Consider the following 115343-nt stretch of genomic DNA (forward strand, 5'->3'; position numbering starts at 1 on the left):
ATGCGCGATTATGCCCCTGCGCGACGTTTCGGCAACGTGGGCATGGAGCTGTTTGACCTGCGGCAATACGATAAAACCACGGTGCTTAATGCGGTGCTGGAAAAAGGCACCACCAAATACCAGCTGACCTATGAAGATCGGGCGCTTAAATTCTTGCGTACCTTTGTTGAAGCGCGCGAGAAAGAAAATTATTTTGAAATTCCCTCAGCAGACAGCTGGGATTTTATTCAGGATGAGGCCGAAACCCGCGAAGGTGATGTTGCCATGCTGAATCAGGAAGGCGTAAATTTTGCTTTTCAGGCCATTATTGATCCCTTTGCACGCAAAATTGTTTCCCTTGAAGCGCTGCTTCGCGGCAATCAGGGTGAAACGCAACAGCACTATTTTTCCCGCCTTGATCCGAATGATATCTACCGCAACGATTTGCACTCTAAACGCACGGCCTTTGCACAGGCAAAGGCGCTCGGCCTGGATGATATGGTGCTGTCGATCAATCTGCTGCCGATGTCGCTGGTGCTTGTTCCCGACGCGGTCGATTTTCTGCTGACGGAAATTCATGCCCACCAGCTGGTGCCGGAGCAAATTGTCGTTGAGTTTACCGAGAATGAGATCATCTCTCGTCCTGACGAATTTGCCGCCGCGCTGAAACAGCTCAAAGCCGCCGGTATCAGCGTCGCGCTCGATGATTTTGGCGCGGGTTATGCCGGGTTATCACTGCTTACCCAGATCCAGCCCGATAAAATTAAAATCGACCGCAGTATTATTAGTAACGTGCACAAGAGTGGCCCGAAGCAGGCTATCGTCCACGCGATTTTAAAATGTTGTTCATCGCTGGAAATTACCGTGATTGCAGAAGGGATTGAACAGCCCGAAGAGTGGATGTGGCTGGAAGCCGCCGGCATTTCACAGTTTCAGGGATTCCTGTTTTCCTGGCCGAAATTAAATGGCGTATCTTCCGTTTCCTGGCCCGAGCTTAAATAAACCCTGGCTCCCGCAACACAATAAATTTTCATTCTCTCTTGCCGGACATAAAACGTGCTGCTAAATATTAGTAGCACGTTTCAGATTGTGTCATTGCGCTGCAATATTAGACGTGCACGCTGTTTTTTAAATTATCGATGATGTTAAGCAGTCAGATGTTCAGTGTTAAAGACCGACGCAACGCGCCCTGTTAAGGCGTGCCCCACAGGTATAGCATTTGAGGGACTGAATGAAGCAAATCATCCGCGGTGATAAAGAACCCGTCCATATCGTTGCCGCCTCGCGCGCGCTGGAAGCCCATATGTCTCGTTATGGTGAGGGAAATAAATACCATCCGGTTATCTATTCAATTGCCTATCGCAGCAAATACTACCAGGTTGAAGTCATTACCCGGCGTGAAACCATCGTGGCAACCGTCATCACGGGCGTGCGCAAGTTAACGCATCTGCCTGGCGTGGCCTGATTCGTTTTACGCTGTTCTAAAAGGGGACAGATTCAGTCCCCTTTCCCCTGTCGCATGAACAACGGATTGGCGGGATAAATGGCGCCAATCACGCTTTTTTCGCGTGCGCCTGTGACCGCAGGCAAATTTCCGGGCAGGCCGGACAGGGTGCGAAACGCCAGCCAGGCAAACGCCAGCGCTTCCATATCATCCCCGTTGATACCGATCGTATCGGTTGTCGTCACTTCGGTACCCGCAAGATGCGCCGCCAGTCGCGCCATCAGTAACGGATTGCGGCTTCCCCCACCACAGGCCAGTAAACGATCGCATCCGTCATTGAGTTGCACCTGTTGCGCGATGCTGACGGCGGTAAATTCATTAAGCGTAGCCTGAACGTCCTGCGCGGCGATGCCGGGAAAATGACGCAGATGTTGTTCAAGCCAGCCCAGGTTAAACAGCTCCCGTCCGGTGCTTTTAGGCGGCGGCAACGCGAGCCAGGGCTCGCGCAGCAACGTATCAAGCAGGGCATGACTGACTTTGCCACCCAGCGCCCACTGGGCATCTTTATCGTAAGCTTTGCCCTGATTGCGCCATATCCAGGCATCAAGCAGCATATTGCCAGGCCCGGTATCAAACCCGCGAACAGGCTGCCCCGGAATAAGTAAAGAGAGATTCGCAATCCCGCCGATGTTCAGCACCATGCGACGTTCGGTGGCATCCATCATCAAGGCCTGATGGAAGGCCGGCACCAGCGGTGCGCCCTGCCCGCCCAGCGCCATATCACGCCGCCTGAAATCCCCCACGACCGTAATGCCGGTCGCGGCAACTATCTGATTGTGATCGCCAATTTGCAGCGTATTCGGCGCTGCGCTCTGCGGCTCATGCCATACGGTTTGCCCGTGACAGCCGATCGCCGTGATATCGCCAACTTCAAGGGATTCACGGCGCATCAGGGTCAATACCGCCTCAGCAAACAGCTGCCCCAGCCGCGTATCAAGCTGCCCTAACTGCGACAGCGTCAGGGCCTGTCCCTGGCAAATGGCCAGAATAGCCTGACGCAAATCCGGTGGCATGGGATGACAGTAGCTGGCCTGCTGAGCCACCATATTTTCGTCAATGGCCGCCAGAACCACATCCACACCATCAAGACTGGTGCCCGACATCACGCCGATGTAGCGTCCTGATTTCATAGCCGTTCCTTTTCATTAAGGTGAAAATGGTGTTACGCGCGTTAAGCCTGACAAAAAATTGCGGTTAAATCCATGATTAATTTGTTTTTAATCAATAAATTGCCTGTGAGTTAACGCCTTAGAAATTTTTTTCTCATCGATTGAATCATTGTTAAAATTTAACGGTCTATGCTGGCGTCAGCCATGTTTTATACCGGCAAAGGTCAATTCTCCAGTTTTCTGTCTTATACTGTTTACAGGATTTCGCGAGAGATAGGCGCATTCTTGAATAAAGGAGTTTTCAAATGATTAAGCGTGTAATTGTGGTCGCTTTGACTGGAGTGATGCTTGCAGGTTGTAGCAATACCGATACGTTGTCGGGCGATACCTACAGCGCCAGTGAAGCCAAACAGGTCCAGAGCGTTTCATACGGTACCTTAGTGTCCGTACGTCCGGTTAAAATTCAGGGCGGCGATGACAGCAATATCATTGGCGCTATCGGTGGTGCCGTACTGGGTGGATTCCTGGGCAACACGATTGGCGGCGGTGCGGGACGCAGCCTGGCAACAGCCGGCGGTGCCGTACTGGGTGGCGTTGCGGGCCAGGGCGTACAAGGTGCGATGAACAAAACAGACGGTGTTGAACTGGAAATCCGCAAGGATGACGGCAACACCATTATGGTGGTGCAGAAACAGGCCGCCAGCCGTTACTCTGTAGGACAGCGCGTAGCGATGGCGACCGATGGCAGCCAGGTCACCGTTTCTCCACGCTAATACAGTCACCCACCGACGCCGGTGACGGGCACTGTGCGTCGGTATTACTTTTCTTTGTTCTGTAGTTCGAGAATATTCTTCTCAAGGCGCGCAATCAGCGACACCATCTGATTGATCTCATCGCGGCTGATACCGGTGAGAATATCGTCACGGGTAATGTCAATCACGTGTTCGACCTGCTGAATAACCGGCTCGGCCTGTTGTGTCAGCTTAATGCGTTTGGCACGGCGGTCATGTGCGCAGGTGGTTCGGGTAATCAGCCCTTTTTCTTCAAGCTGATCTAAGGTTCTGACCAGCGAAGGTTGTTCGATACCGATGGCTTTGGCTAACTGAATTTGTGACTGCTCAGGCGGTAACTGATGGATATTGTGCAGCGTAACCCAATGCGTTTGGGTTAAATCGAGTGGCTTCAGGCGTTGATCGATCAGAGCCCGCCAGATGCGCACCAGTCTGGACAGGTCCGTTCCGAGTGGGGTATCCATGTTATCTCCTTATAATTAGTCGGCTAGCTATCAGGCTGCATTGTATAGTATTTTGCAAGCCGGAAGTTAAATTACTAATCACTAAGTAGACAGTTTCGGCTGAAAATATTTCACTAACCTGTTCCAGAGTGCATCCCCATAATGGATATCATCAGCAACGGATTTCTCAGTGTTCACCCGCTTACGGAACTGATTTTCGGTGCGTCACTTTACTTTCCTCCCCTGTTTAAAGCGGTGCTGGCCGGTTTTTTTCTCTGGCTGCTGATTCACCCACTGCTGCGCGGCTGGCTCGCCTCTGGCGACGTCTGGCATCCCACACTGTTTGATCTTTCCTTATTTGTGCTGTGCGTGACGGCCTCACTCTGGCTGATGGATCACGGATGAAAACGATGAAATTTTCCGGATTAAAGTACTTTTCAACGCTGATTGTTTTTACCCTTGCGCTGCTCAGTGCCTGGTGGGCCTGGAATTACTACATGCAGTCGCCCTGGACACGAGATGGAAAAGTGCGTGCCGAGTTAGTGGATATCACGCCGCAGATTTCAGGACGCATTGTGGCATTGAAGGTGACAGATAATCAGTTTGTTCACAAAGGCGAAACGTTATTGACGCTGGACCCCGTCCCCTGGCAAATCGATCTGAATAAAGCCGATGCGCAGCTTAGCCAGGCAAAAGCCGATCTCGCTAAAGCGCAAAACGAGTTCAGCAGGCGAAGCCGGCTGCCGCGCAATACCATTTCAGGTGAAGATCTGGATGTTGCCCGTCTGAACGCCGATGCCGCACTGGCCAGCGTGAAGGCGGCACAGGCACAGCGTGATCAGGCGCAATGGAACCTGCAGCAAACCACCCTCACCGCCCCCACGGACGGTTGGGTGAGTAATTTAACCCTGCGCCCTAGCAACTACGCCAGCGCCGGTACGCCGCTTTTTGCCCTGGTCGACAGCCACTCTTACTACGTCGTCGGCTACTTTGAAGAAACCAAGCTGCGCCACATTCATCCTGGCGCCGCTGCCAACGTGGTGCTTTACAGCAGCGGCGCGCAGTTGACCGGTCAGGTAGAAAGCATCGGGCGGGCTATCTACGATCAAAGCCTGGAGGCGGATAACGGTTTACTGCCGGATATTAAACCGAACGTGCCCTGGGTTCGTCTGGCGCAACGTGTCCCTGTCCGTATCCGCCTCACATCGCTTCCCGATCGCGCGCTGTTGATCGCCGGTACAACCTGCACGATTACGATAGCACCATGAATCTCAACGGGCTGGCCTGGGGAAACCTTCCCTGGGTAAAGGCGGATCGCAGTCAATGGCGCTATGCGTTACGCAATGCAGGCGCGATGTGCCTTGCGCTGAGCATTGCCTATGGTTTGAACCTGGACGAGCCTTACTGGGCCATGACCTCAGCAGCAGTGGTAAGTTTTCCTACCCTTGGCGGCGTGATCAGTAAAAGCCTGGGCCGCATCGTGGGCAGCCTGTTGGGGGCGGCCGCTGCGCTGTTGATTGCCGGCCATACGTTAAACGAGCCCTGGCTGTTCACCTTGTATATTGCCGGCTGGCTGGCGCTGTGCACCTGGGTGGCAAACCACTATCAAAACAATGTGGCCTATGGTTTTTCGCTGGCGGGTTATACCGCAGCCATTATTGCCTTCAGCTGTGTCAACCTGACGGACATCACCAGCCTGTGGGAGATTGCTCAGGCGCGGGTATGTGAAGTGATTTCCGGGCTGCTGTGCGCGGGCTTTATGATGATGCTCTTACCCAGCACCTCTGACGGCGATGCACTCATCCACGCGCTAAAACAGATGCACGCCCGCCTGCTGGAACATGCCACGCGCCTGCTGCAGGACACCCGTAATGACGAGATACGCAGCGCCCATGAAACGGTGATTGGTCAGATCCTGACCATGAACTTATTACGCATCCAGGCCTTCTGGAGCCATTATCGCTTTCGCCGCCAGAATAACGTGCTGAATTACATCCTGCATCAGCAGCTGAGACTGACCAGCGTGCTGTCCAGTCTTCGTCGTATGCTGCTGAACTGGCCCGATGCACCTGAGGCGCTGTTTGAGGTGCTGAAGGCTATCATGCAGGAACTGGCCAAACCCGACTGCAATAAGTATCGGCTCGCGGCGTTGTTGCGCACGATTACGCCTGCCAGCGAAGGGGATTATCGACAGCGGGCGTTCTGTCAGCGGCTGCGCTACTTCTGCTGGATGTACCTCAACGTATTGCGCTGGATACGACTGCTGGAGCACGCCGAGGCGGATACCCGCTTTCAACCACCGGCCGTATCTGCGCTGGCCAGTGAGAGCGATAGCGCAGAGGCAGGCTGGAGTGCACTGCGCACTTTTACTGTCGTGGTCGCGGGTTGCGCATTCTGGATTACGACGCAGTGGTCTTCGGGCGCATCGGCGCTCACCTTCACGGCGATCGCCTGCGTGCTTTACGCCTCGGCTCCCTCACCCACAGGCAGCATTACGTTATTACTGAAAACGCTGTTGTGGCTGTTTGCATTTAGCTTTGTGTTTAAATTCGGGCTGATGGTGCAGTTTAATCAACTATGGCAACTGCTGGCGGTGTTATTTCCCTTGTTGCTGACCCTGCAACTGTTCCGGGTGCAGCAGAAACAGCGGGCCGCCATGTGGGGACAGTTTATTGTTTTTCTGGGATCGTTTCTGGCCGTGACCAATCCACCAGACTGGGACTACCAAACGTTCTTTGACGGCAATATCGCCAAAATTTGCGGCGTACTGCTCGCCTGGCTGGCGTTTCAGCTGCTGCGCCCCAGTTCGGATAGCCGCCGCAGCCGGCGCCATATTCAGTCTCTGCGCATGGCTTTTCTCGATCAGCTTCGCCCCCGGCCCCATTTGAGTCAACACCGCTTCGAGTCGCTGATCTATCATAAGATCGGCCAGCTCAGCAGCAGTCGGGATGAAAAAGCGCGCGTCTGGCTACTGCGCTGGGGCGTGGTTTTGCTCAACTGCTCACACCTCGTCTGGCAGCTGCGCGACTGGCCCACCGAATCCGCCGTTCTGAATCAGTACCGCGTGCGCGCGATGCAGGATCTGCAACATGTGATGAGCCTTCGCGGTGTTCAGCACCGGCAACTTGATGCGGCACTGGATGCGCTACAGACGATGACAGATGAAACGATCAGGGAAAATACCCGGGAAGCCGGAACGCTTGCCGGATTGTTGTGGCGCTTACGTTGTTCGCTGGAACAGCTGAAACAGGCCATTCCCGACTGACTACTGACAGTACTGCTGATGCTGGCGGTTAAAATCATCCTGCAGTTGCTGTACCGTTTTTTGTCCTTCGAATCGCGTCTTATCCGCCTCAGAAACCGGCTCAATAACCAGCGCTTTTTCATCCGGGGAGAAAATAAAGCGCCGGGAAATGAAGGTGCCAGTGAAGCTTTTCCCCGTGATGCCGCCGCAAATCATCACCGTATTGTGGTGATAGATCGTGGTATCTGTGAAATTGGTTTCCGTGGCGCTACGCAGAACATTTTGGCAATGCGATGCTTCAAGTTTTTGCACCACGTCCCGACTCAGCCGCTCACGGCCCTTCGCGATATGTTCACACCGAATCCGTGCAGGATTGGTATCAATGGTACGCTGAAGCTCTCGCCCGGTTTCGGTTACCAACTGCGTATCATTGGGTTTATCACAGCCTGCCAGCAGCAGGCACAGTAACCATGCGCCCTTCCATTTCATTTACCCTGCTCCTCAGGTTGTCAGGCTTTATGACGGGAATCAGTATCATAGGGGGGAATGAAGGCATGATGCTACAACAAATCTTCAACGTACGAAAAGCCATGCTGGCGGCAACCGATGCCGCCAGACTGTCTGATCAGATTACGCCGCAGGCAAAGCGGGCCCCGCCGCCGCCTAGCGGTTTCGGGTGATCCGCGTGATTATCGCCGCCCACGTGAACCATCAGTGCCTTGCCTTTTATCTCACTCAGGTTTTTGATCCGGGGTGCCAGCACGGGATAGCTGGCCTTGCCCTGGTCATCCACGTAGAGCGCTGGCAGGTCCCCTAAGTGACCTTCACCGTAGGGTCCGAGATGTTTACCGGTATTATCCGGGTCCAGATGACCACCCGCCGCGCCCGCGGCCACCGTTTTCCCCTCTGATTCACCTGGTTCACAGCTGCCTTTCGCATGGACATGGAAGCCGTGGATGCCCGGTTTTAGCCCCGCCAGCATGGGCGTAAACTGCAAACCATATTGCGTTTCTTCGATCTTCACCGTGCCAACAGATTTGCCGATACCCTGCGGCGACACCTCATGAATCGTCACCTCTTCACTGGCGGCCTGGGCTGCGCCGCAGGTTAACAGCGTCAACAACGCGATAGTTTTCACTTTCATTGTGGCTCCTTAGTGCTCTGGGTTCAGCTTAAGCCTGGCCTCAGTGCGCAAAGATTGCCGCAAATTGACGAATGTTTACGCTCAGGGTACGTCGTAGCCCAGCGCTGCTTTACGAATACAGAACCACTGTTGGCGACTGAGCGACAGATCCACGGCCCCCGCCGCCTCGGTGACGCGCTGGATTTTGCCGGAGCCGATGATAGGTAACGGCTTGCTCGGCAGGCGCATCACCCATGCGTAGACGACCTGTTCCAGACTGGATGCGCCTGTCTCCTCTCGGACCCGCGCCAGCTCGTCGCGCAACGGCTGGAAATGGGGATCGCTGAACAGACGTCCGCCCCCGAGACAGGACCATGCCATAGGGCGCAGGCGCTGCTGCTGGCAGTGATCCAGCGAACCATCCAGCAGCACGTTTTGCTGAACGGGAGAGATTTCAAGTTGATTAGTGACCAGGCTAAAAGGCAGACGCGACTGCAACAGGGCAAACTGCGCAGGTGTAAAATTGGACACGCCGAAATGAAGCACTTTACCGGCCTGATGCAGTTGAAGAAACGCATCGGCAACGTCATCGGCGTCCATAAGGGGATCGGGCCGATGAATCAACAGGAGGTCGAGATAATCGGTGTGAAAAGCCTGCAGCGAACGCTCTGCGCTGGCAAGAATGTGTGCGGTATCGGTGATGTAATGGCCAATCTGATGTTCGGGTTTGGCGCGCGTCGCAATGCCGCATTTCGTGACAATCTGAAGCCGCTGGCGCAGCGAGGGTGCCTGTTTTAATGCTTCACCAAACGCCGCCTCGCAACGGTAATCACCATAAATATCGGCATGATCGACCGTGGAAAGCCCCAGTGAAAGATGGTGTTCAATAAAGGCGACCCGTTGCTGTGGCGTCATGTCCCACTCCATCAGGCGCCAGTAGCCCATAATCAGCGGTGAAAAGTGAGGGCCCTGTGGCGCAATAGCTTGCGGTTGTAACATCGTGTTCTCCCTGTGACACAAAAGCGGCTGGTTGTCTGTCAGGGAGTATAACGGAAATCGTGCGGGGGTCAGAACAAGGTCGGTTGCTGGGGTTCCTGAGGCTCATCCTTATGCTGCTGACGCAGCATACGCAGGCGGCGCTGATGGCAAAGGCGCAGCACGTCACGTTTCTGGCTGTCGGTATAGCGCATCCAGTTAAAACGCTCGTCGCGGCTGCGCAGGCAACCGAGACAATAGCCACGTGAATCTGTCTGACAAATACTCCGGCATGGACTGGGAACCGGAAAAAACTCAAGCTGCTCTGCCACAACTGCCCCCGCTAAAACGTGCATCCCTCTATTGAAGACAGACTGGTGCGATTGTGCAAGAAATAATCACAACACGAACAATTTATTCACTTTCAATACGTGATGATTTAACACTCTGTGCCTGTCCCGCGATTAAAATTTGCATTAGACCGATTGGTCTACCAGGATAAACCCCATGAACAAGATGCCACAACGTCATGAAACACGTGAACACCTGCTGATAACGGGCGAGAAGCTTTGCCTGCAGCGCGGATTTACCGCCATGGGGCTGAGTCAGCTGCTGACACAGGCGGCCATTCCGAAAGGGTCGTTTTATTACTATTTCCCGTCAAAAGAAGCGTTTGGCGTTGCCCTGCTTGAGCGCTACTTTGTCCGCTACCTGCATGAGGTAGAGCAACAGTTGTCTCAGCCAGCGGGCACGGTGAGAGAACGATTGTTAGACCATTTCAGACATGCGCTTGCGGTGTTTGAACAACAGGGGCACATCGTCGGTTGTCTGAGTGTGAAACTGTCGGCTGAAGTTTGTGACCTGTCTGAACCCATGCGCGGTGCCCTGCAGCACGGTGCCAGTCATGTTATCGCGGCTTATAGCCGCGCCTTAACGACGGCACAGCAGGAAGAAGGACTGATATTGCCGCATCCGCCTGAACAGCTGGCAGAGCTACTCTATGTCTTGTGGCTCGGTGCCAGTTTGCAAAGCAAGCTTTCCCGTAAGGCACAGCCCCTGCGGCTGGCGTTTATTACCATCGAACAGTGGCTGAAAGCGCCACTGGTTTAAAAAAACCACAATTTGTAGACGACCGGTCTACTTAAAAGGAGTTATTATGGCGAGTACTCAGCTGTTTCGTCCGCTAAAAGTTGGCGCAATTACCGTGCCTAATCGTGTCTTTATGGCCCCGCTGACACGCTTGCGTAGCATTGAGCCAGGCGATATCCCGACGCCGTTGATGGCCGAATACTATCGTCAGCGCGCCGGGGCGGGCCTGATTATTACCGAAGCTACCCAGATTTCTTTCCAGGCCAAAGGTTATGCGGGTGCGCCGGGTTTACACACCCAGCCGCAAATCGCCGCGTGGAAAAATATCAACGAAGGTATTCACCAGGCAGGCGGACACAGTGCCGTACAGCTGTGGCACACCGGCCGTATTTCACACAACAGCGTCCAGCCGGAAGGTAAAGCGCCGGTTGCGCCTTCGGCGATTCCCGCAGGCACACGTACCTCCCTGCGTGCCGAAGACGGCAGCGTGTATCGCGAAGATACCTCAGTGCCGCGCGAACTGAGCATCAGTGAAATTCAGCAAATCGTTGCCGATTTTGGTCAGGCCGCTGCCAATGCGCGGGAAGCAGACTTCGACATGCTGGAACTGCACTCCGCTCACGGCTATCTGATGCACCAGTTCCTGTCACCGTCCTCGAATCAGCGTACCGATGAGTACGGCGGCAGCGTTGAGAAACGCGGACGTTTTGCGCTTGAAGTGGTCGATGCCGCGATTGCCAACTGGTCAGCGGATCGTGTTGGTATCCGTGTCTCTCCTGTCGGCAGCTTCCAGAACCTGGATAATGGCCCGAACGAAGAAGAAGATGCACTGTGGTACATCGCTGAACTGGCGAAACGCAAGATTGCCTATCTGCATATGTCAGAACCTGACTGGGCAGGCGGTACACCTTACAGCGACGCCTTCCGTCAGAAAGTCCGTGATACCTTCCCGGGCGTAATTATTGGCGCTGGCGCTTACACCGTTGAGAAAGCGGATGATCTTATCAGCCGCGGCTTGATCGATGCCGTTGCCTTTGGTCGGGATTACATCGCTAACCCGGATCTGGCCCAGCGTTTACAACAAGATGCACCACTGAATCCACAGCGTCCCGAATCCTTCTACGGTGGCGGCGCTGAAGGCTATACTGACTATCCTGCACTGTAAAACGCAGGCAGCCGTGAGTCTTTCACGGCTGCGGTTATTCTTTGGCGATTATCGTCGCTATACTGAGTGTTTGTGTCATCCGGGGATGACGTTTTTCAAAAGAGGAAGCTATGCGTTTACTTCATACCATGCTGCGCGTTGGCGATTTGCAACGCTCCATTGATTTTTACACTCGCGTGCTGGGCATGCGCCTGCTGCGCCAAAGCGAAAACGCTGAATATAAATATACCCTGGCGTTTGTGGGCTACACCGAAGAGAGCGAAGGTGCCGTTATTGAGCTGACCTACAATTGGGGCGTTGACAGCTACGATCTCGGTAACGCTTATGGTCACATCGCGTTGGGCGTTGATGATGTTGCCGCAACCTGCGAGCGCATCCGTAACGACGGCGGTAACGTGACGCGTGAAGCCGGCCCGGTCAAAGGTGGCACCACGATCATTGCCTTTGTTGAAGATCCAGACGGTTATAAAATCGAACTGATCGAAAATAAACATGCCGGACACGGCCTCGGCAGCTAAGCCGTCAACATCAGCCCGCGCAACGCGGGCTGATTCTTGCTTCCCTTACCTGTACCTGCTGCAGACGGGGCGCTTTTTTGGCATACTACGCGCTGCCCTTTTTCTGCAATGAGATCCTGATGTCTGAATCGTCTTCCCCCAACGCACTCAATCAACGCTTTCGTGGTTTCTATCCCGTGGTTATCGATGTGGAAACGGCGGGCTTCAATGCGCAAACCGATGCGCTGCTGGAAGTCGCGGCCATTACGCTGAAAATGGATGACGAGGGTTGGCTTCATCACGACCAGACACTGCATTTTCATGTTGAACCTTTTGTCGGCGCTCTGCTGCATCCGGAAGCCCTTGCCTTTACCGGCATCGATCCCAGCAATCCGTTACGGGGCGCGGTGAGCGAATACGAAGCCTTGCATGCCATTTTTAAACTGGTGCGCAAAGGCATTAAAGATACCGGGTGCAATCGCGCGATCATGGTGGCGCATAATGCCACCTTCGATCTTAATTTTATGAATGCCGCCGCCGAACGCGCCAGCCTGAAACGGAATCCGTTTCATCCTTTTGCCACTTTCGACACGGCCGCTCTGAGCGGGTTAGTGCTGGGTCAGACGGTACTGGCCAAAGCCTGCAAAGCGGCCGGGATGGAATTTGACAGCAGTCAGGCGCACTCTGCGCTGTATGACACGCAGCAAACGGCCACGCTGTTCTGCGAACTGGTCAATCGCTGGAAACGTCTGGGAGGCTGGCCGCTGGCTCTAGCGGAAGAAGCAACAGAAGATCAGGGCGCGGCGGAGTAAACGCCCGTTAAACGAAGAAAAGGCCGACGATGTCGGCCTTTTTTATTATTCCGCTTCTTTAAACTTCTCAGCGGTTTCTTTGACCAGCGGTTGTAATTCGCCACGCTGGAACATCTCAACAATAATGTCGCAGCCGCCAACCAGTTCGCCATCGACCCACAGCTGAGGGAAGGTTGGCCAGTTAGCATACTTTGGCAGCTCTGCGCGAATATCCGGGTTCTGCAGAATATCCACGTAAGCGAAGCGCTCACCACAGGCAGACAGCGCCTGAACCGCCTGGGCAGAGAAACCGCAGCTTGGCAGTTTCGGCGAACCTTTCATGTACAGCAGGATCGGGTTTTCTGCGATCTGGCGCTGAATTTTTTCTACAGTACTCATTATTGCCTTCCTTAATTCGTCACTTCGTGTTTCTTTATTGTAGCGACTTCCCTTCAGGACTGAAAATGAGATTTTCTTCCCGTTAGGGCAAACCGCCATGTTTGTTAAGTCCGCTTGCGCGCTATCCACCCGCTCATCGGGACCCAAAAGGTGAATGCATTAATAATTTGCAATAATTTTGCTGAGTTAACCTGCTGAAATTGCTTATTTATGCCTGCTTTTTACCCAAGTTATTAATTAATAAAAAAAGGACTTACTGTTTTAAAAAAAACTGGACTAGAATGTCTTCGGCGCTGATCGTTGATCAGATTTTTCTTAACCTTGTCAGATATCTGTTGAACCTGACAGCTTAACCAGTAAACGGACTATGCGTTCAATTATTACGCTTCTTATTCTGGCTTTTGCGCAACTGTTCTTTAACGTCGCCTCTGCATCACCGCAGGCGCCGGTTAAGGCCAGCTTGCATAAGGTAGAGAAAAAAAGTGCGCGCGAAGATGAGCGGCGCAAGCGACGCACGGTTAAAGCGTCGGCGAAAAAAAGCCGTTCCTCCGCAGAGCAGAAATCCAGCAAAACGCTTAAAACCAGTAAAAATCCCTCTCACGCGGTTGCCTCTCACAAAACCCTGACCAAAGCGACTGATTCACACAAGAAGCTCACCAAAAAAGTGGCCGCCAACGCCACCAGCAAGAAACGCTATGGTCATCAACGCGCGGTGAAGGTGGCGAAAGCGGACAGCAAGGATACCGGCACCATCAAAATGAGCAACGCACACCGTCAGCGCTATCAAAAAGCACGTGAAACGGCGATGGCAAAACTGATGGGACAGCTGGGCAAGCGCTACCAGTGGGGCGGAAAATCGCCGCATACCGGTTTCGACTGCAGCGGCCTGGTGTGGTACGCCTACAAAGATGTGGTGAAATTTAAAATTCCGCGTACTGCAAATGAAATGTATCACCTGCGGGATGCCGCGCCGGTGAATCGGGAAGCGCTGGAGAAAGGCGATCTGGTGTTTTTCCGCATCAACGGACGTGGCACGGCCGACCACGTGGGTGTTTACCTGGGTAACGGTAAATTTATTCAGTCACCGCGTACCGGAAAGGACATTCAAATCAGTGCGTTAAGCGAAGATTACTGGCAGCGCCACTATATTGGTGCGCGTCGCGTCATGACGCCAAAAACCGTTCGCTAAACGTCACTCCTCCGTCATACCGACGGAACGCAGCCGGGACAGGGAAACCTTCCCGGCTTTTTTATTAGTTCAGAATGGCGGTAAAGCTGAACGCAATAATCATCAACAGTGCAGCCGCCGTGGTCATCAATGACAGTTTCAGATCGGTACTCATCACAACTCCTTAGGCACAATTTTAGTAGGGGTTAAGCATTTTCCCACACGCGTGGGTAAAAATCTCGTTTTATCCGCGCAGCCTTGTTAGAATCCCCTCTTTGTTGCGCAACAGCGCGCAACATCGGTTGCGTCAGCACCCTTTTCAACCGTTATTTCCTGCCCCGATGCCCCATAACCGGTCAGAAAAACGATTTTTTTGCAGAAATAACCGTCCGCTGACGCAAACGTTTAACAACATGCTTATCAACAGGTTAGATAAGCCCGGGAGTTCGATTTTCATGGCAACAATTAAAGATGTGGCGAAACGTGCAGGCGTCTCTACCACAACCGTTTCTCACGTCATCAATAAGACGCGCTTTGTCGCAGAAGATACCCGCGAAGCGGTCTGGGAAGCGATTCGGGAATTACATTATTCACCCAGCGCCGTAGCACGCAGCCTGAAGGTGAATCACACCAAAACGCTGGGCCTTTTGGCCACCTCCAGCGAGGCGCCCTATTTCGCTGAAATTATTGAAGCCGTGGAGAATCACTGCTTTGATAAAGGCTACACCCTGATTTTAGGCAACGCGCATAACGACCTGCAAAAACAGCGTGCCTACCTCTCGATGATGGCGCAGAAGCGCGTCGATGGGCTGCTGGTCATGTGTTCTGAGTACCCGGATGATTTGCTGCAAATGCTGGAAGCCAACCGCAATATTCCCATGGTGGTCATGGACTGGGGCGAATCCCGTGCCGATTTTACTGACACGGTGCTGGATAATGCGTTTCAGGGCGGTTATCTGGCCGGCCGCTACCTCATCGAACGCGGGCATCGCGATATTGGCGCCATTCCAGGGCAAATGGAACGTAACACCGGTGGTGGCCGTCATGCCGGTTTCCTCAAGGCGCTGGAAGAAGCCGGTATTCAGCCGCGTTCAGAGTGGATTGTGCAGGGCGATTTCGAGCCTGAATCCGGGTATCAGGCTATGCAGCAAATTCTGTCGCAGAAGCAGCGCCCAAGCGCGGTGTTCTGCGGTGGCGATATTATGGCCATGGGCGCTATCTGTGCCGCCGATGAAATGGGCCTGCGCGTCCCGCAGGATATTTCGGTGATTGGCTACGATAATGTGCGCAACGCACGCTATTTCACGCCTGCACTGACTACCGTGCACCAGCCAAAAGCGCAACTGGGGGAGAAGGCTCTGGAGATGCTGCTGGACCGCATTACCAGCAAGCGTGAAGAGTCGCAAACCATCGAAGTGCATCCGACACTGATTGAGCGACGCTCTGTAGGCTACGGTCCCTATCGCGACTACCGTCGCTAATCCTCGCTCAACCACTCCTGATTGAGCGTTTGCGCATCACCCAGGTAATTGAGCAACCAGCCCAATGCCGGTGATGCGCGATCTTCCGCCCAACTGACGCAGCAGGGACTTTCTGGAAAAGGCTGGGGCAAGTTAAGTTCAGTCACTTCGCCGCTGTCCAGTAGCGGGCGGGCTAAGTGCCCCGGCACCATTGCGACGCACAGCCCGGCCCGGACGCAGTCCAGCCCGGTCTGCCATTCAGGCACCACCAGTCGGCGTTGATTATCCAGAGCCCAGGTCATACGGCGCGGTAACGCGCGCGAGGTGTCTTCCAGCACCAGCGAAGGCCAGTTGCGCAACGCCTCATCATCCAGCCGGGCGACCTGGGTTAACGGATGTTCCCGCGCGACGATGCAGCGCCAGTTCAGGGTTCCCATATCGCGGAAAGCAAACCGCCCGCCCACCGGAATCGCCTGAGTCGCGCCTATTGCGACCTCGACTCTTCCGTCAGCCAGCGCATCCCATACGCCGTTAAACACTTCATAACTGATGTGAAGCTCCATATCCGGAAAGTGGCGATAGAAATCCCTGACGAACTGACGGGTTCGGTGCGGTTTCACAATGCAGTCCACCGCAATCGCGATTTGCCCTCGCCAGCCGTTGGCCAGTTGCTGGCACTGACGGCGCGTGGCATCCATTTTTTTGATGACGCTGCGGCCTTCTCGCACAAAATGTTCGCCCGCAGGTGTCAAAACAACCTCCCGGTGCTGCCGTTCAAACAGCGGTACCGCCAGCCAGGTTTCAAGCTGGCGAACGGTATAGCTTATGGCAGAAGGCACACGGTGTAACTCCTGGGCCGCGGCACTGAAACTGCCGCCACGCGCGACCGCATCAACCACTTCAAGCGCATATTCAGACCACATATCCTGCCTTTAAATTTTTTAACAGCAACAGGCAAATTTTACCGTTTCACAGTATGAAGTACAGCTTTTACACTGCCCCGCGTTTATCCTGCAAAAAAATGAGAATCAGATGTCAGCTTCTAAAGGATTCATTCCCTATCTTGCCGTGCTCAGTATGCTGGGCTTTCTGGCCACCGATATGTACCTGCCCGCCTTCGGGGCCATGCAGCAAAGTTTTAACACCTCCGCCGGGATGATCAGCGCCAGTATGAGCCTGTTCCTGGCGGGTTTTGCCTGTGGTCAGCTGGTATGGGGACCGCTGTCAGATCGTATTGGCCGCAAACCGGTATTGCTGGCAGGACTGAGCCTGTTTGCGCTGGGTTGTGCGGGGATGCTGTGGGTGGACGACGTGGTACTGATGCTGGTGCTGCGCTTCATTCAGGCCATCGGCGTGTGCGCGGCTGCCGTGAGCTGGCAGGCCCTGGTGGTCGATCGCTATCCTCAGTCGCGCGCGAATAAAGTCTTTGCCACTATTATGCCGCTGGTCGCGCTGTCTCCTGCGCTTGCCCCGCTGCTGGGTGCCTGGCTGATTAGCCATTTTCACTGGCGCTCAATTTTTGTCGTTCTGACCGCGATTGCCGCGGCCCTGATCCTGATTACGCTGCGCCTGCCATCGGTACAAACAGCGCGCCGCCCGGCCCCGTCACAGCCCGGTTTTATGACGCTGCTGCGTTCACGCGTCTACAGCGGTAACGTCCTGATGTATTCTGCCTGCTCGGCCAGCTTTTTTGCCTGGCTGACCGGATCACCGTTTATTCTGGCAGCGATTGGCCTGTCGCCTGCTGATATCGGCTTAAGCTATATTCCGCAGACCATTGCTTTCTTAGTCGGCGGTTTTGGCTGCCGTGCGCTCCTTAACCGTTTCAAAGGGGCGCAGTTGCTGCCATGGCTGCTCATCGTCTATAGCCTTAGCGTACTGGCCCTGTTTGCCGTCGCCCTGTCAGGCTCGGTTTCACTCACCGCTTTGCTGGTGCCGTTTTGCGGCATGGCGCTGGCGAACGGGGCGATTTATCCCATCGTCGTATCCAGTGCACTTCTGCCCTTCCCCCATGCGACCGGCAGAGCCGCCGCCCTTCAGAACACGCTGCAGCTGGGCCTGTGCTTTGTCGCCAGCCTGGCCGTATCGGCGGGCCTGACCCAGGCGCTGTTCACCACAACGCTCATCATGGCGGTGACGATTGTACTGGCGCTGGCAGGCTATCAGATGCAGCGCCGCACCGGCGCACAAACTGATATTGCCTCAACGGCACATCCCTGCCAGGATAATCACTGAGGCAACGACTTTTGTCGTCTGAGTGATCAACACGTGACGGGCCCGCCAGCGCCTCCTGTGCCGGGCCCTGATTCGCCGTACCATCATAATAACAATGTTTGACGCAGCCTCATCGCTGTGAAGGTGTCTTTGTGGGCAAATGCACTCTGCTGGCCCCTGCATTGCACCCTTTCTCTGTACGCTTAAGGTTGTCTGGCGCAAGGCGTCATCTGTGACTTTTCTCATAATCCTGAGAAACGGCTCCTGCTCTTTCTCAGGTTCTGACAGTTCTGGTGATGGAGTGGCTATGAGTTCAACATGTGTAGCAGAAGTGAATATCGAACGAAACCATTGGTACCGTATCGTTCATGAGTTATTGCAAAAAGCAGACATCGAAATCAACGGTTCCCGCCCATGGGACATTCAGGTTAAACATCCCGATTTTTTTAAACGCGTCCTGCAAAAGGGCTCCCTGGGGCTGGGCGAAAGTTATATGGACGGCTGGTGGGAGTGCGAAAGGCTGGATATGTTTTTTCATCGGGCGTTGAAACATAAGCTTGATGAGCAGCTTCCTCATCACGTGCAGGATATCGTGCGCATTGCGCTGGCCCGCCTGGTTAACCTGCAGTCGAAAAAACGGGCCTGGCAAGTCGGCAAAGCGCACTATGATCTGGGTAATGACCTTTTTACCCTGATGCTCGATCCTTACATGCAATACTCCTGTGGCTACTGGAAAGACGCCACGACGCTTGAGGCGGCACAGGAAGCCAAACTGGACATGATCTGTCGCAAGCTGCAACTGAAACCCGGTATGACCTTGCTGGATATTGGCTGTGGCTGGGGCGGTCTGGCGGCTTATGCAGCAAGAAACTATGGCGTCAGCGTACAAGGCGTGACGATCTCTGCAGAACAACAAAAGCTGGCGCAGCAACGCTGCGAAGGGCTGGATGTCACTATCCTGCTTCAGGATTATCGCGATCTGAATCAGCAGTTTGACCGCATCGTCTCGGTGGGGATGTTCGAACACGTGGGGCCGAAAAACTACCCAACCTACTTTGCCACGGTCAATCGCAACCTCAAGCCAGACGGAATTTTTCTGCTGCATACCATTGGCGCGCTCAAAACGGATATGCACGTCGATCCGTGGATCGGCAAGTATATTTTCCCGAATGGCTGCCTGCCTTCTTTACGCCATATTGCCGACGTCAGCGAACCGCATTTCATTATGGAAGACTGGCACAACTTCGGCGCTGACTACGACACCACGCTGATGGCCTGGCATGAGCGTTTCCAGCGAGCCTGGCCTGACCTGGCCGGACGTTACGAAGAACGTTTCCGACGCATGTTCTCCTACTACCTGAACGCCTGCGCCGGTGCGTTTCGCGCCCGTGAGATTCAGCTCTGGCAGGTTGTCTTCAGCCGTGGCGTTGAGGGTGGATTGCGGGTGGCGCGATGATTGCGCCCGTTTATGCGCCGTGGCAAGGTCGATATTGTCCGGACCGAACGCGGACGGCAGCCGGTAAGCCAGGTTGCCGCGTTATCTGTCAGCTCCCACCTTCGCAGACGGGAAAATGGCGATCTTAAACCGCAGTCCAGGGCAGCAGCACATTCACGCCGGGCGTTTTCGCCCGGGCAGTTGACACTGCACAGCCGTCAGTCGTCCCGGAAGACGGCGGGCGACACGGCAACCTGCTGGCCTGTGGGCAACGCTTTGGTCACGGCTGGCGTTATTTACCGCTATTTACCGCTGTTAATCCCGATCCGTTTCGGGCTGATCGGCCTGCTCTGCGAGTGCCTTGAGCGCGGCATCTTCACGCTGGGCGAGGACGCGCTCCACCGTGTCCACAATAGCCTGAGTATGGGGATCGATTTCGATGTTAACTCTGTCGCCGAAGGTTTTGGCGCCGAGAGTGGTTCGCTCCAGCGTCTCGGGGATAAGATAAACGCAGAATTTTGTTTTGGTCACGTCGCCTACGGTCAGGCTGATACCGTCGATGCCCACAAATCCTTTGTGCAGGATATATTTCATCTGCAAAGGATCCTGAATTTTAAACCAGACTTCGCGGTTGTTTTCAGAGCGGACAATTTTGCAGATTTCAGCCGTGGTCATGATGTGGCCGGACATCAGGTGACCGCCAATTTCATCGCTGAATTTTGCCGCCCGCTCGATATTCACCACATCGCCCTGCTTGAGATCACCAAGATTGGTCACGCGCAGAGTTTCTTTGATCAGGTCAAAACTCACCAGATCGCCGTTGATTTCGGTGACGGTCAGGCAGCAACCGTTATGGGCAACCGATGCGCCCAGCGCTAAACCCGGCAACAGGTCAGCAGGAAGCCTGGCCACATGGGTGCGAAACAGACCTTTATCTTCAATGGACACGATTTCTGCGGTGCCCTGCACAATACCGGTAAACATAGTCTTTGCCTCTACGAAATTTGTGCCAGTTTAACACAGCCATGCTTAAGTGTTAGGTTTCAACAGCCTGAGAGACAGGCGGCACAAGTCCAAAACGCATTGCGTGACAAAGATTGGAGAAATCGGTCGCGCCAGTTACACTAAGCCCTGCTTCGTCTGAAGCAGTCCTCATTTCTTTATTAATCAGATAAGTCAGGTGTTTACGTGCAGAAGTATTTAACAGAAGCGCGTCAATTGCTGGCCCTCGCGATCCCCGTTATCCTGGCTCAGGTGGCGCAAACCGCGATGGGATTTGTAGATACCATTATGGCCGGCGCCGTCAGCGCCACGGATATGGCCGCCGTTGCTGTTGGCACGTCCATTTGGCTTCCCGCCATCCTGTTTGGTCATGGTGTTTTACTGGCATTGACGCCCACCATTGCGCAACTTAATGGTTCAGGTCGCCGTGAGCGAATCGCTGAACAACTTCGTCAGGGCTTTTGGCTGGCGTTTTTCCTTTCTCTGCTCATCATGCTGGTGCTGTGGAATGCCGGGTATGTTATCCGCTCGATGCATGATATCGATCCGCTGCTGGCAGAAAAGGCCGAGGGCTATCTGCATGCCCTGCTGTTTGGCGCGCCAGGCTACCTGTTTTTTCAGGTTATGCGTAACCAGTGCGAGGGGCTATCCAAAACCAAGCCCGCGATGGTGCTGGGTTTTCTTGGGCTGATGCTGAATATCCCGCTGAACTACATTTTTATCTACGGCCATTTCGGCATGCCGGCGCTGGGCGGCGTAGGCTGTGGCGTGGCGACGGCCTCGGTGTACTGGGCCATGTTCTTCTGCATGCGTTTTTGGGTACGACGGATGCGCAGTATGCGAGACATTCGCGTAGAGAGCCGCTGGTCAGCGCCTTCACGCGTTATCCTGCAACGTCTCACAGGGTTGGGTTTGCCGGTCGCGCTGGCGCTGTTTTTTGAAGTGACCCTGTTTGCCGTGGTGGCCCTGTTAGTCTCGCCGTTGGGGATTGTTAACGTCGCCGGACACCAGATTGCCCTGAACTTCAGTTCGCTGATGTTTGTCCTGCCGCTGTCGATGGGCGTTGCCGCCACCATTCGCGTTGGCTATCGGCTGGGTCAGGGCTCGACAGAGCAGGCGCGGGTCGCCGCGTGGACCGCGCAGGGCGTTGGCGTAAGCATGGCGGTGATTACGGCCATTTTTACCGTGACCTTTCGCCATCAAATTGCCCAGCTTTATAACGACAATCCCGCGGTGGTCACGCTGGCTGCGCAACTGATGATGCTGGCTGCGATTTACCAGATTTCGGATTCTATTCAGGTGATCGGCAGCGGAATTTTGCGCGGTTATAAAGATACGCGATCGATTTTCTTCATTACCTTTATCGCTTACTGGTTGCTGGGTTTACCTTCTGGTTACATCCTGGCACTGACCGACTGGGTGGTGCCGCGCATGGGGCCTGCCGGCTTCTGGTGCGGTTTTATCGTTGGCCTGACGTCGGCCGCCGTCATGATGCTGTGGCGCGTGCGACGTTTGCAGCAGCTTCCTGCGGAATTAATTCTTACGCGCGCGTCTCGCTAACTCGCTGAACGGGCCCGAAAAGGCCCGTTACGTTCAAAAAAACGGCGCATCGCGCAGATGATGTTCATTCATTGGCAAATTTGCGTTTTTCCCCTTGCCAGCCTCTTACGCTGCCGTTAATATTCGTCCCCGCTGTCGCCCTGACAGCGTGTTGCGCTCTTAGCTCAGTTGGTTAGAGCACCACCTTGACATGGTGGGGGTCGATGGTTCGAGTCCATTAGAGCGCACCAAGTGCGTCCGTAGCTCAGTTGGTTAGAGCACCACCTTGACATGGTGGGGGTCGGTGGTTCGAGTCCACTCGGACGCACCAAATTTGATATGCGCTCTTAGCTCAGTTGGTTAGAGCACCACCTTGACATGGTGGGGGTCGATGGTTCGAGTCCATTAGAGCGCACCACTCTTTTTACGTCCTTTCTTCTTTTGCGCAACAACCCTTTTCTTGATTTACATTACCTTTACGTACTGTTTTTCGATTGGTTTTCGCATACTTAGTGATTATACTGGCCGCGTTGTCCTACTTGAAAGGTTTCAGCGACTACGTGCTTATGACGATAATAAAGATTGTTTGCGCAACAACGTCCCGGTGGTTAACCAAGCTAACCACGCAACTTCCCTGCACGCCTGGCCTTCGTCACCTATTCTTATCCTGTACTGCCCTTTTCGATTTCAACCAGAGTTCTCATTTCGGTGCACTGTCATCGAAATCCTGTTTTTCATCCATCACAACTTACAGATAACCCGTCATGAAAAAGACTAAGATCGTTTGTACAATCGGCCCAAAAACCGAATCCGAAGAGATGCTGACTCAGCTGCTTGAAGCAGGCATGAACGTCATGCGTCTTAACTTCTCTCACGGTGACTATGCAGAACACGGTCAGCGTATTACCAACATGCGTGCCGTGACGAAAAAAACCGGCATTCCTGCGGCTATCCTGCTGGATACCAAAGGGCCGGAAATCCGCACCATGAAGCTGGAAGGTGGCAACGATGTGTCACTGAAAGCCGGTCAAACCTTTACCTTTACCACCGACCAGAGCGTGATTGGTAACAACGAGCGTGTTGCCGTGACCTACTCAGGCTTCGCGAACGATCTCAAAATTGGTAACACTGTACTGGTCGACGATGGTCTGATCGGCATGCAGGTCACCGAAGTCACTGAGAACAGCGTTGTGTGTGAAGTGCTGAACAACGGCGATCTGGGCGAAAACAAAGGCGTGAACCTGCCTGGCGTTTCCATCCAGCTGCCTGCACTCGCAGAGAAAGACAAGCGCGATCTGATTTTTGGTTGTGAGCAAGGCGTGGATTTTGTTGCAGCCTCGTTTATTCGTAAACGCTCAGACGTGCTGGAAATTCGTGAACACCTGAAGCAGCACGGTGGCGAAAACATTCAAATCATCTCCAAGATTGAAAACCAGGAAGGCCTGAATAACTTCGACGAAATCCTCGAAGCCTCGGACGGCATCATGGTTGCGCGTGGCGATCTGGGCGTTGAAATCCCGGTTGAAGAAGTGATCTTCGCGCAGAAGATGATGATTAAAAAATGTAATAAAGCCCGCAAAGTTGTCATCACCGCGACGCAGATGCTGGATTCCATGATCAAGAACCCGCGTCCAACCCGCGCTGAAGCTGGCGACGTGGCTAACGCCATTCTGGATGGAACGGATGCGGTGATGCTGTCTGGCGAGAGCGCGAAAGGCCGCTATCCGCTGGAGTCGGTCACCATCATGGCGACCATCTGTGAGCGTACCGACCGCGTGATGAAGCCACGCATCGACGGACAAAATGATAGCCGTAAGCTGCGCATTACCGAAGCCGTTTGCCGCGGTGCCGTTGAGACAGCCGAGAAACTGGAAGCACCACTGATTGTAGTCGCCACAGAAGGCGGTAAATCAGCCAAGGCCGTGCGTAAGTATTTCCCTAATGCAACCATCCTGGCACTGACCACCAACGCCACCACGGCGCGCCAGTTGATTCTGAGCAAAGGGATCGAGACCCGTATGGTCAGCGAAATCGCCTCTACCGATGATTTCTATCACCTGGGTAAAGAAGCGGCGCTGGAAAGCGGTTTTGCTCAGAAAGGTGATGTTGTTGTGCTGGTTTCAGGTGCGCTGGTACCCAGCGGAACGACCAATACGGCATCGGTACACGTTCTGTAATATCGCGTTTAACGCCTCTTTTTTAAAAAGCGCCTTCAAAGGCGCTTTTTTATTGTCTTCATAATACAGATTCAGGAAAAAGCCAGCGCGTAATGACAATAAAAATGCGCTGCAAATTAAGGTTAATCCGATTAAATCTCTCTGTTTTAGCTAAATTTTTTTATGTTGTTCTTCAATTCGCTGCTTCTTTGAGCGAACGATCATGTTTAAGCATGTTCTTATCAAAAAATTATTCTCAAGTTAAAAAGCTTTGTGTAATACTTGTAACGCTACATGGAGATTAACTCAATCTAGAGGGTATAAATAATGAATCGTACTAAACTGGTACTGGGCGCGGTAATCCTGGGTTCAACTCTGCTGGCTGGTTGCTCAAGCAACGCTAAAATCGACCAGCTGTCTTCAGACGTTCAGACTCTGAACGCTAAAGTTGACCAGCTGAGCAACGACGTGAACGCAGTGCGTTCTGACGTTCAGGCTGCTAAAGATGACGCAGCTCGCGCTAACCAGCGTCTGGACAACCAGGCTCACTCTTACCGTAAGTAAGAGTTCTGGTTTTAAAAATGGTGCCCTTGTGGCACCATTTTTTTTGTCTGCAGTTCGGGATAACGACGTCCGCCCTACTCGCCCACAGCGCGCTGGGATGACGCAGAGGCCGCAGCCTCATCCTGTATCGGCTCACCCGCACTGACCAGCACAGGCATGCCTGAGCGACGCGTCAGCGTGGCTTTGATCAACGCTCTGTCACTCTTCTCGCTCTTCATAAAGGATCTGAAGTCCGCACTGAGCGCTAATGGAGCCGTTTGCGGATCCTCCTTCTCATTACGTGACAGCGGCTGATGCACCTCAACGTAGCGCTTACCATCCGGTTCAACGCTGAATTTTACCGGTTGGTTAATAATCTGTACCCGCGTCCCTACCGGCACGCTATTGAACAGCGCTTCGATATCCTCGGTACGTAAACGAATACAGCCTGAACTGACGCGCATACCGATACCAAAATTGGCATTGGTGCCGTGGATAAGATACTGGCCTGTTCCACGCGCCATACGCAGCGCATGCAGCCCCATGGGGTTATCCGGGCCTGCTGGCACGACGGCGGGCAGCGTGATGCCCTCTTTGGCATAGCGCTTGCGGATATTCGCCGTGGGCGTCCACGTAGGATTGGGTATTTTCTGGCTGATGCTGGTCACCATGATGGGCGTGACGATCCCCATCTGACCAATGCCAATGGGATACACGATAACCTTGTCTTCGCCCTTTGGATAATAGTACAACCGCAGTTCGGCCAGGTTCACCACAATGCCTTCACGCGGCGTGTCCGGAAGAATCATCTGCAGAGGAATGGTCAACTGGGTGCCCGGTTTCGGTAACCAGGGATCGGTACCGGGATTCGCTTCCAACATGCCCAGCAGCCCGACCTGATAACGCGCAGCAATCTCTTCAAGAGGACGTTTGTTATCCGGTACCTGGGTCACCACATTCTCACCAATCAGGCGGCTGTCGGAGGGCGGTAAAGGGTATTCCGTGGCAAAAACGGGTGCAGAGAGCCCAAAGCAGGTCAGCAGCAATGCACCAGCTAAACGCAAAGCAGGTTTCATGCGGTTTTTCTCGTCAGATAGTAAAAAGACGCCGGATGGCGTCTTTGAAGTGTATCTTAGCTGAGGTTCTGAGCGGTATGGCGAATTGACTTAATCATCGCTTCCAGCCCCTGCGAACGCGTTGGCGTGAGGTGCTGAACCAGGGCCAGTTCGCTGAACCAGTGGCGCACATCCAGCGCCACAATGTCAGCGGGCTGCAGGTTTTGATAGAGACTAAATACGATAGCTATCAATCCCTTAACAATGGCTGCATCACTGTCACCTTCAAAGCCGATGGTGCCATCTGCCTGCGGTGTCATCTTGATCCACACCTGGCTCTGGCAGCCCGTAATGGCATATTCGGGCTGATGCAGTGTTTCAGATGATTCCGGAAGTTTGGCACCCAATTCAATGATGTAGAGGTACTTCTCTTCCCAGTTGGCGCAACGGTTGAAGTTGCGCACCAGTTTCTCTTTTTCTGGCAACGTCGCCATTAATCACTCCGTTTACTCTGCTCAACCGCCCAGCAGACGATGAATACGCGTCAGGCCGGCCGCCAGGCGATCGACCTCTTCTTCACTGTTGTAGAAGGTGAAGGAAGCACGGCACATCGCCGGCACCTGATAGTGGCGCAGTAACGGCATTGCGCAATGATGTCCGGTGCGAATCGCAATACCGTACTGATCAAGGAAGCTGCCGACGTCAAACGCGTGGTGTTTGCCAAGGTTAAAAGCAATCACGCCTGCGCGCTGCTGCGGACCGTAAATCTGAATATCAGGTACGGATGAGAGTTTATCAAGGGCATAGTTCATCAATGCGGTTTCACGCTGATGAATCGTATCCAGACCCAGCGCCTGCACATAGTCCAGCGCCGCACCCAGCCCAATAATGCCGCCGGTGTTTGGCGTACCGGCCTCAAAGCGCCATGGCGCCGTATTCCAGGTGGTGCCGGTTGGCAGCAGGACTTCACCAATCATCGAGCCACCACCTTCCCACGGCGGCATGGCATCCAGAAGTGCCTTGCGGCCATAAAGTACGCCAATGCCGTTCGGGCCATAGAGCTTGTGGGCGGAGAAGACATAGAAGTCGCAGTCGATGTCCTGCACGTCAACGGTGTTATGCATCACAGCCTGAGCCCCGTCAATCAGCGTGACGACGCCAGCCGCTCTGGCCTGCGCGACGATCGCTTTCACCGGGTTAACCGTGCCCAGCACGTTTGAAACGTGCGTCACCGCCAGTAAGCGGGTCCGACTGTCGATCAAACCAGCCAGTTGATCCAGTGCCAGCTCACCGTTGTCGGTCAGCGGCAGCACCCGGATCTCGGCACCGCAGCGCTCTGCCACCATCTGCCAGGGCACGATATTCGCATGGTGCTCCATCTGCGTGATAATCAGATTATCACCAGGCTGAAGCTGACTGCCGCCCCAGCTGTTGGCGACCAGATTGATCCCTTCCGTCGTACCCTTTACAAAAACAATCTCTTCCGACGACGATGCATTGAGAAAACGTGCCACCTGTTGGCGAACGTTTTCCATATCGCTGGTCGCCTGCTGGCTGAGCGTGTGAATACCGCGGTGCACGGCCGCGTAGCCGTGCTGGTAGAAATGACTTTCGGCATTGATGACCGACAGAGGACGCTGTGCGCTGGCGGCGCTGTCAAGGTAGGCCAGCGGATGACCGTTGACCTCACGCTTCAGGATGGGAAAATCCGCCCTGATACGCTCGAGATCGAAGTTCATCATGAGTCGCCTCCCGGGAAGCGCTGCGCGATGCGCTGCAGCACAGCCTGGCGCAGAATTGGATTATCCAGCGTTTCGGTTAACTCGGCAGCAAAGGCATGGATGATCATGGTCTGCGCCGCGTCCTGTTCAATGCCGCGAGAACGCAGGTAGAACATCTGCTCGTCATCAATACGGCCTACGGTCGCCCCGTGGCTGCACTTCACGTCATCCGCGTAAATTTCCAGCTGCGGCTTGGTATCCACTTCCGCCAGACGGCCTAACAACAGGTTGTTATTGGTCATCTGTCCGTCAGTTTTGAGTGCGTGCTGCGCGACTTTGATGTGACCGTTAAACACCGCACGGCCTTTGTCACGCACAATGGTTTTATGCATCTGGCGACTCAGGCAGTGGCCTTTGTTGTGTTCAAGATAGGTGCGGGTATCCGCCACTTCCTGATTCACCGGCAGCACCAGGCTGTTCAGGGACAGCTGAGTATTTTCACCATTGAGCTGCGTACTGGTATTGTGACGGCTCAGGCCAGCACCCAGTAAGAAGCTGGTGCTGGTCACCTGCGCATCGCGGTTGATCACTATGTCGTTATGGGCAAAGTGATAGCTTTTGCTGCTCTCAAAAGCCAGCTTGGTGTGACGAAGCCTGGCATTGTCCGCAACGGCAAAGGTGAAACGGGCGCCGGTAAAATGCGCGCTGTCGTTTAGCGTGACAAAGTGCTCAATCACTTCCGCTTCTGCGCTTTCTTCCAGTTGCAGATGATGACGATGATGAACCGTGTTCATGCCGTCGTCTTTGCCGCTGGTGATATGCAGCAGATAAAGCGGACGTGCCGCCGCCTTGCCACGCGCCAGCCGAATATGCGTCACTTCTTCAGCCAGGCTTTCGGTCAGGTGCAGAAAAATCTCCGGCTGCACGGCGGCAGGCAGGTCGCGGCGCTCGGCCGCAACGCTGTGCTGAATCTCGAACAGTTCGGTATCGCTGCTACTCAGCGCAGGCTGGAATCTTCCGTCGACAAAAACCAGACGTACGGCATCCAGCGGGAGCGACAGTGCATCAACCTGCGTAGCGCTGAGCTCGTGCGCCTCAGGCAACACGAAGTGATGCGCCAGCAGGCCATCCAGCGGCGTGTATTTCCAGTTTTCATGTTTGCGGGTGGGCAAGCCCAAACGCATTAACTGCTGCCAGTGCTGCTGAGCCTGCATTGAACGCATTTCACCGCGTGATTCAAACAGGTGGTGCCACTGTTGCAGCGCGGTATCACTCTTCGTCGGTAAGCCAGCCATAGCCCTGCTCCTCCAACTGTTTCACCAGCGAGAAATCGCCTGATTTTACGATTTTACCCTGATACAGCACGTGTACGAAGTCTGGCTTGATGTAGTCCAGAATACGCTGATAGTGGGTTACGATGATAAATGCACGCTTTTCGTCACGCAGGCTGTTTACGCCATTGGCGACGATTTTCAGGGCATCGATATCCAGACCGGAGTCGGTTTCATCCAGAATGCAGAGATCCGGCTCCAGCGCCGCCATCTGCAGAATATCGTTACGCTTCTTCTCACCACCGGAGAAGCCTACGTTAACGGAACGCGTCAGCAGATCTTCTGGCATCTTCAGCAGATCGATTTTTTCTTCAATGAAGTCCTGGAAATCAAAGCGATCCAGCTCGTCCTGCTGACGGTATTTGCGCACCGCATTCACGGAGGTCTGCAGGAAAAACTGGTTGCTGACGCCGGGGATTTCAACCGGGTACTGGAAAGCCATAAAGATGCCTTCGCCTGCACGTTCCTCAGGTTCCAGCTCCAGCAGATCCTTGCCCTTAAAGGTTACGGAACCGCCGGTGACTTCATAGTCTTCACGTCCGGCCAGGGTCGCAGACAGCGTACTCTTACCCGAACCGTTCGGTCCCATAATGGCATGAACTTCACCGGGCTTAATCTCAAGGTTCAGACCACGTAAAATCGCTTTGTCTTCAACGCTAACCTGTAAATCTTTAATACTTAACATGCTTATTCCTTCACATTGCTTCCGGCAACGCGTGTGACGGCGTCAATCAGCCCACACTGTGCTCAAGGCTGATGGCTAACAGTTTTTGCGCTTCCACTGCAAATTCCAGCGGCAGCTCAGAGAATACGTCTTTACAGAAACCGTTCACGATCATCGAAATCGCATCTTCTTCACTGATGCCGCGTTGCAGACAGTAGAACATCTGATCTTCGCCGATACGTGAGGTGGTGGCTTCGTGCTCCAGCTGAGCGGTATTGTTACGGGTTTCAACATACGGGAACGTATGCGCGCCACAATCCGGACCAATCAGCATGGAATCGCACTGCGTAAAGTTACGTGCGTTGGTGGCCGTGGGCATGATTTTTACCAGGCCACGGTAGGTATTCTGGCTTTTCCCGGCGGAAATACCTTTAGAGATAATCGTCGACTTCGTATTTTTGCCGATGTGGATCATCTTGGTACCGGTGTCCGCCTGCTGGCGTCCGCTGGTCAGTGCCACCGAGTAGAACTCGCCCACGGAGTGATCGCCACGCAGGATACAGCTTGGATATTTCCAGGTAATGGCCGAGCCGGTTTCCGACTGCGTCCACGACATTTTGCTGTAATCCCCTTCGCACAGGGCGCGCTTGGTGACGAAGTTGAGGATACCGCCCTCGCCTTCACCGCCCGGGAACCAGTTCTGAACGGTGGAATATTTCACTTCCGCGTTCTTATGAATGATGACCTCTACCACCGCAGCGTGCAGCTGGTAGGTGTCACGCACGGGCGCGGAACAGCCTTCGATGTAGCTCACGTAGCTGTCTTCATCTGCAATCAGAATCGTACGTTCGAACTGACCGGTTTTCGCAGCGTTAATGCGGAAATAGGTAGACAGCTCCATCGGGCAACGCACCCCTTTCGGGATGTAGACGAAAGTACCGTCGGAGGCTACCGCAGAGTTCAACGCGGCAAAAAAGTTATCATTGGGAGGCACCACGGTACCCAGGTACTTTTTCACCAGCTCTGGATGATCGTGGATCGCTTCGCCAAAGGAGCAAAAGATAATCCCCTGCTCGGCCAGCTTGCTGCGATAGGTCGTGGATACGGATACGGAGTCGAAGATGGCGTCAACGGCCACTTCTTTACCTTCACGTACCGGAACGCCCAACTGATTAAACGCGTTCTCAACTTCCTGCGTCAGATAATCACTGGCAGGGGCGCTGCCCGATGCCTGGGTCGCGCCCGGTTCAGACGCACAGGTGTCATCGCAGTTTCCGCACGATGGCGCGGAGTAGTAACTGTAGTCCTGATAATCCAGCTTTTCGTAATGCGCTTTCAGCCAGTGCGGCTCTTCCATTTCCAGCCAGGCACGAAAGGCTTTAAGACGAAACTCCAGCATCCACTCTGGCTCGTTACGCTTAGCCGAAATTGCCCGTACCACATCTTCATTGATGCCGTTGGCAAATTCTTCGGTTTGCAATTGGGTAAAGAAGCCCTCTTTGTAATTGAGCTTACCTTCCCACATTTGTACATCGTCAGATGTTTCGCTGTGTCGTGACATATTTCACTTACTCGACGCCAAAGCTTTCACCGCACCCGCAGGCGTGCTGAGCTTTAGGGTTATTGAATTTAAAAATCTGATTCAGGCCTTCGCGAACATAATCCACTTCGGTGCCATCGATAAACGGCATTGCCTGAAGCGGCACAAACAAGGTTGCGCCGTAGTAGCTAAACTGCAGATCATCCTCTTCTGGCTGCTTCACCAGATCCATTACATAACCAAAACCGGCACAGCCGGATTGTTTAATTGCTAAACGCAGGCCCTTGACTTCTGGGTTTTCTGCGGCCAGATTTAGAATTTGTTTCGCTGCGGTTTCAGTCAGCGTTAACCCTTTCCACACATACTCGTCGGGTGAGAAAGAGTCTGCATTCACGGATGACATGTTGATACCTCTTGAGTCCGGACCTTTTCAGGCTATCCCCCTATGGTAGTGATCTGACAAATCACTTCAACCTCTTGTTTTGCAGGGATAATCATAAGATGCTATTTTTACAGCTCATTTCTTAAGCATAGTCGCTGCAGCCAGGCTTGCATCGGCGAGCGCCCACTGAATTCGGGTTCTGTAACCTGTTAATAAATCGTAAATTTTTAAATGGCACCTTTACGATAATGCCTGTATTGATAGGTTACGCCTTTCTGGCATGTAAACAGATTGTTATTTCCGATTATACCGACAGGTGAGATAAATCGAAAAAAATTTCTTGCCGGGGAATTGCATTCCCGCTCCAGTTGAATATGATAATTATTATCATTCAACATTGAGGCGCGTTATGTCGTTATCGGTTTCAGCCTGGCTTCAACATAAACTCGATGAATACCGTTTTTCCGTTCGCGATCTCACCGTTGATTTTTACCTGGCACAGGCCAAACTCAACCGGGCTGAATGTACGATTCAGCAACTGCGTCAGTTTAACGATACCTGTTTAGACATGGCAGAGATCTGCCAGTTGAACGGCGATGACCTGAGTTATCTGCATGCCATGGGCAAACTTCACCACCGGCTGGTCGAGGAGATGCAAAACCCGGATCGTGACCGGCTGTTTCGCATCCAGGCTTACCAGTTGGCGCGACTCTCCCTGACTCAGCTGTGTCATCAACTCGCGATAACCGGTGAATGGGAACAAGCCACCGTATTGCAGAGTGAATTCGTCAGGCACGCAGGCTGGATATTCTAATCCAACCTGCGTCCGGCGTCGCCTCACCTTTTCAGATTAACTCAAGCAGTGCCTGAAGAGGATGACGCATGCCGTTGCCCTCCACGCGTTTGACCTGACTGCGGCAGGAAAAACCGGTTGCCAGGCAGCGCTGGCGCGGCAGTTTCTGCAATTGCGGATGCCATGACAGCGCATAAATTCCCAGGGAGTTCTCCAGGTTCTGGCTCTCATGACCGTAGGTGCCGGCCATGCCGCAACAGCCCACATTGATGTTTTCGAGCTTTGCGCCGAAGCGTGAGAAGATCGCCTGCCACTGACCGGGCGTGCCCGGCAGAGCGGTCACTTCGGTACAGTGAGCGAACAGATACCATGCTTCTCCGCTGGTGACCTGCACCTCACGTTCCTGCAGCGCCTGATGGAGCCACTCATGTACCAGAAGCACGTTGAAATCGCCACGGGCCTCGCCCAACATCTGGTGATACTCATCGCGGTAACAGAGCACCGTTGCCGGATCGATCCCCACCATCGGCATGCCCAGCTTTGCCACGCGATTCAGGAAATCGGCTGTTTTACTGGCCGTACGCGCAAAGCGTTGCAAAAAGCCTTTCACATGCTGCGCTTTGCCGTTGGGTGAGAACGGCAGCAGAACGGGCTGGTATCCCAGTTTCTCAATCAGCCGGATAAAATCATGTACCAGTTTGGCTTCATAGAAACTGGTAAAGGGATCCTGCACCACCAGCACTTTTTGGGCTCGCTGTGTTTCACTGAGCGCTTCGAGCTGCTCCAGCGTCATATTCATCGCCGGATGACCACTCAACTGCTGCTTGAGCGTAGGCGAGGACAATAAAGGCAGGTCGACCATGCCAATGTGTGTCTTACTGAATGAGGTCGCCCAGGGCTGTTTCAGGAAAAAGTTAAACACCCCCGGTGCTTTCGCCATCAGGGGCGCATAGCTTTCTACGCCCGCCACCAGATGGTCGCTGAACGGGCGCAAATAGCGTGTATGGTAAAGCTGTAAAAAACGCGAGCGGAAGGCCGGAACGTCAATTTTTATGGGGCACTGGGTCGAGCAGGCTTTACAGGCCAGGCAGCCGGACATCGCCTCTTTCACCTCATGCGAAAAATCATATTCCCCTTTATTGGCATACCAGGTATTGCGCATTCTGCTTATCAGCGCGCGAAGCGACAGGGAACTTTCCGGCAGCTTTTTCTCCAGCATCACCGGATCGGCGCCCTGCTCTGCCAGCAACCGAAGCCATTCCCGCGTTAAGGTCGCGCGCCCCTTCGGCGAGTGAATGCGGTTACGGGTGATTTTCATTGACGGGCACATCGGACTGCGGGCATCGAAGTTAAAGCACAATCCGTTACCGTTGCACTCAAGCGCACCGCGCCAGGTTTCTCGTACCTGAAGGGGGATCTGACGATCGTAGCTGCCCCGTTTCGTCGCATCTACCTGCATCATTGCCGCCTCGCTGTCGAAAGGCGTACAAATCTTACCGGGATTGAGACGATTGTGGGGATCGAAGGCCGCTTTAATGCGGCGCAGCTCGTTAAACAGCGTTTCGCCAAAAAAGGCCGGACTGTACTGCGCGCGGAATCCCTTGCCATGTTCTCCCCACAGCAGGCCACCATAGCGTGCAGTTAAGGCAACCACCTCATCGGAAATTTGCTTCATCATCATTTCCTGATGGGGATCGCACATATCCAGGGCCGGACGGACATGCAGCACGCCGGCGTCCACGTGACCGAACATGCCATAACTCAGACCATGGCTGTCCAGAAGCGCGCGAAACTCAACAATATAGTCGGCAAGGTGTTCAGGTGGAACGGCGGTATCTTCAACAAAGGGGATCGGTTTGGCACGGCCTTTGGCATTACCGAGTAAGCCCACCGCCTTTTTACGCATGTTATAGATGCGTTCAATACCGTCCAGATCGTCACAGAGCTGATAGCCGATCACCCCGCCCTGCTGCTGCGTCATCAACGTATCCAGACGGGCGCAAAGCTGTGTGATCTGCCGATCGATTTGCCCGGCATCATCCCCGGCAAACTCAACGATATTCAGCCCTAACATTTCTTTATCCGGGATAGCCGTAATCAGCTCGCGCACGGAGTGCCAGACAATATCTTCCCGCGCCAGATTGAGCACTTTCGAGTCAACCGTTTCCACCGACAGCGCCTGCGCCTCGACCATCAGGGGGGCATTGCGAAGTGCAGAATCGAAGGCGTCATATTTAATATTAACCACGCGCCGGACTTTGGGCAGCGGCGTGATATCCAGACGGGCTTCGCTGATAAACGCCAGCGTTCCCTCTGCACCACACAGCAGCCGCGTCAGGTCAAAGGTCTGCATGTCATCGCTAAACACGTGGCGCAGGTCGTAACCGGTCAGGAAGCGGTTGAGCTTAGGAAACTTTTCCAGAATCAGTTCGCGATGCTCACGGCAGCGGGTGAGCACCTGCTGATAAATTCGGCCTTCAGGCGTGGGCGTTTGCGCCAGATTTTCAGCCAGCGCGGTAGGCACCGGTCGGGTATCCAGAATATCGCCGCCGAGCAGCACGGCCCTGAGCCCTAAAACATGGTCAGAGGTTTTACCGTAGACCAGAGAGCCCTGACCGGATGCATCCGTGTTAATCATGCCGCCCAGGGTGGCGCGGTTACTGGTGGAGAGTTCCGGTGAAAAGAAGAATCCAAAAGGTTTCAGGTACGCATTAAGTTGATCTTTGACTACCCCAGCCTCGACGCGCACCCAGCGTTGTTCGGTGTTGATTTCCAGGATGCGGTTCATGTGGCGCGACATATCCACAATGATGCCTTGATTGAGCGACTGACCGTTGGTCCCGGTGCCGCCACCGCGCGGGGTGAAGACCAGACTGGAGAACGCCGCTTCACCCGCCAGTCGGGCTATCAGTGCCACGTCTGCCGTCGAGCGCGGGAAAAGCACCGCATCGGGCAGGAGCTGATAGATGCTGTTATCGGTTGAAAGCGAAAGTCTGTCGGCGTAGCTGGTGGCGGTATCGCCGGTGAAACCCTGCGCTTTGAGGGTTTCAAGAAATGTCAGCACCCGCTGGATAAGACCCGGTGCCTGAGAAATCTGTGGGATCATGGAGTATGTGACCAAAGATGTTGTGTAGGTTTGCGTCTGTATCTTGCTTTAATCCTCAGTTTTATCACATTTCCCACCGCGCTGTCGTTTTTTCAGGAAGGGCTGAAACCTTTTCTTTACAAGCCTGTTTAAACGCCCTGAAATAGCCCATGATTACGGGGCAGCGTCATCCCCTGAGTTGACGAATTCCAATGAGGTAACGCACAAGATGAAAAGCCTGGAACGGCAGATTGATCTTCCCCAGATGTTATTTACCCTGATTTTTATTTTACTCCTGATCGCCGCGTGCTTGTGGGTTGTCCAGCCATTCATATTGGGCTTCGCCTGGGCAAGCATGGTGGTTATTGCCACCTGGCCCCTGATGCTGAAGATACAGCGCCTGCTGTGGGGGCGGCGTTCGCTGGCGGTCATTGTGATGACTATCCTGCTGCTCCTGCTGTTTATCATCCCGGTTGCCCTGCTGGTTAACAGCCTGATAGATAACAGCGCACCGGTCATCGCCTGGGCGACTCAGGGACATATGTTACCCACTCTGAGCTGGCTCAACGATATTCCCATGGTGGGTGAGAAACTGTATGCCAGTTATCAGAAACTGGTGGCGGGCGGCGGCGCAGCGATCATGGCGAAGTTACAACCTTATGTTGGCCGCACCACCGGTTTTTTTGTGGCGCAGGCCGGGCACTTTGGCCGTTTTATGATCCACCTGGCCGTGATGCTGTTGTTCAGCGTACTGCTCTACTGGCGAGGTGAGCAGGCGGCACAGGGCATTCGGCATTTTGCCTGGCGCATGGCTGGCCGACGCGGTGATGCTGCCGTATTGCTGGCCGGACAGGCAGTACGCGCGGTGGCGCTGGGCGTTGTCGTCACTGCGTTGGTGCAGGGCGTACTGGGCGGTATCGGGTTAGCCGTTTCCGGTATCCCCTACGCCACATTGCTGACCGTGTTGATGATCCTCTGCTGCCTGGTGCAGATCGGCCCGCTGCTGGTGCTGGTGCCCGCGATTGTTTATCTCTACTGGAGTGGGGACACCACCTGGGGCACGGTACTGCTGATTTGGAGCTGTGTTGTGGGCACGCTGGACAATATTTTGCGGCCGGTGCTGATTCGTATGGGCGCCGATCTGCCGCTGATTCTGATTCTGTCCGGCGTTATCGGGGGATTAATCGCGTTTGGTATGATCGGCCTGTTTATCGGGCCGGTTGTGCTGGCTGTCTCTTACCGACTGGTCTCTGTCTGGATGCATGAAGTGCCTGCGCCGCAGGCCGATCCGCTAAGCGTGGTAAGTGAATCACCGGAGCAAAAGCCCTGATCCCTCCTTTTATATGATTAGTACTCGTTAAGTGGGCTGGCTGATTAAGATATCGCCAGCCTTTTTTTCATTAGCGTACTTTAAGATAAAACGCATGTTTTACGCCTTTAGCCCCTCTCCCGCCTTAAAATGATTACTTTCTAAACATAATAACGGTCCGAAACGCTCTCCCTAGCCGTCAAAATATTATTTCCTTTAAACTAATAAGAGGATTCTTAAAGACGCCAGCGAGCCGTGTGAATACCATGTTTCCTATGTTGGAAATCAAGTTACTGATTTCTAAACGCCCTAATTTCCCCTGAGTAGCGTAAAGAATTGCTGTGTGTAGTCTTTGCCCATCCCCTGTGATGGGCTTTTTTTTGCCTGTCAAAAAGCAAAAAAAAAGCCAGCTTGCGCTGGCCTTCTGGCATCGGAGGTTATCCATCACCTCAGGCGGGTTTGTTTAGCGCCGCCAGGCTTAACCAGGTTTCCACCACGGTGTCCGGATTCAGAGACAGACTGTCGATGCCCTGCTCCATCAACCAGGCCGCGAAATCCTGATGATCTGACGGCCCCTGACCGCATATTCCTACGTATTTGCCCTGTTTTTTCGCCGCCTGAATCGCCATGGACAGCAGCGCTTTGACCGCCTCATTACGCTCATCAAACAAGGCCGATACCACGCCGGAGTCGCGATCCAGCCCCAGCGCCAGCTGAGTCATATCATTAGAGCCGATGGAGAAACCGTCAAAGTGTTGTAAAAACTGCTCGGCCAGCAGGGCATTCGAGGGGATTTCACACATCATAATGACCTTGAGCCCGTTCTCGCCGCGCTTCAGTCCCTGGCGACCCAATTCCTCTACCACCGCCTGAGCCTGATCGACCGTACGCACAAAGGGCACCATGATTTCCACGTTGGTCAGCCCCATCTCATTGCGTACGCGCTTCACCGCTTCGCACTCCAGCGCGAAACAGTCGCGGAAACTCTCGGAGACATAGCGGCCTGCGCCACGGAACCCCAGCATCGGGTTTTCCTCTTCGGGTTCGTAACGTTCCCCACCCACCAGATTGGCATATTCGTTCGTTTTAAAATCCGACAGGCGGACAATAACGCGCTTCGGCGCGAACGCCGCGCCCAGCGTCGCGATCCCTTCGGTCAGACGGGCGATGTAAAACTCAACCGGATCGTCGAAACCTTTCATCATCTGACGAATCTGCTTCTGCAGTTCAGGGGTTTGCTGATCGAACTCCAGCAACGCTTTCGGATGCACGCCGATCATGCGGTTGATAATAAATTCCAGCCGCGCCAGACCAACCCCTTCGTTTGGCAAACAGGCGAAATCAAACGCGCGATCCGGGTTGCCCACGTTCATCATGATTTTAAGCGGCAGGTCCGGCATGGTATCAACCTGCGAACTGGTGACGTCGAAGTCGAGCAGTTCATCGTAGACATAGCCGGTATCGCCCTCAGCACAGGATACGGTAACGGTATGTCCCTCTTTCAGCCGCTCGGTGGCATCACCACAGCCAACCACCGCCGGGATGCCCAGCTCACGCGCGATAATCGCGGCATGGCAGGTACGGCCGCCGCGGTTCGTCACAATGGCGGAGGCTTTTTTCATGATCGGTTCCCAGTCGGGATCGGTCATATCGGTCACCAGCACGTCACCTTTTTCGATGCGGTTCATTTCGCTGATATCGTGAATGACCTTGACGGTACCGGCGCCGATGCGGTGACCAATCGCACGGCCTTCAATCACCACCTTGCCCTGTCCCTGCAGGCTGTAACGCTCCATGACCTGACCGTTGGAACGCACGGTTTCAGGGCGCGCCTGGACAATAAATAACTTCCCGGTGTGGCCGTCTTTGGCCCACTCAATATCCATCGGGCGCTTGTAGTGTTGCTCAATCAGTACCGCCTGATGGGCCAACGCCTCCACTTCGGCATCGCTCAGACAGAAACGATCGCGCTCGGCTTCCGCCACATCTTCGATGCGCACCTGCTCGCCATGTTCACGCGAGTCGGCGTAAACCATCCGCACCTTTTTCGAGCCCATGTTGCGGCGAACGATAGCGGGACGTTTCGCAGCCAGCGTCGGCTTGTGCACATAAAACTCGTCCGGATTCACCGCGCCCTGTACCACCATTTCGCCCAGGCCCAACGCGGCGGTAATGAACACCACCTGATCAAAGCCCGATTCGGTATCAATGGTGAACATGACCCCTGAGGACGCCAGATCGGATCGCACCATGCGCTGAATCCCCGCCGACAGCGCCACGCCGCGATGGTCGTAACCCTGATGGACGCGATAGGAGATAGCGCGATCGTTAAACAGTGAGGCATAAACGTGTTTCACTGCCACCATGACTGACTCGATGCCCTGCACGTTCAGGAAAGTTTCCTGCTGGCCAGCAAAGGACGCGTCAGGCATATCTTCGGCGGTGGCGGATGAGCGCACGGCGAAGGATGCCTCAGCATCGTCGGCAGAGAGCTGCTCATAGGCCGAAAGAATCGCGGCTTCCAGTTCAGGCTGGAACGGGGTTTCGACTACCCACTGCCGTATCTGCTTACCCGCCTTCGCCAGTTGATCCACATCATCAATATTGGTGTCATCCAGCAAAGCATAAATACGCTGGTTCAGACCGCTCTGCTCAAGAAACTGATTAAAGGCCCAGGAGGTGGTCGCAAAACCGTTGGGAACGGACACGCCCAGAGATGACAAATTGGTAATCATCTCACCCAGAGAAGCATTTTTGCCTCCCACCCGATCAACATCATGCATGCCAAGCTGGTTGTACCAAAGTACTAACGGCTGTTCGCCTTTATTGGACATTGAACTGATCCTTTATTAATGAATGGGCACATGGAAAATCCTGCTATTAACAAATCCAGCCTGGCATAACGTCTGATTAAACACGATCTGTTGAATCGTTAAAGCAGATTCTCAGACACAGTTTCAGAATTGCGCCTGGTTTTTTTCAGCGTTGCGCAAGGCCCGTATTTTTTGCTAATACGCTGATAATTCGCTCATTATTTTTTTTACTGCCTGTTATGCGGCGTTTTTGTTGCGCAACAAACACAGGCGTTGTCTGTCACCTGAGGCGGTTTTAATGGCGCAAAAAAGGGGGGAATACGTGACGTCATGATGCAAAAGCGAGAGGGAAACGATGCCCCAGACTACACTTGCCCCTGAAGGCATGCTTATATTATCTCACTTGTTTTTACGACTTCCCTGCCCGAGGCACGACTTATGACCACCGACAGAAGCGTTTTCTACATCTCCGACGGGACAGCAATTACAGCCGAAGTATTAGGCCATGCCGTGTTATCTCAGTTTCCGGTTAACACCACGAGCGTGACCCTGCCGTTTGTTGAAAACGTACAGCGTGCGCAGGCCGTTAAGGCGCAAATCAATGCGCTTTATCAGCAAAGCGGCGTGCGCCCACTGGTGTTTTTTTCCATTGTTACGCCTGAAGTCCGTGACATCATTGTGCAGAGCGAAGGCTTCTGCCAGGACATTGTGCAGGCACTGGTCGCGCCGCTTCAGCAGGAGTTGGGGTTGTCACCGGCACCGGTTGCGCACCGCACCCACGGGCTTGATGCCAGCAATCTCGGCAAATACGATGCCCGTATTGCGGCAATCGATTACACGCTGGCGCATGATGACGGCATTTCGTTGCGCGGCCTGGAGGATGCGCAGGTGATCCTGTTAGGCGTTTCGCGCTGCGGTAAAACACCCACCAGCCTGTATCTTGCCATGCAGTTCGGTATCCGTGCTGCTAACTATCCGTTTATCGCCGACGACATGGATAATCTGAAATTGCCTCCCGCCCTGCGTCAGCATCAGCACAAGCTGTTTGGCCTGACGATCGATCCGGAACGCCTGGCGGCCATTCGTCAGGAGCGCGCAGAAAATACCCGCTATGCCTCTATGCGCCAGTGTCGGCTGGAAGTGGGTGAAGTTGAAGCGCTGTTTCGCACTCACCAGATTCGCTACCTCAACAGTACCAACTACTCTGTGGAAGAGATTGCGACGAAAATCCTCGATATTATGGGCCTGACGCGCCGCATGTATTAGTCAATTGCCGACGGCGGCGCTGTAACGTCCCGCTGCCGTCATTTTGACTTTCATTATCATGTTGTCGCTTGAATTCGCAGGTTAATGGTTTATTGTGACCATCATCACTTCCCGGTATTTCACCGCTGCGAAGAAAAAGCTTAGAGAACACCATGAACAAAACTGATGAACTGCGCACCGCGCGCATTGGCAGCCTGATTTCCCCTGCCAGTCTGGCAGCTGAACACCCGCTTTCGACAACCATGGCCGATAACATCACCGCCGCACGCAAGCGCATTGCACGCATTCTGACCGGGGAAGATCCCCGTCTGCTGGTGGTGATTGGCCCCTGTTCGCTGCATGACCCGGTCGCCGCGCTGGATTACGCTCAGCGTTTGGTCGCCCTGCGTGAGCGTTATCAGGATCGGCTGGAAATCGTGATGCGCACCTATTTCGAAAAACCACGCACGGTTGTGGGCTGGAAAGGCCTGATTTCCGATCCCGATCTGGACGGCAGCTTTGACGTTAATCGCGGCATCAGCATCGCCCGCAAGCTACTGATTGATATCAATGCGTTGGGTTTACCGACCGCCACCGAATTCCTGGATATGGTGATCGGCCAGTTTATTGCCGATCTGATTAGCTGGGGGGCAATTGGCGCCCGGACCACCGAAAGCCAGATCCATCGTGAAATGGCCTCGGCGCTCTCCTGCCCGGTCGGTTTTAAAAACGGAACAGATGGAAACGTCCGCATTGCCGTGGATGCCATTCGTGCATCCCGTGCCAGCCATATGTTTCTGTCGCCCGACAAACAAGGTCAGATGACGATTTACCAGACCAGCGGTAATCCGCACGGCCATGTGATTCTGCGTGGCGGCAAACAGCCTAATTATCATGCAGGCGACGTTGCCGAAGCCGCTGCCTGTTTAGCTGAGTTTGGTCTGACGCAGCAGTTGGTGATTGATTTCAGCCACGGCAACTGCCTCAAGCAGCATCGCCGTCAGCGCGATGTTGCACTGGACGTCTCCGGGCAGATTAAAAGCGGCTCTCGCGCCGTTGCCGGGGTAATGATTGAAAGTTTTATTGAGGAAGGCAATCAAAAAGTGGTGAGCGGTGAACCCCTGACTTACGGTCAGTCGATCACCGATCCCTGCCTCAGCTGGCAGGACAGCGAAGAGGTCCTTGCGCTGTTAGCTGAGGCGGTTTCTCACCGTCTGTAAATCAGCTTGAGCAGCTGACCTCCAGTGTCTTGCCCCAGTCCGGTGGCCGTTGACGATATTCAGCGGCCGCCGCGTCACTAAAAGGCTGCTGAAGCGCCTGATGTAAACGCGCCAACGCGCCGCTCTCTCCCTTCTCCGCCTCGTCTATCACCTGTTGAGCAAGGTAGTTACGCAGCACCACGGCTGGATTGGCGGCTTTCATCACCTGCTGCCGTTCGGCATCGCCAACCTGCTCCTGCAGCAGGCGTTGACGGTAGCGCTGATACCAGCGATCAAAAGCAGAACGATCGATAAATTCATCTCGCAGTGGCGAACGGCTCTCCGCCTGCTGCGTATCACTTAACAGACGGAACGTGAGCGTATAGTCGCTGCGTTCCTGACTCATTAAGCTGAGTAATTCGGTAAGAATCTCATTATCCCCGGCATCGGCCGTCAGCAGGCCCAGCTTCGCCCGCATCCGCTCTCCCCAGACGCGCATAAGCGCATTCTCATAGCCGCTTAAGGCCTGTTTGAGCTGTTCGGTACTCATTAACCCCGATAACGCATGGGCCAGTCGGTTGAGGTTCCATAAGCCAATCATGGGCTGATTCTCGAAGCTGTAGCGGCCCTGATAATCGCTGTGATTGCAGATATAATCCGGCTGATAGTCATCCAGAAAACCATAGGGACCGTAATCGAGGGTCAGGCCGAGGATCGACATGTTGTCGGTATTCATTACGCCATGAGCGAAGCCCACGCTTTGCCACTGGGCGATCAGTCGCGCAGTGCGCAGCACGATATCGGCAAACCACAGCTGATAACGATCGGCCTCATCCACCAGCTGCGGCCAGTGGTGGCGAATGGCATAGTCTGCCAGCTGTTTGACCTGTTCCGGCTGCTGGCTGTAAAAAAAGTGTTCGAAATGCCCAAAGCGCAGGTGACTCGGTGCAATACGCATCAGCATCGCGCCACGTTCGGCGGTCTCGCGGTACACGGGCTCGTCGCTAACGGCAAGGGTGAGTGCGCGCGTGGTGGGAATGCCTAAATGATGCAGCGCTTCAGAGGCGAGAAATTCACGCACCGTGGAGCGTACAACGGCACGACCGTCGCCCATCCGCGAATAAGGCGTTAGCCCGGCGCCTTTCAGGTGCCAGTCGAGCCTGCGACCGTCTTCCAGCCGCTGCTCGCCCAGCAGAATACCGCGGCCATCCCCCAACTGACCGGCCCAGACGCCGAACTGATGCCCACTGTAGACCTGGGCCAGCGGTGCCATGCCGGGTAATAACGCGGCACCATACCACACGCCATGGCCCTGCCCGGAAAACAATGCGCTGTCCAGTGCCATTGCCTTCGCCAGCGGCGCGTTGTGATACAGCAGTCGGCCGCCCGCAAGTGGCGTAGGGTTTAACGCGGTATAGCTGCCAGGAAGCTCACGAAACCAGCTGTTATCAAAGATCATCAATTCTCCCAACGACACCGGGTATCGTGTGATAAAACCCACAGTGTAGCGTTGATGACCAGGATTGGACAGGCGGCAGGCGTGCGAGTATCAGGGAGTGTGCAGGAATTGCTCAGAGTAGATTAACGTCTCAAAGGCGTCTGATTTAACCACTGGAAACAGCGCGCCCTGGAGGTGGACGTTACTGAGCTGGCTAACTTTATCCAGTAAAATTTCATCATCCACACCACAAATAATCATCCGATCGCAATGGCTGCGGAAATTATCGATGATGCTCTGCATAAATGGTAAAAAAGAAGCACGTTTAGACAGTGAGTGAATAAAGTGTTTATCCAGTCTGATACAGCTAAACAGATTATCGTAAACGGCTGTCGTGGAGGATTTCCCTGCGCCAAAATGGGACAGAGACAATTTAAACTCACGATTTAACGCGGCGATTAATGGGTTATTTTTTCCCAAATTCAGCGAGAGAAACGTTTCGCTGATATCCAGCATTATAAAAGGAAGCTGTTTTATTTTGCGCGTCAGAAACTCACTCTCGAGAATGGTGTTCGCCATGCCCTCATCGACAGGCATAAAAGCCAGCAGGTGATGGGTTTCAAAAAACGTCTGGTGTTTTTCCAGCAGCGAGATCTGGCGCTGCAGCAGGCGCAGGCGCTGTGTCTCATCAAGCTGAGGCAACAGAACATCCTGCGGCAACGTGATCGGCGCACTCTCGTGCACGAACTGCGTAGCCAGCTCAATGGCGGTTAAGTGCCCTTCCTGAGAACAGGCGGCATAAAACCAAATTTCCGACTGGTAGTCGGCAGACAGGTGAATTTTCATTTTACAGCCAGAATATGTGGCGATAGTGCATCGTATATGATTAAAAACATACTGGCAATAGTAGCAAAGGACTGATGAGATGGATATTTTTATCGCTTCATTACCGTTAGGCTAAAAAAATAAACTTTAAGCCAAATAATTCCAGGAACAATTCTGTTAACCGTGAAAAACATTCTTAGGTCCGGTGTTATAAATAAAACGAACCGGTTAAATCCGAATTAAGAATATTTTTCCAGGTCCGTTTTTTTTCTGATTTAATCCGCACAAATCCACTGGTTTTCCAGCGGAGAAATTAGATGCGGCGCGCCTGCCAAAAGACCTTCCGCCAGTAGACATTATCCAGCGAAGAGCGGATTACGCCCTGACTGGTGGACGCATGGATGAAAGCGTTATCCGTGTCATAAATGCCCACATGCAGGCCATTTTCACCACTCCCCGTTTTGAAGAACACCAGATCACCGGGCAAGAGATCGTCTTTGCTGATGCGGGTGCCGATATCGCTTTGTGCGGAAGTGGTGCGGGGAAGTTGCAGATCAAACCTGTCGCGAAACGTCAGGTAGACAAAGCCTGAACAGTCCACCCCGCCGCGGCTCATGCCACCATAACGGTAAGGCGTGCCCCGCCAGCTTCCCAGTTGATCTCTGAGTTGCGCTATCACTGTGATGGAGTCAGAGAGGCGACTGTTAATGGGCGGTGCATGATGGCTACAGCCCACCAGCAATAAAGCGAATAACAGCAACCCCATGCGCATAACAGCTCATCCTTAATAAAGAGTAACCGGATTAATGTAGCGGCAAAGCGCGCCAGGTGGCAAGTCTCAGGGCAAAACGGTCAGCAGAGGCCGTCCTTCTAAGATGAGCTGACGAAACGGAATGCCGTACAGGGGCGAAAGCTGTTCTGGCCGAAGGACATCCGCAGGCTCGCCCTGCAACACCACCTGGCCCTGATGTAACAGCCAGACCTGATTGGCATACCATAAGCTATGGTTAAGATCGTGACTGCTGGCGACAACGCAAACGCCTGCGGCACAGAGTTCACTAATCAGATCGTCCACCGCTTTTTGTTGAGCAACATCCAGCGCCGTCATGGGCTCATCCAGGATCAGTAATTGCCCTCTGGCGTTGATCTGCGGATCGATTTGCATCATTACCGCGCCAAGCCGCACCCGCTGCCACTCACCACCGGAGAGCTGGGTCAATGGCCAGGCTAATTTATCATCCAACTGCAACCGCGACAGTATCGTGACGAGTCGGGCTTCATCTGGCGAGGTGGAAGACGAAAGATGCAGCCGCAGATAGTGGTAAACCGGCATCTGCCCCGGAGGAAGCTGTTGCTGAGGCAGCCAGCTGCGCACGCTGGCCAGCGCCGGGCCAGTCCAACTGGCGAGGGCGGTATTCAGTAGCGTGGCGCGGCCGGTAAAGGGTTCCAATCCCGCCAGGGCTGACAGCAGTGTGCTCTTCCCTGCGCCATTCGGCCCCACCAGATGCACCCGTTGCCCGGCCTGCATCGTGCCGCTTACCGGTTGCAGCCGTCCGGGAACGGCTGCATTTTCCAGCCTAAGCAACACTTACTTTGCCAGCGCCTGTTTGATCGTTTCCAGAATAATGGGATCTTCTGGCGACATGTCCGGTGAGAAACGCTGAATAACGCTGCCATCACGCCCTATCAGGAATTTTTCGAAGTTCCACAGAATATCGCCCGGCGCTTTGGGAGCCCGTCCTTTGCTGACCATGCGCTCATAAAAACCACTCTCTTCCGGACGCACGGCCTCGGGTTTCGCCGCGACCAGCTGTGCATAAAGCGGATGACGATGCTCACCATTGACCTCACACTTTTCGAACATCGGAAACGTCACACCGTAGGTCGTGCTGCAAAACGTTTTGATTTCTTCGCTACTGCCTGGCTCCTGCTCCAGAAACTGGTTGCAGGGGAAACCCAGCACGCTGAAGCCCTGCTCATGCCAGGCTTTATGAATATTTTCCAGCGCTTCATATTGTGGGGTTAAGCCGCATTTAGAGGCCACGTTGACCACCAGCAGCACCTGTCCCTGCCAGGAGGACAGCGCCGTTTTCTCACCATCCAGTGTAACCAGTTCAGTTTGATAAATGCTCATACGGAGTTCCTGTGGTTAATGCATGTATGTCAGCTAAAGCTGACGTGACGATTTGACTAACAAGATGATAAACAGCGGTGCGCCGAGCGTTGCCGTGACCACGCCGATGGGTAACTCAGCGGAGGCCAGCGCCAGGCGGGCAATAATATCCGCGCCAAGCAATACGCTGGCTCCCGCCAGCGCCGAAGCCGGCAGCAGCGCACGGTGGTCATTCAGCCCCACCAGCCGCAGCAGGTGCGGAATCACCAGGCCCACAAAGCCAATTGCGCCAGCAAGCGCCACGCTGACGCCAACCAGCCATCCCGTGGCCAACACCAGCAGATTACGCCAGTAAAACAGTGACAACCCAAGCTGGCGGGCTGACGTTTCCCCCAGCGCCAGTAAGTTAAGCACCCTGCTCGCTGTGATGAGCGCCAGGATAACCGGCAGCAGCGCCAGCATCATCCAGCCATAGCGCCAGTCGATACCGCTGAAGCCGCCCATCATCCAGTACATGAGTTGGCGCAGATCGAGGCTGCTGCTGAAATAGACGGCCCACGTCATGATCGCGCTGCAAATAATCCCCAGCGCAACGCCAGTGAGCAGCAAACGCGTGACGGATAAATGACGCCGGGCAAAATGCAACAGAATCAGGGTAACGACCAGCGCACCGGCCATTGCCGAAAAGCTGAGGCTCCATAGCGAACCGCTGCTCAACAGAACGCCCGCGACCAGGCCAATGCCGGCCCCGTTGGAAACGCCAAGCAGCCCGGGTTCGGCCAGTGGGTTGGTAAACAACGCCTGCATGACAACGCCGCTCAGAGCCAGCGCGCTCCCCACCAGGATAACCGCAAGGCTGCGCGGCAGGCGAAGCTGGCCGACAAAAAGCCTGCCGCTGTCGCTGAACCATTGTGTGGGGCTTATCCAGCGCTCACCCGCGCACAGGCTGAGGATAAATAACACCAGAAGCAGGCTGCCGAGACCCAAAAGCCAGGCTTTACTGCGGCGATCGCTGTGCAGAGCAAGTTGTTCAAGCTGGGACATAAGCAGAATTAGCCAGAATGACAGAGGATTGATTGTAAAAGGATTGCGAAAAAAAGAAATGAAAAAGGCCGCTTGCGCGGCCTTTTTGAAACACTGGGATCAGTCACTGTCTTTTGGTGTGGCGTTTTCAACGCGACTTTTAAGCTTCTGCCCTGGACGGAAGGTCACTACGCGACGCGCAGTAATGGGAATATCTTCTCCCGTTTTTGGGTTTCTGCCCGGACGTTGGTTTTTGTCACGCAGGTCAAAATTACCAAACCCCGACAGTTTAACCTGTTCTCCATTTTCCAACGCGCGGCGAACCTCTTCGAAAAACAACTCCACCAACTCTTTTGCGTCACGTTTGCTCAGCCCGAGTTTCTCAAACAGGTATTCTGACATCTCAGCTTTTGTAAGCGCCATAGGTTCAATCCCTCAAGGTTGCCTGGAATCGCTCTTTTAATGCCGCAACGCATTTGGCAACCGTCGCGGCAATCTCCTCTTCTTCGAGTGTCCGGCTGGTATCCTGCAAAATCAGGCTGATTGCGAGGCTCTTATAGCCCTCGGAAACACCCTTACCTCGGTACACGTCAAACAAGTTTACGCCAACTACCTGATTTACGCCAACTTTCTTACACTCTGCGATGATATCTGCTGCCGGCACATTTTCGGCCACAACAACGGCGATATCACGGCGGTTTGCCGGGAAGCGTGAAACCTCTTGCGCATCAGGCAGGACGCGGTCTGCGACCTTATTCCAAAGCAGTTCAAAGACTAAGGTACGACCGTTGAGATCCAGCTTACGTTCAAGCTCGGGATGAACCACTCCGATAAATCCGATTCGTTCATCCTGTAAATAAATTGCCGCACTTTGTCCAGGATGGAGCGCTGGATTCGCCTCTGCACGAAAGCTAATCGCATTCAACTTGCCGGTTAAATCCAGCAATGACTCTAAATCACCTTTCAAATCATAGAAGTCAACGGTCTGACGCGCCAGATCCCAGTGTTCTTCATAGCGGTTGCCACTCAGCACGCCTGCCAGCATTAGATCCTGACGAATACCGAGATCCGCCTGAGTATCAGGAACAAATCGCAGACCGCTCTCAAACAGACGCACGCGGCTCTGCTGACGGTTCTGGTTATAGACCACCGCGCTGAGTAAGCCAGTCCACAGTGACAAACGCATGGTGGACATGTCGCTGGAGATCGGGCTGGGCAGCAGCAGCGCCTCTTCACCCGGATGCAGCAACTGCTGTACTTTCGGGTCCACGAAGCTGTAGGTGATGGCTTCCTGGTAGCCTTTATCCACTAACAGCATTTTTGCACGCTTCAGCGACAGGTTAGCTTCACGGTGCTTTGTCATGACCAGACCGGCCTGAACTGGCACATCCGGGATATTGTTGTAACCATAAATGCGGGCAATCTCTTCTACCAGATCCTCTTCGATAGCCATATCGAAGCGCCAGGCGGGGGCGACTGCCTGCCATTCCCCAGGGGTTACGCTGACCTGACAACCCAGGCGCGTCAGAATATCCGTGACCTGCTCATCGCTGACAACATGACCAATCAGCCGATCCAGCTTTTCACGACGCAGCATGATCGTGGCCGGTTGCGGCAAGGCGTCCGCCGACGTCTGATCGATAACCGGGCCCGCTTCACCGCCGCAGATGCTCAGCAGCAGCTGAGTCGCGCGTTCCATCGCCTTGTGTTGCAGTGCAGAATCCACACCGCGCTCGTAGCGATGTGATGCATCGGTGTGCAAACCATGACGGCGTGCGCGGCCCGCAATCGCCAGCGGTTCGAACCAGGCACACTCCAGCAAAATATTTTGCGTTTCGCCGTTTACACCGGAATGTTCACCACCAAAAATGCCGCCCATCGCCAGGGCTTTCTGATGATCGGCAATCACCAGCGTATCGCTGCTGAGCTTCACCTCTGTGCCATCCAGTAGCGTGAGCGCCTCACCATCTTTCGCCATCCGCACGACGATACCGCCGTCAATGCGGTCCAGATCGAACGCGTGCATTGGCTGGCCCAGTTCGAGCAACACGTAGTTGGTGATATCAACGACCGGATCGATAGAGCGAATACCACAGCGACGCAGCTTCTCTTTCATCCACAGCGGCGTTGCTGCGCTGACGTTGATGCCTTTCACGACACGGCCCAGATAGCGTGGGCAGGCAGCGGTGGCTTCGACATTAATCGGTAACGTATCAGCAATCGTCGCCGCAACCGGCTCAATGACCGGCGCGTTAAGCGGCAGGCTGTTCAGCACCGCCACATCGCGGGCAATCCCGATAATGCCCAGGCAGTCTGCGCGGTTAGGCGTGACGCTGATTTCAATGGTGTTGTCGTCCAGCTGCAGGTAGTCACGGATATCCGTGCCAATCGGCGCATCGGCGGGCAGTTCGATAATGCCGCTGTGGTCGTCGGAAATCCCCAGCTCAGAGAACGAGCACAGCATGCCTTCGGACGGTTCGCCGCGCAGCTTAGCCGCTTTAATTTTAAAATCGCCCGGCAGCACGGCACCCACGGTGGCGACTGCGACTTTCAGGCCCTGACGGCAGTTTGGTGCGCCGCAGACGATGTCCAGCAGCCGATCGCCGCCGGTATTGATTTTGGTCACACGCAGTTTGTCGGCATTAGGGTGCTGACCGCATTCCACTACCTCACCGACCACGACGCCGTGAAACGCGCCCGCAACGGGCTCAACGCCGTCCACTTCCAGGCCGGCCATGGTGATTTGCTCAGATAAGGCCGCACTGTCAAGGGCTGGATTTACCCATTCGCGTAACCAGAGTTCACTGAATTTCATTGGATAACCTGCCCTTACTTAAATTGTTTGAGGAAACGTAAATCATTTTCGAAGAATGCGCGTAAATCGGTCACGCCGTAGCGCAGCATGGTCAGGCGCTCCATGCCCATGCCAAAGGCGAAGCCTGAATAGACTTCCGGATCGATACCGACATTGCGCAGAACATTGGGGTGCACCATGCCGCAGCCCAGCACTTCCAGCCACTTGCCGTTTTTACCCATCACATCCACTTCAGCGGACGGCTCGGTAAACGGGAAATAGGAAGGACGGAAGCGGATCTGCAAATCTTCCTCAAAGAAGTTGTTCAGGAAATCGTGCAGCGTGCCTTTCAGGTTGGTGAAGTTGATATTCTTATCGACGATCAGCCCTTCCATCTGGTGGAACATCGGCGTGTGCGTCTGATCGTAATCGTTACGGTACACGCGGCCCGGCGCAATAATGCGCAGAGGCGGCTGCTGGTTCTTCATGGTGCGAATTTGCACGCCTGAGGTTTGCGTGCGCAGCAGGCGCGTGGCATCAAACCAGAAAGTATCATGATCGGCACGCGCCGGGTGATGGCCCGGAATATTGAGCGCATCGAAGTTATGATAATCGTCTTCAATTTCCGGACCGGTCACTACCGCAAAGCCCAGCTCGCCAAAGAACGTTTCAATACGATCGATGGTGCGGGTCACCGGATGCAGGCCGCCGTTTTCGATACGGCGTCCCGGCAGGGAAACGTCGATGGTTTCTGCCGCCAGACGGGCATTAAGGACCGCAGACTCCATCTCCTCTTTACGCGCGTTCAGACGATCCGTTACCTGCTGTTTAGCCTCGTTAATCACCGCACCGGCCGCAGGACGCGCTTCCGCTGGCAATTCACGCAATGTGGTCATCTGTAATGTCAGATGCCCTTTCTTCCCCAGATATTCGACGCGCACCGCGTCAAGGGCGGCGATATCGGTCGCCCCGTCGATGGCCGCCGTGGCGTTCGCCACCAGTTCTGCTAGTTGGGACATGTTTTCCTCTTTTTCCAGTCAGGCTGGTTAGTACTTGTTGGGACCTGCCGGTCCAATATGCCAGCGCCAAAAACAAAAAAAGCCTCCACGTGGGAGGCTTTCAGCGCGATTTTTCGTTTCTTTTCTTATGCGCAAAAGCCCCTGATTGTCAGGCGCTAAAGTAAAAAAAGAAACGGAAAATAGCAGCATTCATGCTTGCGTTACCTTGTCATGATTTCCAACGGCACTATTGAAATGCGCATCGGCGAAAAAGTCAATCTTTTGCTCAGGTTACAGGTAATAAAAAAGGGAGCAAGCTCCCTTTTTCAACTGACTTACGCCAGCGCTGATTTCGCTTTTTCTACCAGTGCAGTGAATGCCACTTTGTCGAATACGGCGATGTCGGCCAGGATTTTACGGTCAATTTCAATGGCTGCTTTTTTCAGACCATTGATGAAACGGCTGTAAGACATACCGTTCTGACGCGCTGCTGCGTTGATACGCGCGATCCACAGCTGACGGAACTGACGCTTACGTTGACGACGGTCGCGGTAAGCATACTGACCAGCTTTGATAACAGCCTGGAAGGCAACGCGGTAAACACGTGAACGTGCACCGTAGTAACCTTTAGCTTGTTTTAAGATTTTTTTGTGACGTGCGCGAGCAACTACACCACGTTTTACACGAGCCATTTAGCTCTCCTGTTTAATATTCTGAATTAATTAAAAAAATTTACTTATGCGTACGGCAGGCAGGCAATAACCAGACCCAGATCGCCTTTAGACACCATGCCTTTCGGACGCAGGTGACGTTTACGCTTAGTAGATTTCTTAGTCAGAATATGACGCAGGTTTGCGTGTTTACGCTTGAAGCCGCCAGAAGCGGTCTTCTTGAAGCGCTTAGCCGCGCCACGTACAGTTTTAATCTTTGGCATTTTAAAAAATATCCACTTCGCATTGTTGATAACATGACCCAGACAGGCGAACAACAAACCGCACAACGCAAGCGCTGCGCGGTCATTGCTACTTGAATGCCTACTGTTTCTTCTTAGGAGCGAGCACCATGATCATCTGGCGGCCTTCGATCTTCGAAGGGAAGGATTCGACAATGGCCAAATCCAGATCTTCACACAGGTCTTTACGGACGCGGTTAAGCACTTCCATACCGATCTGCTGGTGCGCCATCTCACGACCGCGGAAACGCAGCGTGATTTTGGCTTTATCGCCTTCTTCCAGAAAGCGAATCAGGTTGCGTAGTTTGACCTGATAGTCGCCATCATCGGTTCCAGGACGGAATTTGATTTCCTTAACCTGAATAACTTTTTGTTTCTTCTTCTGTTCCTTAGAAGATTTACTTTTTTCATAGAGGAACTTGCCGTAGTCCATGATGCGGCAAACCGGCGGTTCGGCGTTCGGGCTGATTTCAACTAAATCTACACCCGCTTCCTCAGCTTTTTCCAGAGCTTCGCGTAGACTTACAATACCAAGTTGCTCGCCTTCAACGCCTGTTAAGCGCACTTCTGTTGCGCGAATTTCACTGTTGATGCGATTCGGACGCGTAGGTTGTACTCGTTTTCCGCCTTTAATACTTTATTCCTCCAATTGGTGAAGATTGCGGCTGCGAATCTCTTGCTGCAGCTTCTCAACAAACACATCGACGTCCATCGACCCAAGGTCTTTACCACGGCGGGTGCGAACGGCCACTTTGCCAGCTTCCACCTCTTTATCACCACAGACCAACATATAAGGGACGCGACGTAATGTGTGCTCGCGGATTTTAAAGCCTATCTTCTCGTTTCTCAAGTCCGCTTTCACACGAATGCCAGCATTCTGCAATTTACGTGTCAAAGTCTCAACATATTCTGCCTGACCGTCGGTAATATTCATTACCACAGCCTGCATCGGCGCCAGCCAGCTTGGGAAGAAACCGGCGAACTCCTCGGTCAAAATACCGATGAAGCGCTCCATCGAACCCAGAATCGCACGGTGAATCATTACCGGCGTCTGACGATCGTTGTTTTCACCCACATAGGTGGCATCCAGACGCTTAGGCAGGGAAAAGTCTAGCTGAACCGTTCCACACTGCCAGGCGCGGTCAAGGCAATCGTATAGTGTAAATTCAATTTTAGGGCCGTAGAACGCGCCCTCACCCGGCTGGTACTCAAACTCAATGTTGTTTTCATTGAGCGCCGCAGCCAGATCTTCTTCTGCACGATCCCAGGTTTCGTCAGAACCAATACGCTTTTCAGGACGGGTGGACAGTTTCACCACAATCTTTTCAAAGCCAAAGGTGCTGTACATGTCATAAACCATGCGGATACAGCTGTTCACTTCGGTACGCAGCTGATCTTCCGTACAGAAAATATGCGCATCATCCTGGGTAAAGCCCCGCACACGCATCAGGCCATGCAAAGCACCTGAAGGTTCATTACGGTGGCAGCTACCGAACTCAGCCATACGCAGCGGCAAATCGCGATACGATTTCAGCCCCTGGTTAAAAATTTGGACGTGCCCTGGGCAGTTCATCGGTTTGATGCAGTACTCACGGTTCTCAGAAGAGGTCGTGAACATCGCATCCTTATAGTTTTCCCAGTGGCCGGTCTTTTCCCACAGCACCCGATCCATCATGAACGGGCCTTTAACTTCCTGATACTGGTACTCTTTTAGCTTACTGCGGACGAACACTTCCAGCTCACGGAAAATTGTCCAGCCGTCATTATGCCAGAAAACCATGCCCGGCGCTTCTTCCTGCATATGATAGAGGTCGAGTTGCTTACCAATTTTACGGTGGTCGCGCTTCGCCGCCTCTTCCAGACGCTGTAAATAAGCCGCCAGCTGTTTCTTATCTGCCCATGCTGTACCGTAAATGCGCTGCAGCATTTTGTTGTCGCTGTCGCCGCGCCAGTATGCGCCGGAGATTTTCTGCAGTTTAAAATGGTGACAGAAACGCATGTTCGGTACGTGCGGACCGCGGCACATATCGACATATTCTTCATGATGATACAGCCCGGGGCGATCGTCATGACTGATGTTCTCATCCAGGATGGTGGTCTTGTAAACTTCACCTCGCGCCGCGAAGACATCGCGCGCTTCCTGCCAGCTGACTTTTTTCTTCACAACATCGTAGTTGGTCTCGGCCAACTGATGCATGCGTTTTTCCAGCAGCTCAATGTCTTCCTGGGTCAGGGTACGATCGATATCGACATCATAATAGAAGCCGTTGTCGATCACCGGACCGATCGCCATTTTGGTATCTGGCCACAGCTGCTTAATCGCATGGCCTAACAGATGCGCGCAGGAGTGGCGGATGATCTCCAGACCCGCTTCGTCTTTGGCAGTGATAATGGCAACAGACGCGTCGTCGGTGATGGGATCGACCGCATCAACCAGTTCACCGTTAACTCGTCCGGCGATGCAGGCTTTTGCCAGACCGGGACCAATATCAAGCGCGATATCCATGACGCTGACAGGGTGGTCGTATGAGCGCTGACTGCCATCAGGAAGCGTAATTACAGGCATAGAATGTCCTTAGTTGCAGTGGTAAGCCACACGAAAGCTTACATACAAAATTGAGTAGTTTTATTGACCTGGCGTTATGTCAGACCCACATTGTCGGAATGTCGCCAGGAGTGTAATGCGGGACGGATAATAGCAGTTTTCAGGCGCGAGCAAAACCCATGTATTTCTCGCTAAGCCTCAGAGAGATCAAAAAAAAGCGGCCAGGCACTGTGCCAGACCGCGCTTTTTCAGACATCCTGACGCCTGTTACATCGCGTAGGTCAGCATGACGGAAGTTCGGGTATCGGTACGGTCTGGTGCAGAAGCCGGTGGGTTGTTGTTCCAGGTCACGTTGTAGGCCAGCTTGAGGGCAAAGTGATCGTTAATAGCCACCTGTAAACCCGTTTCTGAGTTCACCGTGGTGTCTTCTCCCAGCGAGCTCAGTACGGAAACACCCTGAATGAACTTAGTGGTGTCGGTAAGTTGCCACTGATAGCTCACAGCGCCGTAAGCCAGCCCCTGCGTTTTATGATCGCCGTCGCGGTAATCGTCGTAACGCACACCCGGACCGAATTCAGCACGCAGTGAATGCACCGGGCCGTTCAGAATCTGGCGACCATAACCAGCGGTCAGCACATCACGAGAATCATAGCCGTTATAACGATCGCTCAACCAACTTGCCTGACCAAACAGGTAGTCGTAGGCGCTCATGTTGTAACGCGAACGGGCACCCAGGTTGTAGGTTTCCGAAGAACGCTCATCGTTGGCAGAGGTGTTTGCGGCGTTACCCCACAAGCTGTAGGCCATTGATTCTGTGTACCAGGTCATATTGGTTTGCGCGGTCAATGATGAACTGGTGGTGTTACCGGTTTGTGCCAGGTAACCCGCAGAAGCAGAACCTTCAAAAGGCTTTTTCGCCGTTGAAGGGTCATCCATTGCGGTAAAGACAGCATTATCGGCCAGCGCCTGGTGACAAAACGCTCCGGCAGAGAGCAAAAGAACAGCAGACAGCTTGTTAAAGGCTTTCATTAAATGTGATCCGTGCAGCAGTTTTAAAAACGAAGATTCTGAAGGGTTTCCCAATGCGATCAATGCAATTTACGGTAACTTTTGTAAAAAAACATGAATTCGCTCAGAACGGCATACTTTAGCGTAACGCCGCGTATTCACTAGGCGTTAACCTGATTTCGGCGCGCATTATAGAGCCATTTTTGGCAAATGGCATCTTTTCATTTACAAGATTTACACAGGATTTTGCCTGGAATATCAGCGAAATTTGCACACAGATTGATCTGATTTTACGCCTCATCTCCTTCATTATTCGCCTGTTTTTTCACCCTGTACTACGCTGTGTATTATTTGAGCATACCGAGGTGCAGAATGAGCAACGGGAATTTACACCGCTATGTCGTCACGTTTCATTACCGGGAAACCGGTCTCAGTGAGGTGCTGACGTTAACCGGGGCAATGACCTCCGGCGGCTTTTCTACCACGCTGATGGATGACAAGGGAAACCCGCATGAGCTTGGCACCAACAGTTTTGGCATTGTGACTACGCTTACGCAGGAGGATTTAAAACAGCAGGTTATTGCCGCGGGCGAAAGCGCGCTGGGACAAACGCCCGACGTGACGCTCACCACGCTTGACGATTTTCTGCGCGACGCAGCACGTTCAACAGAGTAGTCTGTGCGCAGGCGCAGACTTTGCGCAGTGCTAACGCGTTACAATCGAATTCAGGCAGCGAATAAAGAGGATAACCCGATGTGGTCAGCCATTAGTCGTCTGTTAAGCGAGCAATTTGGTGACGCCGATATTACCCAACGCCACGAGCTCCCCGGTGGCGATGTGCATCCCGCCTGGCTGATTCGCTATGGTGAGCAGGATGTCTTTGTCAAATGCAACAGCCGCGATAAGGTTTCGCTGTTCAGTTGGGAAGCCGATCAACTCGCCCTGCTGCGCCGTACGCAGACCGTCCGGGTCCCTGAGGTCTACGGGGTGGGCAGCGATCGCGACTACAGCTTTCTGCTGCTGGAATACATCAAGCCTCAGCCTCTCGATGCGCACAGCGCACTGCAGCTGGGCCAGCAATTGGCACATCTGCATCAGTGGAGCGAACAACCGCAGTTTGGTCTTGATTTCGATAACAACCTGACCACCACACCTCAGCCAAACAGTTGGCTACGGCGCTGGTCAGTCTTTTTTGCAGAGCAGCGTATCGGCTGGCAGCTGCAAATTGCCGCCGAGAAAGGCATTCTCTACGGCAATGCCGAGCTGATTGTCGACTGTGTGCAGCGCACCCTGGCCTCCCATCACCCGCAACCTTCCCTGCTGCATGGCGATCTGTGGCCCGCCAACTGCGCAGCCAGCCAGAACGGGCCATGGATTTTTGATCCGGCCTGTTACTGGGGCGACAGAGAATGTGATCTGGCGATGCTGAGCTGGTTTAACGATCTGCCCAGAGAAATCTTCGACGGCTATAATCAGGTTTGGCCACTGCCGGATGGCTTCTCACAGCGCCAGCCGGTTTATCAGCTTTATTATCTGCTAAACCGGGCCAACGTGTTCGGCGGCAACTGGCTGGGGGCCGCGCAGTTTGCCGTAGGTCAGTTACTGGACGACGACGCGCTGGCGGCCGGCCAGGCTAAACCGGCCTGACCGGTTAGAGAAAACCGAGTAACGAAAGCAGAAAATATCCGGCGATAACAATCACGATGGGCAAAATATAGAGCGGGAAAATCTGCAGAAAAATGGTGTGACGAGGAATGCGCACCTTCTCTTCCACCTGCTGACGCGTGCGCCCTTCGCTGCCTTTCGCCTGTTCGAGGATCATCTGGTCTTCAATGCCTTCGCGGACATGGCGAACCTGCCTCCCCATACGCGCACCTGACGCTTCCAGGGCCAGCCCGATGAAGATCAGAATATAGATTAGCCAGAACCCCAGGTTCATCTGGCCGTTAAACTCCGGCACGGGCGAGTTGTGCCAGAAAACGTTCAAAAACGGCGTGTTAAAACGAATCATATCGACCATGACATGAATAAAATCGAGCATCACGGCATCAATGCCGGGTTTCTTTTCACTGTGTTTAAAGAGAAAACTCAGCAGTGAGATGATCGTGGAGAGCAACGCCAGTAAAAAAACTATCCAGCCGACAACGCGTTTAAGGATGGCAATACGGCCAGCCTGTTGATAGGTCATGATATCTCCTGAACCCAAAATCCTGTTAGCCTTCAGTCTAACCTGCCCTTAGGGAATTTTCCCAAAAAAAAGAGCAGGCTGCGCCCGGCAAGGCTCTCGTTAACCCCCCGCCTGCGTTCGTGGTAAGGTAGCGGGATTATTTACAGGGGAGCGCCTTATGTCTTACCACCGCCCGGTTTACGCTGCTTTATTTGATATGGATGGATTACTGATTGATTCGGAACCGCTCTGGGATCGGGCCGAAATGGATATCTTTTCCACCCTGGACGTTGATTTAACGCGCCGTCATACGCTGCCCGATACGCTCGGGCTTCGCATCGATCAAACCGTGCGCATGTGGTATGAAACGCTGCCCTGGACCGGTCCGTCGCAGCAGGAGATTACCCAGCGCATTATTACCCGCGTGATGGAACTGATTGCGACAGAACGCCCTCTGCTGCCCGGTGTTGAATCGGCCCTGAGGTTATGTAAGCAGCAGGGGCTGAAAACCGGCCTGGTCTCGGCCTCGCCGCTGTTTATGCTGGAAGCCGTGCTGGAGATGTTCAACCTGCGGCCCTGGTTTGACGTGCTGTCTTCGGCGGAGAACCTGCCTTACAGCAAGCCGCACCCTCAGGTGTACGTTAATGCGGCGGAGGCGCTGGGCATCGATCCGTTAAACTGCGTCGCGCTGGAAGACTCCGTTAACGGAATGGTGGCGAGCAAAGCGGCACGGATGCGCGCCATCGTCGTGCCGGCTGCCGTCCATCAGGAAGATGCTCGTTGGGCACTGGCCGATGTTAAACTCGGCAATCTGACACAGCTGATGCCCGCCCACTTACTGGGGTAATCGTGCCTGTGTTGTAACCTGTTGCACAGGCTTAAAAAATTAACGCTTCGTTACAGCGTCACAGGTTCTCATTTACTGGATAAATCCCTATACTGGATGCATCGACAGTTTTTGCAGCCAGGTTTTATCATGACGGCCGAGGGCCATATCTTTTTTGCGGTTGCCAGCGCTATTTTTGCCAAACGGGCCGAACTCACGCCGGTGATGGCGCACGCAGACTGGTGGCATTTGATCCCGGCCACGTTACTGACCTGCCTGCTTCCCGATATCGATCATCCCAAATCTCTGTTAGGACAGCGGCTTCGCTGGCTGTCCCACCCTATTGCGCGGGCCTTTGGTCACCGGGGATTTACCCACAGCCTGCTTGCGGTGGCGGCCAGCCTGTGGCTGTTTCAGATTAACGTCCCGAAAAGCTGGCCCCTCCCGGCCGATGTATTGCAGGGCATGACGCTCGGTTATCTGAGCCATATTGTGGCGGATATGCTCACTCCCGCTGGCGTTCCACTACTCTGGCCCTGCCGCTGGCGTTTTCGCCTGCCGGTACTGAATAGCCAGAAAGGCAATCAACTGGAGCGAGCGCTCTGTTTATGCCTGATCGGTTACGCTCTGTGGTTCCCGGTAGGGATGCCTTCATTTGGCGAAAATGGCTGGCCCGCCCAGGTATTCGACACCTTACAAAATGGCGTTAGCCGTCTCATTTCTGCGCAATCTGAGCGTTAATTGCCCGGGAAAAGGGTAAGGTTATAAGCTATTCCATTTGGATATAAGATCGCGCGATTTCTAACTGTTACCATTTCTGGATACGTATCTTTACGATCAAACCTCTGCTGCTCTCCTGACCAGGGAATGCTGCATTACATCGGAGTTGCTATGGATATTCCTCTTACGCTTAACGTCGTGGCATTTGTGCTGCTACTGCTTTTGCTGTCGCGCCTTGGCCGGGCAAACTGGAGCCTGTCGAAAAAGGTTCTGACTGGCCTGGTGCTGGGTGTAGTGTTTGGCCTCGCGCTTCAGCTGATTTATGGCGGCAACAGCGATATCGTTAAAGCCTCTATCGGCTGGTTTAACATCGTGGGTAACGGTTATGTTCAGCTGTTACAGATGATTGTGATGCCGCTGGTGTTCGTGTCGATTCTCAGCGCCGTGGCCCGCCTGCACAATGCCTCCTCACTGGGAAAAATCAGTTTTCTGACCATCGGCGTACTGCTGTTTACAACGGCAATTTCTGCCCTGATCGGCGTTTTTGTCACCGGCCTGTTTCACCTTAACGCGACCGGTCTGGTACAGGGCGCCCAGGAAACGGCTCGCCTGAGCGCGATTCAGAGCAACTACGTTGGTAAAGTCGCTGATTTGACAGTGCCTCAGTTAATCCTGTCATTCATTCCTAAAAACCCGTTTGCCGACTTAACCGGTGCCAGCCCGACGTCCATCATCAGCGTGGTCATCTTCGCCGCGTTCCTGGGTGTGGCTGCCCTGCAGTTGCACAAGGATGATGAGGTAAAAGGCCAGCGGGTACTGACCGCCATTGATACGCTGCAGTCGTGGGTGATGAAGCTGGTTCGCCTGATTATGAAGCTGACACCTTATGGTGTGCTGGCGCTGATGACCAAAGTCGTTGCCGGCTCCAACGTGCAGGACATCATCAAGCTGGGCAGCTTTGTTGTGGCATCCTATTTGGGCCTGACCCTTATGTTTGTGGTTCATGCGCTGCTCCTGTCGGTCAACGGCATCAATCCTATGCGCTTCTTCCGCAAAGTGTGGCCGGTATTGACCTTTGCCTTTACCAGCCGCTCCAGCGCCGCCAGCATTCCACTGAACGTGGAGGCGCAAACCCGCCGCCTTGGCGTACCTGAATCGATTGCCAGCTTCTCGGCCTCATTTGGTGCCACCATTGGACAGAACGGCTGTGCCGGTCTTTATCCGACGATGCTGGCAGTGATGGTCGCCCCGACGGTCGGCATCAATCCTTTTGATCCGCTGTGGATTGCCACGCTGGTCGGCATTGTGACATTGAGTTCAGCAGGCGTAGCCGGTGTCGGCGGCGGAGCGACCTTTGCCGCGTTGATCGTCCTGCCTGCGATGGGGCTGCCGGTCACGCTGGTCGCGCTGCTGATTTCCATTGAGCCTCTGATTGACATGGGACGAACCGCGTTAAACGTCAATGGCTCAATGACCGCAGGATCGCTTACCAGTCGCTGGCTGGGCCTGACCGATAAACGCGTTTTAGAGCGCAGCGAACACAGTGAATTAGAGCACAGCTAATCACGCCAGACCTGGCGTCCACCGCCAGGTCTTTCTCTCTGTTTTTGTCTTATCTTCTCCTTATTTCTTCATCATCATCCTGTTCCCGTTAAGAAAACGTTAAGCGTGGTAAACGGGCAATAATGCACAGCATTTCCCCTTGTCTTTACGCAGCAAAAAGAGAATTCTGCAGGTAATAACTGCAGGAGAATGCTCATGAAAACGGTTATCGCCTCATTACTGGCGCTAGCAATTGTCGCGCCCACTCACGCGTTTGCTCGTCCCGGCGACTGGGGCCCGGGTCCACACTGGCGACCCGGCCCAGGTTGGCATGGTCCGGCACCGCGCTGGCACGGCCCCGATCACTTCCATGTTCTGCCGCTGGCCGCAACGGCGGTATTGATTGGCGGATTAACGTATTACCTGCTTAACGGCAGTTATTATCAGCGTCACGGAGAAGAGTACGTGGTGGTTGAGCCGCCTGTGCAAACCTACGAAACGGGCATGAGAGTGCTGGATTTTAACGGCAGGCGCTTTTATGTGCAGGACGGGCACTACTATCAGCGGGAAATTAACGGCAGCTACATTGAAGTGCCCCGACCGGCAGGATTGTAGCTATAAAAAAAACGGCTCACCCAATGGCGAGCCGTTTCTTATTTAAAGCGGCTAATTACTGCTTAACCTGCGGGTCTGTGTCGTATTCAGCACAGCTCTGGAAGCCGTAGTTCATCACACGGCCTACATCGTTGTAGCTGACGAAATAGGTTTGGGCTTTACCGTCACGCTCGCCGATAACGTAGGTCTGGCAGGTACCACGTGCATGCACCATGGTGATTTCAGTGGAAGCTGGGCCAGCAATCTGGCGTACCTGCTCGCGGGTCATGCCTTTTTTGACGTCCTTAACCACCGGCTTAGTCACGTAGCTTTCGGCACGATCGTAAGTCGTACAACCAGAGAGCGCAGCCAGCGTCAGCGCCGCAGCGATACATCCCATCACTTTATTCATCTTGTTGTTCCTCGTTTTTTGTCCATGTGCTGAAAAGCCTGGAACATAAAACGGTTTTTTTCAAGTTAATGACAGACTTAAACTCAACTCGCTCAGGATGCTTTGATAACATGCCCCGAGATGACCTTTGCGCAGCCGCCAATAAGTGAGACAGCACGCTTGCCGGGCCTGCCCTGGTAACAACCCTTAAAAGTGACAATGTCACATTTCACCTACAGAGGATACATGAAGCTTTCATCACCAAACCGCCTGGTTTATGCCATTACACTGGGATTGCTTGCCGCGCTGGGGCCGTTGTGCATTGACCTGTACCTGCCCGCGCTGCCCCAGTTGGCAACGGATCTTCAGACATCGACCTCAACGGCACAGCTCAGCCTGACGGCCGGGCTGCTCGGTCTGGGAGCCGGGCAGCTGTTTTTCGGGCCGATGAGCGATAAATTTGGCCGCCTGCGCCCACTGACGTTGTCCCTGGTGCTGCTGTTTATTGCCTCGGTGGGCTGCGCGCTGGCGCAGGACATTAACCAGTTGCTACTGGCTCGCCTGTTTCAGGGACTGGCAGGCGCAGGCGGTGCGGTGCTCTCACGGGCAATTGCTCGTGACATGTACAGTGGTCATGAACTTACCCGCTTTTTTGCCCTGTTAATGCTGGTAAACGGCCTGGCACCTGTCGCTGCACCTGTACTGGGCGGCGCACTCATGACCTTTCTGAACTGGCGCGGTATCTTTGTGGTGCTGGGCTGTATCGCGGTTTTACTTATCCTGCTGGCGCGCGGAAAGCTGCATGAAAGTCTGCCCGCCGGGCGACGCAGTCAGGGATCGGTCTTTTCTGCCTATGCGGCGCTGGGCCAGGTTATTACCCATCGCCCTTTTATGGGATTTTGTCTGACGCAGGGGCTGATGATGTCGGGCATGTTTGCCTATATTGGCGCCTCGCCGTTTGTTCTGCAGGAACGTTATGGCCTGTCACCGCAGGCGTTCAGCCTTTGCTTTGCCGCAAACGGTTTCGGGCTAATCATCGCCTCTCAGACCAGCGCCCGGCTCTGTCCACTGTGGGGGGAGTTTCGGGTGCTAAAAGGCGGGCTGACGTTGGCAGGCGTGGCATCCAGCCTGTTGCTGATCGCGGGAATAAGTCATGCTCCCCTGCCGCTGTTACTGCTGGCCCTGTTCTTTACCGTTGCCAGTAACGGCGTGATTTCCACGACGGCGGCCTCACTGGCGATGCAAAGCCAGGGGCAGCGCGCCGGTAGCGCTTCAGCCGTGATTGGCGTGACGATGTTTACCCTGGGGGCCATTGCCGTACCGGTGACGGGCATCGGAGGAACATCAGTAATCAGTATGACGCTGACCGTTTTTGGCTGCTACATGCTGGCTATACTGACGTTTATGGCTTTGGCGAAAAAACCGGCATCCGGTGCAAAAACCCTGTGATTCCGCCTGCCCTGATAAAAACAGCTGTCGCTTTGGCTTGTTGTTTACAGGGATGCGCGTTAGCGTTAAAACAGGCGTTGTATTGTGCCAACGAGCGACAGACTTGAGGAGATGTTGATGTCACTGCAGCAGGAAATCATTACCGCACTCGGCGTTAAGCCGACTATCGATCCACAACAGGAAATCCGCACTAGCGTTGATTTCCTAAAAGCGTACTTAACCCGTCACAGCGGTGTTAAGTCGTTGGTACTCGGTATCAGCGGCGGACAGGATTCAACCCTGACCGGCAAACTGGCCCAAATGGCAATAACGGAACTTCGGCAAGAAACGGGCGATAAAGACTATACCTTTATCGCGGTGCGCCTGCCTTATGGCGTACAGGCCGATGAGCAGGACTGTCAGGATGCACTGGCCTTTATCCAGCCGGATCGCTCGCTGGTGGTCAACATTAAAGAAGCGGTGCTGGCCAGCGAGCGGGCGCTGAAAGACGCGGGCATCGTCCTGTCCGATTTTATCCGCGGTAATGAAAAAGCCCGCGAACGTATGAAAGCGCAGTACAGCATTGCCGGCATGACCAAAGGTGTGGTGGTCGGTACCGACCACGGCGCAGAAGCCGTTACCGGTTTCTTCACCAAATATGGCGACGGCGGGAGTGACATCAACCCAATCTTCCGCCTGAATAAACGTCAGGGGAAACAGTTGCTGAAAACCCTGGGCTGTCCCGAGCATCTCTATCTGAAAAAACCCACCGCCGACCTTGAAGACGATCGTCCTGGCCTGCAGGATGAAGTCGCGCTGGGTGTGACATACGACATGATCGATGACTATCTGGAAGGCAAAACCATTGCGCCGGAAAGCGCGAAGATCATTGAAGGCTGGTACCTGAAAACCGAGCACAAGCGTCGTCCGCCTGTGACCGTTTTCGACGATTTCTGGAAATAATCCCCCTCATCTTTATCCGTTAACATCGCGCCCGGTCAGCTCAGTAGCCGGGCGCTGCCATGTAATAGGTTCCCGATTAAAAACGCTGCCAGTCAGCGTCACCCGCCGCTGCCATCGCGTTGCGGGCAGGAAGTGGCACGCGGTCTGCACGTCCGACCCTGCTGCTTTGGATCGGTGCCTGGCGCTGCGTTTTGGCGAGCGTGAAGGTAGCAACCAGCTGGTTGAGGGTTGAGGCCTGATCCATTAATGAACGGGATGCAGAAGACGCTTCTTCAACCAGAGAGGCATTTTGCTGCGTCACATCATCCATCTGGTTTACGGCCAGGTGCACCTGATTAATCCCTTGAGACTGTTCGTTTGCAGCAACCGAAATCTCATCGACTAAATCGGTCACCTGACGGACCGCGTCTGTCATGCGCGTAATATTGTTACCCACGCCTTCTGCCTGATTCGAGCCGGCTTCCACATGGAGCATAGAAGCTTCAATAAGCGCTTTGATCTCCCTGGCAGAAGAAGACGATCGCTGAGCCAGATTGCGCACTTCCCCTGCCACCACGGCAAAACCACGCCCCTGTTCGCCTGCCCGCGCCGCTTCAACCGCCGCGTTAAGCGCCAGGATATTGGTCTGGAATGCAATACCTTCAATCAACGCGATAATATCGGTAATTTTTGTCGAGCTCGTCCGGATATCGCCCATGGTCATCAGCATCGCCTTCACGCGTGACGCACTGTCTTCAGAGATATCACGCGCGTTTTGGGCAAGCTGGCTGGCAAGTCGTGTATTTTCTGCCGTCTGACGCACTGTTTCACTCAACTCAGACATGCTGGCAGCCGTCTGTTCCAGGGAGGCAGCCTGCTCTTCCGTACGGGAGGAGAGATCTTCGTTGCCCGCAGAAATTTGTGCGGAAGCCGTGCTGACCGACTGCGCCGCGCTTTCTACTGCGCTGAGGGACAGGGCAACGTTTTCCACCAAATGGTTAAATGCCTTTGCCGTCAGGCCGATTTCATCTCTGCGAGCGTCATCTGCACGTAATGTCAGATCCAGATTTTCGCTCGCGGCTTCCATTGTGTGGCGCATCGCGTTGAGCTGACGACGAATAGCAAAAATGGTTTTAAGCGTAAAAAAGCCCAAAAGCAGTATGGCTGAAGCTGAGCCGGCAATCAGAATGAGTAAAGTATGACGATAGGTGCTGTCATTTTCTTTACGGAGTTGATTACCAATATCCACATTGAGTTGCAGCTGTTTCTGATAATCGTTAATCAGCTGTCGGGTTACCGCACCGATACCGCTATTACCCTGCAGCATCGACAAAGAAACCGCATCGTTCTGTGCGCGTGAGGCGGTGAGAAAAGCAGGCAGATCCGCCTCAATTTTTTTAATGGTGACAAATGCCTTTTCGGTCATCTGTCGATCTTCCTCACTGGAAATATCGTTCTTAAGGTAATTCTGGTTGAGCAGCGAAATATGGTTTAAGACACCGTTGATTTCTTTCTCAATCTGCATCTGCTTAGCGGGATCGGTCATGCTCTGATGATGGTAGAGCGCGATGATAATGGCGTTGCTGCCGTCAACCATTTTGGCGATATCAGTAATAGAAGGAAGGGTATTTTCCTGCACATACTGGAAACGGTATTGAAAACCGTCCGCCACAGAAACCGCCACGATAACCATGGTTATCAGCGCCATGCAGAGAAGAGAAAAGGTCAGTAAAAGCCGCTGTGTTATAGTCATATTTTTCACCTGGTTGTAATTAAAACAGTTAATTCGTCTAAAAAATTCAGACGCAGACCTTAACTATCGACATAAAAAGGTGATAACAGCGCCCAAAACAGGCATTGTTTATTAAGCATTTAACGTGGATGAATTATTTGAAAAACAATAAGTTATTATTATGATGACGTATAAAAAAACACATCGTTACGCACTGTAATAAATCCTTAACCAATTCTTAACGCTCCACCCTGTTTTGGCGCTCGCGGACGGAAATCTATGAAACCTAATCCTGTGGTCATCCCCCTTTGCCTGCGCGGGATTGATGCGCTTGCGAGGCTCGTCAATAGAGGGAAAGCCACAAAGGTTGGATTGCGATCGCGTTATGCAACCTGTTAATCAGGCCATTCATGAAGGGCGTTGAGGGAAAAACGTTGCTCCGCGCACGGCCTGTTACAGGTTCCCCTGGCGGAATACCTGATGGACAGGCTACATGCTTACCGTTAGCATACTTCGCGCTCGCTGCCCGCTGGCGGCTCCTTTAGACGTTGAGTTTTATGCCTGCTAACTTATCACGCGCAACCTTAATCGGTTTGAGTGCGATTCTGCTCTGGAGCACCACCCTTGGCCTGTTGCGCAGCGTCAGTGAGGCGTTTGGCCCGACCGGCGGCGCCGCGCTGATTTATTCCACGACAGCGATTTTACTGTGCCTCACGCGCGGCATCCCCCATCCGCGCTCCCTGCCAGGGCGCTATCTGCTTGTGGGCGGCACCCTGTTTGTCGGCTATGAAATTTGCCTGGCGCTGGCGATTGGTCTCGCCAGCAACCGTCAACAGTCGCTGGAACTGGGGATGATCAACTATCTCTGGCCATGTCTGACCATCCTGCTGGCCATTCCGCTTAATCAACAGCGTTTTCGCCTGTGGCTATGGCCCGGACTGCTGCTTTCCCTGTGCGGAATCATCTGGGTGATGAAGGGCGCCAACGAAGATGTACTGGGCCAGATGACGCAGAATATGACCCGCAATCCCACAGCCTACCTGCTGGCGTTTATTGCGGCATTAACGTGGGCACTCTACAACAACATCACGCGCCGCTTTGCACGTGGCAGCAACGGCGTCACCCTGTTTTTTGTGGTGACGGCTCTGGCGCTGTGGCTCAAATTCGCGTTGTTCACCCCTCAGGAAACCATGCAGTTTAGCCTGACTGCTGCTGCAGAAGTGCTGTTTATGGGCGCATCGACGGCGCTTGCCTATTCGGCCTGGAACTATGGTATCCAGCATGGCAACCTGACGCTGCTGGCGACCGCATCCTACTTCACGCCGGTGCTCTCGGCGCTGCTGGCCTCGCTGTGGCTGGACCTGGCGCCGGCGGTGAGTTTCTGGCAGGGCGTCGCCCTGATTACCGCCGGGTCGCTACTTTGCTGGCTGGCGACCCGACGTTTATAAATCTCAGACTGGCGAAGGTTTAACCTGCCTGTTACACTGTATGGACAACCAGTACAGGAGTCCGTTTTGGTAAGACGTGCAGCGACCCATCGCCTCGAATTTGACGCGGCAACCATTTATGAATACCCGGAGCATTTGCGTGAATGGCTGGAAGGCCTGCCCAATCAGCCCGGCGTTTATACCTTTCATGGCGACAGCGAGACCTTGCCGTTGTACATCGGCAAAAGTGTGAATCTGCGTTCGCGTGTGATGTCCCATTTTCGTACGCCTGACGAAGCAAAGATGTTGCGACAGTCGCGGCGCGTCAGTTGGATCCCTACGGCGGGCGATCTCGGTGCGCTGTTGCTGGAAGCGCAGATGATCAAAACGCAGCAGCCCCTGTTTAATAAACGTCTGCGCAAAAACCGCCAGCTCTGTTCGCTGCGCATTACTCCAGAGGGTAAACCGGACGTCGTCTATGCCCGTGACGTCGATTTTAGTCAGTCACCGAATCTGTTTGGGCTTTACCGCAGTCGTTTTGCCGCGCTGGAACGCCTGAAACAGCTCGCCGATGAATATCAGCTCTGCCACGGTTTACTCGGTCTGGAAGCGGTGAGTGCCAGCCGGGGCTGTTTCCGCTCTGCCCTGCGCCGTTGTGCCGGGGCCTGCTGTGGCAAGGAGCCCGTCAGCGATCATCAGGACAGGCTGCTGTCTGCGCTGGAGAGCGTGCGGGTATTCTGCTGGCCGTGGCAGGGTGCCGTGGCGCTGGTGGAGGAAGGCAAACACATGACGCAGATCCACGTTATCGATCACTGGTTTTATCTGGGCTCGGTAAACACGATCGAAGAGGCAAAAGCCCTTAAACGTGGCAAAGGTGGATTCGATCATGACGGCTACAAAATTCTCTGCAGCCCGGTGCTGTCTGGCAACTACCCTGTTATTCCCCTCTAACATAAAAAAAACCGCCGACACTGCCCACATCACGTGGACAAGGCCGGCGGTCTTCAACCGTGTTTACTGATTAACGTGCAGCTTATTGCGCGGGTGCAGGTGCGGGTGCCATCTTGCCGTGCATCGGACGTTTTTCAGTCAGGTGCTTTTCAAAATTGGCGTTGTACTGTTTTTTCTGCTCAGGTGTCAGCACGTTATACAGCTTATTCTGCGTTTCCATCATGGCAACCGCGTTTGCTTTCGCGTTGGCCGTCATTTTGTCTGCCTGGGCTTCAGCCTGGGCTTTATCAAAGCTGTCAGAGGCGATGATGGCATGGGTTGCACGACGCTCATCCAGTGACGGACGCTGCATTTCACCACGGCGCTCTTTCATAATTTCATGCATTTTGGTTTTTTGATCGGCGGTCAGATTCAGACCGCCGAACATCATATCCATACCGTGCCGCATTGGTTTATGCATCGGCTTTTCCGTGCCTGCCGGTGGCGGTGTCAGATTATCTGCCTCAGCATGAACAACCGATGCCGCGCCAAATGCCAGAGTAGAAGCCAGTAACAGAGAAGTTAATTTACGCATCACAGTGTCCTTTTTATTCACTTGTTCAGTTTCGTAACGACAGCACTCTGTCGCGTCTTCGGAAACAAGCATACGACGCTGAACGTCAATTACTGCGAGCGAGAGTAAAAGCGTGAAAGCGCAAAAGCCACAATTCAGGCAATCATGGAGGGATTAAGAAGAAAGAGGAGAGAAATTGAAAAAGAGTATGAATAATCAGGCGATTTCGGATAAATCGTGGAGAATTGTAATGCCTTTAGCAGTAAAGCGGAAGGTGTCTTCCGCCTTTTTGTTTGGATAAGGTCAGAGAGGCAATGCCTGGGTTTGTTCGCTTTCTTCAATCAACATCAGGCCCGCCCGCAGCCCCAGCGCAACACGCGGGTTAGGAAACAACACATACTCCCGCGCCTGCTGCACGAAGTAGCGTTTTTCCCCGTCTTCAGCCAGTAAGGCCCCCTGCGGGAAGGCGGTGAAGTTTTTGGTGTCATCACTCATATGAAGCTGAAAGTTCTCGCTGTGGCGGGTGATCTGCTGGCTTACCCGATAGCGGCGCGGAACGGATTGCGCTTCCGGTAAGGTCTCGCCATACAACAATGCTGCCAGCGCCTGGGCAGCCGCGCTAAACTGGGTTAAATCGTTTTCGCCAAAGGGCCGGGCCTGCCCCAACTCCAGCGTACAGCTGGCTGCGCCGAAATGCTCACAGCTGAAATGGGTGAAGGTGCCCGCTGGCGAACGGTGGAAAACCAGCGCCTCCAGTCCGGCTACCGCCAGCCAGTGCAAAAACGCCGCCGGCCATGGCCGATCGTTCCTGGGCATTACGCCAAAACGCGTATGATAAGAACCGCGCAGGGCCGTATGCATGTCAAGGTGCCAGCGGGTTTCATCACACTCGCCCAGTTGCCAGAAATTCTCCAGCGTTTGTTCCAGCCGCAGCACTCGCCGTGCCTCATCCCCGTCATCAATCTGTTGCCAGCGTCCGCCGAACAGTCGGTTAATGTCGTAGGCCACATAGCGTTTTCCTGCGCGCAGCGCCGAGGGATTACCCAATACCACCAGCATGCGCTGCTGAAGCGGCTTCTCGCCCTGAAGTAAGGGCGTGATGAGCTGGTTAAGCATTTCTACAGGGGCAGTCTCATTGCCGTGAACCCCTGCAGAAAGCACCAGCGCCTGTTTAACCGGCGTTTTGGGCTCCATGAGAAGAATACCGTGATACAACCACTGCCAGCGAAGATGCGCCGTCTCACCTTTACGCTTACGCGGTGCTTCACCAGACAGCGTCTGCTGTAAAAAGTCCTGCATCGTTCCTCCTTAAAACCGGAAGCGGGCAGCCCTCATGGCAGCGCCTGCTTCACTGCTGAAATGCATACACATTTCCTAAGTCTAGCAGTCTGGTCAATTCATCAAGGGCAACCCGCCCTTCCTGCAGCAATTGCGGATCGGTTAAATCGTCTTGCGTTAGCCTGTCGCGGTAGTGACGGTCGACCCACTGGTTGAGCATGGTGAACAGGCGATCGTTCATCAGTACCGCAGGATTCACCGCCTGTTGCTCATCTGGCGTTAACACCACGCGCAGACGCAGGCAGGCCGGTCCACCGCCATTATGCATGCTTTCCCGCAAATCAAATACCTGTAATGACTGCAACGGTCCATCGCGTTCTACCTGCTCGCTCAGGTAGCGCCATACGCCAGGATGCTGGCGGGACTCTTCAGGCAGCACCAGCATCATGCTGCCGTCGGCACGGGTCAGAAGCTGGCTGTTAAACAGGTAGGTGCTCACCGCATCCTGCACGGAAACCCGGGAGGTTGGCACTTCAAGCGCGACAAACCCCGGAACACATTCGTGCAAGCGACGCAGCAAAGCGGGCTGATCGACAAATGCCTGCTGATGGCAGAACAGCATTTGCTGATTGCTGACCGCAATGACATCGTTGTGGAAAACGCCCTGATCTATGACCTCCGGATTTTGCTGAGCAAAGATCACCTTGTCGGACGCAAGCTGATGAAGACGGGCAACGGCTTCGCTGGCCTCGCGGGTTTGTCGGGCAGGATAACGCTGCGGAGCCGAGCCAGACTGGTTATCACGACCGTATATAAACAGTTGTACGCCAGCATCACCATAATCGCCGCCCAGACGATTATGGTTGGCGGCGCCTTCATCGCCAAACAGCGCAACCTGAGGCAGCGCATCATGCACGGAAAAATGGGCCGGATCGCGAAATATGGCCCGTAACAGCGCCGCCGTTTCCGGGGCTTCGATCGCGCGATGAAATTTATTATTGAGGTTGGCAACCGTAAAATGCACACGACGATCGGCGCTGTCGGCAGAAGGCGAAACCGTGGCGGCATTTGCCACCCACATCGCCGAGGCTGAACTCGCTGCGGATAGCAGCGCCGGTGCGGTTTTTCCTGCTTTTTCCAGCACCTGTGCGTCGCTGCCGCTAAAGCCCAGCTGACGCAGCACGGCGATATTCGGCCGCTCATGGGGCGGTATCACGCCCTGAACGAATCCCATATCGGCCAGGGCTTTCATTTTCAACAAGCCCTGCTTTGCCGCCAGGCGCGGGTTCGATGGCTGTCGCTGGTGACGCGTGGAGGCTTCGTTGCCAAATGACAAGCCCGCATAATGGTGGGTCAGTCCGACCAGACCGTCGAAATTCGCTTCAATGGCTTTCATTAACGGGCTCCTTGCGGCGAAAAGTCGAGGCCCGGCGACAGGGCTTCAGGAAGGCTAAGCTCAGGTGATTCCAGTGAGGCCATCGGCCAGGCACAGTAATCCGCCGCATACCACGCGCTGGCACGGTGGTTGCCCGATGCACCAATACCGCCAAATGGTGCCGTGCTGGCGGCGCCCGTCAGGGGTTTATTCCAGTTAACGATCCCGGCCCGCGCTTCCAGCAGCAGTTGTTCAAACTGTGCACGCGAGGGCGAAATCAAGCCGCATGACAGACCATAGCGCGTCTGGTTGGCCAGACGAATGGCCTGAGGATAATCGTCATAACGGATCACGCCCAGCAGCGGCCCGAACACTTCCTCATCAGGCAGACCGTCCACCGACGTCAGATCAATAATCCCCGGGGTTAGTAATGCCTGTTGGCGATTGGGCCAGCGCATCGCCAGCAGCACCTTGCCGCCCGCCGCGACGCGCTGCTGCCATTCGGCATAAATTTTTTCGGCGGCGGCGCAGGAGATGACGCTGCCCATAAAAGGTTGGGGACTGGCGTTCCAGGCTCCCGGCTGCAGCCTTCCTGCCACCTCAATCAGCCGCTGCAGGAAGGCATCGCCTGCGGCACCGCGCCTGACCAGCAAACGTCGGGCGCAGGTACAGCGCTGACCTGCGGTAATAAACGCCGACTGAATCGCAATATGCACCGCGCCCTCAATATCCGCCGGATCTTCCACGATCAGTGCATTGTTGCCGCCCATTTCCAACGCCAGCATTTTTTCCGGCTGCCCGGCAAACTGGCGATGTAACTGATAGCCGGTATGCGCGCTGCCGGTAAAGAGTAGCCCGTCAATCTCCTGGTCCGCCGCCAGCGCCTGACCGGTTTCACGGCCGCCCTGGACCAGCCCGATGACGCCCGCTGGCACGCCCGCCGCCTGCCACAGCTGCACTGTTTTTTCAGCGGTCGCAGGCGTAAGTTCACTGGGTTTAAACACCACACAGTTTCCCGCCAGCAAGGCCGGAGCGATGTGCCCGTTGGGCAAATGTCCCGGAAAGTTATAGGGGCCAAATACCGCCAGCACGCCATGAGGACGATGACGCAAGGCGCTGTCGCCCTGCTGCTGTTCCCCGGTGCGCTGATGATAGGCCTTCACTGAAATACCAATTTTATTGATCATTGCGGTGACTTCGGTCAGGGCTTCCCAGCGCGGCTTGCCCGTTTCCTGCGCGATACACTCGGCCAGGGCCGTTTTATGTGCCTCAAGCTCTGCCGCAAAGCGTTCGACCAGGGCCTGACGCGCGGCAAACGGCTGTCTCGCCCATGCCGGAAATGCCGCCCGCGCCGCCTGGCAGGCCGCGCTCACCTGCGAAGCTGAGGCCGCTGAACCCTGCCACAAGATTTCACCGCTAACCGGATCCTGTTTGGAAAAAGCCGCCGACTCGCCGTTGAGCCAGTGTCCGTTAATCAGGTGCGTCATACTTTTTTCTCCTCGCTCCACAGCGTCACGACGCGCAGGCTGTCGCCCGGCTCGCAGTGTAACGCCTGCAGCTGTTCATCATTGAGCTGAACACTTTTCGCCATGGGTTCGACAGGTAAAAGTGCAACACGAAACTGGTGATAATCGCTATTCGCGACTAAACAGAGCGGCGCATCCTGTGGCGCATCCCCCCGTTGAGCCGTCAGTACCCGGCTTTCGCGCACCGCTCGAATATCGTCGATATCGCACTCCAGCGTCGGGCCACCATCAAAGATGTCGATATACTGGCGATAGCGAAAGCCTTCGGCTTCCAGCACCGCACGCGCGGGGGCCGTTTTGGGATGTACCTGACCAATAACGGCCTGCGCTTCTGGCGTCAGATAGTGCAGATAAAGCGGGTGCTTGGGCATCAGTTCGGCGATAAAGGCTTTTTGCCCGGTGCCACTCAGAAAGTCGGCTTTGCGAAATTCCATTGAAAAGAAGTGAATGCCCACGCTGTCCCAGAACGGCGAATGCCCCTGCTCATCACTGACGCCGCGCATTTCGGCAACCACCCGCTCCATAAAGTATTCGCGGAAGTTCGCCATAAACAGAAAACGGGATTTCGACAGGAGATAACCGTTTTTGCCATCGCGGTAATCGGCATCCAGGAACAGCGTGCAGAGTTCGCTACTGCCGGTATGATCGTTACTTAGCGATAAGGTCGGTAAGGCGGCGTAAACGTTCAGCTCTTTCGAGGCGTGCACCTGTGTTCCTACACGAAAGTTATACCAGGGTTCCTGCAGCCCAACCGCAACCTCAATGGCGCAGATCCCCACCGCACGATTATCCTGGCTGTCGGCCAGTACAAATACATAGCCCTGCTCGGCCTGCGGCAAACTGCCCTGCCAGGTTTGCAGCGATCGCTCAATCCGGGCCTGTAAGGTGGCGCTGTCAACCGGCAACGAGGTCAGCCCGCCGCCCGTTTTCGCCGCCAGTTCCATCAGTTGGCTGAGATCGTCCCGTTCGACCGGACGGATCACCATCATGATGTCTTTCCTTGTAGCAGGTGTTCACACGCCTGGGCAAAACGCGCCATGCCGGTCTTCACTTCCTGCTCGCTGATGTTGAGCGCAGGCGCGAAGCGCACCACGTTGGCTCCGGCAATCAGCACCATGACGCCATATTCCGCGGCGATAAGGTTGATCTGTTTCGCCTTGCCCGCAAAGTCGTCGCTGAGCACGGCCCCGATCAGTAACCCCAGCCCGCGCACCTCTTTAAACAGGTGCAGACGCTGATTAAGGTCGTTTAGCGCCGCGACAATCCAGTCATGACGTTGCGTGACACCGGCCATCACTTCAGGCTGGTTAATCAGTTCCATGACTTTTCCGGCCACTGCGCCCGCCAGCGGATTGCCGCCATAGGTCGTGCCGTGGGTACCTACGCCCATGACCTGAGCCAGATCCTCGCGCGTCAGCATCGCCCCAATAGGAAACCCGCCGCCCAGCGCTTTAGCACTGGTTAGCACATCCGGCGTCACGCCATAGTGCATATAAGCGTAAAGCGCGCCGGTCCGGCCCACGCCGCTCTGCACTTCGTCGAAAATTAACAGCGCATCATGTTTATCGCACAGTTCACGCAGCCCACGCAGGAAGGCGGGTTCGGCGGGCACGACGCCGCCTTCCCCCTGAATGGGCTCAACAATCACGGCGCAGGTGCTGTCGTTAATCAGGTCTGCCGCAGAGGCAAGGTCATTAAAGGCGGCGTGCTGAATGTCCGCAGGGAGCGGCGCAAAATCCCGTGAATAGGCGGGCTGGCCACCCGCTGAGACCGTAAACAGCGTACGGCCATGAAAGGCATTCTTAAACGCCACGATGCCGCTTTTATGCTGCCCGACTCTGTCATGTGCCACTTTACGGGCCAGCTTAAGCGCCGCCTCGTTAGCCTCGGCACCGGAGTTACAAAAGAAAACCCGATCGGCAAAGGTGGCATCAATCAACTGCTTCGCCAGGCGTAAAACGGGTTCATTGGTGTAGCCGTTGCCCGTGTGCCAGAGGCGTGAGGCTTGATCCTGAAGTGCCTGCTGGAGAGCGGGATGCGCATGCCCGAGCGCATTAACGGCAATGCCCCCGGCAAAATCGATATAGTCTTTTCCCTGCTGATCCCAGAGGGTTGAACCTTCAGCACGGACGGGTACAAAGCTGGCGGGTGCATAAACGGGCATCATCCATTGATCAAAATCCTGACGCGAAACCTGCAGTGACATAGCCCTTCTCCTGTTCCCCAGCGGGTAACGTATTTGTATGTTAATTGTTAAAAATATAATAAATCTCGCCCTACTCTAGTTTGCAGATAGCGTGCCAGCCAAGGACTAAAATGCATAAAACAAGCTGGGTTTAGTAATATCAACAGGTTACGAAAGGTCACCATTCACTTATTTTGCATAAATAGTGAATAGTTATCTGACAAAGGCGGGATGGCAGAGCTTTTTAAAGCAGAATTATGCATTCGCGGGATGAAATATCGCTTTTGTGATCGCTGATAAACTATCTGCTCAAAATAGTGCAGCAACCGCCTTAAATCAGGGCAGTTGCACGGCTGTCGTGCAGAGGAGGATAAGTACCAGAGATAACATGAATGCGACAGACATGATTTTTATCGGCGTAATTTAAAAAGGTGATTTAAAAATACTCACCCTCTCAATTTAAATATATTTATATGAAACTGGTAATATTGTTTCGCAGGTTATCATCAGAGCGTTAATAAATTACCGATCGCCGATTTAATTATCACTAAGCAACCTAATGGTTAACCACCAAACCTGTTTTGTTCATTTATTGCACGAGGTGTGTTGATTATTTAGACAGAAAGGCTAGCAATATCATTTTTTTGCCATATTGCATTTCCCCCTTCCACAAAAATCACTAATCATCTGTTTTATATGCTTTTCTTGCATTTACATTGCTGGCAGGGTCATAAGAAAAAGCACTGACAGGTAGCACCATCGCCGCCAGACTGGCTTGATTGGGATTTAGTTCCTTAAAATACACAATTAGTTACACTTATTGCGCTAGGCTGAATTAACAATTTGTGTCATTTTCTTTTCACCCCAACAGAGGGGAAATAATAATATAACCACAGGGTAAATAATAAATGATGAAGCGCACATTAGTGGCGGCATTAATGCCGTTACTGATCGGTCTGTCTACTGCTCAGGCCGCACAGATTTATAATAAAGACGGGAATAAGCTGGATTTCGTTGGCAAGGTTAACGTTATGCGTCTTTTTTCAGACGATAATAATAACAACGGTGACTCAAGTTATACCCGCATAGGTTTTAAAGGTGAAACGGCGATTACCGATCAGCTCACCGGTTACGGCTTCTGGCAGTACCAGTACAACCTGTCAAATTCTGAGGGTAGTGATGCCAATAGCGGCAGCAAAACCCGTCTGGGCTACGCCGGTCTGAAATTCGGCCAACTGGGTTCACTGGACTACGGCCGTAATTATGGCCTGGTTTATGACGCACTGGGCTATACCGATATGCTGCCTGTGTTTGGTGGCGACTCGGCTAACACAGATGCATTCCTGAGTCTGCGTTCGGGCGGCCTGCTGACCTGGCGCAATAAAGACTTCTTTGGTCTGGTTAAAGGCTGGAACGTTGCGGCGCAGTACGAAGGCAAAAACGATCGCACCAGCACCACTGATACAGGCCTGGAAGTGCGTCGCTCTAACGGCGATGGCTTTGCCCTGTCTACGTCCTATGACTTTGATTTTGGCCTGAGCTTTGTGGGCTCCTATGCCAGCCTGAATCGTATTGCGGCGCAAAACACTGCAGCCTTTGGTCGGGGTGAGAAAGCACAACTGTGGGCAACAGCAGCCAAATATGACGCTAATCAGATCTATCTGGCAGCCATGTACGGTGAAACCCTCAACGCGACTCCAATCAGCGGTGGTTTCGCAAATAAAACGCAAAATCTGGAAGTTGTGGCACAGTACCAGTTCCTGAACGGCTTCCGCCCTTCTGTGGGCTATGTCACCTCCAAGGCTAAAGACATTGAAGGGATTGGTGACGCCGACCTCTATAAATACACTTCTGTGGGTGCAACTTACTACTTCAACAAAAACATGTCCGTCTATGCGGAATACAAGTTTAACCTGTTGAAGAAAAACAATCCGCTGGGTAAAGCAACAGACGATATTACTGGCGTGGGCTTGACCTACCAGTTCTAATTACTCACCCTCATTGCAAAACGGCCCGGCCTGTGTCTGACGGGCCGTTTTTTCATCCGCCAGCCTAAGCCCGATCTTCCCACTCACACTTCAAACCCCTTTAACAGCGCCAACGCTGGGAGTGAGAAATCACGTCGACGTTCAACAGCCTGCGGGTTCAATAATCACCCGCGCTGTAAGTTCGCGGATAAGATTTTCGATGATGTCAGCGCGTGCACTTCCGTCTGAAGATATCGCCACAATCCCGAACGGGATCGGTAAAAGACACAAAATGTCGCCTCGAGTCTGACTCGAGAAGGTGAATACGTCTGCGCATCCAGGCTGGCAGCAAGAAGAATCAAGGCCACCCAGTAACCGCCATTTTGAAAAGATCGCAGGCACTTTCCCGCACGACAACATACTCTCCCTCTCTCGCTCTGTAACCTTGCTTATTCGCTAAAACTCAGGCTGTTACTGGACGAGGGCATCTGGACAGCACCGTCAACCGCGGGCTCATCCATCGACAATGGCGCTTGCACTTTCAGGGTGATCCAGTTTGAAGTGACGCGCTGCTGTTTACTGTCTTCCACCGTGACCGACAGACGGTACTCATTGCTGGCGCCCGGCGTGCTGTCCCAGGGGGGAACGATCACGCTCCAGCCATCAATGGCATTATTGTTCGGCGGTGATGTCAGGCTCAGTGCATGAGTATCGCCCTGCCAGCTCAGCGCCTTAATGCTATGACTGGCGCGCAGTTGCAGCTTGAGCGGTACGCTCTCACCGGGATTAAGCTGCCACGGCGGCGTCGCCAGGAATACAGACAGCGTTTTACGCTGCCTGTAGGCCATCACCGGGTTTTGGCTGCGCGTCACCGTGTCGTAGCGGCTGCCCCGTAGGGAGCGCGCTTCCGCGACGTTATTGGCATCCAGCTGCTTGCTCAGCGCGACCCCAAAGCGGTAATTGAGTTTGAGGCCAAGCTGATCCTGGCTCTCTCCGGCACTGCTGGTTTTGTGGCTGGCCGAAATGGTCACCAGCGGCACGGGCGTATAAGACAACCCCAGCGAGAGCGCCGCCGGGTTATGGTAACGGTTGCCGCTGTTAAACAGGTCAACCTTTTCCCCCAGATATTGCTGATAGCTGAATGATACGCCCAGCTGACGATAGAACGGCAAATAGCTTTGGGTGGTGATGTCGTAACCTTCGGCCATGCGGGACTGCTGGCTGTCACCGCGATTACGCCATCCGGACAAGGGATGATAGTAGTTAGCAGAAAAGCGCAGATTGTTGCTCCAGGCCTCAGTGCCCACCGAGGCGCGCTGAAGTCCAGTGCGAAAGCTGCGATCGATAAAACTGTTGTAACCCAACAGCCAGTTGCCTGCGTCCCAGCGCTGACCCAGCCCGGCATTACCTACAACGCCTTCAACAGAGTCGTGCAGCCCAAGCTGACTGAACGTAAGGTAGCGATTCTCATCAGCCAGCGGGCTGAACAGATTGCCGCCGGTGCCGTCAAAGTTGCCGGCCATGTCCACGTTTAAGTTGAACTCGGCGTTGCCATAAGGCGACAGTAAAGACTGCCCTTCACTCTCAACCCGCGTCGCCACTTCGTCGCGCAGTCGGTCAAAAGCCCACTGCCCGGCCTGCTCGCCCAGGGTCAGATCACTGCTGCTTTCATTGGCTTCCGCAATACTTTTGGCCGCCTTCGCCAGCTTTTTGCTCCAGTCATGGTTATCTTCGACGTTGCCAAGAGAAGGAAGATCGTCCAGTGACTGGCGAAAACGCGTGGGATCGCTAAAAGGGGTTTCCGACACCTGATGATCCGTTTGCAGCGCACCGGCGGGCAGCGCCAGAAGCGCAGTCAGAGCAGCGAGAGAGAAAGTCACAGGTCTAAACATCAAATCATTACGTCCGGGCATAAAAATCATCAGGTGGTTTCTCAACGAGAATGATAAAACCAGCGCTAATTATTTTAGCATAATGTGACCCAGATTCATGACTTAACTCGATATTTGTGCATCTGCGAGCCGCATGGCCGCCTTTCGCGGCCAGGCAACCCGCTTGTTTCAGGAAAAAATTAGCCCGCCATCAACATTAACGGTTTGTCCGGTAATGTAGCGCGCATCATCCGATGCCAGAAAGGCGACCAGCCCGGCAACGTCCTGTGGCTGTCCGGCCCGTTTAAGGGGAATGTTCTCTACCCATTCCGCCATCAGCTCGCCTTTACCATAGGTTTTTTGTTGCGTGCTCAGAATTTCGCCCCAGACGCGATCGTTGTAATCCCACATTTCGCTTTCGATGATGCCAGGGCAAAACGCATTAACCGTGATATTCCAGCGGGCCAGCTCCAGCGCCAGACTTTGCGTAATGCCAATGACGCCCATTTTGCTGGCAGCATAGTGCGGCGTGTAGATAAATCCTTTACGCCCCTGCCCTGAAGACGTGTTAATCAGGCTGCCGCCGTTTTGCTGCACCATGTATTTAGCGGCTTCACGACAGCACAGCCAGACGCCCGTGGTGTTCACCGCCAGCACGCGTTCGAAATCGCTTTTGGGCATATTCCCGAAGGTATCAATCGTGATAATGCCCGCGTTCTGAACCGAAACGTCAATGCGGCCAAAGCGCTCAAATGCCTGCTGATACACCTGCTGCACATCGTTCTCATCGGTTACATCCACCTGCAGGGCCAGAATCGCGTTGGCGATGGGCCGCAGGCTGTCCGCCGTAGCAAAAACACGTTCAGAATTGGATACCATCACCAGGTTTGCGCCGTCCTGGGCAAACCTGGCGGCAATGCCTGCGCCGATACCGCGACAGGCGCCGGTGATGACGACCGTTTTCCCACTAAAATCCCGGTTCATTGTGTTCTCCTGTTATCCATGACGAATGTCAGCATGGGGCACCGCCGGCGGCTGCTTATCATGGCGGCGCAGTAGTATCACTTTGCTTTGTAAACGCTGCTGGAACTGGTCAATCACCACGGCGGTGACAATCACCACGCCCTTGATCACCATCTGCCAGAAATCACTGACGCCCATCATCACCATGCCATCGGCCAGGAAAACAATCACGAAGGCACCGATAATGGAGCCCGACACGCGGCCACGGCCGCCTGCCAGCGCCGTGCCACCCAGCACCGTGGCACCGATGGCATCCATCTCAAACATGTTGCCTGTCATGGGGTGCGCGGTCTGCAGCTGAGAAGCCACCACCAGCCCGACTAATCCGGCACACAGCCCGGAAAAAGCGTAAACAAACACTTTGACTTTGATGATGGGCACCCCCGCCAGCCGCGCCGCCGACTCATTGCCGCCGGTGGCATAGATATAGCGCCCAAGCGGCGTTTTCCGTGTCAGGTACAGGCCAAGGAGTAAAAAGCCGATCATCAGCCAGATGGGAATAAAAACCCCCAGTACGGTGCCGGAACCCAGCAGTGCGAAACCGGTATTGCCCAGCGCGGGCATACCAACCAGATTGGCGTAGGTGGCGCCATCGTTAAACAGCAGCGCTGCGCCACGGGCCACATACATCATGCCCAGCGTACAGATGAAAGGGGCAACGCCGAGGCGAGTAATTATCGTGCCGTTGACGATGCCCACCAGCGTGCCAAACAGCGCGACCGTGAGGATCACCTCCGGCACATTAAGAAACAGTCGCGCGCCATTCCACAGCGGCACGCCCGACGTCAGTAACGCGCCCGCCACCATGCCGCAGATCCCGGCGACGGCACCGACAGACAGATCGATACCTCCGGTCAGGATCACCAGGGTCATGCCGATAGCCAGCAGCCCGGTAATCGCCACGTGCTGGGTCATAATCAGCAGGTTCGACGGCGTGAGGAAATTAGGCACCATCACGCTAAAAAAGCCGACCACGATCAGCAGCGCAATAAAGGTACGCGCCTTGAGTAAGTACATGTACAGCAGATATTTTTGATTCATCTTATTCTCCGGCAACCTCAGGCTTGCGGGGTGGATGCACTAATCAGTTTTTCGCGCGTGGCAGCGGCACGGGGCAAATCGGCAGTAATACGGCCATCGGCCATGACCAGAATCCGATCGGCGAGCGCCATGACCTCATCCAGTTCGGACGACGAAAACATCACCGCCAGCCCCTGCTGCGCCAGTTTGCCAATCAGGTGATACACATCGGTTTTGGCCCCGACATCAATGCCGCGGGTGGGCTCATCCAGCAACACCACCGCAGGTCCGGTCATCAGCGCTTTTCCCAGCACCACCTTCTGCTGATTGCCGCCGCTTAACGCGCTGATAGGCAACTCGCTGTCGCTGACTTTAATCACCAGGTGCTGAATCATTTCATTGACACGCTGCCGTTCTTTGTCAGGGTGCACGATGCCCAGCGCCCGGCGAAAGCCGCGCAGGCTGAGATTCGACAAGGTCATATTGGCGCTAATCGACATCAGCTCGATCACGCCTTCACCTTTACGATCCTCCGGCACCAGCGTGATGCCGCGCTTCAGTCGCTGCTGGAAACTGCAGTTGTCCAGCCGCTGTCCACCTAACTGAATCTCCCCACGCTGACAAGGCAGTAACCCGGTTAATCCCTTAAACAGCTCTGTTCGTCCGGCGCCCAGCAGGCCATAAATACCAATCACTTCGCCTTTGCGCAGGCTGAAACTCACCGCATTGAGCCGGTAGCCACCGTTCTGATGCAGTGCGGTGAGCCCCGCCACCTGCAGCACCGTCTCCCCCTGCGGCGCGGGTTGATAGTCGAAGTGCTTTTTCTTGTCGCCAACCATTTGTTCAATGATCCAGGGCACGCTGACGTCGCGCACCTCACGCGCGGCGATGAAACGCCCGTCCCGGAAAACCGTAATGTGGTCGCCGATCTCCATTAGCTCTTCCAGCCGATGGGAGATATAGATAATGGTGACGCCGCGTCGCTTGAGCTGTTTAATGACGTTGAACAGCACTTTAACTTCCGACTGACTCAGGGCGCTGGTCGGTTCATCCATAATCAGCACGCGCGTATCCTTCGACAGCGCGCGGGCGATCTCGACCAGCTGTTGATGACCAATGCCCAGCGCATCCAGCGCAGCATAGGGATCGACGTCCAGTTCCAGCCGTTCCAGCAGTGCTTTGGCCAGCTGATACTGATACTTTTCGTTGATGACGCCGCGCTGGAAGAACTCATTGGCGATAAAGATGTTGTCCATCACGTTCATATTCGGGAACAGGTTCAGCTCCTGAAAGATAATGCTGATGCCCAATTTTTCGGCCTGTTGGGTGGAGTGAAGCGTCACAGGTTTGCCATCCAGCAGAATCTCGCCTGACGATGGGGATTCCACCCCGGCCAGCATCTTCATCATGGTGGATTTGCCGGCACCGTTTTCCCCGATGAGCACATTGACCTTGTTGCGATAAACCCGGTAGTTAACCTGATCCAGGGCGGTCACGCCGGGATAAACCCGCGACAGGCCGCGCGTCTCAATAATGACGTCGTCTTGCTGTTCAGTAACATGCATGATCACCTCCTCACTGACGCGTGATCTGGGCGGGCGTAATATCGGGTAGCGCGTGGGGAATGTCCCAGCTGCTAAAAACGCCGACCACGTCAACCCGGTCGCCCGGTTTTACGGCGGCGTTATGTATCATGGTGACCGCCTGCTGATTGATGGCTTTACCAAAGTCGCTAAACATCACCTGATCGTTAAAATCCTGATAGCTGGCCCCTTTGTAAGCATCCCGCAGCGCCGTCCCACGAATGATGGGCCCGATCTGAATAGTGACAGTGTCACCTGATGCCGCTTTAACTTTCATTTTGCCGTTGCGTGAGGTGGTATCCAGCGCCGTGACTTCCCCACTCACGCTGACGCTGAATATGCAGGGATTCTCGCTCTGCGCCCGGTAGCCCAGGGCGCGACAGGCGCTGTCCAGATCCTTCTCTGACTGCAGGCGCTGAGTGAGCTCGCCCAACGGCTTTGCCTGCGCCACGATCTGTGGCACCAGCTTCTGCTGCCAGAGTTGCCCGATATTGGCCATGTGAGGATTCGGGGGATTCTTGAGGTCGGCCAGTTCCTGCTGCGACACAATACGACAGCTACCCAGTGCTATCACGATCGGTATCAGCCAGAGTCGGTTGTACATGACATTCTCCCTGGCGCCCGTCAGTACGGGCGCGACAACAATGGATTACGACTTGTAGTTAAAGTCCTGTACGTTTTTTGCATTGTCCGGTGTGATCAAAATGCCGCGAAACATCACGCGCTGCTTCTCAGGCTTCACGCCTTTCTGAATGTAATTATCAAGATCGGTTACGCCCTGAGCGGCAATGGCCTGCGCCTGGAGCATCACGGTGGCTTTTAACGTTCCGGCCTGCACCGCATCGCGTTCATCGTTACTGCCATCAATGCCGACGACCACGACATCATTGCGTCCGGCTGCTTTCAGGGCGGCAATGGCGCCTAACGCCACCGGGCCGTTACCACAGATAACGCCTTTTACATCCGGGTGAGCCTGCAGAATACTGTCCATGATGCGCTTGCCGTCGATCAACGTGCCTTTGGCATCCTGACGCGCGACGCTTTGCATATCCGGATACTGTTCCAGCACCTGATGGAAGGATTTCGAACGGGTGACGCAGTTATTGTCGGCGAGGTTGCAGGTCAGCTCGGCGTATTTCCCTTTCTCTCCCATTTTCTCAACAAACACGTTGGCCACATCAGAGCCCGCCTGGAAGTTATTGTGGGTAATCTGTTCCAGCGCCACGTCATCTACCGGAATTTCACGGTTGATCAGCACCACCGGAATACCGGCCTGTTTGGCTTTTTGGATGGCCGCCACGCTGGCCGTGGAATCCGCGTTGTCCAGGATAATGCCCTGCACTTTTTTGCCGATAGCCGCATCAATCAGCTCGTTCTGCTTCTTAACGTCTTCACCGTGAGAGAGCACCGAGGTTTTGTAGCCCAGCGCCTGAGCTTTCACGTTGGCGCCCTTGGCCTCCGAGGCGTAATAAGGGTTATCCAGTGAGTTAACCAAAATCATAATGGTGCCTTTCTCAACCGCCAGCGCGGTGTGAGAAAACAAACAGGCCGCAAGCGTGGTGCAGAGCAACGTCGTTTTTTTCATGGTGTGTCTCGCTATTAGGGTGTTGGCAGAGGAAAACGAAGCCTGGCGGTGGCCTTACCAGATGGTAAAGCCACCGTCGATCATCAGGTCGGCCCCGGTAATCATGTCGCTGCCGTTGCTGGCAAAAAACAGCACGGCGGCGGCGATCTCGTCGGTGTAGGCAAAGCGGCCTAACGGGATCAGTTTTTTCATTTCGGTGCCCTTCTCACCGCGCCAGGCTTTTTCCCCCATCGGGGTCAGCACCACAGTGGGCGACAGGGTGTTCACGTTAATGCGGTGCGGAGCAAACTCTTTCGCCATCACTTTGGTCATGCCCAGTAACCCGGCTTTGGCGGAGGTATAAGCAACGTGGTTGTCGATAGCGATGGACGCCGCCTGAGAGGCGATATTGATGATCTTGCCGCCGTTGCCCGCCTTGACCATCTGCTTGCCCGCAGCCTGTGAGCACAGAAAAGGCCCGGTCAGGTTCACGGCGATCTGCTTTTGCCACTCGGCAAAATCGGTTTCCAGCACGGGCTGAAGCATCACGTAGCCGGCACAGTTCACCAGAATGTCGATATGACCGTAGTGATCAACAATGGCGTCGAACGCCTGCTCAACGTCGGCAGGATCGGTTACATCGCAGCAAATAAACTGCACCTGTCCGGCCAGGGCTGCGCGCGCACTGTCGACCTTATCCGCTTCAAAGGGCGGATAAAGCAGCGCCAGGCTCGCCCCTTTCTCCAGCAGCATCTGATTACTGGCCATGGCGATGCCGCCCAGCCCGCCCGTCACCACGGCCACTTTGCCGCTCAGATTCATTGTGGTGTCTACGCCATAGCGCAGGTTAACGTCATATTCACCGCTCATCCGACTGTCCTCTCTGGTATTTTATTTGCCGCATTCATTTTCGAACAAAAATATAAGCTATCGAATTGATGGTTAATGTGGCTAAGATCAAATTTCACAACACTGCGTGCCTGGCGGCGTGATTCGCTTCAAAGCGCGTGATCCCGGTTGCAAACCGCCTGAGTAATATGGATTGTGCTGCTGTCGCGAAGGCGAAAGGGATAAAGCATGGCGCATATTGACTTTCGAACGAAAATAAACATCTTTTCATGCTGACTCGCAAAGGCGAAATCTGCGGGTTAAACTCTGCGACAACGCGTTATCGCTATAAGCCCGATGCGATTAAAAGAGGGAGCGTTTCGATTGAAAAGCAAGACTGAGCAGCTAGCTGAAATGCAGCAGCGTCGTGACAAGATCCTGGAGATGATTCGGGAGGACGGGACGGTGACGGTGAAAGCGCTGACGAAAACGTTCGGGCTGACCGAGGCCACGCTGCGAACCGACCTGCGGATGTTGCAAAAACAGGGTTTCGTGCAGCGCTACCACGGCGGCGCGACCCTGATGACCGGCAAACAGAATACCGGCCTGCTGCAGCTGGAACGTCAGACCCACATGGAAGAAAAAGACGCGATTGGGCGCCTGGCTGCCCAGCATATCGAAAACGGTGATACGGTGATTTTCGATTCTGGCACCACCACCACGGCTATCGCGGATGCCATCAGCCACATCCGGCGTTTATCGGTAGTGACCACCGCCGTGAATATCGCCCTGAAGTTGGGTGGCGAGCCCGGGATCAATGTGCTGCTGACGGGCGGGACCTTTAAATTTCCGACGCTTTCAACGTCCGGAGACAAGGCCGCCAGCTTCTTTGAAAACGTGCTGTCAGAAAAACTGTTTCTCGCCACCGCCTGTATCTCGCCACGGCTCGGCCTGAGCTTTCCCAGCGAAACCGACATCAAAGTAAAAATGGCGATGATCAAATCCGCCAGCACCGTCTACGTCGTGGCCGACTCCAGCAAGATTGATAAGGTCTCGATGTTTGCGCTACCCTGCGACTGGAGCCACATCCACTACCTGATTACCGATAGCGGGATCAGCCAGGCGCACATCTCCGCGTTTGAGGCATTGGGCGTTAAGGTGCTGGTTGCGCCCTTACCCGCTCGCCGCGCCCCCTGATGTTAACGCGTGGCCTTGGCGACATGATTATCACGCCTGGCAAATGGCCGCCTCTGCGCCCAGCCTGACAAGCAGGTCGGCTCGATAGTAGCGAACCACGTCTCCGACGATCAGCAACGACGGCGACACCGGTTTATGCTGCGCGATCGTCTCTGGCAGCCCTGCCAGCGTGGTCACTAACACCCGCTGATCCTGGCGCGTGCCGTTTTCGATAATGGCGACCGGCGTATCCTCCCTGCGGCCATACTCACGCAGACGGCTGCTAATGACGCTGCTCCAGCTCAGCCCCATGTAAAACACCAGCGTCTGATTACTGGCTGCCAGCGCGGCGGCATCCAACTGAGGCTCACCGCTGCGCCCGTGTCCGGTAATAAAGCGCAGGGACTGGGCGCAATCCCGGTGCGTCAGCGGAATCCCGCTTGCGGCGGCACAGCCGACGGCAGCCGTAATGCCGGGCACGACCTCACAGACAATGTCAGCCTGCTGCAGGCTCACCATCTCTTCGCCACCGCGACCAAAGATAAAGGGATCGCCGCCTTTCAGGCGCACGACGTTGCGCCCGCTGAGCGCCAGATCCACCAGCAGTTGATTGATCTGCGCCTGTTTCAGGCCGTGGTGACCGGGCCGTTTACCCACGTCGATGCAGAGCGCGCTGTCCGGCACTTCCGCCATGACCGCCTCACTCACCAGGCGATCGTAAACCACCACTTCAGCGCCGTGCAGTAAACGCAGCGCTTTTATCGTCAGCAGGTCGACATCGCCCGGCCCGGCGCCCACTAACCAGACGCGGCCGGGGCGGGACGCGTTTTCGGGCGCCAGCAGTTTATCTAAGGTGTGAATAGCCAGCGTCATAATTCCTCCGGGACAGAGACGGAAAGCAGAAGGTGTTTTAGCTCCGGCAGGCAGGAGCCACAGTTGGTGCCACATCTGAGCGCTTTGCCCAGTGCCTGGGTGCTGTGGCAGCCCTGACGAATAGCATCAAGAATCGTTTGTTCGCCCACGCCATAGCAACTACAGATAATGCGTCCGGTCGCCGGGGCCTGCGCCGCCTGGCCTGCCAGCAGCGCGTGGCGTTCAGCGGCGTCCGCCGGTGCCTGACGAAAGGCCTGAGCGACCCTGTCGTGCTGGATTTCAGGTAAACGCTGGTCAGCATAAAAGGCCAGCTGCAGTTCACCGTCCCGCCATGCCAGGAGTCGATAGCTGTGGCCGCCATCGCTGGCGGTTTGCAGTTGCAATCCTTCAACGCTGAACTGAGACGCCAGCCAGCGCTGCGGCTGGTCCTCTCCGGCCAGCGCAAAGCGATGCGCGCCCTCATGCGGGGTGCGCGCCCAGTAACGCAGCCCGGCCGGTGGCGCACTGTTTCTCTGCCAGAGCCAGCCCTGCCAGCGGGGTTGTAATAACTGAATTCGCACCGCTGTCTGTTTAAAGGCGGGCTGAGCCGAAACCGGGCAGCGGGTCGCGGCCACTAAACCCCCGACGTTACCCTGCAGGCTGAACTGACGGTTCCAGTGCATCGGCACAAACAGCTCGCCGCGCCGCAGACCGCTGTCCAGCGTCACGCGCACCACCATCCATCCCCATTCAGACTGTACGCGCGCCAGCGCGCCGGCAAACAGGCCATAACGGCGCGCCTCTTCCGGATGCAAGGCGGCAAAAGGCTCGTCACAGTGCTGCATCAGGCGAGGCACCAGGCCGGTGCGCGTCATGGTGTGCCACTGATCGCGTACGCGCCCGCTGTTCATCAGTAAGGGATAACGGGCACTGCGCTCTAAAGGCGGCGGCGTGGCCGGTGGCAGCAGCCGTGCCTTGCCATCCGGATGATAAAAACGCCGGTCGCTGAACAGCCGGGCACAGCCTTGTGGGTGACGGGCATTGACGGGCCACTGAACAGGCGTCAGCGCATCCCACTCGGCATCGCTGAGCTGTGCCAGGCCGCTGATATCAAAAGCGCGTTCGCCCGCGTTCTCAAAGCCGGACAGCGCCGCATGCTCGCGGAAGATCGCCGCCGGATGGGTCCAGTTAAATGCCTGACCGAACCCCAGCCGCTGCGCCACCTGCGCCAGCAGCCACCAGTCGGGTTTGGCTTCCCCGGCGGGCGCAACAAACGCACGCTGACGGGAAATACGGCGTTCAGAATTGGTCACGGTGCCGTTTTTTTCGCCCCAGCCCTGGGCGGGGAGCAGAATATGGGCAAAGGCTGTGGTATCCGTGTGCGCCAGCACGTCGGAGACGATCACCAGCGGACAGTTGGCCAGCGCCCGGGCCACGCGATTGCCTTCCGGCATTGACACAGCCGGATTGGTGCCCATGATCCAGACGGCTTTAACCTCTCCCCGATCGATGGCGTCAAACAGCGCCACGGCGGTCAGTCCGGGCTGGCGGGCAATGGTCGGGCTGTGCCAGAAACGCTGTAAACGATCGCAGTCCGCTTCGTTAAAGCTCATGTGTGCCGCCAGCTGGTTGGCTAAGCCGCCCACTTCACGTCCGCCCATGGCATTGGGCTGGCCGGTGAGTGAAAACGGCCCACAGCCGGGACGGCCTATTTTTCCGCTGAGAAGATGCGCATTAATTATCGCATTGTTATTGTCACTGCCGCTTTGTGACTGGTTGATGCCCATGCACCACAAGGTCAGGACCCGATCACGCTGGGCAAACAGCTGATAAAAGGCCACCACCTGCGCATCGCTGAGATCGCAGTGTTCCGCAACTTCAGCTATGCCCCACTGGCTGGCTGCCTGCAGGGTGGCTTCAACGCCGTCCAGGTGCGGCAGCATTGTCGCCTCAATGCCCTGATTCTGGGCCAGCCAGTGCAGCAGGCCTGAAAACAGAGCCGGATCGCTGCCCGGCCGCACCGCCAGGTGGAGATCGGCGATATCACAGCTGGCGGTGCGGCGCGGATCGATCACCACCACCTGCATCTCCGGCCGCTGCTGTTTCGCCTGTCTGAGTCGCTGAAAGATGACCGGATGGGCCCAGGCCGCGTTGGAGCCGACCATCACAATCAGATCCGCCTGCTCCAGATCCTCATAACAGCAGGGTACCGCATCCGCCCCGAGCGCCCGCTTATAGCCCACCACCGCTGAAGCCATGCAGAGGCGCGAGTTGGTATCGATATTGGCGACGCCAAGAAAGCCTTTCATCAGCTTGTTGGCCACGTAGTAATCTTCCGTGAGCAACTGGCCTGAGCCATAAAAGGCCACGGCCTCAGGGCCGTGCTCTGCGATAATCTTCCGGAGCCCGTCAGCGGCGGCATCCAGCGCCGCCGCCATGCTGACCTGCTGTTGATGAATACAGGGATGCAGCAGGCGTCCCGTCCGGGTCAGTGTTTCCCCCAGCGCGGCCCCTTTAACGCACAGTCGCCCGCCGTTGGCCGGATGCAGCGGATCGCCACTCACCTGTGCAGATTCGCTGTGTTGCAGGGTCACCTCGACGCCACAGCCCACGCCGCAATAGGCACAGGTGGTTTTCATGATGCCTGCGCCATCAGGTTAAGCGGACGGTTAGCGACCCAGACCTGGCCATCCTCCAGCTTCACCGGCCAGCAGCGCAGCTGATGCTGCGGATCATCCAGACTTTGGCCGTCACGCAGGCGCACGCGCTGTTTGTAGAGCGGTGAAATAACGACGGGTTCACCGGCCACATCGCCGAGAATGCCCCGCGACAGCACGCTGGCGTCGCTGCCCGGCTCGCGATCTTCCAGTGCATAACAGTCGTCGCCGAAACGGAACAGCGCAATGCGCACGCTGCCGAGGCGCGCACCGATCCCCGCTTCGGCCGGAATGGCATCCAGCGAACAGACTTCGCTCCAGGTTTCGGCGGGCAGGTGCATCAGCGGAATACCGCTGGCGGTGTGCGGCTGACGCTGACCGCGTACGCGCGCATAGTGCAGCGTTTCATCCGGCTGATCGCTGTTCACCGTGGCGGTAAACAGCGCACGGCGCGATGGCTCTGCCAGCGTGGTCTGCCATTCACACTGATACGTTTCCACAACCTGCTGCATTTCCTGCTCCAGCACTGCGGCAATACCGAGGCTGTCATTGATCACGACGTCGCGCAGGTAATCCAGGCCGCCTTCCATGTTATCCATCCAGACGCTGGTGCGCTGTAAGCGCTCCGCCGTGCGCACGTAGAACATCAGAATGCGATCGACATAGCGGATCAGGGTTTCATCATCCAGATCGCTGGCAAACAGCTCGGCATGGCGCGGTTTCATGCCGCCATTGCCGCACACGTACAGGTTCCAGCCCTTTTCTGTGGCGATCACCCCAATATCTTTGCTCTGCGCTTCCGCACATTCGCGGGTACAACCCGAGACGGCCATTTTGATTTTGTGCGGCGCGCGCAGGCCTTTGTAGCGATTCTCCAGATCGATGGCGAAGGCGGTGGAATCCTGCACGCCGTAGCGACACCAGGTCGAGCCCACACAGGATTTCACCGTACGCAGCGACTTCCCGTAGGCATGGCCGGTTTCAAAGCCTGCTGCCAGCAGGGTTTCCCAGATCTCAGGCAGTTGATCCAGCCGTGCGCCAAACAGGTCGATGCGCTGACCGCCGGTAATCTTGGTGTAGAGATCGTAACGTGCCGCCACTTCGCCAATGGCGATCAGCCCCTGCGGCGTGATCTCCCCGCCCGGCACGCGCGGCACGACGGAATAGGTGCCGTCTTTCTGGATATTGGCAAAGTAGCGATCGTTGGTATCCTGAAGCGGCAGATGGGCCGGTTTCAGCAAATAGTCATTCCAGCACGAGGCCAGCAGGGACCCGACCAACGGTTTGCAGACCTCGCAGCCGCAGCCGCGCCCGTGGCGCGCCAGCAGGTCATCGAAGGTTTTGATTTCATGGATGCGAATCAGGTGGTAGAGCGCCTGACGTGAATAGGCAAAATGTTCGCAGATATCTTTTTTCACCTCAACGCCCAGGTTTTCCAACTGACATTCCATCACCTGCTTCACCAGTGCCGAGCAGCCGCCACAGCCCGTCGCGGCTTTGGTGCAGCTTTTAATGCTGGCCATATCGCCGCAGCCACTCTGCACCGCCTGGCAGATATCGCCTTTGCTGACGTTGTGGCAGGAGCAGATCTGGGCGCTGTCGGGCAGCATGGCAACGCCCAGACCTTTGGCTGGCGCACCCTGCAGCGCAGGCAGAATCAGCCCTTCCGGCGCCTCGGGCAGCGGCATCGCGTTTAACATCATCTGCAGCAGCGTGGCATAGTCGCTGCTGTCACCGACCAGCACGCCGCCCAGCAACCGCTTACCGTCAGCGCTGACCACAATTTTCTTATAAATGCCTTTCGGACCGTCGGCCCAGAAGTAGCTCAGGCTGCCTGCCGTTTTCGCGTGCGCATCACCAAAAGAGGCCACTTCCACGCCCAGCAGCTTCAGTTTGGTGCTCATATCGGCCCCGCTGAACCGGGCTGGCTCGGCGGCCAGATGCCCGGCCAGCACGCGCGCCATCTGATAGCCCGGCGCCACCAGGCCAAAAATTTGTCCGTTCCACAGGGCACATTCGCCGATAGCGTAGATATCGTCATCGCTGGTCTGGCAGACGTCATTGATCGTAATGCCGCCGCGTGGGCCAACGCTGATATCGGCGGTGCGGGCCAGCTCGTCACGCGGCCGGATGCCCGCAGAGAACAGCACCAGATCGGTGGCCAGTTCGCCACCATCGGCAAAGTGCAGCACCAGGCTTCCGTCTGGCTGGGTCGCAATCTGTTCAGTCTGCCTGGAGGTGTGAACCGTCACGCCCAGTGAATCAATTTTCTGCCGCAGCATCAGCGCGCCGCCTTCGTCCAGTTGCACGGCCATCAGGCGCGGCGCAAACTCAACGACGTGAGTTTCCAACCCCAACTGCTTCAGCGCATTGGCGGCTTCCAGCCCCAACAGGCCACCGCCGATGACCACACCGCGCTGGCTTTTACCGGCACAGGCGGCGATCGCATCCAGATCGTCCAGCGTGCGGTACACAAAGCAGCGTTCGCCCTCATGTCCCGGCACCGGAGGCACAAACGCGCGCGAACCGGTCGCCAGCACCAGTTTATCCCAGCACAGTGCTCTGCCGTCGCTGTCGTGCAGGCTACGCTGCTGACGATCGATCGCCTCCACCCGACAGCCGCTGCGCAGTTCAATGCCGTGTTGGGCAAAAAAGTCCTCGCCAACCAGCGAGAGCTGCGCGGCCTCTTTGCCGGTGAAGTACTCAGACAGGTGCACGCGATCGTAGGCCGGATGGCGCTCTTCGCCGTACACCACGACGTGATACTGCTGATGCAGATCACGCGCTACCAGCTGTTCCAGAAAATGGTGGCTGACCATGCCGTGACCCACGACGGCTAATACAGGTTTAGAGTGATTCATCACGGGGTTTCCTGCAGCCTGCGGCTGCGTTTCAGGTTCATCAAGGCCAAACAGCGTATTGACAGAAACCTGCCTGGCGTTATGCAGTTGGTTCAGCAACGCGGCACCCTGCTGGCAGTCGCCATACAGCAGCACACCGTTGAGCCGCCCCTGTTTGAGAAAAAGACGTCGATAGTGACCGGAAAGCGGATCGAAACTGGTGACGGAAGGGGCTTCACGGATATCACCCGCGCTGAACAGCGCGATCCCGCTCACCTTAAGACGCGTGCCGGTGGCTTCACTGTAGAAATCAGCCTGAGGACATCCCGCCAACTGGGCGGCCAGCACCGCCGCCTGCGCCAGGCAAGGCGCAACCAGGCCAAAGGTTTCTCCGCTGATTTCACAGCATTCGCCGACCGCATAAATCCCGGCTTGGGCGGTGCGTAACTGCCGATCCACCAGAACGCCGCGCTGACAGGGAATGCCTGAGGCCTGGGCCAGGGCGATGTCTGGCTGCACGCCCGTTGCGATAACGACCTGCGCCGCCGCCAGCTGTCGGCCATCGTTGAGAGTCAGTGACTGCGGGCCGATTTCTGCGACGCTGCAATTCAGTTCACAGCGGATACCGCGTGCGCTGAGCTGGGCAAGCAGTAATTCCCCTGCCATGGCGTCTAGTTGCCGGTCCAGTAAGCGCGACTGACGATGTACCAGCGTGACATCGCGCCCTTGCGCCTGAAGGGCTGCCGCGGCCTCAATGCCCAGAAAACCGCCGCCGGCGACCACGACCGGCCCGCTACCGGCCAGCAGTAAATCCACATCCTCCAGCGTGCGGAAAGCCGTTACGTGCGGCAGATCGATGCCTGCCACCTGCGGCATGCGCGGTTGCGATCCGGTCGCCAGAATCAGACGATCCCAGTGCAGCAGGCGCTGGCAGGTGCGCAACGTGCGCGCCGCCACATCGATCTGCTCAGCCGTTTCCCCGGCCAGCAAGGTGATGCCCTGGCGCGCGTACCAGTCACGATCGTGAATCTGGATTTGCTCCACGGTTTTTTCGCCAGCCAGCAGCGGCGACAACAGCACGCGGTTGTAGTTACCGTGTGGTTCACGGCCAATGACCGTAATGTCATAACGCTCCGGCGCCAGCTGCAACAGCGTTTCCACGGTGTGCATGCCCGCCATCCCGTTACCGACCACCAGCAGCCGTTGTCTCATGGTGTTTTCCTTACGCCGCCGAGGTCTGTTTTTCGTAGAGAAAATGCAGCACTTTTTGGCGCAGTTGGTGATAGCGCGCATCCTCAGCCAGCGCCACGCGCGAACGCGGTCGGGGTAAATCGACGGTAAGTATGTCCCCCACCTGGGCGGCGGGGCCGTTGGTCATCATCAGGACCCGATCAGAAAGCAGCACGGCCTCATCCACGTCGTGGGTGATCAGCACAATGGTGGTATTTAACTCCTGCTGAATACGCATCACGCTGTCCTGCAGGTGCGCGCGGGTTAACGCATCCAGCGCGCCGAACGGCTCGTCGAGCAGTAAAACGCGCGGCTTCATTGCCAGGGCGCGGGCGATGCCGACGCGCTGCTTCATCCCACCAGAGATCTCGCCGGGACGCTTGTGCAGGGCATGGCTCATTTGCACCCGGTTGAGGTTGTGCTCGATCCAGTCGTGCATCTCCGCCTTGTTCATCTTGCCTTTAAAAACCTGCTGCACCGCCAGTTCGACATTCTGAAACGCCGTCAGCCACGGCAGCAGAGAGTGGTTTTGAAACACCACCGCCCGCTCAGGGCCGGGACCGGTGACCTCGCGGTTATCGCACAGCAGCACGCCGCTGGTGGGTCGGGTCAGGCCGGCAATCAGGTTAAGCAGCGTGGATTTACCGCAGCCGGAGTGACCGATCAGACTCAGGGTTTCGCCCTGATGAATATCGAAACTGACGTTGTCCAGCGCCAGAAAGTCTCCGCCCGAGGTGGTAAAGCGCTGGCTGACCTGTTGTACGCGAATGATAGGTTGCATGATGTTCCCCTTATTTATCCCAGCTAAAACGACGCGCCAGCAGCATCAGTCCCTGCTCAAGCAGCAGGCCGACTACACCAATCAGCAGAATGGCAATCAGGATGTTTTCAACGTTCAGGTTGTTCCATTCGTTCCAGATCCAGAAGCCAATGCCCAGACCGCCCGTCAGCATCTCCGCCGCGACAATCACCAGCCAGGCGATGCCAATCGAGAGGCGCACCCCGGTGAGGACGGCAGGCAGCACGGCGGGAAACAGGATGCGGCGCATAATGGTCCATTCAGAGAGCTGCAGCACGCGCGCCACGTTGAGGTAATCCTGCGGGATGCGCTGTACGCCTTCTGCGGTGTTGATGATCATCGGCCAGATCGAACAGATAAAAATGGTCCAGCTAGAGGCCGGTTCCGCCCGCTGGAACAGCAGCAGACCGATAGGTAACCAGGCCAGCGGACTGACCGGACGCAGCAAGGCGATAATGGGATTGAACATGCGCGCCACAAAGGTGAAACGCCCCAACAGAAAACCGGCGGGAATGCCCACCAGCGCCGCCAGACCGAACCCGATGGCCACGCGCTGCAGCGAGGCCAGGACGTTCCAGCCAATGCCCTGATCGTTAGGGCCGTTGTTGTAAAACGGATCGGCAAACAGGACTTTCGCCGCCGCCCAGGTCGCGTAAGGCCCCGGAAAGCCCTGGCTGTACAGCGCCGCGATCTGCCATACCAGAAGCAGGAGCAGGACACCGCACAGCGCCGGAATACAGCGCTGTAGCAGCGGACGCAGGCGCGCAGGCGGGCGCACTTTTTTAGGCGTAACCTGGAGGGAAACCACCGTTGCCTGAGTGGGCGTATTGACCGGCTGCGCCAGTGGACGAGTCTGGGTTTTCATCAGGGCCTCTCTTAACGTTTGATCGCGAAGCTGGCGGCATAGGCGGCGGGATCGGTGCCATCCCATACTTTGCCGTCCAGTAAAGTGCTGCTGCGCATGTCGCTGCCGGGCAGCGTGACGTTGCCGACCGCGCTGGCAGCCTGTTTGTAGATATCAATACGGTTAATCTGCCTGGCGACTGCCAGATAATCGGGATCGCTGTTGAGCATGCCCCAACGCTTAAGCTGGGTCAGGAACCACATGCCATCGGAGAGATAAGGGAAGCTGACGCTGCCGTCGTGAAAGAAACGCATCGCATGGGGATCCTGCCATTTTTGACCCAGTCCGTTTTCGTACTGGCCCAGCATGCGCCCTTCCAGCGTCTCGGGTTTGGTGTTGATCCAGGCGCGTCCGGACAGTACCTGCGCCGTTTCACGTCGGTTATCGTCTGACGCATCGATCCAGCGCGCGGCTTCCAGCACCGCAGAAGTGAGCGCGCGGGCCGTATTCGGGTTCTCTTTGACCCACTCTGCGCGGGTGCCCAGAATTTTTTCCGGATGATCCGGCCAAATCTGCTGGCTGGTGGCGGCGGTGAAACCAATATTGTCGCTGATCGCCCGCTGGTTCCACGGCTCTCCCACGCAGAAGCCGCTCATGTTACCAATCTTCATATTCATCACCATTTGCGGTGGCGGAACCACGACGGTGCGCACGTCCTCAAACGGGTTGATACCGGCGTTAGCCAGCCAGTAATAGAGCCACATGGCATGGGTGCTGGTAGGAAAGGTATGCGCGAAGGTCATGCTGCCCTTCGCCTGGCTGTCGATAGCCTTTTTCAGGCTGGCGCCATCGGTCACCTTCTGCGCCTTGAGCTGGTTTGACAGTGAGATGGCCTGACCGTTGTTGTTTAACGTCATCAGGTTCGCCATATCGTGCTGAGGACCGGCGACGCCCAGTTGAAGGCCATAGATCAGGCTGTAAAGTACGTGTGCTGCATCCAGTTCACCCGAGGTGAGTTTATCGCGTACCGCCGCCCAACTCGCTTCTTTGCTGGCCTGCAGCGTCAGGCCGTATTTCTTGTCAAACCCCTTTACCGAGGCCATAACCACCGGCGCGCAGTCGGTCAGTGGAATAAAGCCGACGCGCACGGTCGGTTTTTCTGGCGCGTCGGAACCTGCCGCCCATACCGCGTTGCGCAATCCCGGCAGCAGCCAGAGTCCACCGACGGCGGCGCCGGATAACAGCAGTTGACGACGAGAGAGTGAAACTGGCGATTTGCTCATCTTTACCACCCTGAAGAAATAAAAAAAGGCGTCCTCCCCACTGCTCTCGCAAGGGGACGGACGCCTTTATCCAAAGCACTCGCTCTACCGCCGTTGGCAAAGCAAATACGTACACTCTTTAAGGTAAAGCAAACCGCGTGCCAGAATTATTTGCCGTCACGTCTGCCCTGCGCGGCGAGAGGTGGCGGATTTTTAATCGTTTTTGCACGTTGGTGACGCAGGTCACGCACAAGCGTTGTGCAGCTAACCCTTTCGGGTTAGCGCTTCACTGTGGCCGCGACCGTCACGATCGCCTGGGCGATTTCCGGCAGCCGTTTGTTTTGATCCATCGCGCTTTTGCGCAGCGTCTGCCAGGCCTTTTCTTCGCTCAGGCCATGCTGCTGCATCAGCCAGTTTTTAGCCTGATCGAGCAGCTTGCGCTCTTCGAGCGTGGCGCGCATGGCGGCCAGCTCATTGGCCTGGCGCTGCAGATGCTGAGACTGCTCACCAATCAACGACAGTAACGATCGCCCCAGTTGTGGGGCAAGGCCTTCGCTGTTAAGCGCGGTGGGCCGGGTAGCCAGCCAGTCTGCGCCAGACACATAAAGCGTGAAGTCACAGCCTGACGGCGACACGCTCAGGGGCGCGCCAGCCTGATGCTGCGCCAGGGCGATAGCGTCCCGGCAGTGCGCCATCAGCACGGCAGACAGTTGGTCCTCCAGCGACTTCATTTGATCGATGCGTTCAGATAGCAGCGAGAACCAGTGCAGCGCCCCGCTCTCGTCGCGCCTGCCGTCGGTACAGGCGATGCGCCTCAGCCGCTCGATTTCCCGGCTGGGCTGCGCCAGCGGCTGCCAGTTGCGCAGCACGGTCTCATCGGCAAACTGCTGAAAGGTATTAAAGCTCTGTTCCTGCGCCTCAATAAGCGCCACCATCGTGCTGCGCTGTTCGGTGGTAAACTCCCCGGCCGCAAATCCGGCCGCGCCCTGGGCCCGCTCCTGTCCCGTCAGCTCTTTGCCCTGCATAAAGCTGAACAGGGCGATAAGTGCCCGGGTGATTTCCGGATGGCTGGCGGTGTCGGCCGCTTCAAACACCAGATTAAGCAGGCTACGAATAATCGCATTGAACGCCGCCATCGCCTGCGCATGTGTGACGTCCTGACGGGCGATCTTCTGGCGCAGAACCGGCAAGTCTGCCAGTGCCTGTAACGCTGTCGCGATCAGGTTGCAAAAACGGCTGTATCCGGGTTGAGCCTCCGCTCTGGGTAATGCCCGGCTGAACGCAAGCTGGCTCCGGCTGACATCCTGCTCACTTGCACTGCGCTCCTCGCCATACAGCCGCCCTTGCGAACAGATCCACAGGTTGCTGGCCCCGCGTTCGCGCTGCAGCTGATGAACCAGCTCGCTGACCGTAGTAATTAATTTACCGGTCTGCCGAAGTCGCTCCAGACTGGCAATATCGCTTTGCCGTGAGGCCTGCAACCAGCTCAGTGCGTCATCCATTGCTCAACCCTCTGAATGCAAAAAAAGAGTCAAGCAAAAGCCGTGCCGCTTCCGATCGCAGGGCCATAAGGATGAGGGAGCCTGAACAATGACCGCCAGGATCGCAGTCCAGGCAATGCGTGCTGTTAAATTGTTATTGGCGCTTACGCTTTTTTTTGCCTGTCATCTGACTGTGCCACTATCCAGCCCGACGTGTCTGGCTGGCCTCGGCATGTCTGCTTTGGCCTGTGCGCGACAAGGTGAAACCGACACGACAACGCGGTGTGAGAAGAAGGTGATGAACGCGCTTTACCATGCTATATCATTGGGTGCAATGGTTTGAATTCTCAAAAGTCTTAGGTAGACTGAGCGCTGTACAGGATAAATGTCATTTACCGCATTATCTTAACGGCTTACCTACCCGACTGCGCTTCCTCCCCAGTGAAGGTGAACAGCCGTGTTCTGATAAACAACATGCAGGTATATTGATAATATCGTGAGGAAAAAGGTGAAAAAAAATTTAGCGTTTATCCTGTTAGCGGGACTTTTATTGTCCGGCTGTAAAACGCCACCGCCTGCGGTGAATGATGACACCCTGGTCACCAGTGATGTGAACGGTGTGAAACTGGTACACCGTCATGCCGTGGCGGCACCAACAACCTTTACGCCCATCAATCAAACCTGGCGCGCCCTGTACAAGGCGTCGGTGATGACCCAACCCGATTACGGCGGCAAGGTTGTTCGTTACCTGGAGGCGGGCAAGTCTTTTGAGGTTCTTGGCAGCGTTGAGAACCACTGGCTGGCCATTGCTGATAAGCCGGATGGCATGTTAACCGGTTACGTGCCGCTGAAGGCGGGCGTAGAAAGTCATCGTTATGATGACACGTTACGCAATGACCGTCCGCGTCCGCGAAAAACTAAACAAGTGTGCGTTGACGTCGGAGGCGACAGCAAAGCCTGTCGTAATACCGCGACGGCGACCTGGATTCTGAACTAATGAAATTAACTACCTGCCGTGCTGGTCACGTTGCCAGAAACGCTATCTGTCGCGGGAAGAACACACAGTAATGAGCGTGGAATCCTCACCGCGAGAGGTCACGACCTCGGGTACCGAAAATCTTTTGCTTAAAGCGGCCGCGCCACTGCTGAATGCGGTGGTGCAGATTCGTCAGGCCGCCACGCACGACGATCCTGCGGGTTTACGTCAGTCACTGATTGATGAAGTGCGCGTCTTTGAACAGCGCTGCAAGCAGGCGGGTTTGCCGTTTGAAATGATCATTGGCGCACGTTACTGCGTCTGCAGCGCGCTGGATGAGGCGGCCGCGCAAACGCCCTGGGGCACGCGCGGCGTCTGGTCCGGTAACGGCATGCTGGTCACCTTTCACAATGAAAGCTGGGGCGGTGAAAAATTCTTTCAGCTGCTGTCTCGCATCTCGCAAAGCCCTCAGCAACATCTCTGGCTGCTGGAAATCATCCATTACTGTCTGTTACTGGGTTATGAAGGTCGTTATCGGGGCAGTGAAAAAGGCCGGGCGCAGTGCGACAGCCTGCGGGCACGACTCAAGGCCCTGATTGATGAAACCCGCGCTCAGCAGAGTACCGATTCCGCCCCGCTGGTGCAGGTGCATCCGCTGGTCAGCACGCTCGCGCGGCCGATGGTGCCGCTCTGGGCCTGTGCGATGCTCGTCGCCCTGATCGGCTGTTTGATTTACAGCGGGCTGAACTGGCGACTGGGCAATGCGGCCGAACCGCTGCTGCGCAGCCTCTACAACATGCCGCTGCCGCAAATCACGGTAAATCGCCGCCCTTCCTCGCCGCAGGCCCTGCTGGATTTACGCCAGCGGCTCAATGACGTGATCGCCGCCGGTCAGCTGGAGGTCAGTGATGGCGCGTTTGGCAGCAAGGTGATTATTCCTGCTGACAAGCTGTTTGCCGAGCAGGGAACGGTCATCAACCCGGTAGGACGGGCCATCCTGGCGCGGGTTTCCAGCGCGATGAAAGATGTGAAGGGCACTATTCTGGTGTCGGTGTTTACCGACGACAAGCCCGTGGACGGCAGCCGCTTTGCCTCCAGCTACGAATTTTCTTTTGCCCGGGCGCGTTCCGTCAGCCAACTGCTGCAGGTGCAGCTCGCTGACACCCACGTTATCCGCTCTGAAGGACGCGGTGACAGCGATCCCCTGCTGCCGAACGACAGCAGCGAGAACCGAACCCGCAACCGCCGTGTTGAAATTACGCTGTTCGCTGCACCTGAAACACTGAGCACTCACCAAGGAACACACTGATGCGCGCTTCTTTTCGCTTATTTTTAACGCATCGACTGCTGTGGAGCTTTATCGGTGTAACGGCACTGAGTTGCCTGTTGTGGATGCTGGGGCCGCTTATCACCTGGAATGAAACCCGTCCGCTTGAACCCGCCCTGCACCGCGAAATCGCCGTGAGCACGCTTTATCTGCTTTGGATCGTGCTTCAGTTAATCCCTGCGGTTTACCGTGCCTGGTATAACAGTCTTCTGCTGGATCGGCTGCAGGTGGTTGAAAGCGACGATCCCGCCGAGCGTCAGGCGACGGAAGCCCTGCTGAGTCAGCGTTTTAGCGAAGCGGCCATGCGCCTGAAACGCACCCATTTTGGCCGGCGTCAGGGCAGCCTGTGGGCACGCATCAACGCGAATTATCTTTACCAGCTTCCCTGGTACCTGATGATTGGCGCGCCGGGTGCCGGTAAAACCACCGCGTTGCTGAACGCCGGACTGAAGTTTCCCCTTACCGATACTTTTGGTAACGAGGCTGTGCGCGGCGTCGGCGGAACACGCAACTGCGACTGGTGGTTCACCGACAGTGCGGTATTGATCGACACAGCCGGACGTTATGCGTTACAGGAGAGTCAACGCGCCCGTGATGCCAGCGAGTGGCAGAGCTTTATTAATTTGCTGAAGCGCTATCGTGCCCGACAGCCGATCAATGGCGTTATCATGAGCATCAGCGTCGCAGATTTGCTGAGCGACTCGGCCGAGGCGCGTTTTGAGCAGGCTAATGCCCTGCGCGACCGCCTGAACGAACTGCATCAGCACACCGGTATTCACTTCCCCGTGTATATCATGGTGACCAAGACCGACCTGCTGAAAGGCTTTATGAGCTATCACGGCTCGCTGGATAAAGCCCGACGCGATGCTATCTGGGGATTCACCTTTCCCTGGGATGCCGGTAAGCCCAATAAGCAGGACTGGCATCCGCACTTTGACCTGCAGTTTACCCAGTTAGAGCAGAAGCTGCAGCTACAGCTGGCCGATCAGATGACCCACGAGCGCGATCTCAATGAGCGGGCAGAGTGTTTCCTGTTTCCTCAGGAGTTCTCGTCTCTGCGCCCGCTGCTCAGCGAATACCTGGACATTGTGTTTTCACCCCGCGCTGAAACCGTCGCCTGGAATCCGCGCGGTCTGTTCTTTACCAGCGGCACCCAGGAGGGCTTACCTTTCGACAGAGTGATGGGTGAGCTCAGCCGCAAACTGCAACTGCGCCAGGCCGGTTCCCATTCGATTGCCGCCTGGGACCGCGTGAACCGCAGCAGCCCTATTCCCGGAAATAAAGGCCAGAGCTTTTTTATTCGCGATCTGCTGAGCAATCTGGTGTTCAAGGAGAGTGGTCTGGCGGGCAGCAACCGTCGCTGGGAGTACCGCAATCAGCTGCTGCACTGGATTGGCTACGGCATGCTGGCCGGCGCGCTGGTGATCATGAGCGGCTTATGGCTGACGAGTTACTATCAGAACCAACACTATCTGCAGCAGGTTACGGCGCGATTGCCGGTTATCTCACAACAAAGTCAGCAGGTGATACATCAGCCCGCTGATAATATTTTTGATCTGCTACCCTTTCTGAATAACCTGGTGAAGTTACCCGTGTCCGACCAGTTTTCTCTCGATAATCCGCCGCTTACTATGCGAGCCGGTTTATATCGTGGAAACCAGGTCAGCGATGCGGCCTGGGCGCTTTATCAAAATGCGCTTAAGTCTTTATTGCTGCCCCGCGTTGCGCAACAGATCACCAACCTGCTGCGTAATGACCCGGGTGATGATAACGAGTACAGCCGAAATGCGCTGCGTGCTTATCAGATGCTGTATCAGCCGAGAAATTATGATGGGGAATTCCTCCGCGCCTGGCTGCTGCAGAATCTGCAGCATTCGTTACCGGAGAAGGTCAGCGCCCGGGATTTGCAGCAGCTGGACTGGCACCTGAGTCAGCTGCTCGATCAGCAAATTCAGTCGTCACCCTATGCGCGCGACAATGCGCTGATGATGCGCAAGCTGGCTGATAACTTAAATAATGCGGGTCGCGACAGTACCCTGCTGGCCACTGCGCCGCGCAAAGCTCAGCGCCTGACGACGCATAACCCATAATAGCGAGGTGAACATGCCTGTCTCTCTGGCCCCTGGCTGGTACGGTAAATTACCCTCCACGGGGGACTTTTTGCATCATCGGTTAACCGAGCAGCTGATTGCGCCCTGGAACCACTGGTTTCAGCAAGGTCTGGTGCACTGGCATCATCAGGATGATGCGGTGAGCGCCGACTTCCTGCGCGCCCCGGTCTGGAATTTTGTGTTACCGATCACCCCAATACGCAATCAGGTGCAAATGGGTTGCCTGCTGCCCTCCTGCGATCGGGTAGGCCGTGCCTGGCCACTGCTGGCGCTGCTGAGTTTCCCCCTGGCCCAGTGGCATCCGGCACAGTTAACGATTTCGGGCGACTGGTATCGGGATCTGGGCGCGACACTGTTGAACGCCGTGACGCAGCAGCAGAGTCCGGCACAGCTGGAACAGGCGATCCAGACCATGACGCCGCTGATGATCCCGGTACAGCAGCACTCCGATATCATGGATGTAATCGGTTTCCAGGATTTACCTTGCACCCTGAGCTGGCAGGACGTTGCTGAACGTTTCGACCCTCAGCAACATATTAGTTACTGGTGGAGCAATCGCAGTGACGGTTTCGTTCATGCCACGCACAAGCATAGCGGCAACCTCACCCCCGAACTGTTCTCATTACTCTTTAATCCGGCGGCAGGTGCACAGCCGGGTCGCAATGGCCTCTATCCACCGATGTTTGAGTGAGGCGTTGCTACTGTCCTCACTGACGGGATAACTCATGCAATTTACCATCGTTCAATGCACGTCTGATGTTCCGGTGAAAACCGTCACCTTTCATCCCCCCGGCGGCACTATTGGCCGCAGCCAGGATAACGACCTGGTGCTACCGGATGAAGCCCGTTCTATTTCCCGCCTGCAGGCGCTGGTGCACCTGTCAGGCGAAGGCGAATGCCGTCTGACCAATCAGGGCAGCGTCACGCCTGTTGAACATAACGGTGTGGCGCTGAAGCGTGGCGTGCAGGTGCGCCTGAAGCACGGCGACGCCCTGCGCATTGGTGACTACGCCATCGACGTGCGCGATCCGGCAGTTCACGGCGTAAACAGCGATCCCCTGGCGTTTTTTACCGACGCCGCGACGCGAACAAATCCGCTGGATATTCCCGACCATGCCGACGTAGAGGAAGTGGTGGAAGAGCCTGTCGTGAAGCGGCCGGAACGGCGCGGCGACGCGAGGCTGGCCATTGATCCCCAGACCAGCGAAACTTTTCACGTACCCTTCGCCGCTGGAGTGGAGCAGGACAAACTGGTGGCGGCCCTGCTCGACGGCATGGGCCTTAATAACGGCCATAATACGGCTATCAGCGAAGAGCAAATGCGCACCACGGGCAGAATGTTGAGCCTGTTCTCGCAGGGGACGGTTGCCCTGCTGTCATCACGTTCCATTCTGAAACGTGGCGTGAAAGCCGAAATGACGATGATCCTGAACGAGGCAAATAATCCGTTCAAAATCCTGCCTTCAGGCAAAACGGTTCTGATGCAGATGTACCAGAGCCAGATGCCGGGTTTTATGCAGCCCGAGCAGGCCGTGCGCGATGCGCTGGTCGATCTGCAGGCGCACCAGCTGGGCATGATTGCCGGGATCCGCGCGATTATCGCCGCGATGCTGCAGTCGTTTAATCCTCAGGGACTGGAGGAGCAGGCGCGCGCTGACGGTGCCGTATCCAAAACCCCGTTCTCGTCCTTTAAGAAAGCCGCCCTGTGGGACTATTTTACTCGTCGCTACCAGCGCACCGCTGGCGAGCTCGAAGACGATTTTCATACGCTCTTTGGGGAAGCCTTCCTGCATGCCTACGACATGGAGGTCAATCAGTATAAAGACTCCCAGACGCGCACGGACGACGCATGAATATTGCCTTTGCCAGTCATTGTCAGCAGGGGCTGCGCGATGAGAATCAGGATCGAACCGGTGTGATACTGGATGCGCGCAAAGCCTGCTTTGTCGTGTGTGACGGCGTGGCTGGCCTGCCCGGCGGCGATCAGGCCGCACAGCTGGTATGCGATGTGCTGATTGAACAATTGCAGGATTGCGAGCAGGTTACCCCCGCCGTGACGCATCAGGCGGTGGAAAAGTGCCGTTCAATACTTGAAATGGCCCAGGGTAATAATCCGAATTTTTCCACCATGTGCACCACGCTTGCGGGCCTGTTTATCGACCGCACCCGACAGCGCGCATGGTGGGCGCACGCAGGTGACAGCAGGGTTTATCACTTTCGTCACGGGGTGCTGAATGAGGTGACCCGCGACCACAGCCTGGCGCAAAAGTTGAGCGATGCGGGCTATGAAAATACCGGAATTAACAGTAATTTACTCTATAATGCGCTCGGCATAGAACCCGCTCATCCTGTGACCTTCGCTGACGAAATTTTGCTGGAAGATGGGGATGCGTTTTTAGTCTGTAGCGACGGTTTCTGGCTGAATCTGACCACCACGGAAATGGAACAGGCTCTGCGCATGGTCAATGACTGTGATGAGTGGCTGACGTTAATGGCGCAGGCGGTGAGCCGCGACGTAAAGAAAGACAACCTCAGCGCCCTGGCGGTGTGGATCGGTGAGCCGCAGGATGCCACCCTGCTCTACACGCTGGCTGACTCAGCACGTTTTCTGCCCTCAGGCTATTGATTAAAGGAACTCTATGAAATTGTGGTTGCCCGCTATAGCCACGTTGTTTATGGCCTTTGCTGCGCAGGCGGAAAATTATCGTGTGGTGTATTCACCCAGTCTTGAACTGGAAGTGTACATTGACAATGTTGCGGGCAAAACGCCTGATGACTGGTGCCAGGAAACGCTACCGATCCGTATCGTATCGGGCAAAGACCGGGATTCAGCGATTTTAAAATCCTTTCTGCCGCGCGTGGGCATGCTATTAGCCAACCAGTGTAACGAGCTGGACGTCTTGCCCTGGCAGATGATGGACGGCGAGGGCAAGGTGCTGGCGACCGGCAGCGCCAGCAAGCTGCAGAACTGGCGAATGATCGTGAATACCGATGCAGCCGCCCCGGCACCACGGGCCAGCGCAGCCAGTCCGTCGCGTCCGGCAGACAACACGCCGCTGCAGCATTTCGCTTTACCGAACGGCTGCCGTTTCCGCACCGCGTGGGATGAGCGTGGACTGTCGATATTTGTGCCCGACAAAGGTAAACAGCAGTGCTCATCTGAGGGCTGGCTGGAAGGCAAAAGTGAAATAACCCTGAGTGGTGGCGCGCAGTCACAGACGGTTGTGGTCAGTTTTTACCAGGGTTATCCCCTTGCCAACCTGACGCTCACCGACCAACGCCTGCAAATTGTGGATGTGAATAAACAGCGTATGATTTTGGCCCGATCCGATGCGCCAGACAGCTGGATTGTATTGCCCTTTGATGAACAGCAGCATCTGTGGCGCTTTGACGGAACCTTATTGATCAAAGCCGATCAGGCGACGACACAGCAGGATACCACCGCGCTGGCCTCGCGCATCAGCACCCTGCGCAGCCGCTGGGCAACCGGTTTTACGTCGTCGCAAAAAGTGAATGTGTTACTTGTGGATGCCTTGCGCGCGGATCGGGTCGATCCTGGCGCAGGTGCATGGCGTAACATCAATTAATTACCGCGTAGCCTGACAAGCAGGCCCCGTTCAGAGAGTCTATTATGTCGGCTAATGACAGTCAGAAAACAATACCGAATGCCTTACCTGACGGATATCGTTTTAACGAGTTCGAAATTAAAGAGGTGATTGGCGGCGGCGGTTTCGGCATTGTCTATCGCGCATGGGATCATCAACTTGAACGCACCATTGCGATCAAAGAGTACATGCCTGTGTCGCTGGCGGTCAGAACACAAGACTTATCGCTGGAGCTGCGCGGTGAACGCTTTCAAAAGCTGTTTAACGCCGGTCTGAACAGTTTTATTCAGGAAGCCCGGCTGCTGGCGCGCTTTAACCATCCCGGCCTGCTGCACGTTCTGCGTTTCTGGGAACAGAACGGCACCGCCTATATGGGAACGCTCTACTACAACGGCATGACGTTGAAAGAGTGGCAGATCACCAGCCATGAGGCGATTTCAGAAGCCTGGATTCGCCGCCTGCTGCCGCCGCTGTTAGGGGCGATTAACACCATTCATCAGGCTGGCTATCTGCATCGCGATATCTCGCTGGACAACATCCAGATTCAGGAAAATCAGCTGCCGGTCCTGCTCGACTTTGGCTCCGCCCGTAAAGAAATTGGCAACCTGTCCGACGAAACCGAAATCATGCTCAAGCCGGGGTTTGCACCGATTGAGCAGTACAGCGAAGAAGGTGAAAGCGAACAAGGGCCGTGGACGGATATTTATGCCCTGGGCGCCGTATTACATACGCTGATTACAGGTGCCCCGCCGCCGGTCAGCGTGGTGCGCTGCATTGAAGATAACTACCTGCCGCTGGTCACGCGCAAACCGGCAGGTTACTCGCTGCCGCTGCTGCACGCGATTGACTGCGCGCTGATGATGAAGCCCCACGATCGCCCGCAGAATATCGATGAGTTTGCCGCGTTAATTGATTTGCCGGTTAGCGACGTTGAGGCGGTGGTGAACAGCCTGCAACAGCGTAACGACGAGCAGAATAACAGCGAGGCCGCCTCAGCCGATACCGCGCCACCGGTCGTGTTAGCAATGAATCATGGTGCCACGGCGGCAGAACCCGTGACCGGACGTAACGTCCGTCGTCTGTCGCCAGGATTAGTGGCACTGGCCGCTGTGGCGCTGATTGCCGTTGCGGTGGTGGTCTGGATTGAGAATTCGCGCGCGCCTGCGGCGTCCCTCGTCAATAAGGGCCCGTCATCATCGGGCGCCGTAACGGGCACGGTGCCTGCCGGGCTGGCGATGGTTTACCTTAAGCTCACCAACGGCGAGCAGGTGGTACTGAACGGCCAGCCCGTTGCAGTACATGCCAGCAGCAACGGTTTTGCGGTGCTCAACCTGGCCGCCGGGCAGTACCGCATTGACGTACGCGCCGGTAACAGGCTGCGCAGTCAGTCACTGGTGATCGATAAACCCGGCACCTGGCTGATTAATCCCACCAATTAGTGCGCGTCAATACAGGATCAGGGCAGCCTGGCTGCCCGTTTTGCTCAAGGATTTGCTGGCTCAGGCCTGTTTCAGCCAGTCTTGTTGCAACGCACGTACCTGGTGCGCCAGACGGATCAGGTCTTCCTCCTCCATCCCGCGCCGTGTCAGCTCGGCTTCCAGCGAGAACAAGTACTGGGCATTCGACCCCAGCGGCCCGGTAGCCGCGGCAATCAATGGCGCAACGGCCTGCGGACAGGTGTCATCCTCATACAGCGGGTGACGCGGATCCATAATAAACACCAGCGCGGTCACGCGGCGGCCATCTTCCAGTGAAAGTTCACACCAGGTCGGCAGGTAGCAGCCGGTAATCATTTCTCGCTTCCACAGCAGCGCCAGCTCGTCGTGCAGGCGCGCTTCCGGCAGACGAAAGGCCAGCCCTTGGGTCATTCCGCCCTCTTTCAGCGCCAGCATGCGGCCCGGATGTGCAGCCGTGCCGCGTCCTGCGGTGAGGCGTAAACAGAATGCCCGATGCCAGCCGTCCAGTGACGCCGATGCCACCTCGTCTGCCTCAAATACCGGGTTCCACATCAGCGAACCGTAGCCGAAGATCCATACCGGGCTGTGATCGGGCCGACACGCCAGGGTTGCTGCCAGCGATGCTGCACGCTGTTCACAACTCCACAGGAGTGTTTCCTCGATATCACCAAATGACGTTTTACAATCTGCTTTTAATAAGAATTCCCGGGTTAGCAATGCGACCTCCTCAACGTTCACCACATCCTGTGCAAGTGGCTCCTCTGCTCTGTGACGTTCAACATTCACTGATTCACGCTCTGTTCATTTAACTGACATTAATTATTAACACAATGAGTTGCAAGCAAGAGTCGGAGTAGAAAGTAAAAATCTACTTATATTGCGGTATTAAAAGAAAGGTTAATTAAATACCAAAATCTTATTTTAAAAAAATGCTGAGATGTAACAGCTCGTTATCGCGGATTATGTACACGATAATAACGGCTTTTTATTAATAACAAATACGAAACAAATGCGACAGGTCGTTAATATCGGATTGGGCTCATGAGGGACAACGGCGGAGGCTGCCGCGCCCGCGTTGGCAGGCGACATCATTATTGGGGCAGGCGTTGAAGCAGAAACACAGCATCCCGTTCGGGGCAGGATGGGTGAGCGCGTCGGCTGAGCGGATGTTATTTTTTAGGATGCCATTTATCATCATCCCCTTTTTGATATTCATGTTTCACCGCGGCCCAGGCCACCTTATGTGCAACCTCTTCACGGGATTCATCCCCACGGCGATCGTCAGGGTCTTTGTACTCTGTCCATGCGTGGTTAAAAGCCTGCTGGTAGATGTCCTGCGCGTGGGCAGGCAGAACACGTTTAACAGGCTCCGGAAGATCGCTTCGCTTATCGTAGGGCATAGCCACTCCTCAGTTAACAGGGGAATGAGTAAGTCTGGCGCAGATGGCCATAAATGCAAACCGGGTTTTATTGTGCCTTCCGCGATTTTTCTCTTCAATGGCAGGTTAATGCCCCCCTTTCACTACCTTTTATGGGGCTAAATGCCAGGATAACCCTGGTAATTGCATCTTCTTCCGCCTGATTTAACAGAGGAAACGTGCGATAAGCGAAAGTTATTCGCCCTTCAAACAAAAAAAGCCTGAAAGTAAAAAGCGGTAAATTTTTACCTTCATTGTGATTGAAAAGTTAAACTGCGTAACCTATAAGTTTCAATGTAATGATGGGTAAATGAATTACCCCTTTTATTCAGCAGAGAGGATGGTGAATGCCTTCACATGAAAAAACACGTCACAAAGAGTTTTCACTAATACTTCCCCTTATTGCCCTGGGCATACTCTATTTTTTTAGCGCACAAACCTCACTGCCTGTTGTGGTCGGTATTAACTTACTGGCGCTGTTGGCGATCCTCAGCAGCGCCTTCAGCGTCGTGCGCCATGCGGACGTTCTGGCTCACCGTCTGGGTGAACCCTATGGCTCGCTGATTCTCAGTCTTTCTGTGGTGATCCTCGAGGTCAGCCTGATTTCAGCGCTGATGGCCACCGGCGATGCGGCACCGGCGCTGATGCGCGATACGCTTTATTCCATCATCATGATTGTGACCGGCGGTCTGGTGGGCTTCGCGCTGTTGCTGGGTGGAAATAAATTTGCCACTCAGTATGTGAATCTGGCTGGGGTAAAACAGTATCTGATTGCCATTTTCCCGTTGGCGATTCTGGTTCTGGTGTTTCCGAATGCTCTGCCGGGTGGAAACTTCACTACGGCGCAGGCGCTGCTGATCGCTGCGATTTCTGCCGCAATGTATGGCGTTTTCTTGTTGATTCAGACTAAAACGCACCAGAGCCTGTTTATCTACGAGCACGAAGATGAAAGCGATGATGGCGATCCCCATCACGGTAAGCCTTCTGCCCACAGCAGCGTCTGGCACGCTATCTGGCTGATCATCCATCTGATTGCGGTCATTGCCGTAACCAAGATGAATGCCAACCCGCTGGAGCATTTGCTGAGCGAGATGAACGCACCTAAGCAGTTCACCGGTTTCCTGGTGGCCTTATTGATTCTTTCGCCGGAAGGGCTGGGCGCGATAAGGGCTGTATTGATGAATCAGGTTCAGCGCGCCATGAACCTGTTCTTTGGCTCGGTGCTGGCGACCATTTCACTGACGGTGCCCGCAGTCTCCATCATCGCCACCCTGACCGGACAGGAACTGATCTTTGGCCTGGAGCCGCCGCAGATGGTGATTATGATTGCGTCACTGATTCTGTGCCAGATCAGCTTCTCAACCGGCAGGACCAACGTACTGAATGGCGCGGCCCATCTGGCACTGTTTATTGGTTACCTGATGACGATAATGCTGTAATCCGCTGATCCAAGACAAAAAAAAAGAGCGACTATTCGCTCTTTTTTCTTATCGGCAGCCGCTGGCTTAGTTGCTGGTATCCAGCGCCGGGAAGCTTTTGACCAAATCATCAATCGCTTTCATCTGCACCAGGAAAGGCTCCAGCTTGTCCAGTGGCAACGCCGACGGGCCATCGCACTTAGCACTGTTGGGTTCCGGATGCGCTTCGATAAACAGACCCGCAATGCCCACGGCCATACCGGCACGGGCCAGCTCTGCCACCTGAGCACGGCGCCCGCCCGAGGCGGCACCAAAAGGATCGCGGGTTTGCAGCGCATGCGTCACGTCGAAAATGACCGGAGAGTTATTGGTCACCTTCTTCATCACGTTGAAACCCAGCATATCCACAACCAGGTTGTCATAGCCGAAGTTACTGCCGCGATCGCAGAGAATGACTTTGTCATTTCCGCCTTCGGCAAACTTATCCACGATATTGCCCATCTGGCCGGGGCTGACAAACTGCGGCTTCTTGACGTTAATCACCGCGCCGGTTTTTGCCATCGCTTCGACCAGATCGGTCTGACGCGCCAGGAAAGCCGGCAGCTGAATCACATCCACGACGTCGGCAACCGGCTGGGCCTGGGATGCTTCGTGAACGTCGGTAATGATTTTCACGCCAAACGCCTGCTTCAGCGCCTGAAAAATCTTCATGCCTTCTTCCAGGCCGGGACCACGGTAAGAGTGAATTGAGGAACGGTTGGCTTTGTCAAAAGACGCTTTGAACACGTAAGGAATGCCGAGTTTGTCGGTCACTTTTACATAGTGCTCGCAGATGCGCATGGCGAGATCGTAAGATTCCAGCACGTTCATGCCGCCGAAGAGAACAAATGGCAGATCGTTTGCGACCTTGATATCACCGATACTGACGACTTTCTGTGTCATGCCCTTTCCTTATCTGGGGTGACGCTTAATGCAGCGTCACGCGTTTTTGTTCGATTGCGTGAATCTGAACTTTGATCATCTCGCTGACCGGGTCTTCAGGACACTGTTCAACGAAGTAGGTTAAGTCATTTAACGCGATATGTTCGCACTCAAGCTGAGCGTAAATTAAACCACGATCGCGAATTTCATAGGGATCGTCCGGATCAATTCGCAGAAGCACCTGACTGACGTTCAGGGCCAGCTCCATCTGCTTCTCTTCCATCAGGGCCGCTTTCAGCGTATCCAGCATCTTGCGCATGACGCTCTCGGTTTTGGCTTCGTCCAGATCGTCATCATACAGACGCGCCAGCGGACTGATATTGCCCTTCAGCCACACTTCCAGCGTGTGCGTGTCCAGGGTTTCCCCGTTAAAGGGATTAATCAGCCACTTGTCGCCGTCGAGCCAGTCGGCGCGCAGAATCAGCTGCGTCGGGAAAATCACCGGCATCAGGGGTAATTCCAGTTCAGCCGCGATATGCAGCAGGATCACGCCCAGCGATACCGCCGTGCCCTGACGGGTTTTCAACACTTTATCCAGCCAGAGCGCATCTGACAGGTTATAGACGCCGCTGGCACCGCCAAATTTCCACTGCTTGTAAAACAGCTCCAGCAGCTTTTCGAGCTTTAAATCGGCATCCTGTTCATGACTGACGTAGTCACGGGCTTCAGCCACTAACGCAGCTAACTGTTCTTCAACCGACAACGCCGGGAAATCAGTGCGGATGGCCATCGTGGCACCAATCACTGCCTCACACAGCGGTGTCTCACTGTAATCGAGTTGTTCGGTGGAGCTCATACTATCCCCAGTAACGGCATTTTACTCAGTGCCAGCTTAATGATCGTCACCAGCGCAATCAATGCCACGATAAAGGCGATCCAGCGGGTGCGGTCAGAACGTGGGCGGCGGCTTAACGCAACCGACCCAAGGGCAATATAGATAATAACGCCTAACAGCTTCTCAGTCAGCCAGCTTCCCTGAGGCGAAAACGGATAGAAATGGGTGATCATCACCAGCGATGCACCGCTCAGCAGCAACAGCGTGTCATTGACATGAGGCAGGATGCGTATCCAGCGGCGTTGCAGCATCGCAGAGCCTGTGCGCTGCCAGTAAAATCGCAGCAAAAACAGCAAAATAGTTACTGCCACGGTCAGCAGGTGCAGATTCTTGATTAGCGGATAGTAAGCAAACATCGTTCATCCATGTTGTTCTTGAGTATTCTTCAATAGCGCGCTCAGGCCGGGTGCGGGGCTGCCTGCCCAAACGTGACCCGGGGGTTACCGCCATAATCATTCGCCGTCGCCACCGACAGGTAATGATGCTGCTGCATCAAGTGGCGCACGGCTTCGTCCTGCTGCCAGCCATGCTCCAGCAGCAGCCAGCCGCCTGGCTGTAACCAGTTTATCGCCTGCTCGATCAGCAGCCGTAAATCCGCCAGGCCCGCCTCTTCCGCCACCAGCGCACTGCGTGGCTCAAAACGCACATCGCCCTCGTTAAGGTGGCGATCGTTCGCGTCGATATAGGGCGGATTACTGACAATCAGGTCGAATCTGGCTGGCGCAATCTGCGTAAACCAGTGGCTTTGTATGAAGGTGGCGTTAGGTATGGCCAGATGCGCGGCGTTGCGCTGAGCCAGCGCGACCGCAGCAGGAATGCGATCGACACCGATGACGTCGCAATCCGGACGTTCGTTGGCAATCGCCAGGGCTATCGCCCCGCTTCCGGTGCCCATATCCAGGACGCGTGATGGTGACTCAGGCAGATGCGCCAGCGCCTGCTCCACCAGTATTTCGGTGTCAGGACGGGGGATCAGCGTCGCGTCGTTCACCAGCAGCGGCAGCGACCAGAACTCCCGCTCGCCGATCAGATGCGCAACAGGTTCGCCCCGGGCGCGACGCGCCAGCAGCACGTCTAACTGTTGCAGTTGCGCTTCCGTCAGGAGAGTTTCATCAAACGCCACCAGCCAGCTGCGGGATTTGCCGGTCACAAACCCCAGCAAAATCTCTGCGTCTCGTTTCGGACTGTCGCCCCCACACAAGGTGGCGACCGCCTGTTTAAGCCAGTGACGGATATCCATCAATCCTGACCGGCCAGCGCGGCCAGTTGGTCAGCCTGATATTCCTGCACAATAGGTTCAATCAGACTGTCCAGCTTGCCTTCCATGGTTTCATCCAGACGGTAGATCGTCAGGTTGATACGATGGTCGGTGACGCGGCCCTGCGGGAAGTTATAGGTCCGAATACGGTCAGAACGGTCGCCGCTGCCCAGCAGGTTGCGGCGCGTACTGGCCTCAGCTTCGTGGCGTTTTGCCATTTCGGCCGCATGGATACGCGCGCCCAGTACGGACAGGGCTTTGGCTTTGTTTTTGTGCTGAGAACGTTCGTCCTGGCACTCCACCACAATACCGGTTGGCAGGTGGGTAATACGAATCGCAGAGTCGGTGGTGTTAACGTGCTGACCACCGGCCCCTGAGGAGCGGAACGTATCAATTTTCAAATCAGACGGGTTGATCTCCGGCAGCTCGGCCTCCGGCAGTTCCGGCATCACCGCCACCGTACAGGCGGAAGTGTGGATGCGTCCCTGGGATTCGGTTTCTGGCACACGCTGAACGCGATGGCCGCCTGATTCGAATTTAAAGCGGCCGTAGGCGCCTTCACCCATCACGCGGGCGATCACTTCTTTGTAGCCGCCATGTTCGCCCTCGTTGGCGCTGACGATTTCAACGCGCCAGCGACGTGACTCGGCGTAACGGCTGTACATCCGGAACAGATCGCCGGCAAAAATTGCCGCTTCGTCGCCGCCGGTGCCGGCCCGCACTTCCACAAAGCAGTCGCGCTCATCGTCCGGGTCTTTCGGCAGCAGTAACAGCTGCAGCTGTTGCTCCAGGGATTCACTTTTTTCCCGTGCTTCCAGAAGCTCTTCCTGCGCCATATCGCGCATCTCAGGATCGTCGAGCAACATTTTGGCGGTTTCGATATCGTCCTGGTTCTGCTGCCAGTCGCGGAAGCAGCGCGTGACATCGGTCAACTGAGCATATTCACGCGACAAAGCACGAAAGCGGTCCTGATCGGCAATCACGCCGGCATCGCCCAGCATCGCTTCCACTTCTTCGTGGCGCTCCTGCAGCGCTTCCAGTTTAGCAACAATAGAGGTTTTCATTTAACTGTGGGATTCCCGTAACAGATGACGACAGCAGTGTGCCTAATCGAGACCCAGGCTGTCGCGTAAAATCTGCAGGCGTTCGCTATCGCCGTCGCGGGCGGCCTGCTGAAGAGATTTGGTTGGAGCATGAATCAAACGGTTGGTCAGCTTATGGGCCAGTTCCTGCATGACTTTCTGCGGATCTGCCCCCTGCTGCAGCGCCTGGAGCGCACGGCCTTCCAGCTCAGCGCGAATATCGTCTGCCTGCGAGCGGTACTCACGAATGGAGTTAACCGCGCCTTGCGAACGCAGCCAGGCCATAAAATCGCTGCATTCCTGCACCACAATGCTTTCGGCCTGCACCGCAGCGGCTTTACGCTGGGCAAGGTTTTGCTCAATGATGGCCTGCAGATCGTCAACGCTGTAAAGATAGGCGTTGGCTAATTTGCCCACTTCCGGCTCCACATCGCGGGGAACCGCAATATCCACCAGCAGCATCGGCTGATTACGACGCGCTTTTAACGCGCGCTCCATCATGCCTTTACCGATGATCGGCAGCGGGCTGGAGGTGGAGGTAATCACGATGTCGGCATCGGCCAGGCGGGAATCAATATCGGCCAGGCTAATCACTTCCGCACCGACTTCGTTAGCCAGCAGTTCCGCACGTTCACGGGTACGGTTCGCAATGATCAGCTTTTTCACCTGATGCTCGCTGAGATGACGGGCCACCAGTTCGATGGTTTCTCCCGCGCCCACCAGCAGCACGTTCACCGTGGACAGCGACTCGAAGATTTGACGAGCCAGCGTACAGGCGGCAA

107 protein-coding genes, 3 tRNA genes, 1 other RNA gene and 1 other annotated feature (2 of these 112 running past the window's edge) are annotated in these 115343 nt (G+C 55.1%); of the genes, 46 read left to right on the top strand and 65 right to left on the bottom strand.

Annotation, left to right across the window (positions count from 1 at the left end; genetic code table 11):
- Positions 1-981: the 3' portion of a diguanylate phosphodiesterase gene (locus tag P9J57_RS11490; protein ID WP_483279220.1), read on the top strand. The gene continues 231 nt to the left of window position 1, outside the view; the window shows 981 of its 1212 coding nt (coding positions 232-1212); its start codon lies beyond the left edge, outside the window; the stop codon is at positions 979-981.
- Between the two features lie 229 nt (positions 982-1210).
- Positions 1211-1444 (top strand): DUF4060 family protein, encoded by a 234-nt coding sequence (locus P9J57_RS11495; protein ID WP_006119000.1) that lies wholly within the window; start codon positions 1211-1213, stop codon positions 1442-1444.
- A gap of 32 nt (positions 1445-1476) precedes the next feature.
- On the opposite strand, the gene anmK is transcribed toward P9J57_RS11495, so the two are convergent.
- Positions 1477-2613, bottom strand: a complete 1137-nt coding sequence (gene anmK, locus P9J57_RS11500) for an anhydro-N-acetylmuramic acid kinase (protein ID WP_072136701.1) — start codon at positions 2611-2613, stop codon at positions 1477-1479.
- A 284-nt stretch (positions 2614-2897) separates the two neighbouring features.
- Here anmK and slyB point away from each other — a divergent pair, with 284 nt between their 5' ends.
- Positions 2898-3365 (top strand): outer membrane lipoprotein SlyB, encoded by a 468-nt coding sequence (slyB, locus tag P9J57_RS11505; RefSeq protein ID WP_013025623.1) that lies wholly within the window; start codon positions 2898-2900, stop codon positions 3363-3365.
- Positions 3366-3409: 44 nt separating this feature from the next.
- Here slyB and slyA read toward each other — a convergent pair whose 3' ends face one another.
- Entirely contained in the window at positions 3410-3847 is a 438-nt protein-coding gene (gene slyA, locus P9J57_RS11510) for a transcriptional regulator SlyA (protein WP_013025622.1), read from the bottom strand.
- A gap of 141 nt (positions 3848-3988) precedes the next feature.
- Here slyA and P9J57_RS11515 point away from each other — a divergent pair, with 141 nt between their 5' ends.
- The 3 genes from P9J57_RS11515 to P9J57_RS11525 are packed head-to-tail and all read left to right on the top strand — an operon-like array spanning position 3989 to position 7091.
- The gene (locus P9J57_RS11515) at positions 3989-4231 is read left to right on the top strand and encodes a DUF1656 domain-containing protein (RefSeq protein ID WP_013025621.1); all 243 of its coding nucleotides are present in this window, start codon (positions 3989-3991) and stop codon (positions 4229-4231) included.
- Positions 4232-4236: 5 nt separating this feature from the next.
- Positions 4237-5094 (top strand): HlyD family secretion protein, encoded by an 858-nt coding sequence (locus P9J57_RS11520; protein ID WP_483279506.1) that lies wholly within the window; start codon positions 4237-4239, stop codon positions 5092-5094.
- Positions 5091-7091, top strand: coding sequence for an FUSC family protein (locus P9J57_RS11525; protein ID WP_483279221.1), 2001 nt, complete (start codon positions 5091-5093; stop codon positions 7089-7091). Before P9J57_RS11520 ends, P9J57_RS11525 begins: the two co-directional genes overlap by 4 nt.
- Here the strand turns inward: P9J57_RS11525 and P9J57_RS11530 are convergent, their stop codons facing one another.
- The 4 genes from P9J57_RS11530 to P9J57_RS11545 form a co-directional block, all read right to left on the bottom strand.
- A complete protein-coding gene (locus P9J57_RS11530; RefSeq protein ID WP_014593614.1) occupies positions 7092-7559 on the bottom strand; it encodes a hypothetical protein in 468 nt (155 codons plus the stop codon).
- Positions 7560-7695: 136 nt separating this feature from the next.
- A complete protein-coding gene (sodC, locus tag P9J57_RS11535; protein WP_014605947.1) occupies positions 7696-8214 on the bottom strand; it encodes a superoxide dismutase family protein in 519 nt (172 codons plus the stop codon).
- Positions 8215-8295: 81 nt separating this feature from the next.
- Positions 8296-9192: an aldo/keto reductase gene (locus P9J57_RS11540; protein ID WP_483279222.1), complete on the bottom strand. Its 897-nt coding sequence runs from the start codon at positions 9190-9192 to the stop codon at positions 8296-8298.
- 68 nt (positions 9193-9260) lie between these two features.
- Positions 9261-9500, bottom strand: coding sequence for a DUF1289 domain-containing protein (locus P9J57_RS11545; RefSeq protein ID WP_071785158.1), 240 nt, complete (start codon positions 9498-9500; stop codon positions 9261-9263).
- 175 nt (positions 9501-9675) lie between these two features.
- Between P9J57_RS11545 and P9J57_RS11550 the strand changes: the two genes are divergently transcribed.
- From P9J57_RS11550 to rnt, 4 genes are all read left to right on the top strand, one after another.
- Positions 9676-10278: a TetR/AcrR family transcriptional regulator gene (locus P9J57_RS11550; RefSeq protein ID WP_022622467.1), complete on the top strand. Its 603-nt coding sequence runs from the start codon at positions 9676-9678 to the stop codon at positions 10276-10278.
- A gap of 46 nt (positions 10279-10324) precedes the next feature.
- Positions 10325-11422, top strand: a complete 1098-nt coding sequence (gene nemA, locus P9J57_RS11555; protein ID WP_014605951.1) for an alkene reductase — start codon at positions 10325-10327, stop codon at positions 11420-11422.
- A 110-nt stretch (positions 11423-11532) separates the two neighbouring features.
- Complete coding sequence (gloA, locus tag P9J57_RS11560; RefSeq protein WP_013025612.1) at positions 11533-11940, top strand: lactoylglutathione lyase; 408 nt, start codon at positions 11533-11535, stop codon at positions 11938-11940.
- A gap of 119 nt (positions 11941-12059) precedes the next feature.
- Positions 12060-12731: a ribonuclease T gene (gene rnt, locus P9J57_RS11565; RefSeq protein WP_029569947.1), complete on the top strand. Its 672-nt coding sequence runs from the start codon at positions 12060-12062 to the stop codon at positions 12729-12731.
- A gap of 45 nt (positions 12732-12776) precedes the next feature.
- On the opposite strand, the gene P9J57_RS11570 is transcribed toward rnt, so the two are convergent.
- On the bottom strand, positions 12777-13112 hold the full coding sequence (locus P9J57_RS11570) for a Grx4 family monothiol glutaredoxin (protein WP_170934913.1): 336 nt from the start codon (positions 13110-13112) through the stop codon (positions 12777-12779).
- Between the two features lie 364 nt (positions 13113-13476).
- On the opposite strand from P9J57_RS11570, the gene P9J57_RS11575 reads away from it, so the two are divergent.
- The gene (locus P9J57_RS11575; RefSeq protein WP_014593610.1) at positions 13477-14298 is read left to right on the top strand and encodes a C40 family peptidase; all 822 of its coding nucleotides are present in this window, start codon (positions 13477-13479) and stop codon (positions 14296-14298) included.
- A 64-nt stretch (positions 14299-14362) separates the two neighbouring features.
- On the opposite strand, the gene cydH is transcribed toward P9J57_RS11575, so the two are convergent.
- Positions 14363-14452, bottom strand: coding sequence for a cytochrome bd-I oxidase subunit CydH (gene cydH / locus P9J57_RS11580; protein ID WP_019105306.1), 90 nt, complete (start codon positions 14450-14452; stop codon positions 14363-14365).
- 280 nt (positions 14453-14732) lie between these two features.
- Between cydH and purR the strand changes: the two genes are divergently transcribed.
- Positions 14733-15758 (top strand): HTH-type transcriptional repressor PurR, encoded by a 1026-nt coding sequence (gene purR / locus P9J57_RS11585; protein WP_014605954.1) that lies wholly within the window; start codon positions 14733-14735, stop codon positions 15756-15758.
- On the opposite strand, the gene punR is transcribed toward purR, so the two are convergent.
- The gene (punR, locus tag P9J57_RS11590) at positions 15755-16660 is read right to left on the bottom strand and encodes a DNA-binding transcriptional activator PunR (RefSeq protein ID WP_013025606.1); all 906 of its coding nucleotides are present in this window, start codon (positions 16658-16660) and stop codon (positions 15755-15757) included. The two genes, purR and punR, sit on opposite strands and share 4 nt — an antisense overlap.
- A gap of 109 nt (positions 16661-16769) precedes the next feature.
- On the opposite strand from punR, the gene punC reads away from it, so the two are divergent.
- Entirely contained in the window at positions 16770-17972 is a 1203-nt protein-coding gene (punC, locus tag P9J57_RS11595; protein ID WP_014605955.1) for a purine nucleoside transporter PunC, read from the top strand.
- A gap of 286 nt (positions 17973-18258) precedes the next feature.
- Positions 18259-19407, top strand: coding sequence for a cyclopropane fatty acyl phospholipid synthase (gene cfa, locus P9J57_RS11600; protein ID WP_024471835.1), 1149 nt, complete (start codon positions 18259-18261; stop codon positions 19405-19407).
- Positions 19408-19701: 294 nt separating this feature from the next.
- Here the strand turns inward: cfa and P9J57_RS11605 are convergent, their stop codons facing one another.
- A complete protein-coding gene (locus P9J57_RS11605) occupies positions 19702-20370 on the bottom strand; it encodes a riboflavin synthase (protein ID WP_013025602.1) in 669 nt (222 codons plus the stop codon).
- 204 nt (positions 20371-20574) lie between these two features.
- On the opposite strand from P9J57_RS11605, the gene P9J57_RS11610 reads away from it, so the two are divergent.
- From P9J57_RS11610 to P9J57_RS11635, 6 genes are all read left to right on the top strand, one after another.
- Positions 20575-21948 carry an MATE family efflux transporter gene (locus P9J57_RS11610; protein WP_014593604.1) on the top strand — a complete coding sequence of 458 codons (1374 nt, stop codon included), beginning with the start codon at positions 20575-20577 and terminating at the stop codon, positions 21946-21948.
- Positions 21949-22101: 153 nt separating this feature from the next.
- Positions 22102-22178 (top strand) — tRNA-Val (locus P9J57_RS11615).
- Between the two features lie 3 nt (positions 22179-22181).
- A tRNA-Val gene (locus P9J57_RS11620) sits at positions 22182-22258 on the top strand.
- Positions 22259-22268: 10 nt separating this feature from the next.
- A tRNA-Val gene (locus P9J57_RS11625) sits at positions 22269-22345 on the top strand.
- Between the two features lie 346 nt (positions 22346-22691).
- Entirely contained in the window at positions 22692-24104 is a 1413-nt protein-coding gene (gene pykF, locus P9J57_RS11630; protein WP_013025600.1) for a pyruvate kinase PykF, read from the top strand.
- 306 nt (positions 24105-24410) lie between these two features.
- On the top strand, positions 24411-24647 hold the full coding sequence (locus tag P9J57_RS11635; RefSeq protein ID WP_006118977.1) for a major outer membrane lipoprotein: 237 nt from the start codon (positions 24411-24413) through the stop codon (positions 24645-24647).
- A 74-nt stretch (positions 24648-24721) separates the two neighbouring features.
- On the opposite strand, the gene P9J57_RS11640 is transcribed toward P9J57_RS11635, so the two are convergent.
- The 7 genes from P9J57_RS11640 to sufA are packed head-to-tail and all read right to left on the bottom strand — an operon-like array spanning position 24722 to position 31340.
- Positions 24722-25702, bottom strand: coding sequence for a L,D-transpeptidase family protein (locus P9J57_RS11640; RefSeq protein ID WP_014593603.1), 981 nt, complete (start codon positions 25700-25702; stop codon positions 24722-24724).
- Positions 25703-25758: 56 nt separating this feature from the next.
- Positions 25759-26175, bottom strand: coding sequence for a cysteine desulfuration protein SufE (gene sufE / locus P9J57_RS11645; RefSeq protein ID WP_014593602.1), 417 nt, complete (start codon positions 26173-26175; stop codon positions 25759-25761).
- 21 nt (positions 26176-26196) lie between these two features.
- Positions 26197-27420: a cysteine desulfurase SufS gene (gene sufS, locus P9J57_RS11650; RefSeq protein ID WP_028715077.1), complete on the bottom strand. Its 1224-nt coding sequence runs from the start codon at positions 27418-27420 to the stop codon at positions 26197-26199.
- The gene (gene sufD / locus P9J57_RS11655; protein ID WP_015700416.1) at positions 27420-28697 is read right to left on the bottom strand and encodes a Fe-S cluster assembly protein SufD; all 1278 of its coding nucleotides are present in this window, start codon (positions 28695-28697) and stop codon (positions 27420-27422) included. Before sufD ends, sufS begins: the two co-directional genes overlap by 1 nt.
- Positions 28672-29418: a Fe-S cluster assembly ATPase SufC gene (gene sufC, locus P9J57_RS11660; RefSeq protein WP_013025595.1), complete on the bottom strand. Its 747-nt coding sequence runs from the start codon at positions 29416-29418 to the stop codon at positions 28672-28674. The genes sufD and sufC overlap by 26 nt, the downstream gene beginning before the upstream one ends.
- Positions 29419-29464: 46 nt before the next feature.
- Positions 29465-30958, bottom strand: a complete 1494-nt coding sequence (sufB, locus tag P9J57_RS11665; RefSeq protein ID WP_013025594.1) for a Fe-S cluster assembly protein SufB — start codon at positions 30956-30958, stop codon at positions 29465-29467.
- Between the two features lie 7 nt (positions 30959-30965).
- The gene (gene sufA / locus P9J57_RS11670; protein WP_013025593.1) at positions 30966-31340 is read right to left on the bottom strand and encodes a Fe-S cluster assembly scaffold SufA; all 375 of its coding nucleotides are present in this window, start codon (positions 31338-31340) and stop codon (positions 30966-30968) included.
- Between the two features lie 388 nt (positions 31341-31728).
- On the opposite strand from sufA, the gene P9J57_RS11675 reads away from it, so the two are divergent.
- Entirely contained in the window at positions 31729-32133 is a 405-nt protein-coding gene (locus P9J57_RS11675) for a hypothetical protein (protein WP_019105314.1), read from the top strand.
- Positions 32134-32164: 31 nt separating this feature from the next.
- On the opposite strand, the gene ydiJ is transcribed toward P9J57_RS11675, so the two are convergent.
- Entirely contained in the window at positions 32165-35218 is a 3054-nt protein-coding gene (ydiJ, locus tag P9J57_RS11680) for a D-2-hydroxyglutarate dehydrogenase YdiJ (RefSeq protein ID WP_029568726.1), read from the bottom strand.
- A 208-nt stretch (positions 35219-35426) separates the two neighbouring features.
- Between ydiJ and ydiK the strand changes: the two genes are divergently transcribed.
- Together ydiK and rprA are read left to right on the top strand one after the other, a co-directional pair.
- Positions 35427-36527, top strand: a complete 1101-nt coding sequence (gene ydiK, locus P9J57_RS11685) for an AI-2E family transporter YdiK (protein ID WP_014605961.1) — start codon at positions 35427-35429, stop codon at positions 36525-36527.
- A gap of 254 nt (positions 36528-36781) precedes the next feature.
- An RNA gene (gene rprA, locus P9J57_RS11690) (antisense sRNA RprA) lies at positions 36782-36890 on the top strand.
- A gap of 65 nt (positions 36891-36955) precedes the next feature.
- Here the strand turns inward: rprA and ppsA are convergent.
- Positions 36956-39340 carry a phosphoenolpyruvate synthase gene (gene ppsA, locus P9J57_RS11695; RefSeq protein WP_013025589.1) on the bottom strand — a complete coding sequence of 795 codons (2385 nt, stop codon included), beginning with the start codon at positions 39338-39340 and terminating at the stop codon, positions 36956-36958.
- A 417-nt stretch (positions 39341-39757) separates the two neighbouring features.
- Between ppsA and ppsR the strand changes: the two genes are divergently transcribed.
- Both ppsR and P9J57_RS11705 read left to right on the top strand, forming a co-directional pair.
- Entirely contained in the window at positions 39758-40585 is an 828-nt protein-coding gene (gene ppsR / locus P9J57_RS11700; RefSeq protein ID WP_013025588.1) for a posphoenolpyruvate synthetase regulatory kinase/phosphorylase PpsR, read from the top strand.
- Positions 40586-40737: 152 nt separating this feature from the next.
- Positions 40738-41784, top strand: a complete 1047-nt coding sequence (locus P9J57_RS11705) for a 3-deoxy-7-phosphoheptulonate synthase (RefSeq protein WP_022622476.1) — start codon at positions 40738-40740, stop codon at positions 41782-41784.
- 1 nt (position 41785) lies between these two features.
- On the opposite strand, the gene P9J57_RS11710 is transcribed toward P9J57_RS11705, so the two are convergent.
- The 15 genes from P9J57_RS11710 to P9J57_RS11780 all read right to left on the bottom strand — a co-directional run bounded on the left by P9J57_RS11710 (position 41786) and on the right by P9J57_RS11780 (position 55480).
- The gene (locus P9J57_RS11710) at positions 41786-43222 is read right to left on the bottom strand and encodes a protein adenylyltransferase SelO (protein WP_022622477.1); all 1437 of its coding nucleotides are present in this window, start codon (positions 43220-43222) and stop codon (positions 41786-41788) included.
- Positions 43223-43312: 90 nt separating this feature from the next.
- The gene (locus P9J57_RS11715) at positions 43313-44047 is read right to left on the bottom strand and encodes an EAL domain-containing protein (RefSeq protein WP_014605963.1); all 735 of its coding nucleotides are present in this window, start codon (positions 44045-44047) and stop codon (positions 43313-43315) included.
- A 292-nt stretch (positions 44048-44339) separates the two neighbouring features.
- Positions 44340-44798 carry an NlpC/P60 family protein gene (locus P9J57_RS11720; protein WP_013025584.1) on the bottom strand — a complete coding sequence of 153 codons (459 nt, stop codon included), beginning with the start codon at positions 44796-44798 and terminating at the stop codon, positions 44340-44342.
- Positions 44799-44864: 66 nt separating this feature from the next.
- Complete coding sequence (gene btuD / locus P9J57_RS11725) at positions 44865-45614, bottom strand: vitamin B12 ABC transporter ATP-binding protein BtuD (protein WP_022622478.1); 750 nt, start codon at positions 45612-45614, stop codon at positions 44865-44867.
- Positions 45615-46160 (bottom strand): glutathione peroxidase, encoded by a 546-nt coding sequence (locus P9J57_RS11730; RefSeq protein ID WP_013025582.1) that lies wholly within the window; start codon positions 46158-46160, stop codon positions 45615-45617. It abuts the gene before it with no gap.
- Between the two features lie 33 nt (positions 46161-46193).
- Positions 46194-47183: a vitamin B12 ABC transporter permease BtuC gene (gene btuC, locus P9J57_RS11735; RefSeq protein WP_483279223.1), complete on the bottom strand. Its 990-nt coding sequence runs from the start codon at positions 47181-47183 to the stop codon at positions 46194-46196.
- A gap of 99 nt (positions 47184-47282) precedes the next feature.
- Positions 47283-47585, bottom strand: a complete 303-nt coding sequence (gene ihfA, locus P9J57_RS11740; protein WP_006118960.1) for an integration host factor subunit alpha — start codon at positions 47583-47585, stop codon at positions 47283-47285.
- A gap of 4 nt (positions 47586-47589) precedes the next feature.
- The gene (pheT, locus tag P9J57_RS11745) at positions 47590-49977 is read right to left on the bottom strand and encodes a phenylalanine--tRNA ligase subunit beta (RefSeq protein ID WP_483279224.1); all 2388 of its coding nucleotides are present in this window, start codon (positions 49975-49977) and stop codon (positions 47590-47592) included.
- Between the two features lie 14 nt (positions 49978-49991).
- Positions 49992-50975, bottom strand: a complete 984-nt coding sequence (gene pheS, locus P9J57_RS11750) for a phenylalanine--tRNA ligase subunit alpha (protein ID WP_013025578.1) — start codon at positions 50973-50975, stop codon at positions 49992-49994.
- A 72-nt stretch (positions 50976-51047) separates the two neighbouring features.
- Positions 51048-51173 (bottom strand) — a sequence feature (Phe leader region).
- Positions 51124-51168, bottom strand: coding sequence for a pheST operon leader peptide PheM (gene pheM, locus P9J57_RS11755; protein ID WP_106120997.1), 45 nt, complete (start codon positions 51166-51168; stop codon positions 51124-51126). Its footprint overlaps the feature before it by 45 nt.
- 116 nt (positions 51174-51289) lie before the next feature.
- A complete protein-coding gene (rplT, locus tag P9J57_RS11760) occupies positions 51290-51646 on the bottom strand; it encodes a 50S ribosomal protein L20 (protein WP_006118956.1) in 357 nt (118 codons plus the stop codon).
- A 44-nt stretch (positions 51647-51690) separates the two neighbouring features.
- Positions 51691-51888 carry a 50S ribosomal protein L35 gene (gene rpmI, locus P9J57_RS11765; RefSeq protein WP_004157374.1) on the bottom strand — a complete coding sequence of 66 codons (198 nt, stop codon included), beginning with the start codon at positions 51886-51888 and terminating at the stop codon, positions 51691-51693.
- A gap of 100 nt (positions 51889-51988) precedes the next feature.
- Positions 51989-52540 carry a translation initiation factor IF-3 gene (gene infC / locus P9J57_RS11770; RefSeq protein WP_026020952.1) on the bottom strand — a complete coding sequence of 184 codons (552 nt, stop codon included), beginning with the start codon at positions 52538-52540 and terminating at the stop codon, positions 51989-51991.
- 3 nt (positions 52541-52543) lie between these two features.
- Positions 52544-54472, bottom strand: a complete 1929-nt coding sequence (gene thrS, locus P9J57_RS11775; protein WP_028715074.1) for a threonine--tRNA ligase — start codon at positions 54470-54472, stop codon at positions 52544-52546.
- A gap of 246 nt (positions 54473-54718) precedes the next feature.
- On the bottom strand, positions 54719-55480 hold the full coding sequence (locus P9J57_RS11780; RefSeq protein WP_014605966.1) for a DUF481 domain-containing protein: 762 nt from the start codon (positions 55478-55480) through the stop codon (positions 54719-54721).
- Between the two features lie 351 nt (positions 55481-55831).
- Between P9J57_RS11780 and ghoS the strand changes: the two genes are divergently transcribed.
- Together ghoS and P9J57_RS11790 are read left to right on the top strand one after the other, a co-directional pair.
- On the top strand, positions 55832-56134 hold the full coding sequence (gene ghoS / locus P9J57_RS11785; RefSeq protein ID WP_019105321.1) for a type V toxin-antitoxin system endoribonuclease antitoxin GhoS: 303 nt from the start codon (positions 55832-55834) through the stop codon (positions 56132-56134).
- A gap of 78 nt (positions 56135-56212) precedes the next feature.
- The gene (locus P9J57_RS11790) at positions 56213-57106 is read left to right on the top strand and encodes a fructosamine kinase family protein (RefSeq protein ID WP_015700426.1); all 894 of its coding nucleotides are present in this window, start codon (positions 56213-56215) and stop codon (positions 57104-57106) included.
- 4 nt (positions 57107-57110) lie between these two features.
- Here P9J57_RS11790 and P9J57_RS11795 read toward each other — a convergent pair whose 3' ends face one another.
- Entirely contained in the window at positions 57111-57647 is a 537-nt protein-coding gene (locus tag P9J57_RS11795) for a YniB family protein (RefSeq protein WP_014593590.1), read from the bottom strand.
- A gap of 157 nt (positions 57648-57804) precedes the next feature.
- Here P9J57_RS11795 and hxpB point away from each other — a divergent pair, with 157 nt between their 5' ends.
- From hxpB to P9J57_RS11815, 4 genes are all read left to right on the top strand, one after another.
- Entirely contained in the window at positions 57805-58473 is a 669-nt protein-coding gene (hxpB, locus tag P9J57_RS11800) for a hexitol phosphatase HxpB (protein ID WP_019105322.1), read from the top strand.
- A 129-nt stretch (positions 58474-58602) separates the two neighbouring features.
- Complete coding sequence (locus tag P9J57_RS11805; RefSeq protein ID WP_015700429.1) at positions 58603-59193, top strand: metal-dependent hydrolase; 591 nt, start codon at positions 58603-58605, stop codon at positions 59191-59193.
- A 150-nt stretch (positions 59194-59343) separates the two neighbouring features.
- Positions 59344-60735 (top strand): L-cystine transporter, encoded by a 1392-nt coding sequence (locus P9J57_RS11810; RefSeq protein WP_014605969.1) that lies wholly within the window; start codon positions 59344-59346, stop codon positions 60733-60735.
- Positions 60736-60930: 195 nt separating this feature from the next.
- Entirely contained in the window at positions 60931-61329 is a 399-nt protein-coding gene (locus P9J57_RS11815) for a DUF6515 family protein (RefSeq protein ID WP_014605970.1), read from the top strand.
- Positions 61330-61384: 55 nt separating this feature from the next.
- Here P9J57_RS11815 and osmE read toward each other — a convergent pair whose 3' ends face one another.
- The gene (gene osmE / locus P9J57_RS11820; RefSeq protein WP_013025567.1) at positions 61385-61720 is read right to left on the bottom strand and encodes an osmotically-inducible lipoprotein OsmE; all 336 of its coding nucleotides are present in this window, start codon (positions 61718-61720) and stop codon (positions 61385-61387) included.
- A 225-nt stretch (positions 61721-61945) separates the two neighbouring features.
- Between osmE and P9J57_RS11825 the strand changes: the two genes are divergently transcribed.
- Positions 61946-63148: a multidrug effflux MFS transporter gene (locus tag P9J57_RS11825; RefSeq protein ID WP_019105323.1), complete on the top strand. Its 1203-nt coding sequence runs from the start codon at positions 61946-61948 to the stop codon at positions 63146-63148.
- Between the two features lie 117 nt (positions 63149-63265).
- On the top strand, positions 63266-64090 hold the full coding sequence (gene nadE / locus P9J57_RS11830; protein ID WP_015700431.1) for an ammonia-dependent NAD(+) synthetase: 825 nt from the start codon (positions 63266-63268) through the stop codon (positions 64088-64090).
- A 76-nt stretch (positions 64091-64166) separates the two neighbouring features.
- On the opposite strand, the gene P9J57_RS11835 is transcribed toward nadE, so the two are convergent.
- Positions 64167-65822 carry a methyl-accepting chemotaxis protein gene (locus tag P9J57_RS11835; RefSeq protein WP_015700432.1) on the bottom strand — a complete coding sequence of 552 codons (1656 nt, stop codon included), beginning with the start codon at positions 65820-65822 and terminating at the stop codon, positions 64167-64169.
- 536 nt (positions 65823-66358) lie between these two features.
- On the opposite strand from P9J57_RS11835, the gene yddG reads away from it, so the two are divergent.
- Together yddG and cho are read left to right on the top strand one after the other, a co-directional pair.
- Positions 66359-67249 carry an aromatic amino acid DMT transporter YddG gene (yddG, locus tag P9J57_RS11840; protein WP_210506833.1) on the top strand — a complete coding sequence of 297 codons (891 nt, stop codon included), beginning with the start codon at positions 66359-66361 and terminating at the stop codon, positions 67247-67249.
- Positions 67250-67315: 66 nt separating this feature from the next.
- On the top strand, positions 67316-68179 hold the full coding sequence (gene cho / locus P9J57_RS11845) for an excinuclease Cho (RefSeq protein WP_013025562.1): 864 nt from the start codon (positions 67316-67318) through the stop codon (positions 68177-68179).
- Between the two features lie 82 nt (positions 68180-68261).
- On the opposite strand, the gene spy is transcribed toward cho, so the two are convergent.
- The 6 genes from spy to P9J57_RS11875 form a co-directional block, all read right to left on the bottom strand.
- Complete coding sequence (spy, locus tag P9J57_RS11850; RefSeq protein WP_019105326.1) at positions 68262-68753, bottom strand: ATP-independent periplasmic protein-refolding chaperone Spy; 492 nt, start codon at positions 68751-68753, stop codon at positions 68262-68264.
- A 282-nt stretch (positions 68754-69035) separates the two neighbouring features.
- Complete coding sequence (gene astE / locus P9J57_RS11855; RefSeq protein WP_014605977.1) at positions 69036-70031, bottom strand: succinylglutamate desuccinylase; 996 nt, start codon at positions 70029-70031, stop codon at positions 69036-69038.
- A 49-nt stretch (positions 70032-70080) separates the two neighbouring features.
- A complete protein-coding gene (gene astB / locus P9J57_RS11860) occupies positions 70081-71406 on the bottom strand; it encodes an N-succinylarginine dihydrolase (protein WP_442849583.1) in 1326 nt (441 codons plus the stop codon).
- Complete coding sequence (gene astD / locus P9J57_RS11865; protein ID WP_483279225.1) at positions 71406-72872, bottom strand: succinylglutamate-semialdehyde dehydrogenase; 1467 nt, start codon at positions 72870-72872, stop codon at positions 71406-71408. Before astD ends, astB begins: the two co-directional genes overlap by 1 nt.
- Positions 72869-73900 carry an arginine N-succinyltransferase gene (astA, locus tag P9J57_RS11870; protein WP_442849585.1) on the bottom strand — a complete coding sequence of 344 codons (1032 nt, stop codon included), beginning with the start codon at positions 73898-73900 and terminating at the stop codon, positions 72869-72871. Before astA ends, astD begins: the two co-directional genes overlap by 4 nt.
- The gene (locus P9J57_RS11875; RefSeq protein ID WP_013025556.1) at positions 73897-75117 is read right to left on the bottom strand and encodes an aspartate aminotransferase family protein; all 1221 of its coding nucleotides are present in this window, start codon (positions 75115-75117) and stop codon (positions 73897-73899) included. Before P9J57_RS11875 ends, astA begins: the two co-directional genes overlap by 4 nt.
- An 887-nt stretch (positions 75118-76004) precedes the next feature.
- Here P9J57_RS11875 and P9J57_RS11880 point away from each other — a divergent pair.
- Positions 76005-77084: a porin OmpC gene (locus P9J57_RS11880; RefSeq protein WP_019105328.1), complete on the top strand. Its 1080-nt coding sequence runs from the start codon at positions 76005-76007 to the stop codon at positions 77082-77084.
- Between the two features lie 428 nt (positions 77085-77512).
- On the opposite strand, the gene P9J57_RS11885 is transcribed toward P9J57_RS11880, so the two are convergent.
- From P9J57_RS11885 to P9J57_RS11915, 7 genes are all read right to left on the bottom strand, one after another.
- Entirely contained in the window at positions 77513-78985 is a 1473-nt protein-coding gene (locus P9J57_RS11885) for a YchO/YchP family invasin (RefSeq protein ID WP_105087517.1), read from the bottom strand.
- A gap of 138 nt (positions 78986-79123) precedes the next feature.
- On the bottom strand, positions 79124-79918 hold the full coding sequence (locus tag P9J57_RS11890; RefSeq protein ID WP_194761845.1) for a glucose 1-dehydrogenase: 795 nt from the start codon (positions 79916-79918) through the stop codon (positions 79124-79126).
- A 12-nt stretch (positions 79919-79930) separates the two neighbouring features.
- Entirely contained in the window at positions 79931-80998 is a 1068-nt protein-coding gene (locus P9J57_RS11895) for an ABC transporter permease (protein WP_029569929.1), read from the bottom strand.
- A gap of 17 nt (positions 80999-81015) precedes the next feature.
- A complete protein-coding gene (locus P9J57_RS11900) occupies positions 81016-82542 on the bottom strand; it encodes a sugar ABC transporter ATP-binding protein (protein WP_028715065.1) in 1527 nt (508 codons plus the stop codon).
- A 10-nt stretch (positions 82543-82552) separates the two neighbouring features.
- A complete protein-coding gene (locus P9J57_RS11905) occupies positions 82553-83164 on the bottom strand; it encodes a DUF2291 family protein (RefSeq protein WP_042676378.1) in 612 nt (203 codons plus the stop codon).
- 45 nt (positions 83165-83209) lie between these two features.
- Positions 83210-84145: a D-ribose ABC transporter substrate-binding protein gene (locus tag P9J57_RS11910; RefSeq protein ID WP_014593574.1), complete on the bottom strand. Its 936-nt coding sequence runs from the start codon at positions 84143-84145 to the stop codon at positions 83210-83212.
- 54 nt (positions 84146-84199) lie between these two features.
- Positions 84200-84994: a GolD/DthD family dehydrogenase gene (locus tag P9J57_RS11915; protein WP_013025548.1), complete on the bottom strand. Its 795-nt coding sequence runs from the start codon at positions 84992-84994 to the stop codon at positions 84200-84202.
- A 342-nt stretch (positions 84995-85336) separates the two neighbouring features.
- On the opposite strand from P9J57_RS11915, the gene P9J57_RS11920 reads away from it, so the two are divergent.
- Entirely contained in the window at positions 85337-86149 is an 813-nt protein-coding gene (locus P9J57_RS11920; RefSeq protein WP_013025547.1) for a DeoR/GlpR family DNA-binding transcription regulator, read from the top strand.
- 30 nt (positions 86150-86179) lie between these two features.
- On the opposite strand, the gene cobA is transcribed toward P9J57_RS11920, so the two are convergent.
- From cobA to P9J57_RS11955, 7 genes are all read right to left on the bottom strand, one after another.
- A complete protein-coding gene (gene cobA, locus P9J57_RS11925; RefSeq protein ID WP_028715064.1) occupies positions 86180-87001 on the bottom strand; it encodes a uroporphyrinogen-III C-methyltransferase in 822 nt (273 codons plus the stop codon).
- The gene (locus P9J57_RS11930; RefSeq protein WP_483279226.1) at positions 86998-89619 is read right to left on the bottom strand and encodes a nitrate reductase; all 2622 of its coding nucleotides are present in this window, start codon (positions 89617-89619) and stop codon (positions 86998-87000) included. The genes cobA and P9J57_RS11930 overlap by 4 nt, the downstream gene beginning before the upstream one ends.
- Entirely contained in the window at positions 89616-93689 is a 4074-nt protein-coding gene (nirB, locus tag P9J57_RS11935; protein ID WP_105082508.1) for a nitrite reductase large subunit NirB, read from the bottom strand. The genes P9J57_RS11930 and nirB overlap by 4 nt, the downstream gene beginning before the upstream one ends.
- Before the next feature lie 10 nt (positions 93690-93699).
- Entirely contained in the window at positions 93700-94488 is a 789-nt protein-coding gene (locus P9J57_RS11940; RefSeq protein ID WP_013025543.1) for an ABC transporter ATP-binding protein, read from the bottom strand.
- A gap of 10 nt (positions 94489-94498) precedes the next feature.
- The gene (gene ntrB / locus P9J57_RS11945; RefSeq protein WP_014605988.1) at positions 94499-95371 is read right to left on the bottom strand and encodes a nitrate ABC transporter permease; all 873 of its coding nucleotides are present in this window, start codon (positions 95369-95371) and stop codon (positions 94499-94501) included.
- An 11-nt stretch (positions 95372-95382) separates the two neighbouring features.
- The gene (locus P9J57_RS11950; RefSeq protein ID WP_064352574.1) at positions 95383-96633 is read right to left on the bottom strand and encodes a CmpA/NrtA family ABC transporter substrate-binding protein; all 1251 of its coding nucleotides are present in this window, start codon (positions 96631-96633) and stop codon (positions 95383-95385) included.
- Between the two features lie 257 nt (positions 96634-96890).
- A complete protein-coding gene (locus P9J57_RS11955; protein ID WP_105082509.1) occupies positions 96891-98114 on the bottom strand; it encodes a nitrate regulatory protein in 1224 nt (407 codons plus the stop codon).
- A 487-nt stretch (positions 98115-98601) separates the two neighbouring features.
- On the opposite strand from P9J57_RS11955, the gene P9J57_RS11960 reads away from it, so the two are divergent.
- From P9J57_RS11960 to P9J57_RS11995, 8 genes are all read left to right on the top strand, one after another.
- Complete coding sequence (locus tag P9J57_RS11960) at positions 98602-99090, top strand: SH3 domain-containing protein (protein ID WP_015700446.1); 489 nt, start codon at positions 98602-98604, stop codon at positions 99088-99090.
- Between the two features lie 70 nt (positions 99091-99160).
- Entirely contained in the window at positions 99161-100378 is a 1218-nt protein-coding gene (gene icmH / locus P9J57_RS11965) for a type IVB secretion system protein IcmH/DotU (RefSeq protein ID WP_014593565.1), read from the top strand.
- Complete coding sequence (gene tssM, locus P9J57_RS11970) at positions 100378-102486, top strand: type VI secretion system membrane subunit TssM (protein WP_483279227.1); 2109 nt, start codon at positions 100378-100380, stop codon at positions 102484-102486. The genes icmH and tssM overlap by 1 nt, the downstream gene beginning before the upstream one ends.
- Positions 102487-102499: 13 nt before the next feature.
- On the top strand, positions 102500-103198 hold the full coding sequence (gene tagF / locus P9J57_RS11975; RefSeq protein WP_014593563.1) for a type VI secretion system-associated protein TagF: 699 nt from the start codon (positions 102500-102502) through the stop codon (positions 103196-103198).
- Positions 103199-103232: 34 nt separating this feature from the next.
- Positions 103233-104360, top strand: a complete 1128-nt coding sequence (gene tagH / locus P9J57_RS11980) for a type VI secretion system-associated FHA domain protein TagH (RefSeq protein WP_105082510.1) — start codon at positions 103233-103235, stop codon at positions 104358-104360.
- On the top strand, positions 104357-105133 hold the full coding sequence (locus tag P9J57_RS11985; protein WP_013025534.1) for a PP2C family protein-serine/threonine phosphatase: 777 nt from the start codon (positions 104357-104359) through the stop codon (positions 105131-105133). Before tagH ends, P9J57_RS11985 begins: the two co-directional genes overlap by 4 nt.
- 13 nt (positions 105134-105146) lie before the next feature.
- Positions 105147-106094: a hypothetical protein gene (locus P9J57_RS11990; RefSeq protein ID WP_483279228.1), complete on the top strand. Its 948-nt coding sequence runs from the start codon at positions 105147-105149 to the stop codon at positions 106092-106094.
- 44 nt (positions 106095-106138) lie between these two features.
- Positions 106139-107551 (top strand): serine/threonine protein kinase, encoded by a 1413-nt coding sequence (locus P9J57_RS11995; RefSeq protein ID WP_105082512.1) that lies wholly within the window; start codon positions 106139-106141, stop codon positions 107549-107551.
- A 60-nt stretch (positions 107552-107611) separates the two neighbouring features.
- Here P9J57_RS11995 and P9J57_RS12000 read toward each other — a convergent pair whose 3' ends face one another.
- Together P9J57_RS12000 and chaB are read right to left on the bottom strand one after the other, a co-directional pair.
- Complete coding sequence (locus P9J57_RS12000; protein ID WP_024472169.1) at positions 107612-108286, bottom strand: gamma-glutamylcyclotransferase; 675 nt, start codon at positions 108284-108286, stop codon at positions 107612-107614.
- Between the two features lie 452 nt (positions 108287-108738).
- Positions 108739-108969 (bottom strand): putative cation transport regulator ChaB, encoded by a 231-nt coding sequence (gene chaB / locus P9J57_RS12005; RefSeq protein ID WP_014605995.1) that lies wholly within the window; start codon positions 108967-108969, stop codon positions 108739-108741.
- 365 nt (positions 108970-109334) lie between these two features.
- Between chaB and chaA the strand changes: the two genes are divergently transcribed.
- The gene (chaA, locus tag P9J57_RS12010; protein ID WP_013025529.1) at positions 109335-110426 is read left to right on the top strand and encodes a sodium-potassium/proton antiporter ChaA; all 1092 of its coding nucleotides are present in this window, start codon (positions 109335-109337) and stop codon (positions 110424-110426) included.
- A gap of 66 nt (positions 110427-110492) precedes the next feature.
- Here the strand turns inward: chaA and kdsA are convergent, their stop codons facing one another.
- The 6 genes in view from kdsA to hemA are tightly spaced (at most 42 nt apart) and all read right to left on the bottom strand, a layout consistent with a single transcriptional unit that may run on beyond the window.
- Positions 110493-111347: a 3-deoxy-8-phosphooctulonate synthase gene (kdsA, locus tag P9J57_RS12015; RefSeq protein WP_013025528.1), complete on the bottom strand. Its 855-nt coding sequence runs from the start codon at positions 111345-111347 to the stop codon at positions 110493-110495.
- Between the two features lie 25 nt (positions 111348-111372).
- Positions 111373-112182, bottom strand: coding sequence for an invasion regulator SirB1 (gene sirB1, locus P9J57_RS12020; RefSeq protein WP_014593560.1), 810 nt, complete (start codon positions 112180-112182; stop codon positions 111373-111375).
- Entirely contained in the window at positions 112179-112577 is a 399-nt protein-coding gene (locus P9J57_RS12025; RefSeq protein ID WP_015700453.1) for a SirB2 family protein, read from the bottom strand. The genes sirB1 and P9J57_RS12025 overlap by 4 nt, the downstream gene beginning before the upstream one ends.
- Before the next feature lie 41 nt (positions 112578-112618).
- Positions 112619-113461, bottom strand: coding sequence for a peptide chain release factor N(5)-glutamine methyltransferase (gene prmC, locus P9J57_RS12030; RefSeq protein ID WP_105082513.1), 843 nt, complete (start codon positions 113459-113461; stop codon positions 112619-112621).
- The gene (gene prfA / locus P9J57_RS12035; RefSeq protein WP_013025524.1) at positions 113461-114543 is read right to left on the bottom strand and encodes a peptide chain release factor 1; all 1083 of its coding nucleotides are present in this window, start codon (positions 114541-114543) and stop codon (positions 113461-113463) included. The genes prmC and prfA overlap by 1 nt, the downstream gene beginning before the upstream one ends.
- Before the next feature lie 42 nt (positions 114544-114585).
- Positions 114586-115343: the 3' portion of a glutamyl-tRNA reductase gene (gene hemA / locus P9J57_RS12040; protein ID WP_014605998.1), read on the bottom strand. It continues 499 nt past the right edge of the window; the window shows 758 of its 1257 coding nt (coding positions 500-1257); its start codon lies beyond the right edge, outside the window; its stop codon occupies positions 114586-114588.

This window comes from Pantoea sp. nfd-35, assembly GCF_056892255.1.

What these genes read in the sequence shown, in the direction of transcription:
- P9J57_RS11890 (WP_194761845.1), bottom strand. Translation starts at nt 79,918, where the DNA reads ATGAACCGGGATTTTAGTGGGAAAACGGTCGTCATCACCGGCGCCTGT.
- P9J57_RS11520 (WP_483279506.1), top strand. Translation starts at nt 4,237, where the DNA reads ATGAAATTTTCCGGATTAAAGTACTTTTCAACGCTGATTGTTTTTACC.
- hxpB (WP_019105322.1), top strand. Translation starts at nt 57,805, where the DNA reads ATGTCTTACCACCGCCCGGTTTACGCTGCTTTATTTGATATGGATGGA.
- P9J57_RS11810 (WP_014605969.1), top strand. Translation starts at nt 59,344, where the DNA reads ATGGATATTCCTCTTACGCTTAACGTCGTGGCATTTGTGCTGCTACTG.
- P9J57_RS11605 (WP_013025602.1), bottom strand. Translation starts at nt 20,370, where the DNA reads ATGTTTACCGGTATTGTGCAGGGCACCGCAGAAATCGTGTCCATTGAA.
- P9J57_RS11825 (WP_019105323.1), top strand. Translation starts at nt 61,946, where the DNA reads ATGAAGCTTTCATCACCAAACCGCCTGGTTTATGCCATTACACTGGGA.
- tssM (WP_483279227.1), top strand. Translation starts at nt 100,378, where the DNA reads ATGCGCGCTTCTTTTCGCTTATTTTTAACGCATCGACTGCTGTGGAGC.
- P9J57_RS11875 (WP_013025556.1), bottom strand. Translation starts at nt 75,117, where the DNA reads ATGTCACTGCAGGTTTCGCGTCAGGATTTTGATCAATGGATGATGCCC.
- P9J57_RS11675 (WP_019105314.1), top strand. Translation starts at nt 31,729, where the DNA reads ATGTCGTTATCGGTTTCAGCCTGGCTTCAACATAAACTCGATGAATAC.
- sufB (WP_013025594.1), bottom strand. Translation starts at nt 30,958, where the DNA reads ATGTCACGACACAGCGAAACATCTGACGATGTACAAATGTGGGAAGGT.
- pykF (WP_013025600.1), top strand. Translation starts at nt 22,692, where the DNA reads ATGAAAAAGACTAAGATCGTTTGTACAATCGGCCCAAAAACCGAATCC.
- P9J57_RS11635 (WP_006118977.1), top strand. Translation starts at nt 24,411, where the DNA reads ATGAATCGTACTAAACTGGTACTGGGCGCGGTAATCCTGGGTTCAACT.
- sufD (WP_015700416.1), bottom strand. Translation starts at nt 28,697, where the DNA reads ATGGCTGGCTTACCGACGAAGAGTGATACCGCGCTGCAACAGTGGCAC.
- prfA (WP_013025524.1), bottom strand. Translation starts at nt 114,543, where the DNA reads ATGAAAACCTCTATTGTTGCTAAACTGGAAGCGCTGCAGGAGCGCCAC.
- sirB1 (WP_014593560.1), bottom strand. Translation starts at nt 112,182, where the DNA reads ATGAGCTCCACCGAACAACTCGATTACAGTGAGACACCGCTGTGTGAG.
- sufA (WP_013025593.1), bottom strand. Translation starts at nt 31,340, where the DNA reads ATGTCATCCGTGAATGCAGACTCTTTCTCACCCGACGAGTATGTGTGG.
- tagH (WP_105082510.1), top strand. Translation starts at nt 103,233, where the DNA reads ATGCAATTTACCATCGTTCAATGCACGTCTGATGTTCCGGTGAAAACC.
- nadE (WP_015700431.1), top strand. Translation starts at nt 63,266, where the DNA reads ATGTCACTGCAGCAGGAAATCATTACCGCACTCGGCGTTAAGCCGACT.
- P9J57_RS11835 (WP_015700432.1), bottom strand. Translation starts at nt 65,822, where the DNA reads ATGACTATAACACAGCGGCTTTTACTGACCTTTTCTCTTCTCTGCATG.
- P9J57_RS11900 (WP_028715065.1), bottom strand. Translation starts at nt 82,542, where the DNA reads ATGCATGTTACTGAACAGCAAGACGACGTCATTATTGAGACGCGCGGC.
- P9J57_RS11815 (WP_014605970.1), top strand. Translation starts at nt 60,931, where the DNA reads ATGAAAACGGTTATCGCCTCATTACTGGCGCTAGCAATTGTCGCGCCC.
- ydiK (WP_014605961.1), top strand. Translation starts at nt 35,427, where the DNA reads ATGAAAAGCCTGGAACGGCAGATTGATCTTCCCCAGATGTTATTTACC.
- sufC (WP_013025595.1), bottom strand. Translation starts at nt 29,418, where the DNA reads ATGTTAAGTATTAAAGATTTACAGGTTAGCGTTGAAGACAAAGCGATT.
- P9J57_RS11990 (WP_483279228.1), top strand. Translation starts at nt 105,147, where the DNA reads ATGAAATTGTGGTTGCCCGCTATAGCCACGTTGTTTATGGCCTTTGCT.
- chaB (WP_014605995.1), bottom strand. Translation starts at nt 108,969, where the DNA reads ATGCCCTACGATAAGCGAAGCGATCTTCCGGAGCCTGTTAAACGTGTT.
- icmH (WP_014593565.1), top strand. Translation starts at nt 99,161, where the DNA reads ATGAGCGTGGAATCCTCACCGCGAGAGGTCACGACCTCGGGTACCGAA.
- P9J57_RS11550 (WP_022622467.1), top strand. Translation starts at nt 9,676, where the DNA reads ATGAACAAGATGCCACAACGTCATGAAACACGTGAACACCTGCTGATA.
- astE (WP_014605977.1), bottom strand. Translation starts at nt 70,031, where the DNA reads ATGCAGGACTTTTTACAGCAGACGCTGTCTGGTGAAGCACCGCGTAAG.
- P9J57_RS11780 (WP_014605966.1), bottom strand. Translation starts at nt 55,480, where the DNA reads ATGAAAGCCTTTAACAAGCTGTCTGCTGTTCTTTTGCTCTCTGCCGGA.
- P9J57_RS11575 (WP_014593610.1), top strand. Translation starts at nt 13,477, where the DNA reads ATGCGTTCAATTATTACGCTTCTTATTCTGGCTTTTGCGCAACTGTTC.
- anmK (WP_072136701.1), bottom strand. Translation starts at nt 2,613, where the DNA reads ATGAAATCAGGACGCTACATCGGCGTGATGTCGGGCACCAGTCTTGAT.
- pheT (WP_483279224.1), bottom strand. Translation starts at nt 49,977, where the DNA reads ATGAAATTCAGTGAACTCTGGTTACGCGAATGGGTAAATCCAGCCCTT.
- P9J57_RS11525 (WP_483279221.1), top strand. Translation starts at nt 5,091, where the DNA reads ATGAATCTCAACGGGCTGGCCTGGGGAAACCTTCCCTGGGTAAAGGCG.
- ppsA (WP_013025589.1), bottom strand. Translation starts at nt 39,340, where the DNA reads ATGTCCAATAAAGGCGAACAGCCGTTAGTACTTTGGTACAACCAGCTT.
- ppsR (WP_013025588.1), top strand. Translation starts at nt 39,758, where the DNA reads ATGACCACCGACAGAAGCGTTTTCTACATCTCCGACGGGACAGCAATT.
- astA (WP_442849585.1), bottom strand. Translation starts at nt 73,900, where the DNA reads ATGATGGTGATCCGTCCGGTCGAACGGGACGATCTCAGCCAACTGATG.
- nirB (WP_105082508.1), bottom strand. Translation starts at nt 93,689, where the DNA reads ATGAGACAACGGCTGCTGGTGGTCGGTAACGGGATGGCGGGCATGCAC.
- P9J57_RS11705 (WP_022622476.1), top strand. Translation starts at nt 40,738, where the DNA reads ATGAACAAAACTGATGAACTGCGCACCGCGCGCATTGGCAGCCTGATT.
- P9J57_RS11895 (WP_029569929.1), bottom strand. Translation starts at nt 80,998, where the DNA reads ATGAATCAAAAATATCTGCTGTACATGTACTTACTCAAGGCGCGTACC.
- chaA (WP_013025529.1), top strand. Translation starts at nt 109,335, where the DNA reads ATGCCTTCACATGAAAAAACACGTCACAAAGAGTTTTCACTAATACTT.
- slyB (WP_013025623.1), top strand. Translation starts at nt 2,898, where the DNA reads ATGATTAAGCGTGTAATTGTGGTCGCTTTGACTGGAGTGATGCTTGCA.
- punR (WP_013025606.1), bottom strand. Translation starts at nt 16,660, where the DNA reads ATGTGGTCTGAATATGCGCTTGAAGTGGTTGATGCGGTCGCGCGTGGC.
- P9J57_RS11790 (WP_015700426.1), top strand. Translation starts at nt 56,213, where the DNA reads ATGTGGTCAGCCATTAGTCGTCTGTTAAGCGAGCAATTTGGTGACGCC.
- punC (WP_014605955.1), top strand. Translation starts at nt 16,770, where the DNA reads ATGTCAGCTTCTAAAGGATTCATTCCCTATCTTGCCGTGCTCAGTATG.
- P9J57_RS11915 (WP_013025548.1), bottom strand. Translation starts at nt 84,994, where the DNA reads ATGAGCGGTGAATATGACGTTAACCTGCGCTATGGCGTAGACACCACA.
- sufS (WP_028715077.1), bottom strand. Translation starts at nt 27,420, where the DNA reads ATGAACTTCGATCTCGAGCGTATCAGGGCGGATTTTCCCATCCTGAAG.
- thrS (WP_028715074.1), bottom strand. Translation starts at nt 54,472, where the DNA reads ATGCCTGTAATTACGCTTCCTGATGGCAGTCAGCGCTCATACGACCAC.
- rpmI (WP_004157374.1), bottom strand. Translation starts at nt 51,888, where the DNA reads ATGCCAAAGATTAAAACTGTACGTGGCGCGGCTAAGCGCTTCAAGAAG.
- P9J57_RS11530 (WP_014593614.1), bottom strand. Translation starts at nt 7,559, where the DNA reads ATGAAATGGAAGGGCGCATGGTTACTGTGCCTGCTGCTGGCAGGCTGT.
- sufE (WP_014593602.1), bottom strand. Translation starts at nt 26,175, where the DNA reads ATGGCGACGTTGCCAGAAAAAGAGAAACTGGTGCGCAACTTCAACCGT.
- P9J57_RS11880 (WP_019105328.1), top strand. Translation starts at nt 76,005, where the DNA reads ATGATGAAGCGCACATTAGTGGCGGCATTAATGCCGTTACTGATCGGT.
- P9J57_RS11515 (WP_013025621.1), top strand. Translation starts at nt 3,989, where the DNA reads ATGGATATCATCAGCAACGGATTTCTCAGTGTTCACCCGCTTACGGAA.
- gloA (WP_013025612.1), top strand. Translation starts at nt 11,533, where the DNA reads ATGCGTTTACTTCATACCATGCTGCGCGTTGGCGATTTGCAACGCTCC.
- P9J57_RS11910 (WP_014593574.1), bottom strand. Translation starts at nt 84,145, where the DNA reads ATGAAAAAAACGACGTTGCTCTGCACCACGCTTGCGGCCTGTTTGTTT.
- pheS (WP_013025578.1), bottom strand. Translation starts at nt 50,975, where the DNA reads ATGTCCCAACTAGCAGAACTGGTGGCGAACGCCACGGCGGCCATCGAC.
- cydH (WP_019105306.1), bottom strand. Translation starts at nt 14,452, where the DNA reads ATGAGTACCGATCTGAAACTGTCATTGATGACCACGGCGGCTGCACTG.
- P9J57_RS11720 (WP_013025584.1), bottom strand. Translation starts at nt 44,798, where the DNA reads ATGCGCATGGGGTTGCTGTTATTCGCTTTATTGCTGGTGGGCTGTAGC.
- slyA (WP_013025622.1), bottom strand. Translation starts at nt 3,847, where the DNA reads ATGGATACCCCACTCGGAACGGACCTGTCCAGACTGGTGCGCATCTGG.
- P9J57_RS11805 (WP_015700429.1), top strand. Translation starts at nt 58,603, where the DNA reads ATGACGGCCGAGGGCCATATCTTTTTTGCGGTTGCCAGCGCTATTTTT.
- cfa (WP_024471835.1), top strand. Translation starts at nt 18,259, where the DNA reads ATGAGTTCAACATGTGTAGCAGAAGTGAATATCGAACGAAACCATTGG.
- P9J57_RS11640 (WP_014593603.1), bottom strand. Translation starts at nt 25,702, where the DNA reads ATGAAACCTGCTTTGCGTTTAGCTGGTGCATTGCTGCTGACCTGCTTT.
- P9J57_RS11995 (WP_105082512.1), top strand. Translation starts at nt 106,139, where the DNA reads ATGTCGGCTAATGACAGTCAGAAAACAATACCGAATGCCTTACCTGAC.
- nemA (WP_014605951.1), top strand. Translation starts at nt 10,325, where the DNA reads ATGGCGAGTACTCAGCTGTTTCGTCCGCTAAAAGTTGGCGCAATTACC.
- ghoS (WP_019105321.1), top strand. Translation starts at nt 55,832, where the DNA reads ATGAGCAACGGGAATTTACACCGCTATGTCGTCACGTTTCATTACCGG.
- P9J57_RS11730 (WP_013025582.1), bottom strand. Translation starts at nt 46,160, where the DNA reads ATGAGCATTTATCAAACTGAACTGGTTACACTGGATGGTGAGAAAACG.
- P9J57_RS11985 (WP_013025534.1), top strand. Translation starts at nt 104,357, where the DNA reads ATGAATATTGCCTTTGCCAGTCATTGTCAGCAGGGGCTGCGCGATGAG.
- P9J57_RS11795 (WP_014593590.1), bottom strand. Translation starts at nt 57,647, where the DNA reads ATGACCTATCAACAGGCTGGCCGTATTGCCATCCTTAAACGCGTTGTC.
- P9J57_RS11930 (WP_483279226.1), bottom strand. Translation starts at nt 89,619, where the DNA reads ATGAAAACCACCTGTGCCTATTGCGGCGTGGGCTGTGGCGTCGAGGTG.
- ihfA (WP_006118960.1), bottom strand. Translation starts at nt 47,585, where the DNA reads ATGGCGCTTACAAAAGCTGAGATGTCAGAATACCTGTTTGAGAAACTC.
- P9J57_RS11940 (WP_013025543.1), bottom strand. Translation starts at nt 94,488, where the DNA reads ATGCAACCTATCATTCGCGTACAACAGGTCAGCCAGCGCTTTACCACC.
- P9J57_RS12025 (WP_015700453.1), bottom strand. Translation starts at nt 112,577, where the DNA reads ATGTTTGCTTACTATCCGCTAATCAAGAATCTGCACCTGCTGACCGTG.
- P9J57_RS11540 (WP_483279222.1), bottom strand. Translation starts at nt 9,192, where the DNA reads ATGTTACAACCGCAAGCTATTGCGCCACAGGGCCCTCACTTTTCACCG.
- sodC (WP_014605947.1), bottom strand. Translation starts at nt 8,214, where the DNA reads ATGAAAGTGAAAACTATCGCGTTGTTGACGCTGTTAACCTGCGGCGCA.
- prmC (WP_105082513.1), bottom strand. Translation starts at nt 113,461, where the DNA reads ATGGATATCCGTCACTGGCTTAAACAGGCGGTCGCCACCTTGTGTGGG.
- astB (WP_442849583.1), bottom strand. Translation starts at nt 71,406, where the DNA reads ATGAAAGCCATTGAAGCGAATTTCGACGGTCTGGTCGGACTGACCCAC.
- yddG (WP_210506833.1), top strand. Translation starts at nt 66,359, where the DNA reads ATGCCTGCTAACTTATCACGCGCAACCTTAATCGGTTTGAGTGCGATT.
- ntrB (WP_014605988.1), bottom strand. Translation starts at nt 95,371, where the DNA reads ATGAAAACCCAGACTCGTCCACTGGCGCAGCCGGTCAATACGCCCACT.
- P9J57_RS11885 (WP_105087517.1), bottom strand. Translation starts at nt 78,985, where the DNA reads ATGATTTTTATGCCCGGACGTAATGATTTGATGTTTAGACCTGTGACT.
- rplT (WP_006118956.1), bottom strand. Translation starts at nt 51,646, where the DNA reads ATGGCTCGTGTAAAACGTGGTGTAGTTGCTCGCGCACGTCACAAAAAA.
- spy (WP_019105326.1), bottom strand. Translation starts at nt 68,753, where the DNA reads ATGCGTAAATTAACTTCTCTGTTACTGGCTTCTACTCTGGCATTTGGC.
- btuC (WP_483279223.1), bottom strand. Translation starts at nt 47,183, where the DNA reads ATGTCCCAGCTTGAACAACTTGCTCTGCACAGCGATCGCCGCAGTAAA.
- P9J57_RS11710 (WP_022622477.1), bottom strand. Translation starts at nt 43,222, where the DNA reads ATGATCTTTGATAACAGCTGGTTTCGTGAGCTTCCTGGCAGCTATACC.
- ydiJ (WP_029568726.1), bottom strand. Translation starts at nt 35,218, where the DNA reads ATGATCCCACAGATTTCTCAGGCACCGGGTCTTATCCAGCGGGTGCTG.
- rnt (WP_029569947.1), top strand. Translation starts at nt 12,060, where the DNA reads ATGTCTGAATCGTCTTCCCCCAACGCACTCAATCAACGCTTTCGTGGT.
- P9J57_RS11905 (WP_042676378.1), bottom strand. Translation starts at nt 83,164, where the DNA reads ATGTACAACCGACTCTGGCTGATACCGATCGTGATAGCACTGGGTAGC.
- P9J57_RS11715 (WP_014605963.1), bottom strand. Translation starts at nt 44,047, where the DNA reads ATGAAAATTCACCTGTCTGCCGACTACCAGTCGGAAATTTGGTTTTAT.
- tagF (WP_014593563.1), top strand. Translation starts at nt 102,500, where the DNA reads ATGCCTGTCTCTCTGGCCCCTGGCTGGTACGGTAAATTACCCTCCACG.
- osmE (WP_013025567.1), bottom strand. Translation starts at nt 61,720, where the DNA reads ATGAATAAAGTGATGGGATGTATCGCTGCGGCGCTGACGCTGGCTGCG.
- P9J57_RS11495 (WP_006119000.1), top strand. Translation starts at nt 1,211, where the DNA reads ATGAAGCAAATCATCCGCGGTGATAAAGAACCCGTCCATATCGTTGCC.
- P9J57_RS11955 (WP_105082509.1), bottom strand. Translation starts at nt 98,114, where the DNA reads ATGGATGACGCACTGAGCTGGTTGCAGGCCTCACGGCAAAGCGATATT.
- P9J57_RS11950 (WP_064352574.1), bottom strand. Translation starts at nt 96,633, where the DNA reads ATGAGCAAATCGCCAGTTTCACTCTCTCGTCGTCAACTGCTGTTATCC.
- astD (WP_483279225.1), bottom strand. Translation starts at nt 72,872, where the DNA reads ATGACGCACCTGATTAACGGACACTGGCTCAACGGCGAGTCGGCGGCT.
- purR (WP_014605954.1), top strand. Translation starts at nt 14,733, where the DNA reads ATGGCAACAATTAAAGATGTGGCGAAACGTGCAGGCGTCTCTACCACA.
- kdsA (WP_013025528.1), bottom strand. Translation starts at nt 111,347, where the DNA reads ATGACACAGAAAGTCGTCAGTATCGGTGATATCAAGGTCGCAAACGAT.
- cobA (WP_028715064.1), bottom strand. Translation starts at nt 87,001, where the DNA reads ATGACGCTGGCTATTCACACCTTAGATAAACTGCTGGCGCCCGAAAAC.